Below are 110,017 nucleotides of genomic sequence, written 5' to 3'. Positions count from 1 at the left end.
CCACCTATAATGAAGATCCGGGCCGCGTCATGGCCGGGCTGCGCGCCACCATCGACAGCCTGGGCGCCACGCGGCAGGAACGCGCGTTTGACGTGTTCATCCTGTCCGACACGACTGACCCCGACATCTGGGTGGCGGAGGAAGCCGCCTACATGGCCCTGTGCCGCGCCACGGGCTGGGGGGGGCGGCTGTTCTACCGCAGGCGCGCCGTCAATACCGACCGCAAGGCCGGCAATATTGGCGAATGGGTGCGCAATTATGGTGCGGCCTACCAGCAGATGATCACGCTCGATGCCGACAGCGTCATGTCGGGCGACGTGATCGTGCGCCTGACCTCGGCCATGGAAAACAATCCCGGCGTGGCCCTGATCCAGTCCCTGCCGGTGATCGTGAACGGGCGCACGCTGTTTGCGCGCATGCAGCAGTTCGCAGGCCGCGTGTATGGCCCGCTGATTGCCCACGGCATTGCCTGGTGGCACGGGTCGGAGGGCAATTACTGGGGGCATAACGCGGTCATCCGCACGGCAGCCTTTGCCGAGCAGGCGGGCATGCCGCACCTGCCGGGCCGCAAGCCCTTTGGCGGCGCGATCCTGAGCCATGACTTTGTCGAGGCGGCCCTCATGCGCCGTGGCGGCTGGGCCATTCACATGGTGCCCGCCCTGATGGGCTCCTATGAGGAAAGCCCGCCCTCGCTGACCGATATCGCCATCCGCGACCGGCGCTGGTGCCAGGGCAACCTGCAGCACGCCAAGGTGCTGCCCGCGCGGGGGCTGCACTGGGTCAGCCGCATGCACATGCTCATGGGCATCGGCTCCTATGTCACGGCACCGCTATGGCTGGTTTTCCTGCTCGTGGGCATTGTGGTCTCGCTGCAGAATCGCTTCTACAAGCCGGAATATTTTGGCGATACCAAGCTGCTCTACCCGCACTGGCCGCATGTTGACCCCGTGCAGGCGGAATACATGTTCATCGGCACCATGATCGTGCTGCTTGCCCCCAAGATTCTGGCCTACATGCTGCTGCTCATTGATGGTCCGCTGCGCCGGGGCTGCGGTGGCGCGATCATGGCGGCGGCCTCCATTATGGTCGAGACGCTGATCGGCGGCCTGATCGCGCCGATTGCCATGATGATCCAGACGGCGGGCGTGCTGTCCATCCTGCTGGGGCGTGATTCCGGCTGGAATGCGCAGCGGCGTGATGCGGGCGGCCTGCAGATCATGCAGAACGTGCGGCTGTACTGGGTGCATACGGTGCTGGGCATTGCACTGGCGGGGGCAGCGTGGAGTGTGTCGCTGCCGCTGTTTTTATGGATGCTGCCGGTCACGCTGGGGCTGGTCTGCGCCATTCCGCTTGCCGCCTTTACCGGCAGTGAAGCCGCAGGCCAGGCCCTGCGCCGCGCACGGCTGCTGCTCATCCCAGAGGAGACGGACCCGCCGCCGGTGCTACATGAGGCCATGACCTATATGGGCCAGATGGCAGGCCACCCGATACAGGAGGCCATTGCCGCCCTGCGCGCCCGTGGGGGGCTTTTGCGGGTGCACGAGATCATGCTGCCGCCGCCGCGCAGGCGGGGCGACCCGATCAACCCGGCGCTGCTGGTGGGGCTGCTCAAGCTGCGTGAGGCGCCTGACCTGGCCACGGCGGTGCGCGAACTCAACCGGGCGGAAAAATCCGCCGTGCTGGGCAGCGCCGAAGGGCTGCACCTGCTGGCGCAACTGCCTTGAAATGGTGAAAGTTTTGAGTGCCGTCTTTATTTTTCAGAAAGGCGGCATTCTCTTGAAGCTTTCTGGAAAAAGCTTAACCAGGAACTTCTATGGTTTCAGCGGGATGGCTGAAGGCCGGTCAGTCTGATGACGTGCCCTGCGGGGCGGAGACGGCTTCATCGCCTTCATCCGATCCATCAACCGACATGATCGCATCAAGCGAGTCGCACAGTTTCTTCTGGTTGGCGCTGGCAAGCGATCCGGGGTTGGCACACAGCTTGGCGGCATCGGGCACGCAGGATTCGGTGGCGTCCTCGTAGTCGGATTCCATCACGTCATGTGCCAGCGACAGGTTGGGATTGTGCGCGCTCTCGCCCGCCTCCTCAATCACCTTTTCCATCTTGTGCAGGTCGTCAAGCTTGTCGAGGCACGCCTTGCTGGCCAGGTCGGGCTTGAGGCGCAGCACATCCATGGCGCGCTGCACTTTCTGCGTGGCCAGGCTCTGCCCATGGGCCAGCGTGCTGAAGCCCGCAGAAGAAAGCAGCAATGCAACCGGCAGCGCGGCGAGGCGTAAAGACAGCTTGATGTTCACCATGACCGTTCCGTTTGTCCTGTCCCGACCACGAGGGGCAGCGCGGGCGCATCTGCCCCACCGGGGTGCGGCCCCGACTATGGCAGGAACCTACCCGGCGCGAAAGGTGGGGGTGGTGGGCGATGCATGCGGTCCATGCATAAAAATATCATCTGAAAGTTATTGATATAATAAGGAAGAAATCGGAATCGTGTCAAAATTTCGAAAATTCCCTTACATTCACGAGACTTTTTTAGTATAGATTATCCCCACTGAATATATTTTTCGTGTTTTGGCGGAGGTCGGAAACTATCCTGTTATTGTGAAATCGTTCGATACTGAAACGATTTTGTATATCTGGCCAATTCATGGTCTTTCCGGCGCTGGGAAATCACAGCATCGTGCGCGTTTTTCGGTGCGCTTTATGTGTTTTTTCATCGCATTGCTATGAAAGCCGCGCCAAGGGGCGCGTTTTCCTGCCGGATTGACGACTTGCGGCTGGTCACACGCATGAACAGCAGGTCTGCCAGGCATGATGCGCTGGCGTTTTGGCGCTTGTGCCGCCTGCCTGCCCCTCATGGTCGTGACCCGCACGGGTGGTTGCACGCCCGACTTGTGAAACTGAGTTCCGCACTGGTGTTTCCGGAAAGCCGGACTGTGCGGACGCAGCCTGCATCGACGCTCCGCAATGAGGCGGGGCCGCTCGTTTTCGTGTCGGCTGCCTGTGAAAGAGGAGACTCTCCCCTTGAAACAGACAGACAATCTGTCCGAATCAACGTCCCTGGCCGATCGGCTTGGCATTCCGGCCCCCCTGTTCTGGGGGTTCGTCGGTCTGCTGTTCTTCATGATCGGTGATGGTGTCGAGGCCGGCTACCTGGCGCCCTATCTTGAGGGGCAGGGCATTTCATCGCGCAATACGGCGCTTCTGTTCACCATCTATGGCGTGACCGTCTCCCTGTCCTCCTGGGCTTCGGGGCCGCTGTCCGACCTGTGGGGCCCCAAGCGGGTCATGTGGATCGGCCTTGCCATCTGGGGTGTGTTCGAGGTCGTGTTCCTGACCTTTGGCGTGGCCGTCAACAGCTATCCCATCATGCTGGCCGCCTACACCATGCGCGGTTTTGGCTACCCGCTGTTCACCTATGGCTTCCTGGTGTGGATCGCGGCTGCAACGCCGCCGCGCCAGCTTGGCTCGGCTGCCGGGTGGTTCTGGTTCGCGTTCTCGGGCGGGCTGCCCACGCTGGGTTCGCTGTTCGCCAGCTTCTCCATTCCGCTGATCGGCGAGATGGCGACGTTCTGGTCCTCGCTGGGTCTGGTCATGTTTGGTGGCCTGCTGGCCCTGCTCATGACGCGTGAGCCCATCGGCTCGCGCCGCCTGGCCCCCGTGGGTACCAAGCCGGCCACGATCTTCTTCAGTTCGATCAGCATCCTGTGGCGTGAGCCCAAGACGTTTGTCGCCATGATCGTGCGCACCATCAACACGTCGTCGGAATATGCGTTCCTGGTGATCATGCCGGCGTTCTTCACCAAGGTCATCGGCTTCTCGCTGTCGCAGTGGCTGCAGCTCCTGTCGATCATCTTCCTGTCGAACATCCTGGTGAACCTCGTGTCCGGCATCACGGCGGACCGTCTGGGCCACCGCACCGTTGTCGCCCTGTTCGGCTGTGTTGGTGCCGCGATCACGGTGCCGCTGTTCTACTACGTGCCGCAGATGTTCCCCGGCAACTTCGCCATCGCCGCCGTGATGGGCGCGCTGTATGGCGCCACTATTGCCGCCTTCGTGCCGCTGTCCGGCCTGGTGCCGCAGATCTGCCCGAAGGAAAAGGCCGCTGCCCTGTCCGCCCTGGGTCTGGGCGCGGGTGCGAGCACCTGGGTTGGCCCGGCCATCGTGACGTGGTTCGAAAGCTGGCACGGCATCGAGGGGATCATCTGGATCTTCTGTGGCCTGTATGTGGCCTCGGCCGCGCTGACGCTGGTGCTGACGGTCTCGCCCGAAGCCCGCCGCTACATTGATGAAGCCGCGGCCCGCGGTGACGTGGCGGAGGAAGTGACGCTGGGTCACTGATCCATCCACTTTTCCTGCCCCGCAGGCGCCTCAGGGGCCTGTGGGTCAAGCGGGCCTGCCCCCATGAAGGGGCAGGCCCGTTTTTTTATGGCGTATCGCAAAAATCAGAAGTTTTTGGTGAAGCTTTTTTCAAAAAGCTTGAGAAAAACACTGCCTTTTTAAAAAAAGGCGGCACCCAGAAACTTTTGATTGTGGGTCTGACGCCCGGCGTGACGATATGAAAAAGGCCGGAACCCTGTGGGCTCCGGCCTTTTCCTATGGATCAGAGGCTGCGTTCAGGCCGCCTGCGCGGGGAGCGCGGACGGTCGGCGCCGCCCGGTGCCGCCGTCTGTGTGTTGCGCCGGTCGGCTGTCTTGAGGGCAGGGGCGGCTGTCACTTCGCTTTCAAGCTGGCGGATGCGTTTTTGCACGCTTTCGCGCAGGGCGGGTGCGGTATGCGATTTCATGGAGGCCAGCGTCTCGCGCAGGTCGCGCAACTGCTTCTGCTTTTCGGCAAGGGTGCGACGGATCGGCTGGTTATCGGACATCTGTCCGTGGAATGCGCGCATGATAAGGATCCTGTGGACCTGTGGTCCAGGAAATGAGTTGTTAACCGTATTATGGAAAGAGGCGCAGCACGGACCACGCCTGCCCGGCCCGAGTGGGACGGGTGGCAGCGCGATGCATGATGAACCGGGGGGTTACCCCTCGTTCAGCGCAAGCACGTCGGCCAGCCCCTGTATCAGGGCCTGGCATTCGGCCTCCGTGCCAATGGTGATGCGGAGCCATTGTGCAATGCGCGGGGTCCGGAAATGACGCACAATGATCGCCCGCGCCCGCAGGGCTGCGGCAAGCTGTGCGCCGTCACGATCCGGATGCCGGGCGAATACGAAATTCGCCCGTGATGGCAGGACCTCGAACCCCATCTTTCCCAGGCTGTCTGTCAGCCTGTCGCGTGAGCTTATGATCCTGGCGCTGGTGTTTGCAAGCCATTCCCGATCTTCAATCGCGGCAATGGCACCCACCTGCGCCAGGCGGTCAAGCGGATAGGAGTTGAAACTGTCCTTGACGCGGGTCAGGGCTGCGATCAGGTCAGGCTGGCCAATGGCATAGCCCACCCGCAGCCCCGCCAGCGCGCTCGATTTGGAGAGCGTGCGCACCACGAGCAGGTTGGGGTGTTCTGCCACGAGGGGTATGGCCGTCTCGGCCCCGAAATCGACATAGGCTTCATCCACCACCACCACCGCATCGGGGTGGTCGCGCAGCAGGGTGCGGATGGCGTCCAGCCCGAGGGCGATGCCGGTGGGCGCGTTGGGGTTGGGCAGGATGATGCCGCCACACTGCCTGCGATAGGCCGCGATGTCGATGCCCATCGCCGCGTCAAGCGGCACGGTCTCATGGCGTATGCCATACAGCCCGCAATAGACGGGGTAGAAGCTGTAGGTAATGTCGGGGAAGAGCAGGGGAGCCTCATGGTTGAGCAGCCCCTGAAAGGCATGGGCAAGCACCTCATCCGAACCATTGCCCACGAACACATGGTCCACCGGCACGTCATGCGCGGTGGCAATGGCCGTGCACAGGCCGTGGGCCGTGGGGTCGGGGTAGAGGCGCAGCGTATCGTTGGTCGCCGCCCTGATGGCCTCGAGCACTCTGGGCGAGGGGCCGTACGGGCACTCGTTGGTATTCAGCTTGATCAGGTTGGCCATCCTGGGCTGCTCGCCCGGCACATACGGGGTCAGGCTGTGTACGATCGGGCTCCAGAAACGGCTCATCGGGGCGAATTCCACAAGGTCATGAACATGAAAACACGCCACGGCAACCGGGGCCGTGGCGGTGGCAAGGGGATGAAAAAACGGGCGTGGTTCAGCCCTGCGGGGCGGTGGCCGTATGCTTCATGGCCTCGAGCAGGGCGGTGTTGCCCTGCCGGGTGGCGAACAGGCGCGCACTGATGCCCTCGCCATCGCGCAGGTCGGGGTTGGCGCCGTGTTCAAGCAGGAAGGTGACCATGGGGTCGCGGTTGAACATCACTGCAAAGATCAGCGGCGTGCGGCCGACGAAATTGGGCACGTCAATGCCCGCGCCATGCGCCACGAGCACGCGCGCGCATGGCAGGTCGCCCTTGAAGGCCACGCCCGCGAGCGCGGTCGCCCCCTTGGCATCCTGCAGGTCGGGGCTGGCGCCGCCTTCCAGCAGGGCGCGCACGGTGGGTTCATGGCCGTTATAGGCAGCCAGGATCAGCGCGGTGTAGCCCTTGTCGTTGCGGGTATCGGGGTTGATGCCCGCCTTGAGGAATTCGGTAACGAGATCCGTCTGCCCATCCCGTGCCGCGGAGAGGAACAGGGTCTCGATTTCCGCGTTGCTGAAGGATTCGGGTGCGTCGGCGGCGGGGTCGCCGTGGGCGATTGTCTTGCTCATGTGCCTGCCTGGCTGGTCGGATTGCGCGAAACGGGGGCGGAGGCCGGTCCCGTCATGAGCGGGTGATCATAGGACGGTTCGGCTGAAAAGAACATCGGGCAATCATGCATCACCGGGCTGATCCCACGCAATGCCACGACACGCGCCATGGGCCATGATGCCCATCGTATCGGGCGGCAGGCCCGCGTCGCGCACGGCTTTTGCAAGGCGCTGGACCGGCTCGTCCATGGGTTCATCCGTCAGGCGGAAGGTGCCGAAATGCATGCCGATCCCGTGTCGCGCGCCAAGCTGGCGCAGGCCCGACAGCGCTTCCTCCGGGGTGGTGTGCACGCGCTCCATCAGCGCGCGCGGCTCATACGCGCCAATGGGCAGGAGCGCGATATCGGGCGGGCCAAGGCGCTGGCGGATCAGGCGCCAGTGGCGGCCATCGGCGGTGTCGCCTGCAAAGAACAGCTGGTGGCCGGCCTCGTCACGCAGCATGAAGCCGCCCCACAGGCTGGTATTGCGGTCAAAGGGCGTGCGGGCCGCGCCGTGGCGGGCAGGCGTGCAGGTGATGTGGATGCCGCCAGCGGCTACTGCCTGCCACCAGTCCAGCTCCATGATGCGCTTAAGCCCGGTCCTGCGCATGAAGCGCGCATTGGCGAGCGGGGTGACCACCAGCGGGTTGTCGCCACGGCGCGCGATGGCGCGCAGGCTGGGCAGGTCCATGTGGTCGTAATGTGCGTGCGAGACCAGCACGATGTCGATGCGTGGCAGGTCGGCCAGCCTGCGGCCGGGCGCGCGCACCCGCTTGGGCCCCAGGAAGGGCAGCGGGGAGCAGCGTTGCGAAAAGATCGGGTCGGTCAGGATGGTGAGCGCCGTGCCATCGGGCCGGGGCAGGCGGATGAGAAAGGTGCTGTGGCCGATAAAGGTCAGCTGCACCGTGTCGGGCGCGGGCAGGGCGTGCGGGTCGCCGGTGGGGGTGGGGTTTTCAATCCAGGTCGGCCAGTCCGATTTCGGGCGGTTCCACTGCCATTCGAGAATGGCGAGCCGCCGCAGGCGGCCGGGCTGCGTGCCCTCGGGGCAGATGGCGGGCGGGTTGAAAAAATGCGTGCCATCCGTGTGGTCGCTGGCGGGTGGCTGGGGCATGCGTGGGTCTCCATCTGCCGGCGTATCCAGGGGCAACAGGTGAACGGGCGGGTGGCCCTGTGTCAAATTCCCTGCCTGCGGGCGCGGTCGGGCGGAACCGGGGGCGGGCGCATGCGCTGGCACCTATGCGTGCCTGCCGGGCCGCCAGGGCGTGGATTGGATAACGGCTTGATGAGATGGCTTGTTCCGTCCCGAAGGTCGTGAGAAGGTACGCGCCGTGAAAAGCCTTTATCCCTGCGCCTTCCCGCTGCGCGCGTGCATGCGGGGCGGGCGGGCGCGGGTAGCGCGGAAAGAATAACAAGAAGGGTTGTCGGCTTCCGGCACGCGGCCCGGTTTGGTCGGAACAACAACCATGGCTGTAAGGAGGCCGGTCCCTCATGCGTTCCTTGTACACATCCCCCCTCATGGCTCCTGAAGGAGGTGGCGGCATGCCCACCAATATCGATACGCTGTGCATCAACACGATTCGCACGCTATCCATGGACGCGGTGCAGAAAGCGAATTCCGGCCACCCCGGCACGCCGATGGCGCTGGCACCCGTGGGCTACGCGCTGTGGCGCGACGTGCTGAACTATGACCCGGCCGAACCGCTCTGGCCCAACCGCGACCGCTTCGTGCTCTCGGTCGGCCATGCCTCGATGCTGCTTTACTCGCTCATCTACCTTGCCGGTATCCGCGATGTGCGCCCCGGCGGGGTCACCAATGACCGCCCGGCGCTCACGCTTGAAGACCTCGAGCAGTTCCGCCAGCTTGACTCGCTCACTCCCGGCCACCCGGAATATCACCACACCGCAGGTGTCGAGACCACGACCGGCCCGCTGGGCCAGGGCTGCGGCAACTCGGTGGGCATGGCCATGGCGGAAAAATGGCTGGCCGAGCGCTACAACCGCCCCGGCTTCACGCTGTTTGACCACCATGTCTATACGCTGTGCGGCGATGGCGACAACATGGAAGGCGTTGCCAGCGAGGCGGCCTCCATCGCAGGGCACCTCAGGCTGGGCAACCTGACATGGATCTATGACAGCAATCATATTTCCATCGAGGGCTCGACCAACATCGCCTTTACCGAGAGCGTGCACAAGCGCTTCGAGGCCTATGGCTGGCACGTGCTTGAACTCAAGGACGCCAACGACACCGGCGACCTGCGCCGCCTGCTGGCCGAGGCGAAGGCCGAGACGTCACGGCCCACGCTGATCATCGTCCACTCCATCATCGGCTGGGGCGCGCCACACCTTGCCGGCACGGCGGAAGCGCATGGCTCGCCGCTGGGTGCTGAGGAAATCCGCGAGACCAAGAAGTTCTACGGCTGGCCGGAAGACAAGAGCTTCTATGTGCCTGAAGGCGTGACCGAGCATTTCCGCGCAGGCATCGCCACGCGCGGGGCTGCTGCCAGCAAGGCGTGGAACGAACTGTTTGCCGCCTACCGCGCCAAATACCCCACCGAGGCCGCGCAGCTTGACCACATCTTCGCGGGCACCCTGCCCGAAGGGTGGGACAAGGACATCCCGGTCTTTGACGTGGACGCCAAGGGCGTTGCCTCGCGCGCAAGCTCGGGCAAGGTGCTCAACACCATCGCGAAAAATTACCCGTGGTTGATCGGCGGCTCGGCGGACCTTTCGCCTTCCACCAAGACGCACCTGACGTTCGAGGGCGCGGGCGACTTCCAGCCGCCGCAATGGGGCGGCACCTATGGCGGGCGCAACCTGCATTTTGGCGTGCGCGAGCATGCCATGGGCTCGGTCAGCAACGGTCTCGCGCTGTATGGCATCCGGGCCTACTGCTCGGGCTTCCTGATCTTCTCTGACTACATGAAGCCGCCCATCCGCCTTTCCGCGCTGATGAAGCTGCCGGTGACCTATATCTTCACCCATGACTCGATCGGCGTGGGCGAGGATGGGCCGACCCACCAGCCCATCGAGCAGCTGGCCCAGCTGCGCGCCACTCCGGGTGTTACGGTGCTGCGCCCCGCCGATGCCAATGAAGTGGCCGAAGCCTGGCGCACGCTGGTCCGTATTACCGACCGCCCCAGCGTGCTGGCCCTGAGCCGCCAGAACCTGCCCACCATCTGCCGCAAGACCTATGCGCCTGCATCGGGGCTGGCAAAAGGGGCCTATGTCCTTGCAGATGCGGATGGTCGTCCCGATGTCATCCTTATGGCGACAGGCAGCGAAGTGGGACTGATCATCAAGGCGGCAGAAAAGCTGAAGGCGGAGGGCATCAAGGTGCGCCTTGTGTCCATGCCGTCATGGGATCTGTTCGAGGCACAGCCCAAGACCTACCGCGACAGCGTGCTGCCGCCCGACATCACCGCCCGTGTTGCCGTCGAGCAGGCGGCACAGCTTGGCTGGGACCGTTATACCGGCCTTGCGGGCGAGACGATTGTCATGCACGGTTTTGGCGCTTCCGCCCCGGCGGGCGAACTGGAAGTGAAGTTTGGTTTCACGGTGGATGCCGTGGTGGCCGCCGCCCGCAGGCAGGCCGGAAAATAAAAGAACACGCAGGCAGGCAGGACACCCAGTCCTGCCTGTCGTGTTTTTGAGCAAAGTAGTATTGGCCGTGCGGGTTTGCCGCATTGCTGAAAAATAAAGGAAGCACAGTCAATGAGTGCGCGTGAATCTGGTGCTGAAAACCCATTAAAGGAACTGGCGCGTCTGGGTCAGTCCCCCTGGCTGGACTTCATCCAGCGCTCCTATACCAAGAATGGCAGCCTGAAGAAGCTGGTCGAGGAAGACGGCCTCAAGGGTGTGACCTCCAACCCCGCCATCTTCCAGAAGGCGATGGGCCAGGGCACCGATTACGATGCCCAGATCCGCGATGTGCTGGCACATCATGTGCTTGACGCGGGCGCGCTGTACGAACTGCTCGCCATTGATGACATCCGGGCCGCGGCCAAGGTGCTCTACCCCGTCTATGAACAGACGAAGGGGCTTGACGGTTATGTCAGCCTCGAGGTCTCGCCCTACCTTGCACGCGACACCAAGGGCACGCTGCACGAGGCGCTGCGCCTGTGGAAAGCGGTCGGCGCCCGCAACCTCATGATCAAGATTCCCGGCACGGAGGAAGGCGTTCCCGCCATCCGCGCCGCCATTGCCGAAGGGCTGAGCATCAACGTCACCCTGCTCTTCTCCATCGATGCGTATAAAAAGGTGCTCGAAGCCTACATCACCGGGCTGGAAGACCGCCTGGGCCGTGGCGAGAGCGTGAAGGGCATCGCCTCGGTCGCGTCCTTCTTCGTCAGCCGCATCGATGTGAAGATCGACAAGGAAATCGACGCCCGCGTGGCCGCAGGCGACAAGCATTCCGCCGAACTCAAGGCCCTGCGCGGCAAGGTCGCCATCGCCAACGCCAAGGCGGCCTATGAATACTGGCGCGAAGTGACCGCAAGCCCGCGCTGGAAGAAGCTGGCCGAGGCAGGCGCCAACCCGCAGCGCCTGCTGTGGGCGAGCACCGGCACCAAGGACAAGACCTATAGCGACGTGGTGTATGTCGATGGCCTGATCGGCCCCGACACGGTCAACACCATTCCGCCCGCAACCTTCGATGCCTTCCGTGAGCACGGCAAGGTGGCTGAGACGCTGACGCAGGACGTGGCGGGCGCGCTGCGGGTGCTCGATGAGGCCAAGAGCCTTGGCCTCGACCTTGATGGTGTCACACGCAAGCTGGTCGATGAAGGCGTTGCCTCCTTTGCCGATGCGTTTGACGACCTGCTCGGCTCGGTCGCGGCCAAGCAGGCGGCGTTCCTGGGCAAGAAGGTCACCTCCACCGCGCTCAAGCTGCCTGCCGACCTGCAAAAGGCGGTCGATGCGGAGCTGGAAGCCTGGCGCAAGGACGGCACCGTGCGCCGCGTGTGGGACAAGGACGCCACCGTCTGGACCGGCAAGGACGAGGCAAGCTGGCTGAAATGGCTCGACATCACCGATGACCAGGTGGCGGCGCTGTCCAAGTTCGAGGATTTCCAGGCCGAGGTGAAGGCGCGCGGCTTCCGCGATGCGCTCTTGCTGGGCATGGGCGGCTCGAGCCTCGGGCCGGAAGTGCTGGCCCAGACCTTCGGCAAGCATGAGGGCTTCCCGCATCTTTACGTGCTCGACAGCACCGACCCGCAGCAGGTGCGTGACTTCGAGAAAAAGATCGATATCAGCAAGACGCTGTTCATCGTCTCGTCCAAGTCCGGCGGCACGCTGGAGCCCAACATCCTCAAGGCCTATTTCTTCGATCAGGCGAAAAAGGTACTGGGCGACAAGGTCGGCTCGCACTTCATCACCGTGACCGATCCCGGCTCGCACATGGAAGACGTGGCGAAGAAGGACGGCTTCTGGAAAATCTTCTACGGCGAGAAGCAGATCGGGGGCCGCTACTCCGTGCTGTCCGATTTCGGCATGGTGCCTGCCGCCGTGGCAGGCCTGCCGCTGAAACTGCTGCTCGAATCCGCCCAGCGTGGCGAGAAGTCATGTGCCGCCTCCGTGCCACCCGCGCAGAACCCCGGCGTGGTGCTCGGTGCGGTGCTTGGCGTGGCGGCCCGCGACTTTGGCCGCGACAAGGTGACCATCATCGCATCGCCCGGCATTTACGACATGGGTGCGTGGCTTGAGCAGCTCATTGCGGAATCGACCGGCAAGGACGGGCGTGGCCTGATCCCCATCGATGACGAGACGATCGGCAAGCCGGGCGTGTATGGCAAGGACCGCGTGTTCACCTACCTGCGCCTGGCCGAGGACCCGTGCCCCAGGCAGGATGCCGCCTTCGCGGCCCTGGTCGAGGCAGGCGAGCCGGTAGTGACCATCGAGCTGCATGAGCGCCGCCAGGTGCTTGAGGAGTTCTTCCGCTGGGAGTTCGCGACCGCGGTGGCCGGTGCGGTGATCGGGATCAACCCGTTCAACCAGCCCGATGTCGAGGCCTCGAAGATCGAGACCAAGAAGATCACCACTGCCTATAACGAGACTGGCAAGCTCCCGCCTTACGAGCCGTTCGCCAAGGATGGCCCGTTCGCCTTCTATGCCGACCCCAAGAACGCGCAGGCGCTTGGCGGGGCCAAAACGGCGGAGGCCATCCTCAAGGCGCATTTCGCACGCGCAAAGGCCGGTGATTACGTGGCCCTGCTGGCCTATATCGACCGCGATACCTTCACGCGTGAATGGATCCAGAAGGCGCGGCTTGGCCTGCGTGATGCGCTGAAGCTGGCAACGGCGGCCGAATTCGGCCCCCGCTTCCAGCATTCCACGGGGCAGGCCTACAAGGGCGGGCCTGACACGGGCGTGTTCGTGCAGATCACCTGCGATGATGAGGTGAACCTGCCGGTGCCGGGTGAGAAATATACCTTCAGCATCGTGAAGGAAGCCCAGGCGCGCGGCGACATGGAGGTGCTGGCCGAGCGTGGCCGCCGCGTGCTGCGGGTGCACATCCATGGTGACCTGAAGGCAGGGCTTGAAAAACTCGGGCTTGATATCGCCCACGCGGTCTGAGCCGACCGTATGCCCGTCCCGCCCCTGGCGGGGCGGGTTTTTTGATGGGGATCATTGGGAAATGGCCCCCGAGGGGATAGGACTACAGGCCTATCCCGCTTCCAGGAGTGTTAGATCATGCAAATCGGTATTGTTGGCCTTGGCAAGATGGGCGGCAACATTTCCATCCGCCTGACCCGCCATGGCCATGACGTGGTGGCCTTCGACCGTGATCCTGCCGTTACCGCCAAGGTCTGCGCGCAGGCCGAAGGGGGCCGCGCCACCGCCGCCACCGGGCTTGCGGACATGGTGGGCAAGCTTACGGGCCGCAAGATCATCTGGCTCATGCTGCCCGCAGGTGAAGTGACCGAGCAGGCGGTGCAGGAACTCGGCAAGCTGATGGGGAAAGGCGACATCGTGATCGATGGTGGCAATTCCTTCTACAAGGATGACATCCGTCGTGCTGCCGAACTGGTCAAGAAGGGCATCGACTATGTTGATGTCGGCACCTCGGGCGGCGTGTGGGGGCTGGAGCGCGGCTACTGCATGATGTACGGCGGCACCAGGGAAGCTACCGACCATATCGATCCCATCCTGTCAGCCCTGGCACCGGGCATTGGCGACATCGCGCGCACGCCGGGCCGCGACAAGCCCGGTTTCGACCCGCGCGCCGAGCAGGGCTACCTGCATTGTGGCCCGGCGGGTTCGGGCCACTTCGTGAAGATGGTCCATAACGGCATCGAATACGGCATCATGCAGGCCTTCGCCGAAGGGTTTGACGTGATGAAGTCCAAGAACACCGATGCCCTGCCCGAGAACCAGCGTTTCGACCTGAACATGGCCGACATTGCCGAGGTGTGGCGGCGCGGCAGCGTGGTCTCGTCGTGGCTGCTCGACCTTTCGGCCAGCGCGCTGGCGGGCAATCCGGACCTGTCGAACTACAAGGGCGACGTGGCCGATTCCGGCGAGGGGCGCTGGACCATCGAGGCCGCGATCGAGGAGGCGGTGCCCGTGCCCGTCATCACCGCCTCGCTGTTCACGCGCTTCCGCTCGCGCACCGGCAACAACTTTGCCGAGAAGATGCTCTCTGCCATGCGTTTCGGCTTTGGCGGTCACATTGAGGGTACGAATAACTGACCCGACGCCTGGCCGGTAACTGACAGCCTGCCCGGATGCTAGGCATCTGGGCAGGCTCTGGCTGTTCCCCATGAAATGACAGCGCTTAATGACTGCAACCGGAACAGCCGGGGGAGGATTATAGCGAACACAGTTCAGGGACAGCAGCACAATGGAAAACATTATTGCTTCGGCAGTCTCGCAGGTTGGCGATACGCACCATGAAGCCGCCCCCCGGCGCAGCCCGCCGGGGTCGTTTGTCATCTTTGGCGGTGGTGGCGACCTGACCCGCCGCCTCCTATTGCCTGCCATATACAACCTGGCCTGCGCCGGGTTGCTTGATGATGGCTTTGGCATCGTGGCCGTTGACCGCGCGGACCTGACCGACGGGCAGCTGCGCGAGAACGTGCGCACGGCCCTTGAGGATTTTACCGCCCGCCGGGGGGCCGAGGCCGTCAAGCTGCGCGAGGATGTCTGGGCCTGGATGCTGCCGCGCATCCGCTACGTGCAGGGCGACTTTGAATCCGAGCAGACCTATCAGGCCGTAGCCGATGTCACGGCAGGGCAGAACTGCATTTTCTACCTTGCCGTTGCGGCCCGCTTCTTCGGCCCGATCGTGGACCGGCTGGGCGAGGCGGGGCTGGTGCGTGAAGGCCCGGACGCCTTCCGCCGCGTGATCGTGGAAAAACCCTTCGGCCACGACCTGCAATCGGCCATCGCACTCAATACAAGGCTGCTCAACACGCTCGAGGAGCAGCAGATCTACCGCATCGACCATTATCTGGGTAAGGAGACGGTGCAGAACATCCTCGCCCTGCGCTTCTCCAACGGGTTTTTCGAGCCGCTCTGGAACCGCCAGAACATCGACCACGTCCAGATCACCGCCGCCGAGACCGTGGGCGTGGAACAGCGCGCCAGATTCTATGAAGGCACCGGCGCCCTGCGCGACATGGTGCCCAACCACGTCATGCAGCTCCTGGCCATGACGGCGATGGAAGCGCCCATCTCGTTCGATGCCGATGCCGTGCGCAACGAAAAGACCAAGGTGCTCGACGCCATCCACCCCCTTGCCCCCGCCGATGTGGTGCGCGGGCAGTACGCGCCGGGCATGGTGGGGAAAAAAGCCGTGCCGGGTTACCGGCAGGAGCCGGGCGTTGACCCCCATTCCCTGACCGAGACGTATGTGGCCATGAAATTCGGCATCGACAACTGGCGCTGGGCGGGGGTGCCGTTTTACGTGCGCACCGGCAAGCGGCTGGCCGCGCGCAAGACCGAGATCGCCATCCACTTCAAGTCCGCGCCCTATGCCCTGTTCCGTGACACGCCGGTAGACAAGCTGGCCCCCAATATCATGGTCATCCACATCCAGCCGACCGAGGGGGTGACCATGCAGTTCTCGGCGAAGATTCCCGGCCCCTCGGTCAGGCTGGGGGGCGTGCGCATGAAGTTCGATTACGCCGAATGGTTCAGCGAAGGACCGAGCACGGGCTATGAGACCCTGATCTATGACTGCATGATCGGCGATGCCACGCTGTTCCAGCGCGCCGACAATATCGAGGCAGGCTGGCGCGCCGTGCAGCCGGTGCTGGACTGGGGGCAGGATGCCCACAGCCTTGCCTTTTACGCCGCCGGCAGCGAAGGGCCGGAAGCCGCCGATGCCCTGCTGGCCCGCGACCACCGCCACTGGCTTAAGATTGGATGATGCCCATGACCGCACCCGTCTCCCGCCCGCATGCCGTCAGGCTTGTGGTGTCCGATATTGATGGCACCCTGATTACGCCTGAGCGCGTCATCACCCCCGCAGCCCACAAGGCGGCGGCCGACCTGCGGGCGGCGGGCATAAAACTCAGCCTCATCAGCAGCCGCGCCCCACGCGGCATGATGCAGTTTGTCCGCGCCCTTGATATTCGCGAGCCCATCGCCGGGCTCAATGGCGGGCTGATCTGCGCGCCTGATGGCACCATCCGCGAGCGCCTGTCGCTTGAGCCGGTGGTGGCGCAAAGGGCGGTTGAATTCCTGATCGACCACGGGGTCGAGCCGTGGCTGTTCATCGGCCATGACTGGCTGGTGCGCCGTGATGACACGCCACAGGTCGCCCATGAGAGCGAAGTGGTGCAGACCACGCCCGTGCGGGTGGATGATTTTGCCGGTCATTATGTCAATGTGGGCAAGATCATGGGTGTGGCCAGCGACCCGGCAGCATTGCCGGGCGTGGAACGAGACCTTGCAAACATGCTGGGGGGGAAGGCGAGCGTACACCAGTCCTCGGCCATCTACCTTGATATTACGCACCCGCAGGCGAACAAGGGCTATGCGGCAAAAGAACTGGCCAAATTGCTGGATATTGATATCCGGGATACGGCATGCATCGGGGATATGAACAACGACATCCCCATGCTGAAGGAAGCGGGGGTCAGCATCGCGATGGGCAACGCGCTTGATAACGTCAAGGCCCATGCCCGTTTCGTGACCCGGCCCAATACCGATGATGGCTGGGCCTACGCGATGGAAAACTTTGTCCTGCCCCGCCCCTGAGGCGCGCGGCACAGAAGGGAGAGGCAACATGCCCCACGACGCAGCCGGAACACCGGCAGGCCAGATCAGGCTGGTGCTGGCCGATGTGGATGGCACACTGGTCACGAAGGACAAGATCCTGACCCCACGCGCCATCCGCGCGGTCGAGCGCCTGCGCGAGCGGGGCATCCTTTTCACCATAACCAGCGGCCGCCCGCCCAAGGGCATGAAGATGGTGATCGACCCGCTGAAAATTTCCGAGCCGATCGCGGGCTTCAATGGCGGCATGATGGTCAGGCCCGATTTTACCGTCATCGAGGCCCGCACCCTGCCTGCCGACACCGCGCGCAAGGTGATCGGCATCATCCGCGACCACAGGGCCGACCCGTGGATGTATAATGGCAATGACTGGATCGTCTCGAAACTCGAGGCCCCGCATGTGGCGCGCGAGCAGTGGACCGTGAAGTTCCCGCCCGTGGTGGGCGATGTCGAGGCAAAGCTGGACCAGGTGGTCAAGATCACCGGGGTGAGTGATGACCTTGAGTTGATGAAGCGCCTCGAGCATGACCTGCAGCAGGCGCTGGGCGATACCGCCTCCGCTGCCCTGTCGCAGCCCTACTACGTGGACGTGACCAATAAAGACGCCAACAAGGGCGGCGTGGTGATGGCGCTCGAGCGCCTGCTGGGCATTCCCGCCAGCCAGATGGTGACCCTGGGCGACCAGCCCAATGACGTGCTGATGTTCCGCAAGAGCGGCATGTCGATCGCCATGGGACAGGCAAGCCCGGAGGTGCAGAAGCAGGCGACCCATGTCTCCACCTCGTGCGAGGAGGAAGGATTCGCCAATGGAATCGAGAAATTCGTGCTGGGGGATGCATGACATGACAGCAGGACACGACGTGAAAACCGGGGCCATGGTGGTCCTGCCCGATGCCGAGGCCATTGCGCAGCACATGGCGAAATGGCTGACGGAACAGGCGCTGGCAAAAAAAGAGGGGGCGTTCGTGATCGCGCTGTCGGGCGGGTCCACGCCCAGGCGGCTGTACCAGATCCTGGCCTCCGCCGAATACCGCGACCGCTTCCCGTGGGCGAACACGCAGTTCTTCTTTGGCGATGAACGCTTCGTGCCCGAGAGCGATGCGGCCAGCAACTACAACATGGTCGAGACCGAGATGCTGGCGCACGTCAAGGTGCCACCCGCCAACGTGCATCCCATGCCCACCTCGGGCGACCCGGTGCAGGCGGCAGCGAAATACCAGGCGGAGCTCGAGGCGGTTTATGGCGCAAAGGTGCTGGAACCCGGCCGCCCGCTCTTCGATGTGGTGATGCTGGGCCTGGGCGATAACGGGCATACCGCATCGCTCTTTCCCCGCCAGCCGGTGCTGGAGGAGAAAAAGCTCTGGGTCTCGACCTGCGTGCCCGATGATGCGCCGCATACGCGCCTCACGCTGACCTATCCCGCCATCCATTCCAGCCGCCATGTGGTGTTCATGCTGGCAGGTGCGGGCAAGCGCGAAGCCTTTGTAAAGGTGCGCGCGGGCGACCCGGCGGAGCCTGCCAGCCATATCACCACCGAGGGTGAACTCATCTGGCTTATGGACAAGGCGGCGGCAGGGCAATAAGTGCGGGAAGGTGTCGTGCCCGCACGGCACTGTCAGGCAATAAAAATGACGGGGCACCCGTAGCCGGGATGCCCTGCAGGAAGAGGAAACAGCGCATGTCCACCCATAACGCGGACCCACGGGCAGAACTGAAGCGGCAGGCCGCCATCGAAGCCGCCGACATGGTCAAGGACGGCATGGTGGTCGGCCTTGGCTCGGGCAGCACGTCGGCCTTCATGATCGAGGAGCTGGGCCGCCGCTGGGCGGAAGGCCTGCGCTTCTGCGCCATTCCCACCTCCGAGCGCTCGGCCGAGCAGGCGCGCTCGCACGGCATCAGGCTGGTCACCTTCGCCACCCATCCGCAGATCGATATCGACATCGATGGCGCCGACGAGGTCGAGCGTGGCTCGCTCAACCTGATCAAGGGGCTGGGGGGCGCGCTGTTCCGCGAGAAGATCGTGGCCGCCGCCGCGCGCAAATTCGTGGTGGTGGTCGATGACAGCAAGCTTGTCGACCGCCTTGGCACGCGCGTGCCGGTGCCGGTGGAGGTCGCCAATTTCGGCTGGACCAGCACCGCCCGCCAGCTTGAAGCGCTGGGGGCAAAGATCACCCAGCGGCTGGACCGGGGCGGCAATGTGTTCGTGACCGATGGCGGCAACATGATCCTTGACTGTCACTTTGGCCCGATTGCCGATTCCGCCTCCCTGCAGCGCCAGCTCGAGCAGATCGTGGGCGTGATCGAGACCGGGCTGTTCATTGGTCGCACGTCGGAGGTGATCGTGGCCACCGCCGATGGCCTGCAGCGGCTGGGCGTGGCATGACCGGGCGCACCTTGCAGGACCAGGGCATCAGGCCGCTGGTCCTGGTCATCATGGGGGTTTCGGGCTGTGGCAAGACCACGCTGGCCGAAGGGCTGCACAACGTGCTGGGCTGGCCCTATCAGGAAGGCGACCTGCTGCACCCGCGCGCCAATGTGGAAAAAATGGCCGCGGGCATTCCCTTGACTGATGCCGACCGCCTGCCCTGGCTTGAGCAATGCCATAAATGGCTGCTGGGGCGCGTGGCGTCAGGGCAGGGGGGCATCCTGACCTGCTCGGCGCTCAAGCGTTCCTACCGCGACCTGCTGCGCGCGGACGGGGCGGCGGATATCGTGTTCATCTATCTCGAAATTCCTGAAGATACGCTCTACGACCGCCTCAAGCGCAGGCGCGGGCATTACATGCCGCCCAGCCTGCTGCCCAGCCAGCTTGCAACGCTCGAGCCGCCTGCGGCGGATGAGCACCCCATCGTGGTGCATCTTGAGGAGACGCCCGCCGCCCTCATTGCCGAGACGCTTGGAATTCTTGCGCAGAAATTCCCCGAGCGCAAAGAGGGCTAGATGACCAGCCGCCCTGCCGTCCTGTTCGTGTGCATGGGCAATATCTGCCGCTCGCCGCTGGCCGAGGCCGCGTTGCGGCAGGCAGCGCAGGCGGCCGGGCTGGAGGTGGTGGTCGATTCGGCGGGCACGGGCAACTGGCATGCCGGCTCGCCACCCGACCGCAGGGCCCGTGCCGTGGCGCTCCAGCACGGCATCGACATGGGCCGCTACCGCGCCCGCGTGGTCCGGCCTGCCGATTTTACCCGCTTTACCCACATCATCGCCCTCGATCACGCCAACCTTGCGCATCTGCGTGCCATGCGGCCGGAGGGGGCGCGTGCCGAACTGTCGCTGCTGCTCGACCACGTGCCCGGCAGGCAGGGGGAGGCGGTGGCCGATCCGTATTATGGCGATGCCAGCGGGTTCGAGACCACATGGCGCGATGTCAGCGCCGGGGCGCAGGCGCTGGTCAGGCTGCTGAAGGCCCGGCCATGAGCCGCCTCGCCCGCCATGCCGCCACCCTGCTGGGCTCAGGGCTGTGGAACTGGCATCCGCTTCAGGGCGGCGATATTGCCCAGACCCTGCTGGTCTACCTTAATGACGGGCGCACGGTGGTGGCCAAGAATGGCCCCGACCCGCTGGCCGAGGCCGCCATGCTGCGCGCTCTTGGCGGCAGTGGTGCGCCGGTGCCCGCTGTCCTGGCGGTGGATGCGGATGCATTGGTGATGGAATACCGGCCCATGGAGGGCACGCTGGCCACCTGCTGGGGCGATCTGGGCCGCGTGCTGGCACAGGTGCATGAAGGCCGCCCCGAAGGCGGCATGATCCGCTATGGCTGGCCGGGGGATTACGCCCTTGGCGCGGTCAGCGTATGCAACACATGGGCCGATCGCTGGCCCGAATTCTGGGCCGCGCAGCGCCTGGGCGTACATCTGGCGCATGTGCCCATTGACGTGGCCCGCCGCCTTGAACAGCTCATGCGCCGCCTGCCCGACCTGCTGCCCGCAACACCTGCGCCCGCCCTGCTGCATGGCGATCTGTGGAGTGGCAACGTGCTGGTGGCGCACCGGCGCGTGACCGGCCTGATCGACCCGTGCTGCTATTACGGCCATGCGGAGGTAGATCTGGCAACCGTGGGCGTGTTCTCGCAGCCGCCGGCAGCGTTCTACATGGCCGGGGGCCCGCTGGAGCCGGGCCATGCGGTGCGTTTTGCCATTTATCGGCTGTGGATCGCGCTGGTGCACCTGCGCCTGTTTGGCGCGACATACCGGCCCATGGTGGCGCAGTATCTTGATGATGCCGGGGTGGGCTAAAAAACGGACGTTTTCGGGTGCTGCCTTTTTTCAAAAAAGTCGATGTTCTTCCTGAAGCTTTTTGAAAAAAGCTTCACCAAGAACTTTTCTACTTAATCTCTTATGGAGACAGTCTTGATTTTGGGAGGGCACCATAAAGTGGCGCGAGTGACGGGGCTCGAACCCGCGACCTCCGGCGTGACAGGCCGGCGCTCTAACCAACTGAGCTACACCCGCATCCGCTGCAACCCCGTGGGGTGGCAACCATTCGGTGAAAGGGCAAATAACAGGCTGGCCCCGCCATGGCAACAGGGCAGGCGAAAAAAAAACGCCATGATCTTCCGATTCATGGCGTTTTTCAGGGGCGGGCCTGTAATCAGGCAGGAATTTCCACGCCTTCAAGCACAACGGCCAGGCCACTCACGGTTGCGGCAATGCGCACGGCGGTCTGGATCTGCTCGGTGCTCATGCCCGCCGTGCGGAGCTGCTGCTCATGGCTTTCCATGCACATGCCGCAGCCATTGATGGACGATACCGCCATGGACCACAGCTCGAAATCGGCCTTCTCCACGCCGGGCCGCGCAATGATGTTCATGCGCAGGCGCGCAGGCATCTTGGCATAGTCGCCGCCCACAAGGTGCACGAAGCGGTAATAGACATTGTTCATGCCCATGATGGCGGCCGCCGCCCGGGCGGCTTCCAGCGCTTCGGGGGTGAGCTTGGGGCCATACTCGGCCACGAGCGCATGGGTCAGCGCCGTGTTGCGCGTGGCGATGGCGGAGGCGACAAACGTGCCGCCAAGCTGCTGGGGCGTAAGCGTTATGTCATTGGCCAGCGAGCCGAGGTTGAGCTTGAGGTCCTTGGCGTAGTCGGGCAGCGCGGCCTTGATGGAGTCGATCGACACGGGCTTTCTCCATGGATGTCAGGGGATATGAGGGGGCATGGCCCCGCCTGTCCCCACCCCTGTGTGCAGCATCTGGGCGCGGCAGGGGTCGGGGCAGGCGGCGCGGGCTGCCGCGCGGGCCATGACCCGCGCGGAAACCCGGACTGGAAAGGGATCAGGCCTTGATGAAGGCGTCGCCCTTGTTCCAGTTGCACGGGCACAGCTCGTCGCTCTGCAGCCCGTCGAGGATGCGCAGCACCTCCTGCGGGTTGCGGCCAACCGACAGGTCATTGACGCTGACATGGCGGATGATGCCCTCGGGGTCGACAATGAAAGTGGCGCGCAGCGCGGCGCCTGCCTGCTGGGCCATCACGCCGCAGCTTTCGATCAGCTCGCGCTTGATGTCGGCCAGCATCGGGATCTCGAGGTTCTTGAGGTCCTCGTGGTTCAGGCGCCAGTTCAGGTGCACGAAGGCGCTGTCGATCGACACGCCATACACCACGGCGTCACGGTCCTTGAACTCGCCGTTGAGCTTGCCGAAGGCCACGATCTCGGTCGGGCAGACGAAGGTGAAGTCGAGCGGCCAGAAGAACACGACCTTCCACTTGCCTTCGTTGCATGCGTCCGTGATCTGCACGAACTCGCCCTTGAGCCCTTCGGGCCCACCGGGAACGGCGGTCAGGTTGAAGGCGGGAAACTTGTCACCGACTGTCAGCATCAGGAAATCTCCTGTTTGGGTTAAAATATGAAACGGGGCGTTATCACAACCCGGCAACTGTATCTATGACGGGGATGCTGCTATCATGCCAGTGAATAATTCATACGTATATTGATCGGCATTATCGATGCTTCCGATGCCTTCCGCCCAGCAGCTCCGTTATCTGGTCTCGTTGGCCGAACTGCGTCATTTTGGCCGCGCGGCCAAGGCCTGCGCCGTAACCCAGTCCACGCTTTCCGCCGGTATCCTGGCCCTTGAGCGCCAGATGGATGTGCAGCTGCTCGACCGTGAGGTGGGCAAGAAAGTCGTGTTCACCCCCCTAGGGGACAGGGTGGTGTGCCAGGCCCGCCACGCGCTCGAGGCCCTGCAGGGCGTGCTCGACATGGCCGTGGCCTCGCGCGAGCCGATGAGCGGGCTTTTGCGGCTGGGCGTCATTCCCACCATCGGGCCGTTTGTCATGCCGACCCTCGTGGCCCGCCTGCCGGGCCAGTATCCCCGCCTGCGCCTGTCGCTGAGCGAGGACCTGACCCATAACGTGATGGAAAAACTGGCGCGGGGGCGACTTGACCTCGTGCTGCTGGCCATGCCGTGCGACTGCGCCGATAGCGAGACCCTGCCGCTGTGGCGCGACCCCTTCATGCTGGTCATGCCGCGCGCACACCCGTTTGCCCGCCTTGACGTGGTGCCGGTGCCCGACCTTGCGCATGAGCGCATGATCCTGCTCGAGGACGGGCACTGCCTGCGCGAGCAGACGCTGGCCATGTGCCGCCAGGCGGGGGAGTGGTCGCGCCCGGAGGACGAGACGCAGTGCGCCGTCACCTCGCTGTTCACCCTGGTGGAAATGGTGGCCGCGGGCATGGGGCTGGCCCTGCTGCCGCAACTGGCGGTCGAATCGCCGCTGATGGACTGGACCCGCCTGACCGTGCGCCCCGTAAGCGGCGCGCAGGCCTGGCGCACGATCGGGCTGGCCTGGCGGCCGCGCTCGCCCCGCATGGCGGATTTCCACGCCATTGCCCCGCTTTTTGTGCCAGATTCGATCCCGCAGGCGAATTCCCTGCTGTAAATGGCGCCAGAATCCGCCGCTGGAGTTGACTCCGGGCGCAGGGAAGGGTATTCGGGCGCCTCTTTTGCGGCACATCGCCGCTAGTCGAGGGTCGGATCATGAAAATCAGAAACAGCCTGAAATCGGCCAAGGTTCGGGACAAGGACTGCCGTGTGGTCCGTCGCCGTGGCAAGGTCTACGTCATCAACAAGAAGAACCCGCGCATGAAGGCCCGTCAGGGCTGATTGCCAGGCGGCCTTGACCGTCCGGTTCATCTTTGAACAGCCGCAAAGCCGCGCAGGCAGGTTTTCAGTAACCTGTGTGCGTGGCTTTGCGTGCGTACTCATGCTTGCAGCCAGCCTGTTGCCCCTGCAGGCCCATGCGGCAGATGCTTCGGCCCATGGGCTTGACCGGCACGCAGGTCCTCCCGCCAGGGCGCAGGGCAGCACAGCGGCCGAGCCATCGCTTGACAGCCTCGAGACGGAACTGGCCCATGCGGCCACCGCGCGCGGCGCGCGCGACCTGCTCGGGCGCATCGAGCAGTTGCGCCTGAAGGATCTGGCCCCCACCACCACGTTGCTTGTGCGCCGCGCGCAGGACGACCTTGACGCCCAGCGCCCGCTCGATGCCGAGCAGGACATGGATGATGCCCTGCTGCTCCAGCCCGATGTTGAGGTGCTGTGGCGCAACCGCGCGCAGGCCCGCCTGGCCGCTGCCAACCCCGATGGCGCGGTGGCCGACCTTGGCGTGGCGCTGCACCATGACGGGCGCGATGTCATGGCCTGGAAGATCCTGCAGGAGACGGAAGAGCAGCGCGGCGACTGGCAGGCCGCGTGGAAAGCATGGCAGCATGTGGTGCAGCTTGAGCCCACCATTCCCGATGCCGCCCACCAGACCGAGCAGTTGCGCCTGAAGGCCTTTGGCCAGCCCACCTGAAAAATCTCATTAAACGATAAAAGTTTTTGGTGAAGCTTTTTTCAAAAAGCTTCGAAGAACGCCGCCTTTTTGAAAAAAGGCGGCACCCAAAAACGTTTGATCCTGATCCTTGCCTATCAGCGGTCCGTCAGGCGGAACTCGATGCGGCGGTTGCGGGCATAGGCCTCTGCCGTGGTGCCGTTATCAAGCGGCTGGTAGTCCGAAAAGCCGGTCGCGGCCAGATGGTGCGGGTTGATGCCCTCGGCAATCAGCAGCTTGACCACCGTAATGGCGCGCTCGGATGACAGCTCCCAGTTGCTGGGGAAGGCGGTGTGGATGGGCAGCCGGTCGGCATGGCCATCCACGCGCAGGATCCACGGCACATCGGGTGGAATCTGGGCGGCGACCTGCCGCAGCGTTCTGGCCAGGATCTTGATCTGCTCCACGCCCTCGGGCGAGAGGTCGGCACTGCCGACGGGGAACAGCACCTCGCTTTGGAACACGAAGCGGTCGCCCACGATCTGCACGCCCTTGTGGTCCTGCATCACGCTGCGCAGGCGGCCAAAGAATTCCGAGCGGTACTGCTGCAGCTGCTCCACCTTGCGCGCCAGCGCCACGTTGAGCTGCATGCCAAGGTTGTCGATCTTGTGGTCGCGCTCCTGCACGGCCTGTTCGCTCACCTCGAGTGCGGCGCTGACGGCGCTGAGCTGCGCGTTGAGCTGGGCCAGCTGCGCATCAAGGGCAGAGGCGTGGCTCTGGGCGGTGTCGCGCTCGCTGGTCTGCTGGTTGAGCTGGGCGTTGAGCGAGGTGGCGGTGGCCACGTCCGCCTCGTGCTCCTTGTGCAGGGTGGCGATCTCGGTCTGCAGCGCTGTGGTGTGGCTGTGCTCGAGCGAGAGCATCTGGGCCAGGCGGGCCACCTCGTGCTCGAGCTGGTCAAGGGCCTGCTGGCGCTTGTTCAGGGTTACGGACAGGAAAGCCTGCCCCAGAACAAACACCAGCAGCACGAAGATGATGACCATGAGCAGTGTTGACAGCGCATCAACATAGCCCGGCCAGGCATTCAGTTCGGAACGGATCGAGCGACGGGAACGGCGCGCCATGAAATAAACCTTGCCTTGATCTGCGGTCAGGAAGCGGAGTGGCCCGTTCCGGGCGTGCTCGCGGCAATGGTGCGCGCAAGCAGGCGCAGGTCGTTGCGGATGTCGGCTGCCATCTGCTCACGGCCTGCCGCCGATTCCTGCACAAGGCGGGCCAGCAGGGATTCGATGCCCTGCAGGTGGTCCTCGCCCCGGTTGTCGGCCAGCTGGGCCAAGCGGTCGTTCAGCGCGGTGAGCAGGCGCTGCTCCTGGGCGCGCGTTTCCTCGCTGCGGGCCATGAGGGCCTGCAGCTTTTCCATGTTCTCGGCGGTGTGCTCGAGCAGCGCCTGCACATAGGCAGGCACGCTCGCATCATTGCCGCCAACCTGCAGCCCGCCTGCCGAGAGGCGGGTGATGGTGGCCAGCCATTCCTCAAGCTCGTTGAAGAAGCGGGTCTGGGCCTGGCCTGCCGTCAGGTCAAGGAAGCCCAGCACAAGGGCGCCTGCCAGGCCGAACATCGAGCCCGAGAACGCGGTACCCATGCCATGCAGCGGGCCTGCCAGCCCGGTCTTGAGCTGGTCGAACATGGCGTTGGTGTCGCCATTGCCCACCGACATGTTGCCAATCACATCGGCAATGGAGCCCACGGTCAGCAGCAGGCCATAGAACGTGCCGAGCAGGCCGAGGAAGATGAGCAGCCCGGTGAGGTAGCGCGAAAGCTCGCGCCCCTCGTCAAGGCGGGCGGAGAGGCTGTCGAGCAGCGACTGCATGACGGGGGCGGACAGCGTGAGCCTGCGGCCCTTGTCATGCGTGGCCAGCATCGAGGCCATGGGGGCGAGCAGGCGCGGCGGCGGCGGCGTGGTCAGTCCCTCACGCGGGTGGCGCAGGATGTTGACCCAGCGCACCTCGGGGATGAGGCGCAGGATCATGATGATGTTCCACGCCACGCCGAGCACGAGGATGCCGATGATCAGGCCATCAAGATAGGGATTGTTGCAGAACGCCTGATAGAGGGTGGGGGAAAGCAGGGCTGCGACAACCCCGACAGCCAGAAGAAACACAAGAACCCGAAAAAGGTAGGTCGTCGGTCGTGTCACGCAGTGGTTTCCTTAATGCGCCGGTGGCTCGGTTTGGGTGGTTGAGGCCACCACACCGGAACGGGTCACGTCAACACAATCCGCACCCGCGCCCTGGGCGTTTTCATCAGGCAGTCCGATGGCGCGCACATAGATGCGGGTGGGGGCCACGCCCGCATGGATCAGGACCGAACGCACGGCAAGCCCGCGGCTCAAGGCAACCCGCCGTGGCGTTGAGGGATCATCGGGGCGGCCTTCGCCATAGGCCACGATGTTGATGTGCTGGTCAGGCAGCTTCTGCATGAGTGTTGCAAATGTTTGCAGGGCCGCGATCATGCGCGGATTCATGTCGGCTGACTGGATGTTGAAGTGCAGGCGCGTGCCACCCGTCACCTTTTCCGCCCGGCCGCGTGCCTGCGGGTCGGGCTTGACCTCGGGCGGGGGCGTGAAGGGGTGCAGCGGCACATGTGTCTCGGGCGGGTGCAGCACCGGGTTATCGGGGGGCCTGGCGGCTACGGGCGGCAGGGCGGCAATGGCGGCGGCGGGGGCCACGGCGTTGGTGCTGCTGCTTGGCATGGGTGCTGCGGCTGGAGCGTGCGTGCTGGCCGGGGCTGTTGCGGTCGGCGCTGCCGCCGCGGGACTGGCTGGCTGCGGTGCCGGGGTCGCTACGTGGCGGGTGGCGGGTGGCGGGGTGGTGGCAGCGTTGCGGGGGCGGGAAGTGGGCGTGGGAGGCACCTGGGCTGCTGGCGGCGCGCTGGTCGCACTGTCCGGCGCATCAGGCGTGGTGGCGCCCGACAGGCTCATGCTGCCGCCATCGGGCAGCATGGCAGGGCGTTTTTTGGGCGCGCCAAGGGCATCCAGCGCGCTCTTGCTGGTGGTGACCTGTGCCTGCGCGCTGCCCAGCAGGGCGCAGGTGGCAACGCCCAGCACGGCCAGCACGCGCGCGGACCGGCGGGGAAGGGAGGGGAATAAGTGCTGCATTATGCCCGGCAGGCTACCGGGCCGCAGGCGGGGGCGCAATCGGCAAACGGGCCACGGGGGCCCGTGCCGTGCATCAGCCGATGCTGCTGGCCACGAGTTCGCGCAGCGGGCCGTGCATGTGGGGGTTGCCCACCACTGCATCGATGGAGGCGGGGAGATCGTTCAGATCCTCGCCCGCCGGGTCGGTTGCGTAGCCACCGGCCTCGCGCACGAGCAGGATGCCCGCTGCGCAGTCCCACGGCTTGATGCCCAGCTCCCAGTAGCCATCATACCGGCCTGCCGCGACCCAGGCGAGGTCGAGGGCGGCGGCGCCGAATCGGCGGATGCCAGCAACCTGCGGCATGAGAGCGCCCAGCGTGCGGGCAAATGACAGGCGGTTGCGCGCCGAGACCTTGGCAAACGGGATGCCGGTGGCGAACAGTGCCTCGTTCATCGACCGGCGGGCGGATACGCGCAGGCGGCGGTCGTTGAGGAACGCGCCTACGCCCTTTTCGGCCCAGAACATCTCGTTGACCACGGGGTTGTACACCAGCCCCGCCACGATCTCGATCGTGCCATCGGGCAGGCGGCGCTGCAGGCCGATGGAAATGGCCCAGTGTGGCACGCCGTGCAGGAAGTTTGTGGTGCCATCGAGCGGGTCGATCACCCATCGCCATGTCCAGCCCTCGCTGCCCGAGGCCCCGCTTTCTTCCATCAGGAAGGCGTAGCCGGGCCGGGCGCGGGCCAGTTCCTCGTGGATGGTGGTTTCGGCCCGCAGGTCGGCCTGCGAGACGAAATCGCCAGGCCCCTTGATGCTGACCTGAAGCTGCTCGACTTCGCTGAAGTCACGCAGAAGGCGGCGCGCGGCCTTCTGGGCAGCGTTCTGCATCACCGTCATATGGGGAGAGAGTCGCATTGCCACGGTGATCGGTCCTGTCTGGTTCGGCGGTGGAACGGGTGTAGGGGGTGAAGGAAAGGCGGGTTGCGGCCTGCGGGCAGGCAGGCCACGGCCCCTGTGGGCTCAGGACTTGGCGCGCTCGACGTAGCTGCTGTCCTCGGTGCGGACCACGATGCGCTCGCCAGCTTCAATGAAGGGGGGCACCATGGTCTTGACACCATTGGACAGGCGGGCGGGCTTGTAGGACGAGCTTGCCGTCTGGCCCTTGACCACCGGGTCAGCCTCGACCACCTCGAGCGTCACCTGTGCTGGCAGCACCACGCCAACCGGGTCGCCTTCAACGAGGTTGAGCACCAGGGTCATGTTGTCCTGCAGGAAGGGGGCCTGATCGCCCAGCAGGTCAAGCGGCAGGAGCAGCTGCTCGAAGGTCTCGGGGTCCATGAGCACGATGTTGTCGCCGTCCATGTAGGAGTAGGTGTATTCCTTCTCCTCGGTCATCAGGCGTTCAACGGTGTCGGCGGTGCGCCAGCGCTCGTTGGTCTTGTTGCCGGTCTTGAGGTCGCGCATTTCCACCTGGATGAATGCGCCGCCCTTGCCCGGCGTGATGATCTGCTGCTTCAGGACCGTCCAGCGACGGCCGTCGTGCTCGATGACCTGCCCGGCACGGATCAGGTTTGCCTGCTGCTTCATGGTGGTCCCTGTATGGTTGTGGGAAGTATGGCGGTTCGGCTTCTAGCGCCCCGCGCGCGGAAGGGCAAGGTTTCGCGCCCCTCTTTTCAGCCCCGTTCGCGCGCAAGGCGGTGCAGCGTGCCATCAGGCGCCACTGCCGCGAGCATGCCATCGGGCCCGGTGCGCAGGTAATCCGGCCCGATCGGCACCTTGCCATGCCCACCGGGAATGTCGAGCACATAGGTCGGCCACGCAATGCCCGTCACCCGCCCGCGCAGGTCGGCCAGCAGGCGCTGCCCCTCGCGTATGGGCACGTGAAAGCGCGCGGTGCCGGGTGCCGGGTCAAGCTGGTGCAGGTAATAGGGGCGGATGCGGGCGGCAACCTGCGCGCGCAAAAGCGCCTCGAGGGCTTCAGGCGTGTCGTTTACGCCGCGCAGCAGCACGGACTGCCCCAGCACCGGTATGGCACGCGCCTGCACGCGGCGGATGGCGGCGCGGGCCGCAGGCGTGAGTTCGCGCGCGTGGTTGACATGCACGACCAGCCACATCGAGCGCGTGGTCTCCAGCGCATCCGCCATTTCCTCATCCAGCCGGTCGGGGTCGGCCACCGGCACGCGGGAATGGATGCGGATGGTGTGGATATGTTCCATGCCCTCAAGGGCCTGCATGATCGCGCGCATGCGCCGCGGCGAGAGCATGAGCGGGTCGCCGCCGGTCATCACGACTTCATGAATGTCGGGGTGCGTGCGCAGCCAGTCCAGTGCGGTCTCGAGTGCGGCCTCATCGAGCACGCCGCCGCCGGGGCCGACATGCTCGCGGCGGAAGCAGAAGCGGCAGTAAAGCGGGCAGACCAGCAGCGGCTTGAGCAGCGCGCGGTCGGCATAGCGGTGCACGATGCCCGGCACGGGGGAGAGCGCGTCATCGCCAATCGGGTCGGGGTCTTCGGTGGGGTCGGTGTGGCCTTCCGCCGCATCGGGAATGACCTGGCGGCCGATCGGGTCATCGGGTGATTCGATCAGCTCGGCAAAGGCGGGGGGAATGGCGGTGGCGTAGTGTTGCGCCACGTTTTCCAGCGCGGGGGCCTGCGCGGGCGTGATCAGCCCTGCCGCAAGCAGGTCGGCCACGCTGCGCAGCGTGCGCGGGGGCTGGGGGGGATTGACCGGGAGTGCCATGCGGGGGCTGTACTGCGCGCATCCATCCGCTGCAACCAAAGAGCGTGCCCCATGCCCGAGTCCCTGCCCCCACGCCCCGACTGCGCCCGCATTGCCGACCGCCTGCCGCGGCTGTTGCGGCGCAACCTCGTGCTGCGCGGCGTGCGGGCCTTTTTTGATGCGCGCGGTTACACGGAAGTCGAGACCCCCTACGCCGTGCCGACTCCGGGCGAGGAGGTGCATCTCAAGGTGTTTGCCACCGAGCGGGCAGGCGCTGATGGCAGCCGCGAGCGGCTGTGGCTGCACACCAGCCCGGAATTTGCCATGAAGCGCATCGTTGCCGCCACCGGCCTGCCTGTGTACCAACTGGCGCGGGTGTGGCGTAATGCCGAGGGCAGCAGGCTGCACGCCCATGAATTCACCATGCTGGAATGGTACCGCCCCGGCGCCACGCTGGGCAGTCTGATGGATGAAACCGAAACCCTGCTGCGTGCCGTCCTGCCGCCGGTGGTGCGGGCGGGCGGGGATGAGATCAGTATTGCTGCCCCCTTCGAGCGGCTGACGGTGGCCGAAGCCTTTGCCCGATATGCGGGCGTGGACATTCTGGCGCATGAGGGCGACGCCCCGGCGCTGGCTGAGGCCGCAGGCTGTGACCTGCGCCGCGATGAGACGTGGGAGGACCTGTTCTTTCGCCTGATGATGGCACGCATCGAGCCGCATATCGGCCGCACGCGCCCCACCTTCCTCACCCACTGGCCCGCAAGCCAGGCGGCGCTGGCCCGGCGTGACCCGGCGGACCCGCGCGTGGCGCTGCGTTTCGAGCTATATGCGGGGGGTATCGAACTGGCCAATGCGTTCGAGGAACTGACCGACCCCGCCGAGCAGCGCGCCCGCTTTGAGGCCGACCGGGCGCGGCGGCTGGGGCTTTACCCCGGCGAATCCGGGCTGGACTGGCCGATGGACGAGGCTTTCCTGTCCGCCCTTGGCAGCCTGCCGCCATGTGCGGGTATTGCGCTGGGCTTTGACCGGCTGGTGATGCTGGCAGCGGGCACGAACAGGATTGCGGATGTGCAGTGGCTGGGAGACGCGTCGTAAACCATTCAAAATAAATAAAAGTTTTTGGTAAAGCTTTTTTCAAAAAGCTTCAAAGAACACCGCTTTTTTGAAAAAAGGCAGCACCCAAAAACATTTGTTCTTTTTGGTATATTAGGATTTGCAACCTTCTGCCTCGCTGGTAAAAAGATCACCGGCCTCATGTCGGCAGGTATTCATCCCGTTCGGGGTGCCTGAACCCGGTCATGGAGCATTTCTTACCATGTTGACGGATTATGACCTGCCCCCCTGCGCTGGAGGCGGATCTGGTAGCGCTTGGCCAATGCCTGCTGGCGGGGACCAGACCGCCCATTGCCCTTGTCGCGGCGTGTGTTGCGGGGCTTGATGGCCTGCCGGCAGTGCAGGTTGTTACGGCGAGCGTGCGGATCAGAAACGCGCTGTGCTGTTTTTATTACCCCGTGGACCCTGAACAGGATCGCCGCCTGATATGCGGCGTGCTGGCCACCATGCCCATGCTGGCGCAGGTTCTCATATTGCATCGCGATGGCCATGTGCGCGAGGCTGCCCTCAACGCGCTGGCCACCGTGCCGCGCTCGCTTTTCATGCTGGCGGCCCTTGCCATGCGCCTCAATGACTGGGCAGGCCCCGTGCGCGAGGCTGCTGCACGGTGCGCGGGCAGGCTGTTCTTGCAGGTTGCGCCTGATGTCGCGGTCGCCATGGGCTTGGCCCTGCGGGGGCACTGGCAGGAATGGACCCGCTGGGCGCCCGCGCAGGCCGCCTGCATGGACCGGCTGTTTGCCCGGCCCGCCGTGCGGGTGCAACTGGTCGCGCGGTTCGCCACCGCATGCGATGGCTCGCTGGGCGTGACCCTGCGCGCCTTTCTGCGTACGCCGCTGCTTGATGCTGCCCTGCCCATGCTGGCGGGCATGGCACGGCAGGCCAGCGTGCGGGCCACGGCGCTACAGGTGCTGCTATGGGGGCAGGCCCGGTGGAAAACGGGTATCCGGCGGGAATGGGTGAACAGGTCACTGGGCCTCAACCGCCCTGCGCCAGTACTGGCGCGGCGTGATATCAGCCTGCCCGTTGACCGCAATGCCCTGATCGCCTCAGCCCTGCATGACCGTTCGGCCATGGTCAGGCGCACGGCGCTGCGGGCATTGGCGCATTGCTGGCGGGATTTCCCCGATCTGGCGCTGATTGTGCCTGTGCTTGAGGCTGACCGGAGCCCGACCGTGCGGCGGTGGGCAGGTTACCTGCAGCGCCAGACAGGGGTCATGGATTAAAAGTTTTCGGGTGCCGCCTTTTTTCAAAAAGGCGGTGTCTTTCGAAGCTTTTTGAAAAAAGCTTCACCAAAAGCTTTTATTCTTCTGCGGCTGCGATTGCCGTGTTCATGGCCTTTACGCCTGCACCCGGCCCATCAGGGTGCGACCACACCGCACTGATGACCGACAGGAAATCCGCCCCTGCGCGCACCAGCGTGCCGCAGTTCTCTGGCGTGATGCCGCCAATGGCCACGACCGGCAGTTCGATCATGCTGCTCCACCACGTGAGCAGCGCCGGGTCGGCCCGCACCTCGGTTTCCTTTGAGGGCGAGGGGTAGAACGCGCCAAACGCCACGTAGTCCGCCCCGGCCTCGCCCGCGCGCAGGGCCATGTCGCGGCTGTCATAGCACGATACGCCGAGTTGCAGGCTGTCACCCAATATGCGCCGGGCGGTGGCCACATCGGTATCATCCATGCCCACATGCGCCCCGTCGCAGCCGCAGCTTACGGCAAGGTCGGGGCGGTCGTTCATGATGAAGGCCACGTCCCGCGCATGGGTTATGGGCTGGAGCACCTCCACCGCGCGGCGGATCGTGTCGTCATCGACGTTTTTAAGGCGCAGTTGCACCGCCGCAACCGGGCCTGCGTCCAGCGCCTCGGCCAGTAGGGGGGCGAAGGTGGCCGGATCAAGCGATTCGGGGGTGATGAGATAGAGCTGGCAATCGGTCATGTCGGGCCGATCCTATGCCACCGGGACGGCTGCGAACAGCCCCCGCATGGCCAGCCTTGCCATGCGGGGCACTGGCGGAAGGATCAGGCCTTCTGCGCGAAGATGCCGGTAATCTCGCCAAGCAGCTTCAGCGCCTCGGTACGCGGGCGCTGGAAGGTGTTGCGCCCGATGATCGAACCGAACCCGCCGCCCTGGTGGATGCCGCGGATGGTGTCGAGCAGGTGCGCGGTGGTGGTGTGCTCGCCACCCGAGAAGATCACGATGCGGCGGCCCGCAAAAGCCGACTGCACCACGTGGCGGATTCGCGCGGGCAGGGTGGCGATATCGACCTTCTCATCGATATAGACCTTCTTGGCCGCGGGCAGGCACAGGTCCTCGGTCGGGGGCTTGACCTTGATGATGTGGGCGCCAAGCTCGGCTGCGATATGGGCGGCATAGGCGCAGATGTCGATGGCCGTCTCGCCCGCCTTGTCCAGCATCGGGCCGCGCGGGTAGCTCCACACCACTACGGCAAGCCCCGCATTCTTGGCCTCGCGCGCCATCTCGCGCAGCTGCTCCATCTGGTGGAACTGGTAGTCGCTGGCGGGGTAGATGGTGAACCCGATGGCCGAGCAGCCCAGCCGCAGCGCATCGGCCACCGTGCCGGTCACGGCCTGGTTCTTCTGCGTGGTCAGGCTGTCGGAGCTGTTGCATTTGAGGATGGTGGGGATCTGGCCCGCAAACGTGCCGGCCCCGGCCTCGAGCATGCCCAGGGGCGCTGCGAATGCGTTCAGCCCGGCCTCGATGGCCAGCGAATAGTGGTAATGCGGGTCATAGGCGGGCGGGTTGGGGGCGAATGAACGGCCCGGCCCGTGCTCGAAGCCCTGGTCAACCGGCAGGATCACCAGCTTGCCGGTGCCCGCGAGCTTGCCGGTGTTCATGAGCCGGTAGAGGTTGGCTTTGGTGCCCGGCGTGTCACTTTCATAGTGGTCAAGGATGGCCTTGACCTGTGGTGTCAGTGTCATGTGTCGTTCCCCTTGGCAGATGGGTGTGCGTGCATCCTGCGCCTGCCCGGGCGGTCCTGTCATGGCATGCGGGGGGCACGCAGGTATCTTTCCAGCGCATCCCTCGCACCCTCTGGTGGCAGTTCCAGCGCATGCGGGCGCTGGTGCAGGACGTGGCCACCCGTCATGCGTGCCAGTGATGCCAGCGCATGGTGCTGCGGGGCCGTGGCGCTGACAATGACACCGCTCAATCCTGCGCGCAGGGCGGCTGCCGCATGGCCCGCCGCCTGCCCGCAGTCCAGCCAGGCGGGCAGCGGGCAGCCTGCCACCAGCGCCGCCCACCACGGCACTCCCATGAAACATCCGGCGCCCGGCGGGGAAACCACGGCGCACGCCATGCGTAGCGATGCTGCCGTGTTGGTGACCAGCGCCAGCTCTCCTGCGCCTGAAACTGTTATAAGCGGCATATAATGGTCATGTTTGTCGATCATGCTTGACGTTGAAACCGCACCGCGCGATCAGTTCAAGGGGAGGAACGAGGGAAAGGATGAACGTGTCTGATATTATCATGCCACCGGAACAGGACGCCGCGCGCTCCCCCTCGGAGGCTGGAGAGAATCCGGCTGACCGCCTTGAACTCGCCCTCAATCGCATCGCCTTCGCCCTTGATCGCCGCACGGCGGAGGCTGCCATCCAGCAGCCCCCCACGCCCGATATCGACCTGCAGGCACTTGCCGCCAATATCGATGTGCTCATTGCCCGCGTGCGCGACGTGCTTGATGAAGGTGGGGAAACCACCAGCGGGGAGGAATAGGCCATGAGCCAGGTTACCGTGCGCATCAACGGTTTTTCCTACGCCGTGGGGTGCAAGGAAGGGCAGGAGAAACACCTCCAGGCCATGGCGCAGGAAGTCGAGCGCCGGATCGAGCGCATCCGCGAACTCGGTGGCCACAGCGGCGAGGGGCGGCTGCTTGCGCTCGCCGCCCTGCTCATGGCCGACGAGATCCATGACCTGACGGCGGAAAAGATGTCATCGGACACCGCCCACCAGCTTGCGCAGGGCCGGCAGGCGCGCATCGAGAACGCACGCCGCGCCGAGCAGCTTGCCCATCTTGTCGAGCGTGCGGAAAACATTGCGGATGCACTGGAAGAAGACTAGATAGAAAGGGCGGGGCTGCCGGGTGCGTCAGGCATGATTCAACCCCTGGGCCGATAAGCACTTCCTAGGGAGCTGGCACTGTCGTGATCGTGGTCACGTTATCTGGCGCCCACCTGCGTCAGCAGGTCCGGGAGGGCTGATCCGACCAACGGCCATGGCGGCTCCGTATCATTTCCCATGACTTCCATCGCAAACGAATCGTGGTCCACCGCGCATGCCAAACAGGCCCTGCGTGGCGTCATGGCCAGCAGGCGGGCCGCCTTTGCCACGGCGCCGGGGCGCGAGATGGCCGAGAAGTCCCTCCAGCACCGCATGGTCCGCGCCCTGCGCGCCATGGCTGCCGCAGGCGATTCCGTAGCCCTTGTCTGGCCACTGCCCGGCGAGAGCGCGCTCCAGCCCGTCATGCACGCGCTCCACGCCGATGGCCTGTGCATTGCCCTGCCCGAAACCACGCCGAAGGGCCATAGGCTTGCCTTCCGCCTGTGGCAGCCGGGCTGCGCCATGCGCGCGGGCCGCTTTGGCACATCCCACCCCGAAGGCCCCATCGTGCAGCCTGATGTGGTGTGCGTGCCGCTGCTGGCATTTGACAGGCGGGGCATGCGGCTGGGATATGGCGGGGGTTATTATGATCGCACGCTGGCCAGCCTGCCTGCGGCGCGGGCCGTGGGGTTTGGCTTTTCCTTTCAGGAAGTGGCGTGCATCCCGACCGGCCGGTATGACGTGGCGCTGCCCGCGATCGTGACCGAGCGTGAATGGATCCGGTGTCGTGGTGACGGGCGGACGCGGTAGATAAAGGCTGTTTTTTTTGAGAATACTGTTTCTGGGCGATATTGTCGGGCGCGTGGGGCGCGAGGCCGTCATTTCCCGGCTGCCCGGCCTGCGGCGCGATCTCGCCCTCGACCTCGTGGTGGTCAATGGCGAGAACGCCAGCCACGGCTTTGGCCTCTCGCCCGCCATCGGCCGCGACCTGCTTGAGGCGGGGGCCGATGTCATCACGCTGGGTAACCATAGCTGGGACCGGCGCGACCTGATCGGCCATATCGGCAGCGAACCCCGCATCATCCGCCCCGCCAACTACCCGCCCGGCACGCCGGGGCAGGGCAGCGTGGTGGTGGAACTCGTCGATGGCCGCAAGGCGCTGGTGGTCAGCATCATGGGGCGGCAATTCATGGATGCGATGGATGACCCCTTCCGCAGCGTGACCGATATCCTCTCGCGCCACCGGCTGGGCGTGACCATGCACGCCGCCGTGGTGGACGTGCATGCCGAGGCCACGAGCGAGAAATGGGCCATGGGACATTTCCTTGATGGCCGCGTGTCGCTGGTCATCGGCACGCACACGCACACGCCCACGGCGGACCACCGCATCTTCCCCCACGGCACCGCTTTCCAGACCGATGCGGGCATGTGTGGCGATTATGACAGCGTAATCGGCATGGGCAAGGAGGCTGCCATTGCCCGATTCGTGCGCAAGATGCCCGGCGAGCGCCTGCAACCGGCGGAGGGTGAAGCGAGCATCGCGGGCATGATGGTGGAAACCGATGACGCCACCGGCCTGGCCCGCCGCATGGCCCCGGTGCGGCAGGGCGGGCATCTGGCCCCGACACTGCCGGATTTCTGATCAACAGATCAAAGTTCTTGGTGAAGCTTTTTTCCAAAAAGCTTCAAAGGAATGCCGCCTTTCTGAAAAAAGGCGGCACCCAAAAAATTTTATGATTTTAATGAGTTAGCGGAAAGCGGGCTCGTCAAACCCGCGCAGCTTGCGCGAATGCAGCCGGTCCACGCCCTGCGCGCGCAACTGCTGCATGGTCTCGATCCCCACCACCAGATGCTGGCGCACGCGCTCGCGGTAGAAGGCATTGGCCATGCCGCGCAGCTTGAGCTCGCCATGCAGCGGCTTGTCCGAAACACACAGCAGCGTGCCGTATGGCACCCGGAAGCGGAAGCCATTGGCCGCGATCGTGGCTGATTCCATGTCCACCGCAATGGCGCGGGATGTGTTGATGCGCGTGAACAGCGCACCCAGCCGCAGCTCCCAGTTGCGGTTGTCGGTGGTCATGACCGTGCCGGTGCGCAGGCGGGTCTTGACCTCGGCATCATGCAGGCCGGTCACGCGGGCGGTCACGTCCTGCAGGGCCATCTGCACCTCGGCAATGGGGGGCACGGGCACCCAGGGCGGCAGGTCGTCGTCCAGCACGTGGTCATCGCGCAGGTAGCCATGCGCCAGCACGTAGTCGCCCAGCTTCTGGCTGCGCCGCAGCCCCGCGCAGTGCCCCACCATCAGCCAGCAATGTGGGCGTAGCACGGCCAGGTGGTCGGTAATGGTCTTGGCGTTGGCGGGGCCCACGCCGATGTTGATGAGCGTGATGCCATCGCCATCGGGGCGGCACAGGTGGTAGGCGGGCATCTGCGGCAGGTTCTGGCCTGCATGGGTGGCCGCGTGCGGGGCTTCGCGGGTGTGGATGATCTCGCCCGGCTCGACAAACGCCGTGTATTCCGACCCCGCATCCACCTGCGCATGCCCGTATTCACGAAATGCATCGACATAGCGCTGGTAGTTGGTGAGCAGGATGAAACGCTGGAAATGCCTTGGCGCCGTGCCGGTATAATGGTGCAGCCGCGCCAGCGAGTAATCGGTGCGCTGGGCCGTGAACAGCGCGAGCGGGCGCGGCACGCCGGGGCGGGGGATGTAGTCGCAATTGGCGATCGAATCGTCGGTCACGTGCAGGTCAGGCAGCGCGAAATGGGCCTGGATCCAGGCAAGGTCGGATTCGGTCAGCGAGGTCACCGCCTCCTCCATCACGTAGGAGAGCGGGATGGGCTGGCGCGACAGGCCGACCATGACCGGCGTGCGGTAATGGCGCAGCAGGCTTTCGATCTGTTCGCGCCAGTAGGCGCCAAACAGGGCGGGGCGGGTGAGCGTGGTGCCATAGAAGCCGGGCTCGAGCACCACGTCAAAGGGCGGGCGCGGCCCATCGGCGGGCAGGGCCGTGGCGGGCATGAAGGCGAGGTAGGGATAGACCGCGTTTTCCAGGCCCGATGTATCGCGCGTGGCGAAGGCGCGGCGGATCAACCCGGCGGCGTGGTCATAGAGTTCGGTAATGCGGGCCACGGCGGCATCGGCATTGTCGAAGGCGTGGAAGTCATGCCCGGCCTGCTGCAGGAGTCGTGCTGTGTCCATGGCGATGAAATCTCCCGGCTGCCCGCGCGTTATCGGCGGATCAGGATGTAGTTGATGGTCAGGTCGATGGGGAAGGTATCGCCCTGCATGTCGGGTGGCACGGGGGGGAGCTGGGCGTTGCGGAACATGCCCACCGTTGCCGCATCAAGATAGTACGAGCCGGACTGCCCGGTCAGGCGCACCTTGGTCACGTGGCCGTCGCGGTCAAGTTCCACATGCACTGACGAGGGGCCTTCCTCGCCGGCCTGTGCGGCTTCCTGCGGGTAGTACATATGGCTGCGGATCCAGCGATCGAGTTCCGCGCCATAATCCTCGCTCACGCCCCTGATCTGGGTATTGCTGGAATAGGGGGCGTTGACCTTGCCATTCTGCACCACCGGCCCGAGCGAAAGGTCGATCGGCCCGCCGGTGCCGCCCGCGCGCCCCTGCTTGCTGCGCCGGGGCAGGGGGGAGGCGGAGAGCGACCAGTTCATCGGGTGCTGCAACGCCGCATAGGCATTGGGCGCGGACTGGCTGTGCGACTGCTGGGCCGGGCGGCTGCCATGGCCGGAGTTCTGCATGGCGGGGTTGAACTGGTCGTGCTGCTCCGCCTGCGGCACAGACAGGTCGGAGGGCGCATCGCTCATTGGCGGGGCGGAGGGGGTCTGCTCGCTGGCGGTGTTGGGGGAGGGTGACGAATCCTCGTTGTTCTGCTGCGGGTTGTCTGTCTTTTCCTGCGCGCTGGGTTGCTTGTTCTGCGCCTGCTTTGGTGCATTCTGCCCGCCCGCCATGTCGGGTGAGGACTGGCCCTGCAACCCGCTGGACGAGGGGGGCGAGAACACCATCTCCACCTGCGGCTCGGTCTGCGAGGCATCGGGCGTGCCGTGCTGGCTGTGATGGGTAGATTCAATCAGGATCGCGGCGAGGAGGGCGGCATGCAGCAGCCCCGATATGGCGATGGCGCGCCCTGGCCCGGGCGTTTCCACCGTGTCGGGCCGGATCAGGCCCGACATCATGGGGCGCAGCTTGCGGTAGCCGGGTGGTGGCGGCACGGGGGTGCCGGGCAGCAGCCTTTCGCGCCCGGGCGGGTTGTACTGTTCCGTGCGGCCATTGCGTGGCAGGCCGCCCCCAGCAGGCGGGTCGCGGGGGATCAGTACGGGCTCCACGGCATCTGGCCGCCGGGAGGAGGGACTGAGTGTCACCGTCATGAAAGGCTGCGGGTCTCCGCCATGTGGATCTGTTGCCGGGGCCTACCTGCCTGCCCTGGCATGTTGCCAGCATAACTGACGCCTGGGGGGGGGCTGTCAAGGACCGGATGCGTAACGGAGGGCTACTTCAGTAGCTTTCGACAAAGTTTTCCAGCAGTTCGGCGAATCTCTCCGGGTTTTCGACATGCAGCCAGTGCCCTGCCCGCTCGATCAGTTCCAGCCGGTAGCACGGAAAAAGCCTGCGCATGATGGCATAATGTTCGGGGCGGATATAGGGCGAATTCCCGCCCGCCAGGAACAGCGTGGGGCCGGGATAGGTATAGCCTTCGGGGATGTAGGGCCAGCTTTCGACATTGGACATCGATTCCACCATCTCGCGCAGGCCGATGCTCCAGCCGGGATTTTCCCCCACGCGGATGTTCTGCAACATCAGCGCGCGTACATCGGTGTTGGGGATGTAGTGCTGGAGCAGGCGCTCCGCTCCCGCCCGGTTGAGAAAGGGCGGAAACGGCACCCGCAGCATCTGCTCGCCCAGCGCGAACTGCCCGTGGCCGGTGCGCGCGGGCGGGATGTCGGCTACCAGCAGGCTGTGCACCATGCCCGGCCGGGTCAGGGCCAGGGTCATGGCCACCTTGCCGCCCATGGAGTGGCCGACCAGCGTTGCGGGCAGCGCGTTGTGGTGGGCCAGCGTTTCCAGCAGGTCGCCCGCCATGGTGTTGTAGTCCATCAGCCCGTGCGGGCTTTCGCCATGGTTGCGCAGGTCGATGGCCAGCGTGCGCCTTGTGCGTGCGAGCCTGCGCTGGAAGAAGCCAAGGTTGCGCGCCCGCCCGAACAGGCCGTGCAGCAGGACGATGGGGGGCCTGCCGGCCGTGTCGGGCCCGCTCTGCTCGGGTCCGCGCTCAATGACGTTCAGTAGCACCAGCTTGTGTTCCTATCGTCCGGTCGTCTGTCGGGGCAGGCTGTTGCAGGTCCAGCATGATCTTGCCCATATGGGTTCCGTTTTCCATGAGTTTATGGGCGTCGGCAACCCGCGCAAAGGGGAAGGTGGCATGGATGAGCGGGCGGATGGCGCGCTGTGCCAGCAGCGGCCAGACATGGGCCTCCAGTTCGCGGGCGATTTCAGCCTTGTAGGCTGCATCACGCGGGCGCAGCGTGCTGCCGGTCACCACCAGCCTGCGGGTCATGATGCGAGCAAGGCTGACCCCATCGGCCTTCGCCCCGCCCTGGAGCGCTATGATGACCAGCCGCCCGGCAACGGCAAGGGATTTGAGGTTGCCCTCCATATAGGCCCCGCCAATCATGTCGAGGATGACATTCACCCCCGCGCCATCCGTCAGTTCCTTTATGCGCGTGGGGAAGTCCTCGGTGCGGTAGTTGATGGCGGCGCGCGCCCCCAGCGTGGTGCATAGCGTGCATTTCTCGTCCGTGCCGGCGGTGGCGTAAACCGTGCCGCCCAGCGCATGCACGAGCTGGATGGCCGTGGTGCCGATGCCGCTGGTGCCGCCATGCACCAGCATGCTCTCGCCGGGTTTCAGCCCCGCTGTCATGAACAGGTTGGACCACACGGTAAAGAATGTCTCGGGGAGTGCGGCCGCATGCAGCGCGTCAAACCCTGCGGGCCATGGCAGGCACTGGCCCACGGGCACGGTGCAGTACTGCGCATAGCCCCCGCCATTGACCAGCGCGCATACCCGCGCGCCCGGCATGGGAAAGGCATCGGGTGGCACGCCTTCGCCCACCGCCACGACCTCGCCCGCCACTTCCAGCCCCAGCAGGGGGCTGGCGCCCGGTGGCGGTGGATACAGCCCCTGGCGCTGCATGATGTCGGGGCGGTTGATGCCTGCGGCCATGACCCGCACCAGCACCTCGTCCGCGCGGGGCCGGGGCACGGGCACGGTGGCGATGCGCAGGGAATCGGGGCCTCCCGGTTCGCTTGCGGTCACGGCCTGCATGGTGGCGGGGGGTGGCTGGGTCATGGTCTGTCCTTGCGTTGGTGGAGGCTCCCAAGGTGTAGGCGATATGTCGGCTGCGACCAGTGCGCGGGCCGCGCAATCGAGCAAACGTGCGCGCACCAATAGGGCCGGACATGAAAAAAGCGCCGGAACCCGCAAGGTTCCGGCGCTTTTCATGTCGGTCCCGTTCCCCGTGGGGGGAGGCAGGATCAGACGGAGTAGTACATCTCGAACTCGGCCGGGTGCGGCGTGTGCTCGAACTTGTAGACTTCCTGCCACTTCACTTCACAGTAGCTCTCGATCTGGTCCTTGGTGAACACGCCACCGGCGAGCAGGAACTCGAAATCGGATTCCAGCGCGGTCAGGGCTTCACGCAGGGAGCCGGCCACGGTCGGGATCTGCTTGAGTTCCTCGGGCGGCAGGTCGTACAGATCCTTGTCCATGGCATCGCCAGGGTGGATCTTGTTCTTGATGCCGTCGAGGCCGGCCATGAGCATGGCGGCAAAGGCGAGGTAGGGGTTCGCGGTCGGGTCGGGGAAGCGGACCTCGACGCGCTTCGCCTTCGGGCTGGTCGCATACGGGATGCGGCACGAGGCGGAACGGTTGCGGGCGGAATAGGCCAGCAGCACGGGTGCCTCGAAGCCCGGGATCAGGCGCTTGTAGGAGTTGGTGGACGGGTTGGTGAAGGCGTTCAGCGCCTTGGCGTGCTTGATGATGCCGCCGATGTAGTACAGCGCTTCATCGGACAGGTCGGCATAGCCGTTGCCGCCGAAGGTGGGCTTGCCGTTGCGCCAGATCGACTGGTGCACATGCATGCCCGAGCCGTTATCGCCATAGATCGGCTTGGGCATGAAGGTTGCCGTCTTGCCGTAGGAATGGGCGACGTTGTGCACGCAGTACTTGTAGATCTGCATGAAGTCGGCGGAGCGGACCAGCGTGTCGAACTTGGTGCCCAGCTCGTGCTGCGACTGCGCCACTTCGTGGTGGTGCTTCTCGATGGGCAGGCCCATCTCGCCCATGGTGGTCAGCATTTCGGCGCGCAGGTCGCCTTCGCTGTCAACGGGTGCGACCGGGAAGTAGCCGCCTTTGACGCCCGGGCGGTGGCCCATGTTGCCTTCAGGGTAGTCCTTGAGCGACGCGCCGGGGCCTTCGATGCTTTCAAGCTCGTAGGTGCCGAAGTTCGGGCCGGTGCCAAAGCGCACGCTGTCAAAGATGAAGAATTCGGCTTCGGGGCCGAAGAAGGCGGTATCACCCAGGCCGGTCGACTTGAGGTACTGCTCAGCCAGCTTGGCGGTGGCGCGCGGGTCGCGGTTGTAGAACTGCCCGGTGGAGGGCTCCACGATGTCGCAGATCAGGATCAGCTGCGGCTTGGCGGAGAACGGGTCCATCACCGCGGTGGTCGGGTCAGGCAGCAGGATCATGTCGCTTTCGTTGATGGCCTTCCAGCCAGCAATCGAAGAACCGTCGAACATGAATCCTTCGCGGAAGGTGTCATCCTCGATCGTGGTGACGTACTGGGTGGTGTGGTGCCACTTGCCGCGCGGATCGGTGAAACGCAGGTCAACCATCTCGACCGCGTTTTCCTTGATGATTTCAAAGACCTTCGCGATGGCTTCAGCGGAATGCGACGGTGTGGAAACCGAGGCTGAAGCCTGTGCTTTTTTTGCCATGTTAATTACCTGTCCTGACTTTGGTGTGCCGTTCCATGCGGCGCGGCGGTTATGGTTACGGAAACGCAGGGCCGCTGTCGATAGGCCAGCGGCCATGAGACCCATGTTTGCAGGCCAACCCTCAGATGGCGTCAGGCCCCCGCTCGCCCGTGCGGATGCGGATCACCTCGCTGACAGGGGTGATGAAGATCTTGCCATCGCCAATGCGGCCGGTGCGGGCCGCGGCCATGATGGCCTCGACCGCGCGCTCGGTCATGTCATCGGGGCAGACGATTTCAAGCTTTACCTTGGGCAGGAAGTCTATGATGTATTCCGCGCCGCGATACAGTTCCGTGTGGCCTTTCTGGCGGCCAAAGCCCTTGGCCTCGGTGACGGTGATGCCCATCAGGCCGATCTCATGGAGGGCATCCTTCACCTCGTCGAGCTTGAAGGGCTTGATGATGGCCTCGATCTTTTTCATGCCTGTTGGTCTGTCTTCCGTCTCATGGCATCTGTAGTGCATGCCGCCCGTGTTGCTGTGGCAGGGTTGCACGGCTTTCGTTTTCAGGCAATCGGGTGATATGGGCAAAAATGCGCATTGCCCGCACCCATGCGCACACGGACAGGATAAGACGATGAAACCCGCCAACGCGATGCTTTCAGGGCTGCCGACCACCATTTTTTCCGTCATGTCGGCCCTGGCCGTGGAGCATGACGCCATCAATCTCGGCCAGGGCTTTCCAGATACCGAAGGCCCGGCCGACCTTGTCGAGGCCGCCGCCAGCGCCCTGCGCGACGGGCGCAACCAGTACCCCCCGCTCGCCGGCCTGCCCGAGCTGCAGGGCGCGGTGGCGCGGTCGAATGCACGTTTTTATGGCATTGCCGTCGAGCCCGCGCGTGAGGTGGTGGTGACCTGTGGTGCGACCGAGGCCATCACCGCCTCGCTCATGGCGCTGGTCAACCGGGGCGACGAGGTGGTGGTGTTCGAACCGCTATACGACACCTACCTGCCGGTGCTGCGCCTGCTTGGCGCCGTGGTGCGCACCGTGCGCCTCGCCCCGCCGCGCTGGGACCTGCCGCGCGCGGAACTTGCCGCCGCCTTTACCCCGCGCACCAAGGCCATCTTGCTCAACACGCCCATGAACCCGACGGGCAAGGTGTTCACGCGTGATGAGCTGGAATTCATCGCGGGCCTCGTGGCGAAGCATGATGCCTATGCCGTGTGCGACGAGGTGTACGAGCACCTGACCTTCGCGCCCGCCCGCCACGTGCCATTGATGGCCCTGCCGGGCATGCGCGGGCGCTGCATCCGCATTGGCAGTGCGGGCAAGAGCTTCTCCATGACCGGATGGAAGGTGGGCTACGTCACCGCGCCCGCGCCGCTGGCCGCCCTCGTGGCCAAGGCGCACCAGCTGCTCACCTTTACCGTGGCGCCCAACCTGCAACGCGCCGTGGCGGTGGGGCTGGACAAGGACACGGCCTATTTCGAGCGGCTGGCCGAGAGCATGTGCTCGGCGCGCGACTGGCTGGCCGAAGGGCTGGGCCGGGCCGGATTCGACGTGCTGCCGTGCGATGGCAGCTACTTCCTGATCGCCGATATCGCGCCGCTGGGCTTTGCGGGGGGCGATGTGGCGTTCTGCCAGCAGATGACGCGCACGGTCGGGGTGGCGGCGATTCCCGTCTCGGCCTTCTATGATCAGGCGGGGGCGGATATTCCCGATCGCTACGTGCGTTTTGCGTTCTGCAAGAAAACGGGCGTCATTTCGCAGGCGGTGCAGCGCCTGCAGGGCGTGCGCGGACAGCTCTGCGCGGAAAATGCATGAAAATGCAAAAAGGGTAATTGACGGGTTTGCCCGCCTTCTCTAAATAACCGCTCCAGTTGTGGCGGACGTAGCTCAGTTGGTAGAGCGCCGGTTTGTGGTACCGGTGGTCGCGGGTTCGAGCCCCGTCGTTCGCCCCAACCCGTATTTCCCTTAAAATCAGAACATTCCGTCCTGTGCGGCTTTTCAGCAGAAAGCCGCCGGTCCGAACGTGCGCGCAAGCCCCAAAGCCAGCGGCAGCGGCGTAAGGCCGAGCTGCGTGCGCATGGGGGTAATGTCGAAAATCTTGTCTTCCATGAGCCGCCGGACCTCGGCAGGCGTAATGACGGGCAGCCCCGGCATCCTGAGTCGCGCCAGCGCCATCAGCACGGCACCCGGCACCGGCAGCACCGGGCGGGGCCCCAGCCCGGCGGCCAGAGCCACCATGCGCGTAAAATCCCGGTAGCTGACCTGATCCCCGCCCGCGATAATCAGGCTATGCGGTCCATGCCAGTCGCGCCCGATGGCGGCGAGCAGCGCGCGGGTGACATCACCCTGCCAGATGGGCTGGAGCCGCGCGCGCCCGCCGCCGGGTAGCGGCAGCACCGGCAGGCGGCGCATCAGGGCGGCCAGGCGCTGCACATTGTTCTCGCCCGTTGCGCCATAGATCATGGTGGGGTGCAGCAGCACGCCGTTGCGACCCGACAGGGCCAGCGCCTGCGCGCCGTGCAGCACGCCGCGCGCATGCGCATCGGGCCAGCGGGTAAAGAGGCGCGTGCTGCCCAATGCCACGAGTCGTGCCTGCGGGGGCGCCACCGCCAGCACGGCGGGCAGGTGGCGGGCATGGGCGGTCAGGACAATGGTGGTGGCATCGCGCAGGGCGTGGCGCAGGCGGGCGGGATCATGCGCAAGGTCGGCCAGCCGGGCGGGAACGGGCAGGCGGGTTGCCTGCCAGCGCGCGCTGTCGCGCACGATGGGCACGAAATCCTGCCCCCCGGCCCGCAGCGTCTGGCACAGCGCCAGCCCCGAGCGGCCATTGGCCCCGATGACATGCACGGGGCCGGAGCAGGGCATCAGGGTGTGGAAATGGTCAGGCCCAGCGGGGCCGCGACCGACGGGTCACCCGCCATCGACAGGGCAACGCCCAGCATCATCAGGTTGACCGGCTTCATCGGGCGCAGGGCGATCTGCAGCGGGTGGTCCTGCGGGGATTGCAGGAACCGGCCCATGGCGCGCAGCGAGGCATCATCGGACGTGGCCAGGGCTGCCAGCAGGTTCTGGCGGTAGACCTCGGGGTCGGTATTGCGGCTTTTCGCCAGGCCCGCCAGCACATGGCTGGCCAGGGAGTGGTCCTCCCACGTCATGGCGGCGGAAACGATGCGCGCGGTCTCGGGGATGATGGCCATGTCATCAAAGGGAATCTGGTCCAGCTCGGCCACCACGGTCAGGTTGCCCATGTCGGCCGACTCGATGGTCATCGGCTCGAGATGCACGCGCCCCGCACTGCGGTCGCTGGTGCTGTTGATATGGATGTTGCCGTTGAAATGGTCATAGCCGAACGCATTGAGAATCGTCTGGTTATCATTGCCGGTGGACCACAGCGTGAGGTCGCCCAGCGTCGTGTCCATCTTGTCCTCTGTCGCGGTGGAGAAGCTGGAGGTGGCGACATGGTCGATCTGGAGCATGGGGTGGGTGCTGTCGATCTCCACCTTTTTCAGGTCCATCGTATGCGGATGGCTTTCATGGATCAGGTGGCCCGACTGGATCAGGCTTGCGACCTCGCTGGCAAAATCCGGTCCGTCGATCTTGAGGTGATCGACCGAGATGCGCCGCGTGGGCGTGAGGTTGATCTGGGTGGCCAGCCGGTCGAGGTCGAGATGCGAGGCGCGGCCCACCCCGTACTGCTCCACGGTCATGCGGGCGACGGTGACATCGGTCTGGCTGGCGGGCACGGCAAGATGCATGTTGGTGAACGTGCCATCATCGAGCACGAGGGAATCGAAGCCGAGCGGGCGGCTGGCATCGGCGCTTGCGCGGGCGGTGTTGGGCAGCACCAGGTTGCGCAGGTCCACCTCATCAAGCGAGATGGTACTGCTCTGGGTCATGATCTTGACATCGCGCAGCACGATACTGCCGATCTTCTCGCCCTGCACGTTGTTGCCGCTCAGCCCCCCCAGCCGCACGTCAGCCGCGATCAGCGTCATGGCGGGGTTGCGGTAGGTGACGGCTGTGAAATGCGCGCCCCGCGCCAGCGTGCGCGGCCGGGCCGTGGCGTAGCTGAACGTGGCGTTCGGCCCGATGGAGGCGCGGAAGTCGGCTATGCCGGCTTCAAGCCTGTGCTGGGCAAAGTGATGCACCCCCCAGCTGCCAACCAGCAGCACCAGTACAAGCAGGGGAATGGCGGGATAGAGTTTCTTCACGAGGCTGATATCCGTAATGACCTTGAACTGACTGCTATCGCATTGTGCCCCCCCTCGGCAATCGCCCGCGGAAAGGTCGTGATGCGAAAGGTGGCGGTATCATGATACCACACACGATTTTTTAGCGGAAAAATGCCGCCGTTGCGGGATTATGTGCTTGACGTTTGCACATGATGCGGCTGATAACGCGCCACCTGTTACCGCTACATTACTGGACGGAACACTAGATCCATGAAGACCACACTTTCGCTGAAGCCCGCCGAGGTGACGCGTGGCTGGACCCTGATCGACGCCGAGGGCCTCGTTCTGGGCCGTCTGGCCGCCATCGTTGCCCAGCGCCTGCGCGGCAAGCACAAGTCGCAGTTCACCCCGCACGTTGATTGTGGCGACAATATCGTCATCATCAACGCCGAGAAGGTTCGCCTGACCGGCAACAAGGTTGACCAGAAGCTGTTCCATTATCACACCGGCTACCCCGGCGGGATCAAGGAGCGCACCATCACCCAGCGCCTGACCGGCAAGAACCCCGGCCATGTCGTGCGCAAGGCGGTCGAGCGCATGATCACGCGCGGCCCGCTGCAGCGCGCGCAGATGAAGCACCTGTATGTCTATGCCGGCGCCGAGCACCCGCATGAGGGGCAGAAGCCGCAGGTTCTCGATGTTGCATCGCTCAACCGCAAGAATGCCGTCAACACCCAGAAGGTCGGGGGCTGAACCACATGTCTGAAACCCAAGAACGTACAGGCACGCTTGCTGACCTCAAGGAAGCCGTTGCTTCTGGCCAGGTGACGTCCTCGCAGGAAGCCGCTCCGGTTTACGAAGCCAAGCGCGATGCGCAGGGCCGTGCCTACGCCACCGGTCGCCGTAAGGATGCCGTGGCCCGCGTGTGGATCAAGCCGGGCAAGGGCGACATCATCGTCAATGGCCGTCCGGTCGGCACCTACTTCGCGCGCCCCGTGCTGCGCATGCTGATCACGCAGCCTTTCCTCGTGGCTGACCGCTACAACCAGTTCGACGTGTACTGCACGGTCGTTGGTGGTGGTCTGTCCGGCCAGGCCGGTGCGGTCCGTCATGGCATCAGCCGTGCGCTGACCCACTACGAGCCTGCGCTGCGCAGCATCCTGAAGGCTGCTGGCTTCCTGACGCGCGATTCGCGTGTTGTTGAACGCAAGAAGTACGGCCGCGCCAAGGCCCGCCGTTCCTTCCAGTTCAGCAAGCGCTGATCCGGTTTTCCCCGCAGCCCTGTGCTGCGGGGAACGGGTTTTTCAACGGGGTCGGTCCAGCAATGGACCGGCCCCGTTGTGCGTTTGGGAGGTTTTACACGAAGGGATTGTCCACCTTGGCGGGTTTGCGCGGTGGCAGGGCATCGGGCAGGTCTTTCTGGGCCTCAAGCGTCGTGACCACCTGTTGCATGAACGCCAGCAACGCCTGTGCGCGGGCCAGCCCGGCCTTGTCGCGGCTGAAATCCGTCTGGCCATAGAACGCGATGCTGTCGGTGCCGTTTTCCACTGTCATGCCGCCAATGGTGCGGCTGGCGCTGTTATCGGCAAAGGGCACAAGGGCGGGGGAGTGGGTGGTCATGGTCATGTCTCCTTCTCCAGAATGGTCCTCCTTGCAGGCAGGTGCAAAATCAGCCCACGAACAAGCAGGAGTTTTTGGTGAAGCTTTTTTCAAAAAGCTTCAAGGAACGCCGCCTTTTTGAAAAAAGGCGGCACCCAAAAACTTTTATTTTTTTATCAACGTTATTTTACCAGCGATAATATACATGCCGCCGGGTATGCCGCCGCGCGTGCTTCGTGGCCGCGCGCGCATGGCCAAGCGGCAGCGCCATGCAGCTCTGCTTGACGCTGGCTGGCAGCCCGGGGAAGGGATCGACGCCGGTAATACGGGTCAGTTCCGCCACGCTGACATGGCTGCAACCGGGGCTGCGCGCCACATTGTGGCAGACATACACGCCCGATAGCTGCCTGCGGGGGTCATAGACCGCCTTCCATGTAGAGGTGGGCACCAGCACCCGGTCTGGCCCGATGGCCGACAGGCTGCTTGCGTGGAAAGCCGGGCCGGTGACCACGTAAAGATTGCCCGTGCGCAGGGCGAGGCCCCGCACGGCGGATTCGATCTCGGCCCAGCGGCCCCGGTTCAGCACCGCGCGCTGGGGCACGATGTTGGAGAGCGCGAAGGTTTCCTGCTGGCTCTGCCGGTCGGGCATGTCGCCCGAGGGGGCCATGTGCCCGCGATCGAAGCCGGAGCGCACGTAATCCTCAAGCTGTGCGCGCGCGCCGGGGGCAATGCGCGTGTCGGGGTGGAATTCGCCTTCGCGCGGGGGCTGCATGGCGGCGCGGACCATGGCGGTGTCGAGGTGCTCGGCCGCCCAGAGTGGCTCACGCGCCAGGGCGGAATACAGCACGGCGAAGCGGGTGCTGCACAGGAGTTGCGTCCCACGCGCCAGTTTCGGGTTATCCACCACGGGCAGTTGCTGGCCTGCGCCGAGTTCCGCGCAGCCTTCGGCGCGTGCGGGCAGGGTGGCGACAAGGGCCGTGGCAAAAAACAGCGCGGACCAGGCCATGCGCGGGCGGAGAAAGGGGAGGGGCACGCTCTGGTGTTATCCATCTGTTCTGGTAAAACGGCGGCTTATCCATGAAACATCTGGTGGAACAGGGCAATGGCTGAACGACCCGATCAAGGCAATCCGCGCCAGTCGCAGCCCTTTATCATGAACCGGCGCGAACTCGCCCCCACCCCGCGTGAACGCCGGTTGCGGCTGGTGCTGCGCGTGGTGACGGTGTTGCTGCTGGTAGCAGCCCTGATTGACCTCGTGCTCCAGTACGTAAAGCACCCCGCCTAGTGCATGCAAAGATTTGAAAACAAATGCCTTTTAAAAAAAGACAGCACCTTCAAACCGGGGGCAGCCGGTTACCGCGCGCCCTTGCCCGCGTTTGAGGGGGGCGGCAGGTCGGTCTCTGGCGTGGCGCGACCGAGCGCAATGGTCACGTCCACCGTCTCCTGATTGACCAGCGCATCGAACCGGGGGTCGATGACCGGGTTGCGCGTGGCCGCCGCCATGTCGCCAAAGCGCAGATGCGCCCAGTCAATCCGCGCATCGGCCGCGCGGGTCATGTCAAAGCCCACCATCGGGTGGCGGGTGCCATCGGGGGCGGTGTAAAACCAGTCGAAATGGCAGCTTGCGGGCGCGCCGCGCTGGGTAAAGAGCGCATGCACGAAGCCCGGCGTCACATCGATCTGCAATGTGTTCATGAGGTAATGGGGGATCTGTTTTTGCAGCGCGGGTGTTACCTGCGTGTTGAACAGCCCTGCCTGGATCATTTCGGGCATGTGCGCCAGGAAGGTCGTCTGGTTGATGCTCATCTCCACCCGGCAGGGCGTGCTCTGGGCAAAGCGGGTTTCAATGCCCCAGGCATGGGCCGTGGTCTGCGGCCCCATGATCGGGGCGGGATAGGCCGGTGCCGCATGGCCCGGAGCAGGCGGCAGGGCCATGGCAAGACAGGCCCCGGCAGCCCCGATCAGGCGGCGCAGGCGTTGCGGGTGGGGGAGGCATGCAGGGCGGTGCAAGGCGGGAGCGGTCCGTATTCAGGGTCAGGAAAACAGTTCTGGCCTCTTTCCTGTCATGAAGTGCGGCTTCTTGCCAGCCCTGCCCGGCAGGCGGGGTATGCCTCATGGCAGGGTTGCATATCAAATCTATGTAATTGAAACCCATCTTTCCGCATTTATTAAAAATATATTATATCTTCCATGTATTGTTCCAGTATCGATTTATCATGCCATAAAACCGGCCCTTGAAATGCCACAATAATGCTCTTTCTATCCTTGTCGGCAAATGCTACAGCATGCGGCAACACGATACGGCGCGGCGCTCCGAAATCGGACGCAAGTGTCTGTAAAAAAATGTTTTTAAGAGCCAATTCGCCGGGCAACCCTTCGCTCCGGGCCGCGTTGGCGCGTTACGACAATAGCAAGAAACAGGCCATGGCCGGCATGCGGGTTTTCTTCCCCCCTGGGGGGAACCGCACGGCGCTGGCGCAAAGGGCCGTTCAGGGCAGGAAGTCATGTTTGATTCAAAGATTATAGAAGTCGATGGCGTGTTCGTGGGGGCGGCCATCATCACCGGGCTGGCCACGTCGCTGCGCTTTTATGCCACGCATGAAAGCGTGCGCTCGCTGCATAACGCCATTCTGCCCGACCTTGCGGCGCTACGGCACCATGTTACGGCCACGTTCCGCCGCATGGGGCGCGGCAGGGCCTGCCTGCCGGGCGCGTAAGGCATCTCTTGAAAAACAAAAGTTTTCGGTGAAGCTTTTTTCCGAAAAGCTTTGAAAACGGGGTGCCGCCCGCCTGCAGGCGGGGGCACCCCGAACCGTTTTAGCGGCTGGTGCGGCGGCCAAGCTGGCTGACGTCGCGCACGGCGCCACGGGCAGCACTGGTGGTCAGCGCGCTATAGGCCTGCAATGCGACCGAGACCGTGCGGGTGCGGTCAGGCTGCCAGGCGCGGTCGCCGCGCTCTTCCATCGCGTCGCGCCGGGCGGCCAGTGTGGCATCGCTTACGGTGGTGCGCAGGATGCGGTTGGGGATGTCGATCTCGATCGTGTCCCCTTCCTCCAGCAGGCCGATGATGCCGCCTTCCGCCGCCTCGGGCGAGATATGGCCGATCGAAAGCCCCGAACTGCCACCCGAGAAGCGGCCATCGGTAATCAGGGCGCATTTCTCGGCCAGGCCCTTCGATTTGAGGTAGCTGGTGGGGTACAGCATTTCCTGCATGCCGGGGCCGCCCTTGGGGCCTTCATAGCGGATCACCACCACGTCGCCCGCCACGATCTCGTTGCCGAGGATGGCCGAGACGGCGGCATCCTGGCTTTCAAAGATGCGGGCCGGCCCGGTGAAGGTGAGCAGGTTGTCAGCCACGCCAGCGGTTTTGACGATGGCGCCATCCTCGGCCAGGTTGCCAAACAGCACGGCCAGCCCGCCATCGCGGCTGTAGGCATGCTCCGCATCACGGATCGCGCCATTTGCCCGGTCGGTATCAAGCGCCCTGTAGCGGCTGGACTGCGAGAACGCCTGCGTGGTGCGCACGCCACCGGGGGCGGCGCTGAAGAAGGTGCGGGCTGCCTCATCCGCCGTTTCGGTGCTGATATCCCACCGGGCCAGCGCCGTGCCGACATCGGGGGCATGCACGCTTGGTGCGTCCAGGTTGAGCAGCCCCATGCGGGCCAGTTCGCCCATGATGGCGGGAATGCCACCCGCGCGGTGCACATCCTCCATATGGATGTCCATGCGCGAGGGCGAGACTTTGCACAGGTTGGGCACGCGGCGCGAGAGGCGGTCGATATCGGCCATGGTGAAGGGCACTTCGCCCTCGTGCGCTGCAGCCAGCAGGTGCAGCACGGTGTTGGTCGAGCCACCCATGGCGATATCGACCGTCATGGCGTTTTCAAACGCGGGCTTGGTGGCGATGCCGCGCGGCAGGGCGGTGGCATCATCGTTTTCGTACCACCGCTTCGCCAGCGCCACGATGTCGCGGCCCGCGCGCTCGAACAGGTCGCGCCGGTCGGTGTGGGTGGCGACAAGGCTGCCATTGCCCGGCAGGGCCAGGCCGAGCGCCTCGGTCAGGCAGTTCATGGAATTGGCGGTGAACATGCCCGAGCACGAGCCGCAGGTGGGGCAGGCGGAGCGTTCGATCGTGGCCGACTGCTCATCGCTCACATCCGGGTTGGCCGCCGCCACCATCGAGGTGATGAGGTCGACCTGCTGCTCGGTGCCGTTATTGAGGATCTTGCCCGCTTCCATCGGCCCGCCAGAGACGAAGATGGTGGGGATGTTGAGCCGCATCGCCGCCATGAGCATGCCCGGCGTGATCTTGTCGCAGTTGCTGATGCACACCAGCGCATCGGCGCAGTGGGCGTTGACCATGTATTCCACCGCATCGGCAATCAGCTCGCGCGAGGGCAGGCTGTACAGCATGCCGCCATGGCCCATGGCGATGCCGTCATCGACCGCGATGGTGTTGAACTCGCGGCCGATGCCACCGGCCTCGGCCACGGCGCCCGCCACGAGCTGGCCCATATCCTTGAGGTGGACATGACCGGGCACGAACTGCGTGAACGAATTGGCGATGGCGATGATGGGCTTGCCGAAGTCGCCATCCTTCATGCCGGTTGCACGCCACAGGCTGCGCGCACCGGCCATGTTGCGGCCATGGGTCGTAGTGCGGGAACGATAGGCGGGCATGACAGTGACCTCTCGCGTCAATCTGGTTACAGAAGGGGATAAAGTTGCCTGATCGCATACAGGACGCACGCCCCCCGCGCCACCCCAAAGCGCACGGCCCTGAACCAGCCGTTAACCGGTGGCGTGCAAGGCTGCGGGGGGTGTGGGCGCAACTCCACCCCGCAGCCAGTCGTTCATCTGATGGCTGACCCCCATCTGCACAAGGAGCACAAGCAGCAATGCCGCAACCAGAACCCAGGAACATCACGGCACGGCGCAGCGTGCTGGCACAGATACGTTTTCCGGTTCTGGGGGTGCTGGCTGTCGCGATCATGGCGCTGGTCATCTTCTGGTCATGGGACTGGTTCATTCCCATCGTGGAGCGCAGGGCGGGCGCCGCCCTTGGCCGCAGGGTGACGGTGGCCCACCTGCATGTGCATGTCGGGCGCGTGATCCGCGTCAGGGCCGATGGCGTGCGCATTGACGAGCCGGACGGGTTTGAAAAGCTGCCGCCTTTCGCCACCGCCGATCACCTGATGGTGGGCCTCGACCTGTGGCACCTGCTGGGGGGGCGGATCGACCTGCCGGTCATCGCACTCGACAGGCCGGTGGTTGAACTCAACGCGCAGCGCGGCGGCCGGGCCAACTACCAGTTTCCTGATAGTGGCGGCAGTTCATCGGGTGGCATGCCGCAGATTGGCGAACTCAACATCAATGACGGCCAGCTCCACCTCGTGCATGCGGGCCTGCGCAGCGACATGCGGGCGCAAGTGCACACCACGCCCGGCAAGGGCGACGTGCAGCCCCGCATCGTGGCCGACATACGCGGCACCTATACCGGGCAGGCGATTATCGGCCATTTCTCGGGTGGGGCGCTGGTCTCGCTGGCGGACCGCACAAAGCCCTACCCGGTTGACGTGGACGTGCGCCACGGCCCCACGCGGCTGACGCTGGTGGGCTCGGTGGATGATCCGCTCTCGTTTCGGGGCGCGCGGCTGCGGCTGACGCTGGCGGGGCCGGACATGTCGCTGCTTTACCCGCTGACCGGCGTGGTGATTCCGCAAACCCCCGCCTACCATGTGGCGGGCGGGCTTGATTATGTCGATGGCCGGGTGCGCTTTCATGAATTCGAGGGCACGGTCGGCTCCAGCGACCTGGGCGGCACGCTCAGCGTGGACCCGCACCAGGCCGTGACCTTTGTCGATACCGACCTGCACTCCCGCCATGTGGATCTTGCCGATCTGGGTGGTTTCTTTGGCGCGACGCCGGGCGATCATCCTTCCACCGCGCAGCAGGCGGCAGAGGCAAAGGCGCATGAGGCCAGTGGCGCCGTGCTGCCCACAACGCCGATCAACATGCCCAGGCTCAGGGCCACCAATGTCCATCTCGCCTATCATGGCGACCATATCGAGAACCGGCACGTTCCGCTCGACAATATCGACGTGCTGGCCGATATCCGCGATGGTACGATTGACGTGCATCACCTGAATTTTGGCGTGGGCCGCGGGCGGCTGGCCAGTAGCGGCACCTTCGTGCCGCAGGGCAACGGCGTGGATGCGCGCATCCGCATCGACATGGAGCAGATCGACCTTGCCCGCCTCATGCAGGCCATGGGCCGCAACCTGCACGGCCAGGGCATTATTGGCGGGCACATCATGGTGCATGGCCATGGCCAGTCGCTGGCCCAGATCGTGGGCAGTGGCAATGGTGGTATTACCGTGGCGCTGGATGAGGGCGGTGACATTTCGGCCATCCTGCCCGACCTGCTGGGGCTGGAACTGGGCAAGGCGCTGCTTTCCGCCCTTGGCCTGCCCGCGCGCACCGACCTCAAATGCCTCATAGCCGACATGCCGCTCAATGAGGGCGTCTTCCACACCCGCACCATGCTGCTCGAGACGGGTGATACGCGCACCGTGGGCAAGGGCGACATCAAGTTCAGCAACAATACCATCGACTATACGCTACTCACGCATTCGCGGCATTTCGCCGTTGCGTCCTTTCCCGGCCCGCTCTACATCACCGGGCCGCTCAAAAGCCCCAATATCCGCCCCGGCGCCGAGATTATCGGCCGTGCCGTGGCCTCGGTGCTGACGGGCTTCGTGTTCTCGCCCATCGGCCTGCTGCCCACCATTGAAGGCGGCGTGGGCAAGAACTCGTCCTGCGCCAGCGCGATACGGGATGTGAACGAGAACCCGGCGGCAGGCATTGCGCCGCATGCCACGCGCCCGGTGCGCCACGGGCGCCATGCGCGGGCAAGTGCTTCGCCTGCACCGGCCCCGGCGGTTGGCAGTGGCGGGCTGAGTGCGGCCGAACGCGCGCGCATTCATGCCGCCTGGGCCAGGAAAATGGCAGCGCATTGAGGATTATGCCTAATTAAATAATTGATATTAAATGATAAAAGTTTTTGGGTGCCGCCTTTTTTTCAAAAAGGCGGCGTTGCTTGAAGCTTTTTGAAAAAAGCTTCACCAAAAACTTTCTTCTGTCTGCGTGCCGTTTTCTGTTTGGGCTTTTCGTACAGTCGCCAGCCCTGCGAATCCCTGCTTGACCGTGCAGGCCATTTCGGCAAAAAGGGGGAACAGCATGGCAGGAATGCTATAATGCCGGGTTAGCACAGTGGTAGTGCAGCGGTTTTGTAAACCGAAGGCCGGGGGTTCAAATCCCTCACCCGGCACCATGATTGCCTCCGAAAATCGCGGATAAACCGCCACGGCGATTTTTGGGGCTGATAGCAACAACAATTCAACAACAAATCAGGGAAACATGTTTCCTTGGTGTTCTGTTGCTGTCCGATTCGCCTGGCCTGTCAAACCCGTCACATCGGTCCGGCATGTGTGGGTGAAGCGTTTTTCTAAAACTTTGAAGAAACGCTGCCTTTTTTAAAAATGAAGGCAGCGTGCCGGGTCTTTTGCCCTTTATGGCCGGTCAGGCAAAAATACGCGCCATCCATTGCTCCACCGTATCGCCGCTGCTGATGGCGGGGTCGATCAGGCCATCGACCATGAAGGTGGGCGAGACGTGAATGCCGTTCTGGCGGGAATATCTGCACTGCCACTTGATGGCTTTCTGCAGGGCGGGCACGGCAAAGGCCGCGGCGAGTTTCAGCCCGCTATAACTTTCGATCCGGCGGATGATGTCGTTGGGGGTCGCATCCATGTTCGGTCCGGCGCAATGGTCGGTGAACTCGAATTCCTCACGGTGCGCGCCCACGGCCGCCATGACGGCACGGGCGGCGTCCCGCCCGTCGGGCAGGGTTGCGGCAGCAAGGATGCAGCGCACGATCACGCCCGAGAACATATGCCACGGCTGCGACTGGAGGCGGATCTTGATGGTGATGCGCTCCGGTCCCGCAGCATCCAGCAATTCGGGCAGCTTGCTGAAGGCCCGGACGGAAAACGGGCAGGTCGGCTCTAAAAACGCCTCGAATATTTTTGGGCCATGGCCCCATACGAGCGGGTCGACATGCAGGGTATCGGCGGGTGCTGCCATGTTGGGAACTCCTTCAGGGTTGGGGGCAGGCCGGTTTCAGAATTCTAGAAACCATACCCGTTCGCGTGGTTCCATGGGCATGGCACGCAAAATGCGGCATAAGCATGCGTTTTCCCGTTTCTGTATGGTGGTGGCCCATGGCGCGTACCCTTTTGCTCAAGAATGCATTGCGTCTCGTGACGATGGATGCCGCGCGGCGCGAGATCGAAGGTGGCTGGGTGCTGGTGCGTGACAGGCAGGTAGCCGCCATCGGCACGCCCGCCGACCCGCTGCCCGCCGCCGATGAGGTCATGGACATGACCGGCCACGTGGTCATGCCCGGCATGGTCAACACCCATCACCACATGTACCAGACGCTGACCCGCGTCATTCCCGCAGCACAGGATGCCTCGCTGTTCGGGTGGCTGCAGGCGCTCTACCCCATCTGGGCGGGGCTGACACCCGAGATGATCCGCGTTTCCGCCTGCACGGCCATGACCGAGCTGCTGTGGTCAGGCTGCACCACAAGCAGCGATCACCTGTATCTGTTCCCCAATGGCGCGCGGCTGGATGACGAGATCGAGGCGGCACGGCAGATGGGCATGCGCTTTCACGCCGCCCGGGGTGCCATGAGCGTGGGCGAAAGCAAGGGCGGCCTGCCGCCAGACAGCGTGGTGGAGGATGAGGATGCCATCCTGGCCGACACCCAGCGCGTGATCGCGGCCTATCATGACCCCGAACCGCTGGCCATGCAGCGCATTGCGGTGGCGCCTTGCTCGCCGTTTTCGGTCAGCCGCGACCTCATGCGCAATGCCGCCGCCCTGGCGCGCGCCACCGGCACCATGCTGCACACCCATCTGGCCGAAAACGCCAGCGACATCGCCTATAGCCGCGAAAAATTCAACATGACGCCCGCCGAATATGCCGAGGATACCGGCTGGATCGGCCCCGATGTATGGCATGCGCACTGCGTGCGGCTTGATGATGCGGGCATTCACCGTTTTGGCGCTACCCATACCGGCATGGCGCATTGCCCGTGCTCCAACATGCGCCTTGGCTCGGGCATTGCTCCCGTGCGGCGCATGGCGGCGGCGGGCATGCGGGTCGGGCTGGGGGTGGATGGCTCGGCCTCGAACGATGGCAGCCACATGCTGGGCGAGGCCCGGCAGGCCATGCTGCTTGGACGCCTGCTGGATACACCCGATGGCCAGCCCATGATGCAGGCGCGCGAAGTGCTGGAACTGGCCACGCGCGGTGGGGCGGCCGTGCTGGGACGTGACGATATTGGCCATCTCGCGCCGGGCATGGCGGCGGATATCGTGGCGTTTGACCTGCGCGGTATCGACCATGCCGGCGCGCAGGCCGACCCGGTGGCGGCCCTTGTGTTCTGCACGCCCCGCCGGGTGGCCTGCACCATTGTCAACGGGCGCGTGCTGGTCCGGGGCGGGCAGTTTACCGAACATGACCCCGCACGCCTGACCCGCCGGCATAATGAACTGGCGCGCGAACTGCTGCAAAAGGCCTGAACCCGGCCCTGCCGTGGCTCAGGGCCGGGGGGTGAGGCCGCGCTGGTAGCGGCGGTAGCCCCTGCGCCCGAGCAGTTTCATGATGGGCAGGCTCAGGTTGAGCAGCCGCATGGAGGTGAGGCAGGCATGGGTGAACAGCTTGTCGAACACGGAACTGAAGATCTCGCGGCTGCTGCGCTCGCAGCATTCAAGGATGCGCCCTGCCGTGACATCAGGTTCCTGCGGGGGGTCGATGAAGTTGTATATCGAGCCGCCCGCCGCCATTTCCTGGCTGAGCATGGAGGTATTGACGCTGGCGGGATAGATGGAGGAAACCTGTATGCGCCGGGGCCGCAGCTCCTGCTCGAGCGCGCGCGCAAACCCGCGCAGGCCGAATTTGGCCGCTGTATAGACGCTGCTGCCCGCAAGCGGAAAAGCGGCTGCCATGGAATTGACGAAAACAATATGCCCCCCACGGCCCATGAGGGGCAGCAGGGCATTGGTCAGTTCGATCGGCGCGGTCAGGTCAACGGCAATCTGGCTGGCAATCGTGGCGCTGTCGAGTTTGCCCACGGCCTGCGGTGTAATCACGCCCGCGCAGTGTACCAGCACATCCACCCTTGGCGTATGGGTGGCAATGTCGGCTGTGGCCTGCTTTATGCTCTTGCTATCGGTCAGGTCACACATGACGGTGTTGACGCCGGGGCTTGCGGCCCGTGCCTGGCGTGACAGGATGATGATGGTGTATCCCCGCGCGCGCATGCGACGGACGAGAGCCTGCCCGATACCGCCCGTTGCCCCCGTAACAACGGCAACCCGGCCTTCACCTGAACCGGGTTTTTCGTTTAACGCACTCTTTTCCAATGATCTTCGTACTTCCCTGAGCGCAATGCCTGTAGTCGCGCCTGATACGCGCCAGACCGGATATTCCGCAAGCTGTTTTGTCGTGCCATGACGGAATCATGGCATTCCCGTGACCTGCAAAGGGGCATGCTATCTGGAATAAAATAATCCGTCGATAAGCGACAGTCACTCTTTGTTACGATGTGACCATGCGGATTGACGCAACGACAACGCATGCGCGCCTGCAAAGCCCTTTTCCGGTCAGTAAGGGAAAGGAGAGAAGCATGGGCAGGAGAATATAGTATTTTAATAATACTGATATATTATTATCTATTATTTATATTGAATATAAAAATTCTCAGTATTTGACCGTTTGTAATGTCTGTTACTTCAGAATGATAAAATTAATTGTCACATCACGCTTTCTGATCCGCGTGGTCAGAGGGCACGGGCCTGCCGGTTGGTGGCGCAATGCTGGAAACCGCCCCGATAATACAGGAACAGGAATTCGCATGTCAGCGCCTGCGACACGAGATCATGTCGCGCGTAGAAAGCTGACTGATTTAATCAGGGGGAATCACAATATGGCGGAGAGAGTGGGATTCGAACCCACGGTACGCTATTAACGTACACACGCTTTCCAAGCGTGCGCCTTAAGCCGCTCGGCCATCTCTCCAGCCGTATCGAAGTCTGGCCACGTCCGTGGGGTGGCGGTATCCGATGGGTGCGGAACATATCACCAAATTCCGTCCGCGCAAGCGAAAAACGGCATGCCCTGACCGCCTGCCGCAATTCGGCCCGGCAGGCGGTCGGGGCAGGGGTTACTGGTCCATCTTGAGTGCTGCGAGGAAGGCGCTCTGCGGGATCTCGACCTTGCCGAACTGCCGCATGCGCTTCTTGCCTTCCTTCTGCTTTTCCAAAAGCTTGCGCTTGCGCGAGATGTCACCGCCATAGCATTTGGCGGTCACGTCCTTCGACATGGCGCCAATGGTCTCGCGCGCAATGATGCGGCTGCCAATGGCGGCCTGCACCGCAATCTTGAACAGCTGGCGCGGGATCAGTTCCTTGAGCTTGGCGCAGATGGAGCGTCCGCGCGTCTCGGCGGCGGAGCGGTGGGCGATGAAGGACAGTGCATCCACCGGCTCCTGGTTGACGAGGATGGAAATGCGCACGAGGTCGCTCTCCTCGTAGCCATCCATCTGGTAGTCGAAGCTGGCATAGCCGCGGGTAACGGATTTCAGCCGGTCATAGAAGTCGAACACCACCTCGTTGAGCGGCAGGCGGTAAACCGCCATGGCACGGTTGCCCACGTAGGTCAGGTCTTCCTGCACGCCGCGGCGTTCGCTGCACAGGGTCAGCACGGCCCCCAGATATTCATCGGGCACCATGATGGTGGCCTTGATCCACGGCTCCTCGATCTTCTCGATCAGCGACAGGTCGGGCATGTCGGCGGGGTTGTGCAGTTCCGCCGTCTCGCCATTGGTCAACTGCATCTTGTAGACCACCGAAGGCGCGGTCGCGATCAGGTCAAGGTCGAATTCGCGGCTCAGCCGCTCCTGGATGATCTCGAGATGCAGCAGCCCAAGGAACCCGCAGCGGAAGCCGAAGCCCAGGGCGGCGGACGTCTCGGCCTCGTAGTGGAAGGAGGCATCATTGAGCCGCAGCTTGGCCAGGCTGTCGCGCAGCTTTTCAAAATCATCGGCCACGATGGGGTACATGCCGCACCACACCACCGGGATGGAGGGCTTGAAGCCTGCCAGCGGGGTCTCGGCGGGGCGGCGGTCATCGGTAATGGTGTCGCCCACATTGGTGTCGGCCACGGTCTTGATGGCGGCGTTGATGTAGCCGATCTCGCCCGGGCCAAGCTCGGCCACGTTGGTCATGCGCGGGGCGAACACGCCCACCTGGTCCACAAGGTGCACCACGCCGGACGACATCATGCGGATGCGCATGCCGCGCTTGAGCCGGCCTTCCTTCACGCGCACCAGCGTGATCACGCCCAGGTACGGGTCGTACCAGCTATCGACCAGCAGGGCCTTGAGCGGGGCTTCGGCATCACCCGTGGGCGGCGGCAGGCGCTTGACGAGGGCTTCAAGCACGGCCTCGATGTTGAGCCCGGTCTTGGCCGAGACCTCGACGGCGTCCTCGGCGTCAATGCCTACAACTTCCTCGATCTGCTCCTTGACGCGCGGGCAGTCGGCGGCGGGCAGGTCGACCTTGTTGAGCACCGGCACGATCTCGTGGTTGGCGTCGATGGCCTGATACACATTGGCCAGCGTCTGCGCCTCCACCCCCTGCGATGCATCGACGACAAGCAGCGAGCCTTCGCACGCGGCCAGCGAGCGGCTGACTTCATAGGCGAAGTCGACATGGCCCGGCGTGTCCATGAGGTTGAGCACGTAGGTCTTGCCATCTTCCGCCGGGTAGGTCAGGCGGACGGTCTGCGCCTTGATGGTGATGCCGCGTTCACGTTCCAGATCCATGTTGTCCAGAACCTGATTGGTCATTTCCCGCTGGGTCAGCGCGCCGCAGGCCTGGATCAGGCGGTCGGCCAGGGTCGATTTGCCATGGTCGATATGCGCGATGATCGAGAAATTGCGGATCAGGGAGAGGGGCGTGTCGGTCATGGGCGAGACATAGTGTAAATTTGCATGAAAGTCAGCCGCTACCTGTCATGCCGGGCAGGAAAATATCGGGGCGGGACCGCGCGGCTGCCTACATGCACGCCATCGTGATGCGATGGATGCGCGTGGTGCCATCGAGAATGATTTCCTGGCCATCAATGGCGCCGAGGCCACGGATGCGCACAAGCTCATGCAGCGGGGCAGTTATGGGGGCGTCATGCCAGCGCTCGACCACATGCCCGCAGCAGGCCATGCCCTGCGCGGTATGGAGCAGCACGCGGTCGCCCACGCGTATGGCCGCCGTGGGCGAGATGATCAGCGTGCCATTGCGGCGGAAGATCGGCTCCATTGAATCGCAATCAACATGCACGGCATAAGAGTGGTGGTCGGCCATGCCATGAAAATCCCACTGCTCCCACCGTTCGCCCTCGGGCAGGCCGGTTTCATCAAAGAGCTCGGGATGGGCGAGTTGCGAGAACGGGGCGATCTTGAGGTGGGAATGATGCACCTTGCCGGCCGCCTCGGGGTCGCCGTGGCCCGCGAGCAGGCGGCTGAACCCCTCGAAGGATATGCCCGTGGCGCTGAGCGTGCGGGCAAGGCTTTCGGTGCCCGGCCAGCGCGGGCGGCCCGAGGGGGTGATCCGCTTGGAGGGGTTGAAGGTGGTGCTGTCCAGCCCAGCCGCCCGCGCAAGGCCTGAAGGGGTCAGTCCGCGCTCGGAGGCCAGGCGGTCGATTGCGCGCCAGATGTCGGCATGGGTGATCATGGGGCCAGTTTCAGTATTTCGGTCCGGTGGCGGGCCTGCCCCTGCTCGGTCATGGTGAAGCGGGTTCCGCCGTGCACATGGGCCAGTCCCATGCCCGTGAGCCTGCGCAGGCAGGGGTCATCGCGCAGGCCGGCCGGGCGTCCGTTTTCACCACTCAGCTTCAGCCGGTGCAGGGCGGAGCGGCAGCAGGTTTCAAGGTATGGTTCATTCCACATTGCGGCAGGGACCATTGCGGGCAGGCGGCAGCGTTGCCGCAACGCGGGCGGCGGGATGCAGCCGGATTCAGGGGTATAGTTCGTAATAGTATGTGTTTATGTGTCACATAGTGCCATTATCGCGGGCTGTCCACCATGGGGAGTGGGTTCACCTGCGTTTGCAGGGCAGGTGGCATGTGCTGCATGCGCTACGCTTTCAGCTTCTGATTACTATATTCAGGAATGATGACAGTGCATTGTCATGTTTCTGACCGGAATCTGACATATGTTTCTGTAAAGTTTCAGGTAGAAACCATTTTGTACAAGGCTCCGTTTATGAAGTTTCGTGAATATATGCTTGTTCTGGCAGTCGTCGCGGCAGGCGCGGGCGTTTGTGTAACGGCGCGGGCCGCTGATTGCGACAGCAGCCAGACCACTTCCAAATGGGATGTGCTTGGCCGCGTGGCGCAGGCTGGTGACTGCGCCAACACCCGGCTGCAGGACCGTGAGCAGGCGTGGAAGGACAAGCAGCAGAACGTGGAGCAGGGCTATCAGGACCGCAAGGATGCGCTGCGCCAGAATACGGTAGGCCGGTGGGACAATGAAAAGCAGAATCTGTCCGATGACCGCGACCGTGTGGACCAGAAGATCCAGAACGGCCGTGACCGGCTTGATGCGATTCGCAACGCGCCCAAAAATCGCCTCGACAAGCTGCGTGACGCAGGCAGCGAGGAACGCCAGCGCTGGGATAACCTGAAAAGCCAGACCGGCTCCGACGTGAGCAGCCTGTTCGGCGGCAATAGCCAGAACAACCAGTAAAGAACTGTTTAAGAACAGGTTTTTTAGATAAAAAATACCAAAGTCTCGGAATGCCACCTTTTTTGGGAAGGTGGCATTTTTTTTGTACCCTCCAGCAGACGCATCAGCACAAATGCCCTGACTATTAAGGTTTTTTCAAACAGGCTGTCTTTGTGAATTTCTTTGGAAAAAGCGCATCGCCAGCCGCTGCTTGCCCTTGGCCCGATACCCGCCGTGTTGCACGACGCTCACGCGGCATGGAAAGCGGTGCCGTTCAAGGCCCTGAAACACAACATGCCCGGACGATGCCGGGCATGAAGGAAACACAGGGAGATGTCTGGCGCTTACGAACGCGGCGGCCGCTTGCGCGATGAAGCAGCACCGCGCGGTCCGCTGCCAAACCCGCCACCGGGGCGGCCACCGCCACCACCGGGCTTGCGGGCGAAGGGGCGGCCACCACGCGGCGGGCCGCGGCGGGCCGGGCCCGCGCCACCGGCAGGGGCCGCAGCGGGCGAGATCTGCACTTCGTCATTCTCGATCGCGGCGATGCACGAGCGGAACTTCTCGGTCGATTCCGGCGTGATCTCGAACAGCGTCTGGCTGTCATTGATGCGGATGGCGCCGATATCCGCCTTGCGCACGCCACCAAGGCGGCAGATCAGCGGGATCAGCCATTTCGGGTCAGCCTTTTCCTGGCGGCCCACATTCATGGCAAACCAGGCACCCGGCTCGCCGCTGCCATAGCTCTCGCGCGGGGGGCGGGGGCCATCGCGCTCGGGGCGCTCACGCACGGGGCGCGGGGCATCGGGCGTGATGTGGCGCACGTTCTCTGCTGCGGGCAGGCGGGCGCGGTACATCTGCAGCAGGGCTGCGGCGAGCTGTTCGCTCGTGCGGCCTTCCACAAGCTGGCCCACCAGTTCGGCATCGGCTTCCGCCACGTCCTGGTTCAGCACGGGATCGGCCAGCAGGCGCTTGGTGTCATTCGCGCGGATTTCGGCGGCCGTCGGCACGCCGGACCATGTGGCCGTGATCTTGGCGCCCTGCATCAGGCGCTCGGCGCGGCGGCGCTGCGACATGGGCACCATCAGCACGCACACGCCCTTGCGGCCCGCGCGGCCCGTGCGGCCCGAACGGTGCAGCAGCGTGGCCGAATCAGTCGGCAGGGTGGCATGCACCACCAGCGCCAGGGCCGGGATGTCGATGCCACGGGCGGCCACGTCGGTCGCCACGCACACATTGGCCTGGCCCTTGCGCAGGCTGTCGATGGCACGGGTGCGCTCGTTCTGCCCCAGCTCGCCCGAGAGGGCGACCGAGGAGAAGCCACGCTCGACCAGGGCCGCCTGCATGTGGCGCACCATCTCGCGGGTTGCACAGAACACCATGGTGGTCTGGCTGTCGGTATAGCGCAGCACGTTGACAACGGCGGGGATCAGTTCGCGTGCATCGGCCACGATGGCGCGGTATTCGATATCGGCATGCTGCTTGGCGCCCGAAAGCGTATCGATGCGCACGGCGTCGTTCTGGTAACGGCGCGCGAGGGATGCGATTTCCTTGGCGATGGTGGCCGAGAACAGCAGCGTGCGGCGGGTCTTGGGCATGGCGTCGAGCAGTTGCTCGAGTTCATCGCGGAAGCCGAGGTCAAGCATCTCGTCGGCTTCATCCAGCACGACCACGCGCAGGTCCGACATGTCCAGACGGCCACGGGACTGATGGTCGCACAGCCGCCCCGGCGTGCCGACCACGATATGCGCGCCCATCTGGAGCGCACGGGCCTCGCGCCGCGCATCCATGCCGCCAATGCACGACACGATGCGCCCGCCTGCGGGGGCATACAGCCAGGTCAGTTCACGCGTGACCTGCATGGCCAGTTCGCGCGTCGGCGCGATGATGACGGCCAGCGGCGGGCCTGCTGGGCCAAAATGCTCCGCGCCACCAAGCAGGGTGTCGGCCATGGCGATGCCAAAGGCAACGGTCTTGCCCGAGCCGGTCTGGGCGGAGACAAGGAGGTCGCGCCCCTCGGCTGCGACATCCAGGACCGCTTTCTGGACGGGAGTCGGGTTATCGTACCCACGCTCGTCCAGCGCGCGTTGCAGGGCGGGGTGGGTTTCGGGAAACGGCATGTATCGGGCAATCCGGACAAAAACATGAAGAACATGGGCGACGCAGGAAGGAAACTGGCCGCCGGCCGTGTTCATGCGTCAGGGGAGAAGGCCGGTGCATAAAGAATGATTGCCCCAAAAGCCAGAATTAATAATGGCCGGGGCATTTTTGCACGCGCGCCCAGGCACCATCAGTGCGGGGCAGGGGGAGGGGAAAAAGTTTCCGGATGCCGCCTTATGTGCATAAGGCGGCGTTCTTTTTGGGGCTTTTTGTAAACCGCTTCACCAGAAACTTGATCAGTTTTTCAGGGCACCAGCACCGCAGCGCCTTCAAAGCGGCCGTGGCGCAGGTCATCAAGGGCCTTGTTGGCGTCCTTGAGCGCATACGGCGTGGTGGTGGTGCGGATGCCCACGCGCGGCACGAGTTCAAGGAAGTCGATCCCGTCCTGCCTTGTCAGGTTGGCCACGGATACGATCTGGCGTTCCTCCCACAGCAGGTCATAGGAAAAGGCCGGGATCTCGCTCATGTGGATGCCCGCGCACACCACGCGGCCTGCCTTATGCACGGCCTTGAGTGCGGCGGGCACGAGTGCGCCCACGGGGGCGAAGATGATGGTGGCGTCAAGCTGTTCGGGCGGGGCCTCATCCGAGCCACCGGCCCATACGCAGCCGAGCGAGCGGGCGAATTCCTGCGTCTTTGTGTCACCGGGGCGGGTAAAGGCATAGACCTTGCGGCCCTGCCAGGCCGCCACCTGCGCAATGATGTGGGCTGCCGCCCCAAAGCCATACAGCCCGATGCTGCGGGCCTCCTTGCCCGCCATGACCAGCGAGCGCCAGCCGATCAGCCCCGCGCAGAGCAGCGGGGCGGTGGCCACGTCGTCATCGCCCTCAGGCAGGGGGAAGGTGAAATGCGCATCCGCCACCGCCTTGGTGGCATAGCCGCCATCACGCGTGTAGCCGGTAAAAAGCGGGTGGTCGCACAGGTTCTCGTGGTCGGTCTGGCAGTAGTGGCAGCAGCCGCAGGTATGGCCGAGCCACGGAATGCCCACGCGCTGGCCCATGTGCAGCCCCTCCACATTCGGGCCGATGGCGTCGATCCGGCCCACGATCTCGTGCCCCGGCGTGAGGGCATGGCCGGGAAAGGGCAGGTCGGCATCGACCACGTGCAGGTCGGTGCGGCACACGCCACAGGCCCCCACGGTCACGCGGATCTGCCCCGGCCCCGGCTGCGGGTCGGGCAGTTCGGTCCATTGCAGGGGGCTGTGGGGGGCGAGCAGTCGCATTGCGTACATGGTGGCGCTCCTTTGTCTGTACAGGGGCGGCCTGCTGGCCGCTGGTGCCATGACGTGCAGGCTAGCATGGCTGTAGCCCCTGAGGCATGACCTGCATCATCGCGCTGTTCGGCTTCAAAAAAACAGAAGTTTTTGGGTGCCCCTTTTTTTTTAAAGGCGGCGTTCCCTGAAGCTTTTTGGAAAAAATCTTCACCAAAAACTTTTGAATGAATTCCAGATTTATTCTTCTGCGCGGTAAGGGGTCATGGCCTCAAGGGCGGGCAGTTCGGCCCGTATGGCCGCGCGTTCATGTTGAAGGAATTCGGCCACGGCCTCGCGCAGGCCGGGGAGGCTGATCCAGTGGGCGGAATGGGTCAGGCACGGGCGGTAGCCACGTTGCAGCTTGTGCTCGCCCTGCGCGCCCGCTTCCACCCGTTTCAGCCCGTGGGCGATGGCGAAGTCGATGGCGCGGTAATAGCACAGCTCGAAGTGCAGGAACGGCCAGTCCCCCTCGCGCCGCCCCCAGTTGCGGCCGTACAGCGTATCGCGCCCCATCAGGTTGAGCGCGCCGGCCACCGGCACGCCGTCCTGCCTGGCGATCATCAGCACCACCCTGTCGCCCAGCCGCTCGGACAGGAGCGGGAAGAAGGCGGGCTGCAGATAGGCGCTGCCCCATTTTCGGTCCACGGTAGAGAGGTAGAAGTGATAAAAATCCTGCCACAGCGCTTCGGTAATCTCCGCGCCGCGATAGGTGTGGAATGTCAGCCCGCAGGCATTGGCATCGCGCCGCTCGCGCCGGATGGCCTTGCGCTTGCGTGAGGCCAGCATGCCCAGAAAATCGTCAAAGCTGGCATAGTCCTGGTTATCCCAGTGGTACTGCACGCCAAGGCGCTGCAGCCAGCCGCCTTCCCCCAGCAGTTCATATTCATGCGTCGTGCAGAAGGTGACATGCACGGAGGAAAGCCCCATCTCGCCACAGGCCTGCCGCAGTGCGCGGGCTGCCAGCAGGCGCAGGCTGTCGGCATCGGGAGCGGTGGGGTGAACGAGCAGGCGCGGCCCCGGCACGGGCGAGAAAGGCACGGCGACCTGCAGTTTGGGATAATACTGCCCGCCCGCCTGCTCGAAGGCGCGGGCCCAGGCGTGGTCGAACACGTATTCGCCAAAGGAATGGCCCTTGGCGTAAAGCGGGGCGACTGCAAGCAGGCTGCCTTCGTCGTCGCGCAGGGCAAGGTGCTGGGGCATCCAGCCGGTCTGCGGGCCGGTGGAGCCGCTGTCTTCGAGTGCCGAGAGGAAGGCGTGGCTGACAAACGGGTTTTCATCGCCCGCGCAGCCATCCCACTGCGCCGCCGGGATCTCGGCAATCCGGCGGTGCAGGGTCATGGTGGTGCCGGTCATGATGCCTGCGCCGTGGTGCAGGCTGTGCGGGGCGGTGCGGTCATGACAGGCTCCCTTTGTTATGCGTGGTGGTTACATCAGCCGATTTCGAACAGGCCCTCGACCTCGACAGCGGAGTCGAGCGGCAGCGAGGGCACGCCCACGGTCGAGCGCGCATGGCGGCCCGCATCACCAAACACGGCTACCGCCAGGTCGGAGGCCCCGTTCATGACGGCGGCATGCTGCGTAAAGTCGGGCGTGCAGGCAATGAACCCGCCCAGCCGCACCACGCGCTTCACGCGCGAAAGGTCGCCAAGGGCCGCCTTAACCTGCGCGATCACGTTGATCATGCTGTAGCGCGCGGCTTCCACCGCCAGTTCCACTGCCACGGTGCCGCCGAGCTTGCCGGTGGTCAGCAGCTTGCCATCAACCAGCGGCAACTGGCCTGACACCACCAGCGATGACCCGCTGATGACGGTGCCCACGTAATTGGCCACGGGTGTGGCGGGGGTGGGCAGCACGATGCCAAGCTGCTTGAGGCGCTGTTCGGGGGTTGTATCGGGCATGGGCAACAATCCTTGCATTCAGGCGGCGGGGTACGGCGCCGGGTTATCCGACCAGCCGCAGCCCGCGCCGCCGGGGGGGCGTGTCATCGCCATCGTCATTGCCGGAGCCGGGCAGGTCGAGCGGCAGCATGGGGGCGGGGCTTTCGGCCAGCGTCTCCTCATGCGGGGCATCGGGTAGCCTGCGGCCCAGATAGGCATCTGACAGGGCGCGGAAGGCGTAGTCGAGCATGGATGTGGCGTAGGATGCAACCGGGTCGCCCTCCACCGTGCCCGCGGGGCCGAACTGGGTGTAGGCAAAGGCCTCGACATAGCTTTCCAGCGGCGCGCCATATTGCAGGCCGATGCTTACGGCCTGGCCCAGCGTGTCCATCAGGCCGCGCACCATCGGGCTCTCCCGCGTGGGCGTCAGGCTGATTTCGCCCAGCGACCCGTCGGCATATTCCCCCGTGCGCAGGAACAGGCGGTGGCCGCCGATGCGGGTTTTCTGCGTAAAGCCGCCATGGCGTGCGGGCAGGTGGCGGCGCACGCCGCGCTCCAGCCCCGCACGGGTGGCCAGCGTGTCACGCGTGGCATCGGGGCGGGCGGGCACGCGGTCCACAAACCCGCTGAGCGCGCGGTGCATGGCCTGGTGCGAGGCGGCGGCGGGCAGGGGCAGCACGCTCTCGCCCGCAAGGGTGGCGGCGAAGGCTGCCTCCAGCGTCAGGCCCCGGCTGGCCAGCCGGGCCAGCGTGCTCATGGCCAGCCGCCCGTCAGGCCGCAGCGGGGAAAAGACGGGGGCCAGCCCGCATGCTTCCACACCCAGCAGCGCATCGATGGGGCCGGGGGTGGAAAAGCCGGTCTCGACGCGGGCTGCGGGCTGGTCGGTCTCGACCGCCGCTTCCTGCCACACGCTGCGCGCGATCTGGCTCACGCCGGGCAGGATGCTGCGCACGGGGGGCAGGGGCATGGCATCGGCCCCTTCGCCCGCATGGGCCACGAGGGTGGCAAGGGCCACGATGCTGCATGCCGCGTCGCGCCCGGCCTCGCTGTCATAATCGAGCCCCAGCCCGGCCAGGCAGGCATCGAGGTTGGTCAGCAGCAGCGCGCCTGCAACAGGGGCGCGCTCATGGCTTTCGCCAGCAGGGGGCAGGGTGACGGCACGCAGGTGGGCCACCGCGCCGCCCGCGGGTTCGGGCAGGGGCAGCTCGCCATTGCGCATGTGCAGCTTCTGGTGCGCAAGGGTGCGCAGCACGCGGGCCAGCAGGCGCAGGGCCGCTACGAAGTCGCGCGCCATGAAGCTGTTATCGGCCTCGACAAAGGCGGCGAGGTTGACCACGAAGGCGGGCCTGCGGTCATGGTGGCCATGCCACAGGCTTTCGCTCGGTGCGGCCTGGCGCATGAGCAGCAGGCACGACAGCGCGCGCGCGACCGGGCCAATGACCGGGCCGGACACCTCGCCCGCGCACAGGTCATCGATCCATCGCGCCGCGAGTTCGGGCAGGTTGGCGGGGCCATGGCCGGGGGCCAGCCGGGCCACGGCCTCGGCTGCCGTGTCATCCCAGTCGGCGGGCAGGGTTACGGAACGCGGCGCGTCGTCTGGGTCCGCTGCGGCTTCAACGGTACGCATACGCACGCCGTTCCAGTGGCTTCGTGCTGTCATGCTTTATGTTTACCGGGCGGCAGCACGCTGGCGGAACCCGCTTGCGGCGGAGTCGCAACTATACATGCCCCTGAATACAGTGGATATGGGGGATAACTGTGCGGCGACCATGCGCGCGCCCATCACCGCGCCGTGAGGCGGGGGGCTTTGAAATGCCTTTGACAGAGTGCGGGCTGCCTCGACGCCCCCCCGCTGATCCCGCAGATGTGACGGTCGCGCACGCATATGCGCGTGGACCGCGCGGCTGCGGGCGGATTAGGCTCGCGGTATGGCAAATCTAGGCACCCGCATCTACACCTGCTTCAGGGGGCGACTGGTCGGCAAGGATGCCGACGGGCGCTGTTATTATGAGGCCCGCACGCCCAACCGCACCGGCGGCGGGGAAAAGCGCCACGAGCGCTGGGTCATCTATCACAGGGGCGAGGACGCATCCGCCGTGCCGCCCGAATGGTGGGGCTGGCTGCACCACATGGAGGCCGCCCCCCTGCCCGAGAGCGCGCGCCAGCCGTGGCAGCAGCCCTGGCAGCCCAACCAGACCGGAACAGCGGGGGCCTACCACCCGCCGGGCAGCGACTGCCGGGGCGGCCAGCGGGCTTCAACCACCAGTGATTATGAGGCATGGTACCCCGAGGGATGAAACCCGTGGCGTAACCTGCTAGGGTGCGCGCCATTGGATATTGGGGAAGCTTTGCCACCATGGTTGCTGCTGTTTCAGGGCGCGCGGGCCGTCAGCCAGCGGAACTTCTTGCCGGTTTTGCCGTGCTGGCCGGGCTTGCGGGGCTGCTGGCCTATGCCGTGCTCGACAAGGGCCGCCCGCATGAAACCGGCTACCGGCTCAATGCCGGGTTCGCCCATATCGATGGCCTGTCCATCGGCTCGGATGTCAGGCTTGCGGGCATTACGGTGGGGCAGGTGGTCGATGAGCGCGTCAACCCCAAGACGTATGCCGCACAGGTCACCTTTACCGTGCGGCCCGACATCAGGCTGCCTGATGATACGGCGGCCATCATTACCAGCGACAGCCTGCTGGGTGGCAAATACATTGCCCTCTCGCCCGGTGGCGATGACAAGATGCTCGCCCCCGGCGGCACGATTGGCGAGACCCAGGGCGCGATCAGCCTTGAGCAGCTGCTCAGCAAGTTCATCTTCTCGGTAACCGATACCCTGACCAAGGCCCGGCAGGACAAGGCGAACCAGCCTGCTGCCCCCGCGCCGGGCGGAGACGCGCCATGAGCGGTCAAGACGCCCTGCCCGCCATGTGGCCACAGCGCGATGGCACGCCGGTCTCCTGCCGTGACAAACTGCTGGTCCTGCGCGAAAACCATCAGGAAGTGCGGGGTGTCCTGCAGGATGCGTTCGAGGATGCCGTGCTGATGGGCGTGGATGAGGCGGCCATGCGCCAGATCCTGATCGACGTGGTCAACACCCTGCGGAGCCCCCACGCATGAGGCGCGTGCTCCGCTCCCTGCCCGCCCTGCTGCTTGCTGGCCTGCCGGGCCTTGCCCATGCCACCGAATGGCTGGCGCCGCCTGCCATGTACCCACCCGATACGTGGCAGGGCCGCACGGTGGCGGTGGTGCGCGTGCTCGACAAGCTTGATGCCCATACCGAACTGCTCAACGTGCCCGTGGGTCAGGACATGCCCTATAAGAGCCTGACCCTGCGCGCCACGTCATGCCTGCAGCGCCCCGCCACCCTGCCAGCCGATAGCGCTGCCTGGCTGGACGTGCATGACGCGCATGAGGGCATGGCCGCCTTCCAGGGCTGGATGGCGGTGGCCGAGCCCGCGACCGGCGTGTTCCAGAACCCGCTTTATGATGTGCAGCTGGTCGGTTGCGCGGGTGACAGTGTCGCCCCCACCCCGCCGCCACTCGCCGCTGTGGCAGCCTCGACGGAGGCCGCGCCCGTAGCCCCCGCCATGGCCACGCCCGATGGCCAGCCCGCGGCGCCTGAAGCAGGTGGGGCAGGTGCGGCGCCAGTCGCTCCGGCAGCCCCCCCGGCCACGCCGCAGCCGGTCTCCCCGCCGCTGCCCGCCATGCCGCCCGAGCCCGCCGATGAGGGCGCCGCCCCCCTGATGCTGCATTAGAAAATAATTTAATTTGTGTCGTATAAATGCTGCAGCCCTGTATAGCGCGCTTGTGGGCTTGCGTATTATCCAGCTTTGCCAGAGGCTAGACCCACCATGAGCAAGACACCCTCCCTCCCTTCGCTCGATCGGCTGCCGTCTCCCGCGCGTGCGGCCTTCCTCCTGGACTTTGACGGCACGCTGGTGGATATCGCCCCCACGCCCGAATCCGTGGTCGTGGCCCCCGGCCTGCGCGACACATTGCGCCGCCTGCGTGATAAATGCGGCAACGCGCTCGCGGTCATCTCGGGCCGCCCCATCGACCAGATCGACCATTTCCTGCCAGATGTGCCCTATGCCGTGGCGGGCGAGCATGGCATCGCCATCCGCCATGCGCCGGGCCAGGCTGTGGAGCGCGCGGCGCTGCCGCCAGTGCCGAAAGCATGGATGGATGAGGCCGAGAGGCTGGCCGCGACCCATCCCGGCGTGCGGATCGAACACAAGAAGGCGGGGCTGGTGCTGCATTACCGCGGCGCGCCCGATGCGGGTCCGGCGCTGGGCCGGATCGCGGATGAATGGGTGGACGCCACCCACGGCGCGTTCCATGTGCAGGCCGCCAAGATGGCGTGGGAAATCCGCCCCGCCGGCATCGACAAGGGCCATGCGGTCGATGCGGTGATGAAAAGCGCGCCGTTTGCGGGCCGGCTGCCCATTTTCGTGGGCGATGACGTGACCGATGAGGATGGCATGCGCGAAGCGGTCAGACTTGGTGGCGTGGGCCTGCGCATTCCCAATGATTTCCCTGACCCGGCGGCTTTCCGCGCATGGCTGGCCCAGTTGGCACAGGGGGGTGATGGCGCATGGGGCGGCTGATTATCGTATCCAACCGCGTGCCTTCCCCGCGTGAGCGCAGCCAGCCCGCCGGTGGGCTGGCGGTGGGGCTGAAAGATGCCCTGCGCGAGGGGGAATCGCTGTGGTTTGGCTGGTCGGGCAAGCAGGTGCAGCTCCATGGCGGCGACCCGGTGCCCCGGCTCGACAGGGTCGATAACGTCACCTACGCCACCATAGACCTGACCCCGCTGCAATATGAGGGGTTCTACCAGAATTTCTCCAATGGCATCCTGTGGCCGCTGTTCCATTACCGCGTCGGGCTGATGAACTATTCCCGCACGGACTGGAAAACATATCTTGCGGTCAACGCCATGTTCGCGCGCACGCTGCTGCCCCTGCTCAAGCCTGATGACACGATCTGGGTGCATGACTACCACCTGTTCCCGCTCGGGCAGGCGTTGCGTGACCTCGGGGTGAAATGCCGCATCGGCTTCTTCCTGCATATTCCGTTCCCGCCATGGAGCCTCGTGCGCTCGCTGCCCGGCGCAGACCTTCTGCTCGAGGACATGCAGAGCTACGACCTGATTGGCGTGCAGACGCCCGAGGATGCAGAGAACCTCAACCATTCCCTCCAGGCCAATGGCCTTGCGGCGCGCGGGCAGGCCTTTCCCATCGGCATCGACCCCGACGAGTTCCGCGCACAGGCTGAAAAGAGCATGGAAGGCCCGGAGGTGGAGCGGCTCGAAGGCAGCCTGCGCGGCGCCAAGCTTGTGCTGGGCGTGGACCGGCTGGATTATTCCAAGGGCCTGCCTGAGCGGTTTCGTGGCTATGAGGCGCTTCTGGCGCGCTACCCCGAGCATCGGGGCAAGGTGACCTTTCTGCAGGTCGCCCCCATCTCGCGCGGCAGCGTGGAGGAATACCGCCAGCTGCGCCGCCAGCTTGATGAACTGACCGGGCGGATCAACGGCGCCTATTCCGAATTCGACTGGACACCGATCCGCTACATCACTCGTCCGCTCCCGCGTGAGGTGCTGGCCGGGTTCTACCGCCGGGCCGAAGCCGCCCTGATCACGCCGCTGCGCGATGGCATGAACCTTGTGGCCAAGGAATACGTGGCCGCCCAGGACCCGGCCAATCCGGGCGTGCTGATCCTGTCGCATTTTGCCGGTGCCGCGCCGGAAATGGATGAGGGCATCCTGGTCAATCCCTATGACCCCGATGAGATTGCCGATGCCCTGCATGCCGCCCTGACCATGGGGCTGGCGGAGCGGCGCACGCGCTGGCAGGCGCTGGAGCAGGAAGTCAGCAGCACCACGGCCATAAGCTGGGCGGCTGATTTCCTGCAGGCGCTTGAGGCCGCACCGGTTGCGGGGCGGCCGTAACTACCCATGCGTTCAACTGCTTTATTGATGGTGCTGGCCGGGTGCGCCGCCCTTGGCGTGGCCTGGTGGAGTGAATACACGCTGGGCCATGTGCCTTGCGGGCTGTGCCTGTGGGAGCGCTGGCCCTATCGGGTGCTGGCGGGATTGGGGCTGCTGGGGCTGGTGCTGCCGCGTGATGCGGCGCGCGGCGCGTTGTGGCTGTGCATGCCGGTGCTGCTCGTGGCGGCTTTCCTTGGCGGCCTGCATGTAGGGGTGGAGCAGGGCTGGTGGCCCAGTCCGCTGCCCGAATGCCGCGCGCCCACGTTTCATGGCGGCAGTTTCGCGCAGCGTCTGGCGTCCATGCCGCGCCGCCCGGCCAAGCCGTGCGATGCGGCAACCTATCTTGTGCCCGGCGTGCCGCTTTCCATGGCGGCGATGGGCGGGATCTACGCGCTGGCGCTGATCCCTGTCGTGCGCCGGGGGCTGCGGATCAGGGCGAAGTTCCGCGGCCGCGGCCGAAAAACAATCCAAGGATGAACAGCACGATGAAGATGAAGAAGAGCACCTTGCCGAAATAGGCAAACGTGTCCGAAATGCCGCCGAAGCCAAAAACCGCGGCGATCAGGGCGAGAACAAGGAATGTGATGGTCCAGCGTAACAGGTCCATGATCCGGTTCCTTCCGATCGATGTTGTGACAGACGCGGGCATGACATCCGCCCCTTAACAATGCGCCAGAGGGCGACGGGTTCATCGCAATACGTTATTTTGGCCCCGGCACGGTCGCGACCCGAGCGGGGTTGCGCGCAGATCAGGCGGGAGGCAGCCCATGAAAGACAGCACGGACACGGCAGGTTTTTACAGCCTGTACCATCATGGCTTTGCCCGGGTGGCCGCCTGCACGCTGCCCGTGGAGCTGGCCGACCCGATGGAAAACGCCCGCCGTACGCAGCATGCCATGATGGCCTGCCACGAGGCGGGGGCCGTGCTGACGGTGTTTCCCGAGCTTGGCCTGTCGGGCTACGCCATTGATGACCTGCGCCAGCAGGATGTGCTGCTTGATGGCGTGCGCGAGGCGATTGGCTGGCTGGCCGGGCAGACGGCGGGCCTGCTGCCGCTGGTGCTTGTCGGCGCGCCGCTGGCCGTGGGGGATGCGCTGTATAACTGCGCCATCGCCCTGCATGACGGGCGCGTGGTGGGCGTGGTGCCCAAATCCTACCTGCCCAATTACCGCGAGTTTTACGAGGCGCGGCAGTTCACGCCCGGCGCGGGCCTGCGCGGCGGCACGGTCACCCTTGGCGGCGAGGCCGTGCCGTTTGGCACCGACCTTCTGTTCCACGCGCCTGCGGTGCAGGGGCTGGTCGTGGCCGCCGAGATCTGCGAGGACATGTGGGTGCCGCACCCCCCGGGTGTCGATGCAGCCCTGGCCGGGGCCACGGTCATTGCCAATCTTTCCGCCAGCAACATCACGGTGGGCAAGGCGCGCACGCGCACGCTGCTGTGCCAGTCGCATTCGGCGCGCTGCCTGTGCGCCTATGTCTATGCCGCGGCGGGCGAGGGCGAATCCACTACCGATGTGGCATGGGACGGCCAGACCTCGATTTTCGAAAATGGCGAGACACTAGCGCAAAGCGCGCGTTTCCCCTCGGGTCAGGTCACGCTCATGGCCGATGTGGATCTTGACCTGCTGCGACAGGAACGCCTGCGCATGGGCACCTTTGCCGATAACCGCGCCCAGGCCGCGGCAGGCGCGTGGCGGCATGTCAACCTGTCCATCACCCCGCCCACAGCCGATCTGGGCTTGCTGCGCAACATTCCGCGCTTCCCCTTCGTGCCCAGTGACCCGGCACTGCTCGATCAGGACTGCTACGAGGCGTTTACCATTCAGGTCACCGCCCTCAAGCGCCGCCTGCTCGCCTCACGCGCCAAAACGCTGGTCATTGGCGTATCGGGGGGGCTGGATTCCACCCATGCGCTGCTCGTCGCCGCCCGCGCGGCAGAGGAATGCGGGCTGGGGCGGCAGGCGGTGCTGGGCTACACCATGCCCGGTTTTGGCACCACGGGCGCCACGCGCGACAACGCGCATGAACTCATGGCCGCCCTTGGCGTGCAGGCGCGCGAGATCGATATCCGCCCCGCAGCCCGCCTCATGCTCGAGCAGATGGGTCATCCCTTCGCCGCGGGCGAGGCGGTATATGACGTGACATTCGAGAACGTGCAGGCCGGCCTGCGGACTGACTTCCTGTTCCGGCTGGCCAACCAGTCGGGCGGGATCGTGATTGGCACGGGCGACCTGTCGGAACTGGCGCTGGGGTGGTGCACCTATGGCGTGGGCGACCAGATGGCGCATTACAATGTCAATGCAGGCCTGCCCAAGACCCTGATCCAGCACCTGATCCGCTGGGTCATGGCCAGCGGGCGCGAGCAGGCGCGTACCTGCACGGTGCTCGAGGCCATCCTGCGCACCGAGATCTCGCCCGAACTGGTGCCCGCCACCGCGACACAGGCGGTGCAGAGCACGGAATCGCTGATCGGGCCCTACGCGTTGCAGGACTTCACCCTGTTCCATGTGCTGCGCCATGGTTTCCGCCCCTCCAAGATCGCGTTTATGGCGCGGCATGCCTGGGGCAATGCCGCGGGCGGGGACTGGCCGCCCGGTTTCCCCGCCGAGGGCAGGCGGGCTTACACCCTGGCGGAAATACACCACTGGCTGGGGGTGTTCCTCAACCGTTTCTTCGGGTTCAGCCAGTTCAAGCGCTCGGCCATGCCCAACGGGCCGAAGGTGGTGGCCGGTGGCGCGCTGTCGCCACGCGGTGACTGGCGCGCGCCATCGGATGGCAATGCCCGCCTGTGGCTGGAAGAACTGGAGCGGCGCGTGCCACAGGATTGATCCAGATCAATCCTGATTCCGAATTTCTTAACCCATTCCTGACAGATACGGTCCTGAAAGAATGCTTTCTCCGCCCCGCCCGGGCGGCGGGGCAGCGGATCATCTGCGGCGAGGCCGGTTCCTGCCGCCGTGAGACAAGGAACGGAATGAATGGGATACGTGACCGTAGCCGGTGCCACCGGGCTCACGCTGGGGCTTAACCAGGACACGACGGCAGTAATACAGAGCCTGCAGGATACGGCCGCCGAGAAGGCCCTTGGAGCCCTTGTTCCCTATGCGCAGGAAGAAGGTATCTCCCCCAGCGAAGTGAATTCGCTGGATGGGGAAAAAAGCGCTTCCGCCTGGGGGGCCGTGCAGGCGGCCCAGGCCCTGAATGTGGTGGCTGTGGACGGGGCGCTCAAGAATGCTTCAGGCGGCAGTATCGAAACGCTGGCCGGAGCGGGCACCTATGATGCCACTGCCGGCACGGTGGAGATTGGCAGCGAGACGGGCAGCGCGCTTGACCAGACAGTCAACATCCGCGGCGGGTCTGGCGCGACCAATGTGATGGATGGCGACGAAGGCACGGTGGTCTATGTCGGCGGGTCAGGCAGCGTAGATTATTATGCCGCTGCGGGTGACACGTTCTTTCTCAGCGGGCAGGGGCAGGATGTCATTCACACCATGGGTGGCACGGATACCATCTATGCCTATGACAGTACCCCCACCGTGACCGGTGACTGGAATGCCCCCGGTGCCGCGGCCAATACGCCCCAGCAGTTTGGCGGCACGGAGAGCACGCTCGATGTGTACAATGGCGTCGTGGTGCAGGATACCGAGTTCGATACGGTCAATACCGCGGATAGCGAAGGTTTCTTCAACAGCGGATCAGGCAACGCGGCCGTCACCATCAATGGCGGCGCGTATGACACCATCAACGCCGGCACCGCGCTGGTGGTGAGTGGCCTGGATGACAGCACGATCAACGCCAGCGGGTCGGCCACGCTGACCTTCATCAGCCCAGGCACGGCTATGCCTGTGGCCGATACCGTAACAGGCGGTAACGCCACCATTTTCGGTGCGGCCGGGGTGGAGCTGAGCGCTGCCACCAGCGGCACGACCACGTATTATGCCGGTAGCGGCAATGAAACGCTCGATGGCGGAACGGCGGGCGCGGTCTATGCCGTGGCAGGCAGTGGCAACGATATGCTTGTTGGTGGCACGGGCAACAATACGCTGGTCGGTGGCATGGGCAACGATACGCTGGTGGGCGGTAGTGGTGCGACCGAATTCGAGTTCATCAAGGGCAAGGATAGCGGCACCGACATCATTCAGGATTTTGGCAAGTCAGCCGGTAACGCCATTCTCCTGTCCGGCTATGACGCGACTCCGGCTTCCATCCAGTCCATGCTCGACCAGGCCACCATCAGCGGGGGCAATACAACCGTAAGCCTCGATGACCAGACCCAGATCACCTTCGTGGGGGTCACCGACCTCAAGGCGCAGAATTTCAAAAGCTGACACCGGGGGGCGGAATCGCCCCCCAACCAGGCTGTTGCGGCCCCTGACGGTGGTCGCAACAGCATGCCAATGAGAGATCGTGCAAATTAAAAGAAGTTTCCGGAGGAAGCTTTTTTCATAAAGCTTCGAACAACACGGCTTTTTTCAAAAAAAGAAAATTCTTGAAAATTTTTATCTTTTTTATCAATGGTTTGATTTTGAATAAATTCCTGATGATGCTTTATCGATATGAAGTTTTCACAGTGGAATAGAGCGGTGGCCAGAACTGCCATTTTGTGAATTCGGCCGGTTGTTGCTGCGTATATCAGCGATAATTTTCATGTGATAACAAAAAATTGCTGGTCTAACCTCAGTCAGCAGGTTACAAGCCGCGACCGTCCGGCCCGGTGGGGCAAACTCGCCTGTTTTCAAGACGGGTGCAGGATATTTACGAAATTCATTTCCAGCCCGGAAGGAGTAGGCAGTTCCGATGAGTAAGGCCTTCATTGCAGCCGTCATTCAGGATTCGATTGATTGCACTGGCGTCGCGGCCAATCAGGCCGCATCTGACCTGATTGCGGCCATTGTCAAGGAACTGAAGCGCGAGGGTGGTTTTACCCTGCCGTCTTTTGGCACGTTTACGGTCAAGAAGACCAAGGCCCGCAAGGCGCTCAACCCGCGCACGGGCGAGCCGGTCAAGGTCAAGGCAGGCAAGACCGTGCGCTTCAAGGCCAGCCCGAACCTGAAAAAGGCGGTCTGACCTTGTAAGGCCCGGCCCCTTCCCGCAGGGAAGGAGCCGTTCTGGCGTTCAGGTAAACCAGACCGAAAGCGAACGCACGCCCTGCGCGCCACGGATCAGCACGCCCTGAATATCCGCCGTGGCGGAGGGGCCGCTCATCAGCACGCCGTAATTGGCGGTCTTGAACTCGGGCCGCTCCTGATAGGCGGTGTGCATGTTGGCGGTCAGTTGATCGGCTGCCAGAAGCACCACGATGTGCTGGCCCAGATGGGCAAACGAGTTGATGGGCAGTTGCGCCTCGCTCAGGAAGATCGAGCCCATTTCCGCAATGCCGAAGGGCGCGCGCACCACGGTTACGTCGATGGTGGCGGCATCCTGCGGGGTCTTTACTTTCTCGACCGGTAGCGTGCCTTTTGCCTCGGGCACGTTGGAGCAGATCACCTTGGCATCGGGGTGGCGGCGCATGATGGCCTGATCGAGCGTTTCACCCTCCACCGGCTCAAGCACGTCACCACCCAGGATCCTGAGGCTGGTGATGAAGCGCTCGCGGCTGGCATCAAGGTCGCCAAGGGTGGCTACCGGCGGTAGCGGATGGTTTTCCGGCGTGGGGCGGTTGTTGCGCAGGGCCTGCAGGATCTCGTCGCGTGCGGTGCTCATTTCTTGGTCTCCGGTGCGGCGGCGGGCTTGGCGGTCTCGCGGTTCTTGCGATACCAGTCATTGAAGGTCTGCTTGACCGGGTGCGGGTTTTCGCGGTGCTTGCCCCACGGGTTAAGCCAGTTATAGAGCACGAAGCGCGGCATGGTGCTGAGCGAGACCTCGGTGGCCTTGATGGCGGCGCGGTACATCTTGGGCTGACCCATCAGCTTGCCCGCCATGTGCATGATCTCGCGCTTGACGAACGGCATCTCGTGGTGCTGCACCAGCACGCGGCGCCATTTGTAAAGCTGTTCGTGGATGTTGATCTTGACCGGGCAGACATTGGTGCAGCTGCCGTTGAGCGTGGAGGCATAGGGCAGGGTGCTGTATTTGCGCTCGTTGAAGGTCGGGTCGATGATCGCGCCGATCGGGCCGGAATACACCGCCCCATAGGACAGCCCGCCCGAGCGGCGATAGACCGGGCAGGTGTTCATGCACGCGCCGCAGCGGATGCATTTGAGCGAGGTCCAGAAATCTTCCATGCCCAGGCGTGCGGAACGCCCGTTATCGACGAGCACCACATGCATCTCGCCACCCTTCTGCGGGCCACGGAAATGGGTGGTGTACTGCGTAATGGGCGAGCCGAGCGCGCTGCGCGAGAGCAGGCGGATGAACACGCCCATATCCGCCATGCGTGGCACCAGGCGCTCGATGCCGATTGTCGCGATGTGCAGGTTGGGCACTGTCGCGCTCAGGTCGGCATTGCCTTCGTTGGTGCAGACCACGAAGGTGCCGGTCTCAGCCACCACGAAGTTGCCGCCGGTCATGCCCGCATCGGCATGCAGGATCACGGGGCGGGCGGCCTGGCGCTGGGCCTCGGCCAGCAGGTGCGGGTCGCGGATGTCGGGGTCGGTGTGGTAATCCTTGGCGAAGATCTTGGCCACGTCGGCCGTCAGCTTGTGCACCGCCGGCACCACGATGTGGCTGGGCAGCTGGTCATCAAGCTGCTGGATGCGCTCGCCAAGGTCGGTCTCGGTTACCGTCACGCCCTGTTTGGCAAGATAGGGCCGCATGTCACACTCTTCGGTGACCATGGACTTGCTCTTGATCAGGTTGCGCGCATTATGGGCCTTGAGGATCTCGCCCACGATGCGGTTGTGCTCCGCCCCGTCGCGCGCCCAGTGCACGTGAATGCCGTTCTTCTTGGCATTGGTCTCGAACTGCTCAAGGTATTCGGGCAGGCGCGAGAGCGTGTGTTCCTTGATGCGCGAGGCTTCCTCGCGCAGTTCCTGCCACTCGGGCAGGATATGCATCTGGGCATCACGCTTCTGGCGCATGTCCCACAGGCGTTCATCATGGAACTGCAGGTGGGGCGCATCCTCGATGAAGTGCTCCGCCGCCCTGGCGTGATTGACGGGCTTGTCGCTCATTGGGATGCTCCGTTGAGGATCTGCGCGATGTGAATGAAGCGGATCGGCACGCCCGCGCGTTCAGCGCAGCCCTGCTGGTGCATGATGCATGAGGAATCAGCCGAGACGATGTATTCAGCACCCGCCTGATGGTGGTCGCGCACCTTGTCCACGCCCATCCTGGCCGACACGGCTTCTTCCGTGACCGAGAAGGTGCCGCCGAATCCGCAGCATTCATCGGGCCGCTTTGGGGTGGCGAAGCGGATGCCCTTGACCTTGCTCAGCAGGTCCATCGGCTTGGAGAAGGGCTTTTCCCCCAGTTCCGACATGCTGGCCGTGCGCAGCGCGCGCAGCGTGCCGCAGCTGTTGTGCAGGCCTACGGTGTGGTTGAACTCGGCCCAGGGGAAGGCATCGACCTTGAGGATATCATGCAGGAATTCCACCAGTTCATAGGTGTTTTCACGCACGTGGCGGACTTCATCCGTCTGGGGAATCGCATCGAAGTTGTCACGCACATGGTGCGTGCAGCTGCCTGAAGGCATGACGATCTTGTCGTATTTGGCGAAGTTGCGCACGAACAGGGCTTCCGCCGCTGCGGCATCCGAGTTGCAGCCGGAGTTGCCCATGGGCTGGCCACAGCAGGTCTGGTCCAGCGGGTATTCGACATCCTGCCCCAGTTTTTCCAGCAGCTCCAGCGTGGCGATCCCGGCATCGGGATAGAATGCGTCGATATAACACGGAATGAACAGGCCAATTTTCATCAGGGGATACTCATCCTCAGCACGGTTGGCGCGAAACGTGGCGCATGGCATGTTATTTCGTCAAATATATATTGAAGAAGATTCCCATATATAATTTATATGGGATATGGATTTAAGGCATTTACGATATTTCGTGGCGGTTGCCGAGAACGGAAGCTTCACGCGGGCTGCAGAGCAGATAGGCATGGAACAGCCACCTCTGAGCCAGCAGATCAAGCAGCTCGAAAATGAACTGGGCGTGCTTCTGTTCCAGCGCCTGACGCGCGGCGTCAAGCTGACCGATATCGGCCTTGTGCTGCTTGACCAGGCCCGCGCGCTTTTAGGCATGCAGCAGCAGTTCATCGCGACCGCCACGGGGCTGGCGCGGGGCGAGAAGGGGCATATCCGCGTGGGGCTGGCGGGTGCGGTCTCGCTGCTGCCCATGATTCCGCTGACCGTGCGCCGCTTCCGTGAAGTGTGGCCCGATGTGACCATCTACCTTGAGGAAAGCAACACCCCCGCCCTGCGCAAGGCGCTGCATGACCGCGCGATCGACATCGCCATCGTGCGCCCGCCGGTGCCTGATGGGGCGGGGCTGCTGGTCTCGCCGCTGCTGGAGGAGGAAACTGTCGTGGCCCTGCCCAAGGGGCACCCTCTGGCCGTCCACCCGCATCTGGAACTCGAGATGCTGGCTGATGAACCCTTCATCATCTTCCCGCGCGAGCTGGGGCCGGGGTTTCATGATGCCATCCTGTCCGCCTGCCACAATGCGGGCTTTACGCCGCGCATGGGCCAGCAGGCCCCGCAGATCGCCTCGACCGTGCCGCTGGTTGCGGCGGGGCTGGGGGTTTCGGTCGTGCCGCGCTCGCTGCACCAGATCCATTCCGGCGGCGTGACCTATCATTCGCTTGGCGCCAAGGCGCCGCGGGCGGAGCTGGCCATTGCCATGCGCGCGGGCCAGCATGTGCCGCTGCTGTCCAATTTCATCTCGACCCTGCGGGCATGCTGCCGCGACATGCATGCCGGAACGCAGACCATCGCGCTGGGTGAGGCTGATGGGGAATGACAAAAGTTTCTGGTGAAGCTTTTTTCAAAACGCTTCGGAAGACGTCGCCTTTTTGAAAAAAGACAACATCCGGAACCCAGCCGATTACCCCACGCGGCTCTCGCGGATCAGGTCGTGGATGAAGGAAAGCTTGCGCAGGATGTCGGGCGTGAGCACGAAGGGGTAGAAATCCGGCAGGCCCATGGAGCGGTTGAGGCTGTTGACGGCATAGGTCAGTGGCAGCCAGCCCTGCGTGATCTCGTCAAAGGTCATTTCGGTATAGGGGTCGCGCGTGACGCTGGCGCGCAGCGGCGGGGCCTGCGCGCCCCGCGCGTCGAGCGACATGCCATAGGCCCAGGCGGTCTCGAGTGTCGAGATGATGTGCAGGTAATGCGCCCATGTCTCGGCAAAGTCCTCCCACGGGTGGGAGGTGGCATACTGGCTGACATACCGCCCCCGCCATGCGGTGGTGGCGCCCGTGGCGTAATAGGCCTCGAGGCTTGCGCCATAGTCGCGCCGGTCATCGCCAAACACGGCGCGGCAGGCGGCCTGGCGGGCGGGGCCTGCGTCGCGGATGAGCACGTTCCAGTAATAATGACCGATCTCGTGGCGGAAATGGCCGAGCAGGGTGCGGTAATATTCCCCCATTTCCAGCCGCAGGCGTTCGCGCTGGGCATCATCGGCCTCATGGATGGCGATGGTGATGATGCCATTCATGTGCCCGGTCATGGCGGGCGTACCATCGGGCAGGCTGTCCAGAAAGTCGAACGCCAGCCCACCCTCCGGGTCCTGCCTGCGGTTGCGCAGCGGCAGGCCCAGGCGCAGCAGGGTGTAGAACAGCCGGTGCTTGGCCACCTCCAGCTTCTGCCACCGTTCGATATTGCCGGGCACCGACAGGTTGGGAATGGTGCGGTTGAAGCTGCAGGCAATGCAGTAGGCCTGCCCCGGCTGGGCCAGCCAGTTGCACGCGCTATGGGCGTTGTTGGCGCACAGCGCGCGCGCCTGATCGGGGGCGGCGAGGGGTTTCCACAAATCGCCGCCAAGGGCATCGAGCGCACTGAGTTCGGTCTGCTCGGGCAGGTAGCCCAGCGTGTGGCCACAGCGTTCGCAGGCCGTATTCTCGAAAAACAGGATCTGCTGGCACGACTGGCAGAAAAACAGCTTCATGAAGACAGGCTCGACCGCAGCTTTGTGCATGCGGCGTGCGGGGGCAGCACGGTGGTGCGCATCGTCGCCTCGAACGTCGCCTCGCACTGGTCAAGCAGCCCGCTCACGGGGGCGGCCTGCTGCGGGCGGGGGGCCGCGGCCAGCGCCACATGCCCCTGCGCTGCCCGCAGGCCCGATGTCGTATCCAGCCCCACCCATCCTGCGCCGGGCACATGCACCTGCGTCCAGGCATGGAGTTCGCAGCCCAGTTGCCCGGGTGCGTCTCGCTCGGGCTGGAACAGGTAGCCGGACACGAAACGCGCGGCAAAGCCCAGCCGGCGCAGGATGGCAATGAGCAGCCAGGCAGTATCGCGGCATGAGCCGACGCCCTGGCCCAGGGTTTCCTCGGGCGACCACACGCCAGCCTCGGGGCGGATGCGGTAGGTGATGTCGGCCGCGATGGCGCGCGTCAGGTCCATGAGCAGCTCGGCCGTGGGGCAGGGCAGGCGCGCGCGCCATTTTGCCGCCAGCGCGTCGAGATGCGGCGTGGGCGCGGTCGGGGCATCGGTCGTGGCGGGGTGCCGGTAGGCGACAAGCGACGGGCCATCATCCACGCTCTGCGCCGTCCAGATCCGCGCGGCAGGCGCCACGACAAGGGTGCGGGGAATGATGGGCGTCTGGTCGGTGGTGAGGGTTGCGGTAATATCGAAATGAGTGACACGCTCATTGAACGTGATGCGGGCAACGCGGTTGCCAAACGGGTCATGGCACCATGCCTGCGTGCTGGGCGCGGGGCTGATGCTGAGTTCGTGCGCGAGCATGGAGGCGCAGCCGGGCAGGGGATGCAGGCGGATGGTCTGCGGGCCGAGATGAACAGGCCGGTCGTAGCGGTAGCGTGTGTGGTGGACCAGCATGGCACGCGCGTTCATGTAATCCTGAGCCTCGGTAAACTGTTCTGCCTGCCGTCGTGATCCCGGCGATGGTACGGTTTGGACATGGTTGGTATGCCGCCCCACGGTATCAGGATTGGCGGTGGCAGCAATATCGTATTTTTTCGGCATTTTGACCGGAAAGGGAAGGGATTGCAGATTCGTTCTTGGCAAGAGATGATTTTCTTGCTCCGCTAGTACTGGATCGAAATGAAACAGCAGGTGGGTGGACATGATTCCTTCACGCCTGATCCTCCTCCCCGCAAGCGGAGGCAGGGCATGAGTGACATGAAGATGGCGGCACAGGCCGCCGGGCTGTTCGCGACGTATGATGTCCCGGATTTTTTCTGTGAACTGCTCAACCGCAAGGACATCCCGCCCGCCGGGCTGCAGCAGGTGCGCGACCGGCTGGCCCGCTTTGACCTGGCCGAGCTGCGTCGGCGTGCCGCAGCCGTCGAGGCGCAGTTCTACCGCCTCGGCATCACGTTTACCGTCTATTCCGACCGCGAGGCGATCGACCGCGTGCTGCCGTTCGATGTCATTCCCCGCGTGCTGACAGCGCCCGAGTGGGATCATGTCGAGCGCGGCGTGCAGCAGCGCGTCAGGGCCATCAACCTGTTCCTGCATGACATCTATCACGAGCGGCGCATATTGCGTGATGGCGTGATCCCGGCCCAGCTGGTGCTGGGCAACGCCAATTACTGCCAGGCCATGGTGGGGCTGGACGTGCCCGGCGGGGTGTACGTGCACATCAACGGCACCGACCTCGTGCGCGACCGCGATGGCCGCTTTCTGGTGCTTGAGGATAACGCGCGCACGCCCTCAGGCGTGTCCTATGTGCTCGAGGACCGGCAGATGATGCTGCGCCTCATGCCCGACCTCGCCTCCGGGCTGGACCTGCGCCCGGTCGATGAATACGGCCCCCGCCTGCACCGCGCGCTGGCCGAGGTGGCGCCTGCTGGCGTGGATGACCCGCAGGTGGTCCTGCTCTCGCCGGGCATCTACAACGCCGCCTATTTCGAGCACGTGTTCCTCGCGCGCGAGATGGGCATTCCGCTGGTGGAAGGGCGCGACCTGACCGTGGAGGGCGGGCGGGTGTACATGCGCACCGTAGCCGGGCTGCGGCCGGTGCATTCCATCTATCGCAGGCTCAATGACGACTTCCTCGATCCCGAGGTGTTCAACCCCGACAGTCTGCTGGGCGTGCCGGGACTGGTCGATGCCTACCGGCGCGGCAATGTCACGCTGGCCAACGCCATCGGCACCGGTGTGGCCGATGACAAGGCGGTCTATGCCTACATGCCGCGCATCATCCGCTACTACCTTGATGAAGAGCCGATCCTGACCAATGTGGAGACGCATATCTGCGCCGAGCCCGAGGGGCTGGCCTATACGCTGGCCAACCTTGAGCACCTTGTGGTCAAGCCGGTGGGCGAATCGGGCGGCTACGGCCTGCTGATCGGCCCGCACGCAACCCAGGCCGAGCTGGAGGATTTTCGCGGCAGGCTGCGCGCGGACCCGGCCAATTACATCAGCCAGCCCGTCATCAGCCTGTCGGTCTCGCCCACGCTGTGCCCCGCAGGCGTCGAGGCGCGGCATGTGGACCTGCGGCCGTTTGCCGTAACCGGACGCGAGACATGGGTGCTGCCGGGCGGCCTGTCGCGGGTGGCGCTGCGCAAGGGGTCGCTTGTGGTCAATTCTTCGCAGGGCGGCGGGGCCAAGGATACATGGGTGCTGGCGTCATGACACAGGTTTCGGTTTTCCCCACCCCGGTGCTGCCGGGCCTGCGCAACCTGCTCTCGCGCTATGCGGAAAGCACGATGTGGCTGGCGCGCTACATGGAGCGCATCGAGAACATGGCCCGGCTGATCGAGGTCACGGGCACATCGGTGCATGCCAGCAACATGGATGCGGGGTGGGATAGCGTCATCCGCATCAATGCCGATGAGGATACGTTCTTCCTGCGCCACAAGGTGGCGACCGAGCGCACCGTGGTCGGCTTTTACATCACCGATCCCGATAATCCGGATTCGATCGTGTCCATGGCGCGGTGCGTGCGTGAAAACGCCCGCGTGCTGCGCCCGCTGATCTCGACCGAGATGTGGATGCACCTCAATGTCTTTACCCGCTGGGCCATGGACCTTGGGCCCGATGATGTGGGGGCAAGCTACCTGTCCACGCTATGCACGCGGCTCAAGCAGGAATGCCAGACCCATTTCGGCATAACCGAGGGCACGCTGTACCGCGATCAGGCATGGCTGTTCTACCTGCTGGGCAAGAACCTGGAGCGCGCGGACCAGATCACGCGGCTGATCGACATCAAATACCACACCCTGCTGCCCTGTGGCGAAGGGGTGGGGTCGGACATCGACCTGAGCCAGTGGACTTCGGTGCTGCGCTCGGCTGCTGCCTACCACGCCTTCCGCCGCGTGCTGCCCGAGGGCATGACGCCTGCCTATATCGTGGGCTTCCTGCTCAAGAATGACGGGTTTCCCCGTTCGCTCTCCACCAGCCTGCGCTGTGTTTACAGCGTGCTCGGTTCCCTGGCGGGGGAATACCGGCTGCGCCATTGCGGGCCGATTCTGGAGCGGGTGGAGGAGCTGCGCGTGACACTGGCCGAACAGACGGTGGAAGACATCATCCTGCGCGGGCTGCATGAATACATGGACTGGATCCAGCGCGAACTGCGGCTGATCCAGAACGAGATCGCGGGTGCCTTCTGGCCGCCCGTGGCCTTGCAGGTGGCGGGTAATGGGCAATAGCTTCCAGGCACGCCGCCTTCTTGAAAAAAGGCGGTTTAATTTCTAGCGCTAGCACAATACGGGCCGGGCATGTCACATGCTGTTTTTCAGGAAGGAACTGGCTGGGGCGGGAGGGTTCGAACCTCCGCATGGCGGAATCAAAATCCGCTGCCTTACCACTTGGCTACGCCCCAACAGGCAAACGCTCCGCGATTCGCGTGGCGTGATGCTGTTCTAATATCTCAGGCGCGGTTTGAAAAGTCTGCCTGCAAAACATCGCGCCCATCGGAAAGAAGTTTTTGGTGAAGCTTTTTTCAAAAAGCTTCAAAAGCACGTCGCCTTTTTGAAAAAAGACGGCACCCAAAAACTTTTATTCTGTTTTACCAGTATGTTGTTTTTAACAGCGCCCTGACACGTCAGGCTGAAGGTTCAAGCGGCAGGTCCACCAGCGGGTCGGTGTCGTGGCCTGCGGGTGCCGTGGGTTCGCTGGGCTCGGGCCCGAAGGAGACGAAGCGGCCCGCGCGTTTGAGCGCCTCCTCCAGTGCCGCCATGGTCTGGCCCATGTCGGTGCTGTCATCGCGGTCCCATGTGCGCAGGGTCAGGGTCCATACGCCCACCAGCGCCTGCAGGCGCAGCGCCCCGGCAAGGCCGGTGGTGTCGACGCCTGCGGCGGTGGCGATCCACTGCATGCTTTCCAGCGTGGCGCCACCGAGCAGCACGGCCAGAACAGGATCGGTGGGCAGGGCGCGCAGCACGCTGCGCACGCCCTCACGGTATTGCTGGAACACATCGAGCCTGCGCATGAGCATGTCGAACAGTTTGTCGCGCACGCTGCCTTCCGTCCCGTCTTCCACCAGGGCTGATTCATCGGCCAGGCGCCCGAGCATGAACAGCAGCCCGGTCTTGCATGCAAAGCGCTTGCGTGCGGTCTCGAGGCTCAGCCCGGCATCACGCGCGGCATCAACGACCGTGGTGCGCCGCCATCCGTGCGAACCGGCACGCTCCAGCGCGGAGCGGAGAAGGGTGGCGTCAAACAGGTCGTTATCCATGGAGGGTCTGATCTTCCGGGTTGGGGATGGAAATGGTGGCCGCAAGCTGCCGCTGTATCATGAAACGGGCTGCGGGCCTGACAGTTCGCGCGCGCGCCGTGCGGCGGCGGCAAGGGCTGTATCGAGCGTGGCGGGCCAGGCATCGGGCGCCATCAGCACCGCAAGGGCCTGCTGTGTCGTGCCGCCGGGGCTGGTCACGTTCTGGCGCAGGGTGGCAGCATCAAGCCCGCTGGCCTGCATGAGCGCGCCGGAGCCTGCCACTGTCTGGCGTGCGATCTGGCGGGCAAGGGGGGCGGGCAGGCCGTGGTCGATGCCCACCTGCTCGAGCAGTTCGGCAAGCAGGAACACATAGGCCGGCCCACTGCCTGAAATGGCGGTGACCATGTCCATCTGGTCTTCATGGTCGATCCAGGCCACTTCGCCCACAGCGCTCATCAGGCGCGCGCAAAGCCTGCGGTCGGCCGGGGTTGCGGGTGGCGGGGCGTAACACACCGTCATGCCCTGCCCGATGGCGCTGGGCGTGTTGGGCATGGCGCGGATCACCGCAGGCGGCGGGCTGCCTGCGGGCAGGCAGGCGCTCAGGGCCGAACCCAGGCTCCCCACCGTGCGGCCTGCCAGCACGGACAGAACGGGGGCGTGGGCGGCGAAGGGGGCGAGGGCGGGCAGCACCGCATCCACCTTCTGGGGCTTGGTGGCCAGCACGATCATGCCGGGGCGGAAACTGGCGGGAACCGCGTCGAGGCTGCGCACGAGCTGATGCGGCGGCGGCACCGAGTCGCGATGGCGATCGACGATGAAGGAAGGGGCAAGCCCCTCCTTCAGCCAGCCATCGAACATGGCCCCCCCCATCTTGCCGCAGCCAATGAGGAGCAGCGGCGGAAGGAGTTCGCCCATTACGCCATCCCCGCGCAGTCAAGCATGGCCGCCTCGAGGGCTTCGGCCGGTTTCTTGCCGCCCCACAGCACGAACTGGAAGGCGGGGTAGAATCGCTCGCATTCCGTCAGGGCGATGTCGATCATGTCCTCAAGGCTTTCCATCGAGGCCCCGCGTGAGCCGCGCAGCAGCACCGCGTGGCGGAATACGGGCGTGCCGTGGTCAAGATCCATGCCGAAATGGCCGATCCACAGCCGCTCATTGGCCAGCGCCACGAGTTCGAACAGGTTGCGGCGCTGCTCGGGCGGCACCTTGAGGTCGAACGTGCAGGTAAAGTGCATGGCGTTCACCTCTTCCGACCAGCAGAAGAACAGGCCGTAATCACACCATTTGCCCGGTGCCTCGGCTGCCATTTCCGAATCGCTGCGGCGCTCGAAGTTCCAGTCGTAGCCGCCCACGATCTGTTCCATCTGGTCGAGCGGGTTTGTATTACGAGAGGTGGTGATCTGAGTCAGAGCAGGCATGTGGCACTCCCCGAAGCCGTCGTGGAGGAGATCCGGCCGTGACGCCGGATTCCGTGTCTCTGCAACCCGGTCCGTGTCCTGTTGCGGGGAATCAGGGCGCGGACCGTCCTGTTACACTATGGCCCGCAGGCACTGGCTGCAAGCCTCGTTCAGCTACCGGCATGCGGGGTGGGGGTGGTCAGGCTGGCTTCCAGGTCGGAGACGCGCTCTTCAAGGCGGGCGATGCGGTTTTCCATCTCGCCCTGTGCCAGGCGCGCGCGGGTCGCGACTTCGCGCACCACTTCAAATTCATCGCGGCGCACGAGGTTCAGGCTGCCGAGTGTTTCATCCACGCGGGCACGGACCATGGCGCCGATTTCCTCGCGCACGCCAGCAAGGGCGGAGAACGCGCCGCCGGCCACACCGGCAAGGTCATCAAAAATGCGGGGCCTGTCGGACATAGTGGATACTCCATGACGTTCCGCGCCGCCACCGTGACCCGGCTGCCGCGCGAAGGGGAAAGGCGCTACTATAGACACATTGCCGCCTCAGGGCTATCCGCACGATTGTGGCGGCCATCGTGTGCCGCAATCAATGTGCAGGCAGCAGCGGGGTGCGGAGCAGTGATCGTGATTACGGGGGGCGCGGGCTTTATCGGCTCGTGCATGCAGCAGGCCCTGCACGCGCGCGGGGTCGACACGGTCGTGGTGGACTGGCTGGGGAGTGCTGGCAAATGGCGCAACCTGCGCCACCATGCCCCCGTGCAGGTCGTGGCCCCCGAGGCGCTTGAGGGGTGGCTGGCCACCCGGCCCGATGTGTCGGCGGTGGTGCATCTCGGTGCGATCAGCGAGACCACGGCAACCGATGGCGATCTCGTGTGGCGCACCAACGTTGATCTGTCATGCCGCCTGGCGCAGTGGTGCGCGCATGAGGGCGTGCGCTTCATCTATGCCTCATCGGCCGCGACCTACGGGGCGGCCGACAAGGTCGAGCAGTTCAGCGATGACCCGGCGAGGCTGGACCGGCTCAGCCCGCTCAACCTGTATGGCTGGTCCAAGCAGGCGTTCGACCAGATTTTGCACCGCCGTCTGGGCCGCGGCGAGCTGTCGGGCCTGTCATGGGCGGGGCTGAAGTTTTTCAATGTCTATGGCCCCAACGAATACCACAAGGGGCGCATGATCTCGGTGGTGAAGGTCAAGTATGACGAAGCGCGGGCAGGCGGGCCGCTCACGCTGTTCCGCTCCGACGTGCCGGGCCTGGCCGATGGCGCGCAGGCGCGTGACTTCATCTGGGTAGGGGATGTGGTCAATGTCATGCTGTGGCTGCTGGACCATACGAATGTGTGCGGGCTGTTCAACTGCGGCACCGGCATTGCGCGCACCTATGCCGACCTTGCGCATGCGGTGTGCGATGCGGCGGGTGTGGCGCCCAAAATCGAGTTCATCGACATGCCGCAATCCCTGCGCGGGCAGTACCAGTCCTTTACCTGTGCCGACATGCGCAGGCTGCGGGCTGCGGGCTACAGCCATCCCTTCACCACGCTGGAGGATGGCGTGCGGCGCTACGTGCACGACTATCTTGCCACCCCCGATCCCTATCTCTAGGCATCGGGTGCTGCCCCTGCTCCTTTCCTGATTACTGAAAGTCGGCCCATGCTGCCTGTTCTGGTCTTTCCGCAGTTTGATCCGGTAATGGTCCATTTCGGGCCGTTCGCCATACGCTGGTACGCCATGGCCTATATCGTGGCGCTGGTGGCGGGGTGGCGCATTGCCCGCCGCCTCGCAGCCCTCGCCCCCCGGGCCGCCACGGCGCTGCAGGTCGATGATTTCCTGACATGGGCCACGCTGGGCGTGGTGCTGGGTGGGCGGCTTGGCTACATCCTGTTCTACCAGCCCGGCTATTACCTCACGCACCCGCTGGCCATATTGCAGGTGTGGCATGGGGGCATGTCGTTCCATGGGGGGGCTGCGGGCGTGATCATTGCGCTGATTGCATTCACGCGGCTCAACGGGTTGAGCTTCCTGGCCTTTTCCGACCGGATCACCACGGTGGTGCCCATCGGGCTGGGGCTGGGGCGCATCGCCAACTTCATCAATGGCGAACTGTGGGGCCGCCCCGCTTCGCCCTCGCTGCCCTGGGCCATGATCTTTCCCGATGCCGGGCCGGAGCCGCGCCATCCATCCGAGCTTTATGAAGCCTTTGCCGAGGGGCTCTTGCTGTTCACCCTGCTGTGGTGCGTCTCGCGCAGCCTGAAGGTGCGCCAGCACCCCGGCTTCATTGCCGGGCTGTTCCTGTTTGGCTACGCGGTGGCGCGCACGGTGTGCGAATGCTTCCGTGAGCCTGATGCGTTCATCGGCTTCCTGCCCTTTGGCGTGACCATGGGGCAGGTCCTGTGCGTGCCCATGGCCATTGGCGGGCTGGGGCTGATGCTCAATGCGTATATGCGCCCCGCCCGCACCGTGGTGATGGCGGAACCGGCGGAAGAGGACGCCGGGGCCAAGGCATGACCGGGCAGCCCGAACGGCTGGACCACTTCATGGCGCGGGCCAACGCGGCCTATTACGCAGGCCGCGACCCGTTTGTCGATTTTACGACCTCGCCTGAAATCTCGCAGATGTTCGGTGAATTGCTGGGCGCGTGGGTGGCCGTGGTGTGGGGGCAGCTTGGCCGCCCCGCCCCCTTCGTGCTGGCCGAGGCCGGTCCGGGGCGGGGCACGCTCATGGCCGATGCCCTGCGCCTGCTGCGCAGCATCGCCCCCGTCTGCCACGAAGCGGCACAGGTGCACCTGATCGAGACCTCGCCCCGCCTGCGCGCCTGCCAGAACGCGGCCCTGAAGGCGGCCACGCCCAACCCGGTCAACTGGCATGATGGATTGGCCAGCCTGCCCGAGGGGCCTCTGGTCCTGCTGGCCAACGAGTTTGTGGATGCGCTGCCCATCCGCCAGTTCGTGCGCCACGGGCAGGGCTGGGCGGAGCGCTTTGTGCAGGCGGGGCGGTTTGTGGAGCAGGCGGCTGTTCTGCCATCCGGGCACCCGGCTTTTGCGCGGTCCGTTCCCGAGGGCTGCGTGCTGGAAACCTGCCAGCCCGCGCTCGATTTTGTCCGTACCCTTGCCGCCCGCCTGCAACGTGGGCGCGGGGCGGCGCTGCTGATTGATTACGGTTATGACGCCCCGGCCTGGGGTGACAGCCTGCAGGCGCTACGGGCGGGGCAGCCTGTCGACCCGCTATGCGGCCCCGGCACGGCGGACCTGACCGCCCATGTCGATTTTGCCAGCATGGCGCAGGCGGCTTGCGGGGTTGATGCATGGGGGAGCGTGGAGCAGGGCGATTTCCTTGCAGCCCTCGGGCTGGGCGCGCGCTGTGAGCAGCTTGCGCGCGCGGCGCCCGACCAGGCACACGACATCAGGGCGGCGGCAAGGCGGCTGGCCGCACCTGAGCAGATGGGGCGGCTGTTTCGCGTGCTGGGGCTGTCGGTGGGGGTGGCGGGTCTCCTGCCGGGTTTTGCGGGATTGCGCGAGGATCGCTCCCCGCAGTCAGCATAGGGAAGTTTTTGGTGAAGCTTTTTTTTCAAAAGCTTCAGGGGGCGCTGCCTTTTTGGAAAAGGGTGGCACCCGGAAACTTTTATGACTTTAAGCCAGCCCGTCAGGGGTAAAGGGAAAAACAGTGATGACGGATAGCGCGATCACGGATGCGCAGGTGGTGCGGGCCCCGGCCCTTGAAGGCATGCGGCATGGATTTTTCACCCGCCTTGGCGGGGTCTCCACCGGGCCTTATGCCACGCTCAACTGCTCGACCCGCTCCGCTGATGACCCCCGCGCCTTGCACGAGAACCGCCGCCGCGTGGCGCGGTATGTCGGTGTCGCGCCCGACCATCTTCTGGGCCTGACACAGGTGCATGGCGACCGGGTGCTCACGGCAACAGCTCCCTGGCCCGCAGGGGCCGGGCCGGAGGGCGATGCGCTGGTCACCGCCACGCCCGGCCTGGCGCTGGGCGTGATTACGGCGGATTGCGCGCCGATTCTGTTCAGCAATGCGCAGGGCACGGTGGTGGGCGCGGCCCATGCGGGCTGGCGGGGCGCGTGTGGCGGCATTATCGAGGCCACGGTGGCGGCAATGGGCGCGCTGGGCTGCGCCGCAGGTGAGATTACCGCTGTGGTCGGCCCCTGTATTGCGCCGGGCAGCTACGAGGTCGGGCCGGACATGCGCAGTGCCGTGCTGGCGTGTGATGAAACGGCTGGCGCGTTTTTCCGCCCGGCTGGGCGGGCAGGGCATTTCATGTTCGACCTGTCGGGTTTCTGCGTCATGCGCCTTGAGCGGTGCGGGGTGGGGTCCGCCGTGGCGCTCGGCCTCGACACGCTGCGTGATGAGGCGCGGTTTTTCAGCCATCGTCGCCGCACGCTGGCAGGGGGTGGGCCGATCGGGCACCAGATTTCCGTTATCGCCTGCTGGGCGGTATAAGGGGGGCCATGATGTCAGACGTTTCTGCCCGCCGGTCGGGCGCGCTCGCGGCCCTTGTGGGGCTTTCCCTGCTGGGGGGCTGCGTGGATGTGCCGCACCCCTTCCGCCATGATGGCTCCGGCGCGCAGCCCCCCACCGCGCGGCTGGCCGTGCCGGTTTCCACCGCATCGGGCACGGATGAGGCCGGCGCGCAGGCCTGGCAGCATGCCATGGTCGAGGCCATGCTCGCGCAGTCGGTGCCCGCCCTGGGCCAGCCCGCCAGGCCAGGTGACTGGTGGCTGAAAATGACCACCACGGCGCAGGGTGACACGGTCATTCCCACCTATGCCGTCATGACCCCCAAGGGCGAGGAACGCGGCCATATGAGCGGCGCCGCGGTGCCCGCGGCGCAATGGCAGGCAACGGACGGGCAGGCCGAGACCCGCTCGGCGCAGGAGGTGGCCCCCGGAGTTGCCGAACTGCTGACCGGTATCCAGGCCGCCCAGATGCAGAAAGACCCCAACAGCCTCAAGAATCGCCCCGCCCATGTCTATTTCGCGGGCGTGCAGGGCGCGCCGGGCGATGGCGACCACGCACTGGCCCGCGCCTTTACAGCCGCCTTCCCCGATGCGCATGAAGACCTGCGGCATGCGGCGACGGGCGCGGATTACACGGTGCGCTGCACCGTGGTGCTCAATGATGCGGTGACCACTACATCCACCACGCCGCAGCAGCATATCGTGCTGACATGGAAGGTGCTCGACGCACAGGGCACCGAAGCCGGTGCTGCCACCCAGATTCACGACATCGCGGCCCATTCGCTGGATTCCCGCTGGGGCGATGTGGCCGTGGCCGCCGCCGATGAGGCGGCAGGGGCCGTGCGCCAGATCATCACCCGCTATTCCGGCCGCGAAAACGCGCCGCTTGCCGCCGATGGCACCCTGCCTGCGCCAGGCAGCGCACCGGCTCCAGCCCCGGCGGCCAGCGCATCTCCCGTGGCTCCTGCGCAGCCCTGAATTTGAATGGGTCTTTAAAAAACAAGGCCCTGATAAAAAATAATAAAAGTTTCCGGGTGCCGTCTTTTTTGAAAAAGGCGGCGTTCTGGCGCGGCCTGTAGAAAAAAGCGGCCCTGCTGCCCGGCAGGCCACAAGGGTGTGACGGATCGGCAACGGGGGGCAGACGTGCAGGTTTGCAGACCCTTAGGCAGGTGACAGGCCATGTGCCGGTTGATAGAACGCCGCACATACACGACGGGGGCGGAAAAACCGCCCTCCAGCGCCTCTACCGCCGCCCGGGAGCGTCACACGATGAAAATTGTCGCCTGTAACAGCAACCTGCCTCTCGCCGAGAAAGTTGCGGCGGAGCTGGGCCTACCGCTCTGCAACGCGACCGTGCGGCGTTTTGCCGACATGGAAATTTTTGTCGAGATTCATGAAAACGTGCGTGGCGAGGATGTGTTCGTCATCCAGAGCACCTGCTCGCCCACCAATGATAACCTCATGGAACTGCTGATCATGCTCGATGCCCTGCGCCGGGGCTCGGCACGGCGCATCACGGCGGTCATGCCGTATTTCGGCTATGCCCGGCAGGACCGCAAATCCGGCCCCCGCACGCCCATCAGCGCCAAGCTCGTGGCCAACATCCTGGTCGAGGCCGGTGCGAACCGCGTGCTGACCATGGACCTGCACGCCATGCAGATCCAGGGCTTCTTCGACATACCTGTCGATAACCTTTACGCAGCGCCCCTGTTCACGCGCGACATTCGTGGCCGCATGAAGCTCGAGGGCGAGCCCCCGCTGCCCTATGACGCACCGCCGATGGACATTCCCGGTGGCCCGCACAACCTCATGATCGTCTCGCCCGACGTGGGCGGCGTGGTGCGCGCCCGCCAGCTCGCGCAGCGGCTGAACGTGGATCTTGCCATCATCGACAAGCGCCGCGAACGCGCGGGCGTGTCGGAGGTGATGAACGTGATCGGTGACGTGCGGGGCCGTTACTGCATCCTGGTCGATGATATCGTCGATAGCGGCGGCTCGCTGTGCAACGCGGCCGAAGCGCTGATGAAGCACGGGGCCGCAGCAGTCGAGGCATATGTGACCCACGGCGTGCTGACCGGCAGCGCGGTCAGCCGCGTGGCCCAGTCACCGCTGGGCATGCTGACGCTGACCGACAGCATCAGGGCGACCGAGGCGGTGAAGGAATCGGCCAATATCCGCCAGATCAGCACGGCGGCCCTGATTTCGCGCGCCATGCAGGCCATATCCGATGAAAGCTCCGTTTCCTCGCTGTTTGACTGAACGCTTTGGGGCAGGGCGGGATTGACCGCCCCGCCCGCGCGGCGCTACCCCCAAGGGTGTAGTAGAGTTGAAGGAACGACGCATGACTGACCTGATTACCCGGCCATACTGGTACCTGCGCCATGGGGAAACGGACTGGAATGCGCAGGGGCGCTCGCAGGGGCGCACCGATATTCCGCTCAACGCCACGGGTGTTGCCCAGGCCGAGGCGGCAGGGCTGCTGCTGGCGCGGCACTGGCGCGACCACGCGCCCATCGTGCGCATTGTCTCCTCGCCGCTGGTGCGCGCACGCCGCACGGCCGAGATCGTGGCCGACCAGCTTGCGGCACATGGCGCCCCCCGCCTGGAGGTCGCCCTTGATGACGGGCTGAAGGAAGTCTGCTTCGGGGCGGAAGAAGGCAAGCCGATGGGCTCGTGGTACGATAGCTGGATCGCGGGCGACTATACCCCCCCTGATGGCGAAAGCTTTGCCGACCTGCGCGAGCGCGCGGTCTCGGCCGTCAATCGCGCGCTTGAGCAAGATGGCGTGCCGCTGATCGTGTGCCATGGCGCGATGTTCCGCGCGCTGCGCGCGGCCATGCACCTCAAGCCCAACGTGCGCCTGCCCAACGCCACCCCCATGTGGGCCGAGCCGGGGGCGACGCAGGTGTGGAGTCTCACCGCGCTTTCCTGAAAAACCGGGGCTGTCCGGGCTTGGTGATTGCATAAGGCGCGGTTTTCCGTTAAACGCCGCGCACGCGCTGGCACCCCTGGAGGCCCGCGCGCTTGTGTTTCAGGAGCAGACAAGTGACCAAATTCACCAAAATCGAAGTCTCTTCGCGCGCGAAGGCTGGTAAGGGGGCAGCGCGTGCAACGAGGCGTGCCGGCCACGTGCCTGGCGTAATCTATGGCGGCGGCCAGGAACCCACCCTGATCGCGCTCGACCCCCGTATCGTGAAGCGTGAGCTGCACAAGTCCGGCTGGCGTTCGCGCATCTATGACATCTCCGTTGAAGGTGGCGCATCCGTGCACGCCCTGCTGCGCGAGATCCAGCTGCACCCCGTAACCGATGCCCCGATCCATGTGGATTACCAGCGCCTCGCCGCCGGCCACAAGGTGCATGTGGAAGTGGCAGTCCGCTTCACGGGTGAAGATGTCTCCCCGGGTGTCAAGCGCGGTGGCGTGATGAACATCGTTCGCCACACGGTCGATGTCGTGGTTGATCCGGCTGATATTCCGGAATTCTTTACCGCCGACCTGTCCAAGCTCGACTTCCACGACAACGTGCGCTGGGAAGACCTCAAGGGCACCGAAAAAGTGACCCCCGTGCTGCAGGACAACAACTTCGTCATCGCCAACGTGGCGCCGCCGAGTGTTGATGAAGAGCCCGAGGCTGCTGAAGGCGCCGAAGGCGCAGCCGAGGGCTGATTGCCCGCCCACCGCCACGAACCCTGACAGGAGACTGAACGATGCTGCTCTGGACCGGTCTTGGTAATCCCGAGGCGGGGATGAGCCGGAATCGTCACAATGTCGGCTTCATGGCGGTGGACCGGATTGCGCAGCGCCACGGGTTTGGCCCGTGGCGCAAGCGCTTCCGTGGCGAGATTGCCGAAGGCATGGTGGGGCGGCACAAGGTGCTGCTGCTCAAGCCCATGACCTACATGAACCTCTCGGGCGAGAGCGTTCAGCAGGCGGCGGCCTTCTACAAGCTGCCGCCCGAGGCCATTACGGCCTTCCATGACGAACTTGACCTCGAGCCGGGCCGCATCCGCGTCAAGCGTGGCGGCGGGGCGGCGGGGCATAACGGCCTGCGGTCGATGGACCGCATGCTGGGCACGAAAGAATACTGGCGCGTGCGGCTTGGCATCGGGCATCCCGGCAGCCGCGAGCGTGTGACGGGCCATGTGCTGGGCGATTTTTCCCGCACGGACCGCGAGTGGCTGGACCCGATGCTTGATACGCTGGCTGATGAAGCCACGCTGCTGGCGGATGGCAGGCCGGAACTGTTCATGACAAGAATGGCCGCGCAGGCCGGGGAGTAAGGGCGTATGGGCTTTAACTGTGGCATCGTGGGCCTGCCCAACGTGGGCAAATCGACCCTGTTCAACGCCCTGACCGAGACCGCGTCGGCGCAGGCCGCGAACTATCCGTTCTGCACCATCGAGCCCAATGTCGGGCGCGTGGCCGTGCCCGATGCGCGGCTGGCGGAACTGGCGCGGATTGGCAAGTCGCAGAAGATCCTGCCCACCAGCCTCGAGTTCGTGGACATTGCGGGCCTCGTGCGCGGCGCCTCGCGCGGGGAGGGCCTGGGCAACCAGTTCCTGGCCAATATCCGCGAGGTGGATGCCATCATCCACGTGCTGCGCTGCTTTGAAGATGACGACATCACCCATGTGGAAGGTGGCGTGGACCCCATCCGCGATGCCGAGATCATCGAGACCGAACTGATGCTGGCCGACCTCGAATCGCTGGAGAAGCGGATCGTGGCGCTGCAGAAGAAGGCGCGCGGCAATGACCGCGAGGCGGCAGCCCAGGTTGAACTGATGGAGCCGCTGATCGAAGCCCTGCGCGAGGGCCTGCCCGCGCGCAAGGCCATCCCGGCGGGGCAGGAGGAGGCCGTGCGCCGCCTGCAGCTCATGACCTCGAAGCCCGTGCTGTATGTGTGCAACGTGGATGAGGCTTCGGCTGCCACCGGCAACGAATTTTCCGAGCGCGTGCGCGCGCGGGCGGAAGAAGAGGGGGCGGCGATGGTTGTCGTCTCGGCTGCGATCGAGGCCGAAGTGAGCCAGCTGGGCGCGGAAGACCGGGTCGAGTTCCTGGACGGGCTTGGCCTGAAGGATAGCGGGCTCGACCGCGTCATTGCCGCAGGCTACCGCCTGCTGGGGCTGAGCACCTACTTTACCGTAGGCCCCAAGGAGACGCGGGCCTGGACCATTACCGAAGGCACGAAGGCCCCGCAGGCCGCCGCCGTCATTCATAACGATTTCGAGCGGGGCTTCATTGCGTGCGAGACCATTGCATATGATGATTACATCGCCTGCAATGGCGAGGCCGGTGCCCGTGAGGCGGGCAAGCTGCGCATCGAGGGGCGGGATTACGTGGTGCAGGATGGTGATGTCCTGCTGTTCCGCTTTAACGTCTGATACGGGCACGGTGCCCGTTCAGGAATAGATCAGGGAGTTACGGATCATGGACCAGGCTGTTGCAACCCCCACGCGGGCCGACGCACCGCAGCCGGACGTGATCCGCACCATGGCGCTCGCCTCCCGCACGGCGGCCCGCGTGCTGGCCCGCAGCACGACCGAAACCCGCAACAAGGCCCTGGGTGCCGCCGCCGCCGCCCTGCGCGCGGCCCAGCCGGAACTGCTCGCGGCCAATGCGCGTGATGTGGCGGCGTTTACCGGGGCGGCCGCCTTCCGTGACCGGCTGACACTCAACCCCGAGCGGGTCGAGGCCATGGCGCAGGGGCTTGAACAGATTGCCGCCCTGCCGGACCCCGTGGGGCACATCATGGCGGAATGGGACCGGCCCAATGGCCTGCGCATCCGCCGGGTGGCAACGCCCGTGGGCGTGATCGGCATGATTTATGAAAGCCGCCCCAATGTGGGCGCGGATGCGGCGGGGTTGTGCATCAAGTCCGGCAATGCCGTGATCCTGCGCGGCGGGTCGGACAGCCTGAACAGCGCGCGCGTGATCCATGCGGCCATGCAGGCGGGGCTTGCGGCTGCGGGGTTGCCGGTTGAATGTGTGCAGATCCCGCCCGATGCCGACCGCGCCCATGTGGCCTCCATGCTGGGGGCCGCCGGGCTGATCGACCTCATCATTCCGCGTGGTGGCAAGTCGCTGGTCGAGCGTGTCTGTGCCGAGGCCCGCGTGCCGGTGCTGGCCCATGCCGAAGGGCTTTGCCACACCTATGTGCATGCGGCGGCTGATCTGGAAATGGCGCGGCGCATCGTGCTCAACGCCAAGCTGCGCCGCCCCGGAATCTGTGGCGCGACTGAGACGCTGCTGGTGGACCAGGCCATTGCGCCGAAAATCCTGCCCGGCCTGATCGAGGATCTGGCGACCCGCGGCTGCACCTTCCGTGCCGATGAGCGCGCGCGTGCGATCATCCCCGACCTGCCTGCCGCCACCGATGCGGATTTCGCCACCGAATGGCTTGATGCCGTGCTTTCGGTTGCCGTAGTCGATGGCGTGGAGGATGCGCTGGCCCATATCGCCCGTTATGGCAGCGCCCATACCGAGGCCATCGTGACGGAAGATGCGCAGGCCGCCACCACCTTCCTCAACGGCACGGATAGCGCGGTGGTGATGTGGAATGCCTCCACCCAGTTCTGTGATGGCGGCGAGTTCGGCTTTGGCGCCGAGATCGGCATCGCCACCGGGCGCTTTCATGCCCGCGGGCCGGTCGGGCTCGAGCAGCTTACCACTTTCCGTTACGAGGTGATCGGCACGGGGCAGGTCCGGGCCTGATCCTGTTGATACCGGCGCATGGCGATGGCCGACGCATGCGCGTGGGCCTGCTTGGTGGCTCGTTCAACCCCATTCATGAGGGACATGTGCAACTGGCCTGCCGGGCGTTGCGGCAGTTGCGGCTGGATCAGGTATGGTTTCTTGTCTCGCCGGGCAATCCGCTCAAGCCGGTGGCGGGGATGGCCCCGCTGGCGCAACGGCTGGCGGGGGTGCGGGCGCGTATTGATGGTGTTGCGGGCAGGCGGCTGGTGGCCACCGATATCGAAAGCCGCATCGGCACCCGCTATACGGTCGATACGCTGGCGCGGCTGAAGCGGCTCTTCCCGCATGTGCGTTTTGTCTGGCTGATGGGGGCGGATGGGCTGGCGCAGATGAACCGGTGGCGGCGGTGGCGCGATATCGTGCAGATGGCCCCCTTCGCCGTATTGCCGCGCCCTGGCTATAATCCTGCCGCATTGCACGGCCAAATTGCCCGCAGGCTTGCGCGCTGGCGGCTGCCCGCGCGCAGGGCGGGAACGCTGGCAACATGCACGCCGCCCGCATGGGTCTTTCTTCCCGCGCCGCAGAACGCTATATCAGCTACAGAAATACGTGCATCGCAGGCCGCGCATGGCCGCCGACGGGAGTAACAGCCATAACCAGAAAGCCTATAGCCGAGAGTGGCGCCAAGCGCCGTACCGGCAGCCCCCATGCCGCGCCGCGTGCCGTCACGGGTTCACTGGGCAGTGCCGTGCAGGTGCCGGGCACGCCGCGCAAGAAGGCTGCCGTGGCCGGCCCGGCCCGAGCCGAAACGCGCGAGCCTGACCCGCGCGTGGAACAGTTTCTGGAGATCATCACCACCAGCCTGGAAGATGACAAGGCTGAGGATATCGTGGTGATCGACCTGACGGGCCGCGCCTCCTTTGCCGACCGCATGGTCATCGCCACCGGCCTGGCCGACCGGCAGATCGCCGCCATGGCCGCGCATATCGAGCGCAAGCTGGGCGAGGCCGGGCTCAAGCGCGTGCGCACGGAAGGGGCGACCGGCTCCGACTGGGTGCTGCTGGATGCAGGCGATATCGTGGTGCATCTGTTCAAGGCTGAAGCCCGCGCGCTTTATGGGCTGGAGCGCATGTGGGGCGATGACCTCGACGTGCCGCCGGAGGCGCCTGCAGGCCCGGTGGCGTAAGCCTTGTTTCACCTGATTGCCGTGGGGCGCATGAAGGACCGGGTGGAGCGCGACCTGTTCGAGCGTTATGCCACCCGGCTTTCGCCCCGCATCAAGCTGGTTGAACTGCCTGAAGGGCGCGGCGCGCCCAACGAGATCAAGCGCAGGGAAGGGCAGGCGATCCTGGCTGCCCTGCCGGATCGCGCCATTGTCGTGGCCATGGATGAAGGTGGCCGCACCTACGATAGCATGGCCTTCTCGCGCGCGGTGGAACAGTGGATCGAGACGCCGCGGCCGCTGTGCTTTGTCATTGGCGGGGCGGAAGGGCTTGATGGCCCGGTTGTGCAGCGTGCCGACCATACGCTCTCGCTTGGCAAGATGACGTGGCCGCACATGCTCGTGCGCGGCATGCTGGCCGAGCAGCTTTATCGCGCCCGCGCCATTTCAGCCGGGCATCCCTATCACCGTGCGGGCCGTCCTGACTGAAAGGCTGCCCGTGTGGTCGTTATGGAAAATGGACATGAGGTTGCATGACCTGACGCACCACTTTTTTTAAAAAAGCAGTGTTGTCTCAGGTTTTTTTGAAAAAACTGCCTGGAAACAGGCCCCGTGCCGGGTGTGCGTTTTAGCGCAGCGAACGGTTGGGCGCGTCATCCGAATAGGCGAGGGATGAGGAAGCCCGTCCGGCAATGCCCTCAGGCGCTTCGGCCACTTCCGTGCTGTTGCGGCGGGTGGTGGTGTTATGCGCCTGAGCCATGACGGCAGGGTTGCGCATGGCCTTCTGGTAGGTGCTCAGCATCATGTGCGAGGTGGTGTCAGGCCGGGCGTAGATGAAGCCGTAGGTGGGGTAGATGCTGCCAAAGGCGCCGTTGCGGCTGTTGAGCGCCACGCGCACGGCCGACCAGTCATTATTGGGGGAGACATCGATCACCGGCACGTCGCGGCTGATGCCGCGCTGGCCCCAGTGCGACTGGTCAATGACGATGGTGCGGTTATTGACCACCTGGCGCACCACGGCCACGTGGCCAAGCGGCATGCGGCGGGTGCCACGGAAGTTGAGCACGCTGCCCTCCTCCGGTGCATTGCCGCGCGCGTAGCGGCCTGCGGCGTTATACCACCAGTCTACCGCGTTGCCGCGAATCTCGACATCGGATGCCGCCTTGGCGAAGGCCACGCACTGGATGACATGCCCGCGCTCATGGCTATGGGTGCCATGGTAGGCGGCATGATGAACGGGAACATGGTGGGAAGGGATGGTCGGGTGCACATGGCTGACATGCCGTACGGCATGGGCCTGACCCTGTTCAGAAAACATGAATCCGAAAGTGGCCGTAAGGACGGAAAGCAAGACGCCACGCTTCATGTTTCTGATCCGCATTTTTCGCAATCTCTCCACCGCATCCGGGTGATTCTCAAAATGATCCGCTCACATCGCGTTCATCGAGTAGCAAGCCCATTGCAAGTCTGACAAGCCTGCGCTGTGGAGGATGAAGAGCAACATTGCATATTTCCCCCAAAAACGTGCTCAGATTAAAAAAATAGGAATATATTCTTTATTCGGACTGTTTGCGCCCTGATTTTCCGTCGCTTATCCCAAGGATTCCAGCGGGGAGAACAGAAGTAGAATGATTCTGGGAAAGCGGGAAAGTTGCAAAAATGTGACATGTTTCACAGGCTCCCTTCCCGCTGCCCCGAGGTCTTATTTGGTCGCGATGACCATGATTTCGACCAGCACGTCCGGATGCGCCATCTTGGCCTCGACACAGGCGCGGGCCGGTGCGCCGCCCTTGGGCAGCCAGGGGCCCCATACGGCGTTCAGCGCATCACGGTCATTGATGTCCTTCAGCCAGATCTGGGTCTGCAGCAGGCGGGTGTTATCGGTGCCATGCAGCTCCAGCGCCGCGTCGATCTGGGCCAGCACGTCCTTGGTCTGGGCCGTGATGTCGGCGGACAGGTCGCGCGCCACGAATCCCTGCGTGAACAGGAAGCCATGATACTCCACCACCTTCGACAGGATGGCGTTGGGCTCGGTGCGAATGATCTTGCTCATGTTATGGGTCCTGGTTGGTTGGTTGGCATGCGGCGCGCCACATGCGCTGCCTTCCCTCTTCGCGCTGGCCCGGGCTGAGGTCAACTGCTCCGCGCCGAAAAGGCGGCTGAATTCCGCCAGCCGTTCCGGGGTATCAAAATCTGCCGTGATTTCCGCACCTGCCGCCACCCGGGGCATGGCGGCGGCATGCCGCGCCAGGAGGTGGCGGGCCCCGCTATCGCCGTGGCCTGCCGTCAGGGCGGCAAAAAGGCTGCGGCTCCACAGCACCGGGTTGCCACGCCTGCCCTCATGTGTGGCCAGCACGCCGGGGCAACCGGGATGGGCATGGAATGTGGCCATCATGCGGTCAAGCAGTTCCGTGCCGACCAGCGGCATGTCACCAAGGCAGATCAGCGCACCTGTTATGGTGGGGTCATCCATGACCGCCCCCACACCTGCGGCCAGCGTGCGTGACAGGCCATGGGCATGGTCGGACGCGATGATGAAATGGGGCAGGCGGCCGGGTTGCAGCCCCAGCATTGCCGCCTGCCGGATCTCGGCGGCCCGGTGGCCCAGCACGACCACAACGGGGTCGGCCCGGCTGGCCATGACCGCGCGCAGGGTGCGGGCGATCATGGGCAGGCCGGTGGCATCCGGGGCAAGCAGCTTGTGCGCGGGCGCCGTGCGGCTCGAGGCGCCCGCCGCCAGCACGATGGCGGCGATGCGCCCCGGTGCGGCTGTCACGCCCAGCCCGATACCCGCCCCAGTGGCTTGTTGTGCCGCACGGCCACGATCTCGGCCAGGATCGAGAGCGCGATTTCCGCCGCCCCGACCGCGCCAATGGCAAGCCCAACGGGGCCGTGGATGCGCGCGATGCGGCCTGTGTCAAAACCGGCCTCATGCAGCCGGGCCACGCGGGAGGCCTGCGTTTTGCGCGACCCCAGCGCACCTATATAGAAGGCCTCGCTGCCCAGGGCGTATTGCAGCGTCGGGTCATCGAGCTTGGCGTCATGCGTCAGGGTAACGATGGCGGTCTGGTTATCGATGCCCAGCCGTGCAAGGGCTTCATCGGGCCAGTCGGTATCCAGCGTGATGCCGGGAAAGCGCTCGGGCGTGGCAAGCTGCGTGCGCGGGTCAATGACCGTGACCGAAAAGCCGGTGGTCTGCGCCATGGGGGCCAGCACCTGCGCGATATGCACCGCCCCCACTACCAGAAGGCGCGGCGGCATGGGCACGAGATGCAGGAACCATATGGCCTGCCCCGCTTCATCTTCCAGCCGCAGGCTGCGGCCGGTTTCAAACACCTCGCGCGCGCGGGCGGCCAGGCGGGCTTCAAGGTCCGTGGCGGGGGCGGGGGTGCTGGTATCATACAGCAGGCGGCATGTGCCGGTGGCAAGTTCGGTCGCCATGATGACCGGCACGCGGGCGCGGCGCTTTTCGGCCACGGTTTCCAGCATTTCCAGCGGCAGCGTGCCCTGCGGGCGGGCTGGGGTGCCGATGGCGGCCACGTACACATCAAGCAGCCCCCCACAGGCCAGCCCCACCGCCCAGGCATCATCGCTCGATACGCCATAGGACAGGGCGGCCGGCGTGCCGGTGTGCATGACGGTGGCGGCTTCTTCTATGACGGCGCCTTCCACGCAGCCGCCGCTGACCGAGCCTTCGATGCGACCATTCTCGCACACGGCCATCATGCTGCCCGCAGGCCGGGGGGAACTGCCCCATGTCGAGGTGACGGTGGCAAGGGCGCAGGGCAGTCCCGCCCGGGCCCATTCAATCAGAAGATCCAGAGGATCGGGCGTAGAGGAAAGCTTTGTCATGGCAGCTTTACTTTATCAGCACGCATGCGCGCCTGTCACCCGCTGGACATGCATGCCCGAACACCCCATGTAATGTAACAACACGTGGGCCACCACAGGGTGGCCCGATGCATGAACGGAGTATTTTACATGAGCTATGTCGATCCGGTCTGGTATGTTGTGGCCGATAGCATTCACGCTCGCATCCTCAAGCACGGCGAACACGGCCTGGCCACCATCACTCACCTCAAGAGCGACGATGCCAAGGGCATGGATGCCCCGCGCAATGGCGCCTATGGCAAGGTGATTGCCGAGTTCCTGAACAAGGCCGTCCGCGCGAAGGAAACACCGGGCCTGGCGCTTGCCGCCCCCGGCGAGGTGATGCACCAGATCCGCGAACATCTGGACGTGGAAGCCCGCCCGCTGGTGGTGAAGGTTGTCGAGCATGACCTGACCAACACGCCGGACAACAAGCTGGCCCCGCATTTCGATATTCCGGCCACCGGCTGGCCGCTCGCCAAGGAGCGCTGAGCCGCCTGCGTGGTTCAGTAACGGTGCGCCCCGCGGTAACGTGGGGCGCATTTTTTGTTTGTAGGGCTTTTTATCATGCCAGCACCCCTGTCACTCGAAGTCGTGCCCGTGACCGCATTCGGGCAGAACTGCTCCATCCTGTGGAACCCCGATACGCATCATGCGGTCGTGGTTGATCCCGGGGGGGATGTACCCCGCATCATGGCCGCCCCGACGGACAGGGCCCTGACGGTGGATGCCATCTGGCTCACCCACGGCCATCTCGACCATGCGGGCGGGGCCGATGCCCTGCGGCGCGCTCTCTCGGCCCGGCAGGGGGCTCCCGTGCCGGTGCTGGGGCCGGATAAGGCCGATGCGCCCCTGCTTGAAACCATTGTGCAGCAAGGCGCCCTGTTCGGCCTGACCGGGGTGGAAAATGTAAGGCCCGACCGGTTTGTAAAGCATGGTGAAACGCTCGAAGCGCTGGGCCACAGCTTTGAGGTGCGCCATGTGCCCGGCCATACGCCGGGCCATGTCGTGTTTTATGATCCCGCTGCCCGTTTCGCCTTTGTGGGCGATACCCTTTTCAAGGGCGGCGTGGGGCGGACCGATTTCCCCTATGGCGACCATGCGCAGCTGATTGGGGCGATCGGGCGGGAATTGCTTACATTGGATGATGATGTCACGATCCTGCCCGGTCATGGTCCCGCAACGACAATCGGCGCGGAGCGGAAGGGCAATCCCTTCCTGACCTGACAGACAGATCAAAGGGTGCAGGAGAGTATTTGCTTATGATGTCCTTCAAGGCGGGCCGGTGGCTGGCCCTGGCCGCATGCATGGCCGCAGTGTCCGTTCCCGCCATGGCGGCGGAGGAAACGGGTGAACCCACCCATGCGCAGGCCCCGCTGCCCACCGTGCCGCTCACCATCACCACGGCCGATGGCGCGAAGCACGTGTTCACGGTGGAAAAGGCCATGACCCCGCGCGAGCAGCAGGTGGGTGAGATGTTCCGCCCGTCAGTGCCTGCCGATGCCGGGATGATCTTCGTATGGTCCTATCCGCGCCAGAGCGACATGTGGATGGAGAACACCAAGGCCCCGCTCGATATCGTCTTTATCGGGGCGGATAACCGCATCTCCTCCATTGTCGAGAACGCCGTGCCGCTCAGCCTGGCCCGCATCAGCAGCCACGGCCCCGTGCGCGCAACGCTGGAACTGCAGGCCGGCATTACCGAAAAACTGGGAATCGTGGTGGGTGACAAGGTCGATTCTGACGTGCTGGCCAACAAGCCCGCCGGTAAGTGATTCTATTATCTGGCTGTTTTCCGGGGGCTTGATGGTACCCCGGACCATATTTTTCATCTCCGGTGCGATTTTCTGATTGACGGTATGTGATGAGGGTCCTATATCCCCAATCACCGGCGGCGCTGAGGAAACTTCTTGAGCTTCTTTGGTGGATTTGCTAGGTTACTCGGCCCTGTTGGGTTGAGGGTTCTTTGACAAGAGAATAGAGAGAGTATCTGGAAGGGATATGCTGGCGGCGCGATTGTTGTCTTTAGGGATGATAATTGGCGGTCTGGACTGGGTGAGACTGGTCTAGGTAGCTTGGCGTATCT

Annotated in this window: 112 protein-coding genes, 5 tRNA genes, 1 other RNA gene and 1 pseudogene (1 of these 119 cut by a window edge); 64 read left to right on the top strand and 55 right to left on the bottom strand. The window is 64.7% G+C overall.

What is annotated here, in order from left to right; all coding sequences use genetic code 11:
- A protein-coding gene (gene mdoH / locus OQZ28_RS00595) for a glucans biosynthesis glucosyltransferase MdoH (protein WP_458134841.1) crosses the window boundary here: on the top strand, positions 1-1,724 show its 3' portion. Its footprint begins 451 nt before the window's first position; the window shows 1,724 of its 2,175 coding nt (coding positions 452-2,175); its start codon lies beyond the left edge, outside the window; it ends in the stop codon at positions 1,722-1,724.
- 118 nt (positions 1,725-1,842) lie between these two features.
- Here mdoH and OQZ28_RS00590 read toward each other — a convergent pair whose 3' ends face one another.
- Positions 1,843-2,298, bottom strand: a complete 456-nt coding sequence (locus OQZ28_RS00590; protein WP_458134840.1) for a hypothetical protein — start codon at positions 2,296-2,298, stop codon at positions 1,843-1,845.
- A 721-nt stretch (positions 2,299-3,019) separates the two neighbouring features.
- Here OQZ28_RS00590 and OQZ28_RS00585 point away from each other — a divergent pair.
- A complete protein-coding gene (locus OQZ28_RS00585; protein WP_130732057.1) occupies positions 3,020-4,336 on the top strand; it encodes an MFS transporter in 1,317 nt (438 codons plus the stop codon).
- A gap of 262 nt (positions 4,337-4,598) precedes the next feature.
- Here OQZ28_RS00585 and OQZ28_RS00580 read toward each other — a convergent pair whose 3' ends face one another.
- From OQZ28_RS00580 to OQZ28_RS00565, 4 genes are all read right to left on the bottom strand, one after another.
- Positions 4,599-4,883, bottom strand: coding sequence for a hypothetical protein (locus OQZ28_RS00580; protein WP_458134839.1), 285 nt, complete (start codon positions 4,881-4,883; stop codon positions 4,599-4,601).
- Between the two features lie 132 nt (positions 4,884-5,015).
- Positions 5,016-6,086 (bottom strand): histidinol-phosphate transaminase, encoded by a 1,071-nt coding sequence (gene hisC, locus OQZ28_RS00575; protein ID WP_458134838.1) that lies wholly within the window; start codon positions 6,084-6,086, stop codon positions 5,016-5,018.
- A gap of 91 nt (positions 6,087-6,177) precedes the next feature.
- Entirely contained in the window at positions 6,178-6,729 is a 552-nt protein-coding gene (locus OQZ28_RS00570) for an ankyrin repeat domain-containing protein (protein WP_130732049.1), read from the bottom strand.
- 102 nt (positions 6,730-6,831) lie between these two features.
- Positions 6,832-7,857, bottom strand: a complete 1,026-nt coding sequence (locus tag OQZ28_RS00565) for an MBL fold metallo-hydrolase (protein ID WP_458134837.1) — start codon at positions 7,855-7,857, stop codon at positions 6,832-6,834.
- A gap of 428 nt (positions 7,858-8,285) precedes the next feature.
- On the opposite strand from OQZ28_RS00565, the gene tkt reads away from it, so the two are divergent.
- The 11 genes from tkt (at position 8,286) to OQZ28_RS00510 (ending at position 21,196) form a co-directional block, all read left to right on the top strand.
- A complete protein-coding gene (tkt, locus tag OQZ28_RS00560) occupies positions 8,286-10,346 on the top strand; it encodes a transketolase (RefSeq protein WP_408884467.1) in 2,061 nt (686 codons plus the stop codon).
- A 111-nt stretch (positions 10,347-10,457) separates the two neighbouring features.
- A complete protein-coding gene (locus OQZ28_RS00555) occupies positions 10,458-13,316 on the top strand; it encodes a bifunctional transaldolase/phosoglucose isomerase (protein ID WP_458134836.1) in 2,859 nt (952 codons plus the stop codon).
- A gap of 117 nt (positions 13,317-13,433) precedes the next feature.
- Positions 13,434-14,432, top strand: a complete 999-nt coding sequence (gnd, locus tag OQZ28_RS00550) for a phosphogluconate dehydrogenase (NAD(+)-dependent, decarboxylating) (RefSeq protein WP_458134835.1) — start codon at positions 13,434-13,436, stop codon at positions 14,430-14,432.
- A 151-nt stretch (positions 14,433-14,583) separates the two neighbouring features.
- Positions 14,584-16,113 (top strand): glucose-6-phosphate dehydrogenase, encoded by a 1,530-nt coding sequence (gene zwf / locus OQZ28_RS00545; protein ID WP_458134834.1) that lies wholly within the window; start codon positions 14,584-14,586, stop codon positions 16,111-16,113.
- Positions 16,110-16,946, top strand: coding sequence for a Cof-type HAD-IIB family hydrolase (locus OQZ28_RS00540; protein ID WP_130732037.1), 837 nt, complete (start codon positions 16,110-16,112; stop codon positions 16,944-16,946). Before zwf ends, OQZ28_RS00540 begins: the two co-directional genes overlap by 4 nt.
- 28 nt (positions 16,947-16,974) lie before the next feature.
- Positions 16,975-17,805: a Cof-type HAD-IIB family hydrolase gene (locus OQZ28_RS00535; protein WP_458134833.1), complete on the top strand. Its 831-nt coding sequence runs from the start codon at positions 16,975-16,977 to the stop codon at positions 17,803-17,805.
- Positions 17,798-18,547 carry a 6-phosphogluconolactonase gene (gene pgl / locus OQZ28_RS00530; protein WP_458135015.1) on the top strand — a complete coding sequence of 250 codons (750 nt, stop codon included), beginning with the start codon at positions 17,798-17,800 and terminating at the stop codon, positions 18,545-18,547. Before OQZ28_RS00535 ends, pgl begins: the two co-directional genes overlap by 8 nt.
- A gap of 95 nt (positions 18,548-18,642) precedes the next feature.
- Entirely contained in the window at positions 18,643-19,347 is a 705-nt protein-coding gene (gene rpiA, locus OQZ28_RS00525) for a ribose-5-phosphate isomerase RpiA (protein ID WP_130732455.1), read from the top strand.
- A complete protein-coding gene (locus OQZ28_RS00520) occupies positions 19,344-19,904 on the top strand; it encodes a gluconokinase (RefSeq protein ID WP_165399198.1) in 561 nt (186 codons plus the stop codon). The genes rpiA and OQZ28_RS00520 overlap by 4 nt, the downstream gene beginning before the upstream one ends.
- Positions 19,905-20,378: a low molecular weight protein-tyrosine-phosphatase gene (locus OQZ28_RS00515; protein ID WP_458134832.1), complete on the top strand. Its 474-nt coding sequence runs from the start codon at positions 19,905-19,907 to the stop codon at positions 20,376-20,378.
- Positions 20,375-21,196, top strand: a complete 822-nt coding sequence (locus tag OQZ28_RS00510) for a fructosamine kinase family protein (protein ID WP_458134831.1) — start codon at positions 20,375-20,377, stop codon at positions 21,194-21,196. The genes OQZ28_RS00515 and OQZ28_RS00510 overlap by 4 nt, the downstream gene beginning before the upstream one ends.
- 139 nt (positions 21,197-21,335) lie before the next feature.
- Here the strand turns inward: OQZ28_RS00510 and OQZ28_RS00505 are convergent.
- The 3 genes from OQZ28_RS00505 to OQZ28_RS00495 all read right to left on the bottom strand — a co-directional run bounded on the left by OQZ28_RS00505 (position 21,336) and on the right by OQZ28_RS00495 (position 22,776).
- Positions 21,336-21,412 (bottom strand) — tRNA-Asp (locus OQZ28_RS00505).
- Between the two features lie 139 nt (positions 21,413-21,551).
- Complete coding sequence (locus OQZ28_RS00500; RefSeq protein ID WP_458134830.1) at positions 21,552-22,079, bottom strand: carboxymuconolactone decarboxylase family protein; 528 nt, start codon at positions 22,077-22,079, stop codon at positions 21,552-21,554.
- Between the two features lie 154 nt (positions 22,080-22,233).
- Positions 22,234-22,776 carry a peroxiredoxin gene (locus tag OQZ28_RS00495; RefSeq protein WP_130732451.1) on the bottom strand — a complete coding sequence of 181 codons (543 nt, stop codon included), beginning with the start codon at positions 22,774-22,776 and terminating at the stop codon, positions 22,234-22,236.
- Between the two features lie 127 nt (positions 22,777-22,903).
- Here OQZ28_RS00495 and OQZ28_RS00490 point away from each other — a divergent pair, with 127 nt between their 5' ends.
- From OQZ28_RS00490 to OQZ28_RS00480, 3 genes are all read left to right on the top strand, one after another.
- Positions 22,904-23,839, top strand: coding sequence for a hydrogen peroxide-inducible genes activator (locus OQZ28_RS00490; RefSeq protein ID WP_458134829.1), 936 nt, complete (start codon positions 22,904-22,906; stop codon positions 23,837-23,839).
- 98 nt (positions 23,840-23,937) lie between these two features.
- Positions 23,938-24,063 carry a type B 50S ribosomal protein L36 gene (ykgO, locus tag OQZ28_RS00485; RefSeq protein WP_003617324.1) on the top strand — a complete coding sequence of 42 codons (126 nt, stop codon included), beginning with the start codon at positions 23,938-23,940 and terminating at the stop codon, positions 24,061-24,063.
- A gap of 100 nt (positions 24,064-24,163) precedes the next feature.
- The gene (locus OQZ28_RS00480; protein ID WP_458134828.1) at positions 24,164-24,754 is read left to right on the top strand and encodes a tetratricopeptide repeat protein; all 591 of its coding nucleotides are present in this window, start codon (positions 24,164-24,166) and stop codon (positions 24,752-24,754) included.
- Positions 24,755-24,870: 116 nt separating this feature from the next.
- Here OQZ28_RS00480 and OQZ28_RS00475 read toward each other — a convergent pair whose 3' ends face one another.
- From OQZ28_RS00475 to OQZ28_RS00450, 6 genes are all read right to left on the bottom strand, one after another.
- Positions 24,871-25,833, bottom strand: coding sequence for a peptidoglycan -binding protein (locus OQZ28_RS00475; protein ID WP_458134827.1), 963 nt, complete (start codon positions 25,831-25,833; stop codon positions 24,871-24,873).
- 26 nt (positions 25,834-25,859) lie between these two features.
- The gene (locus OQZ28_RS00470) at positions 25,860-26,906 is read right to left on the bottom strand and encodes a flagellar motor protein MotA (RefSeq protein ID WP_458134826.1); all 1,047 of its coding nucleotides are present in this window, start codon (positions 26,904-26,906) and stop codon (positions 25,860-25,862) included.
- Positions 26,907-26,918: 12 nt separating this feature from the next.
- Complete coding sequence (locus OQZ28_RS00465; protein ID WP_458134825.1) at positions 26,919-27,866, bottom strand: OmpA family protein; 948 nt, start codon at positions 27,864-27,866, stop codon at positions 26,919-26,921.
- Between the two features lie 73 nt (positions 27,867-27,939).
- On the bottom strand, positions 27,940-28,761 hold the full coding sequence (locus OQZ28_RS00460) for an inositol monophosphatase family protein (RefSeq protein ID WP_165399199.1): 822 nt from the start codon (positions 28,759-28,761) through the stop codon (positions 27,940-27,942).
- Between the two features lie 105 nt (positions 28,762-28,866).
- Positions 28,867-29,433, bottom strand: coding sequence for an elongation factor P (gene efp, locus OQZ28_RS00455; RefSeq protein WP_061272374.1), 567 nt, complete (start codon positions 29,431-29,433; stop codon positions 28,867-28,869).
- Between the two features lie 86 nt (positions 29,434-29,519).
- Complete coding sequence (locus OQZ28_RS00450) at positions 29,520-30,584, bottom strand: lysine-2,3-aminomutase-like protein (protein ID WP_458134824.1); 1,065 nt, start codon at positions 30,582-30,584, stop codon at positions 29,520-29,522.
- 51 nt (positions 30,585-30,635) lie between these two features.
- Here OQZ28_RS00450 and epmA point away from each other — a divergent pair, with 51 nt between their 5' ends.
- Together epmA and OQZ28_RS00440 are read left to right on the top strand one after the other, a co-directional pair.
- Positions 30,636-31,658 (top strand): EF-P lysine aminoacylase EpmA, encoded by a 1,023-nt coding sequence (gene epmA / locus OQZ28_RS00445; RefSeq protein WP_458134823.1) that lies wholly within the window; start codon positions 30,636-30,638, stop codon positions 31,656-31,658.
- Between the two features lie 233 nt (positions 31,659-31,891).
- Positions 31,892-32,899: a hypothetical protein gene (locus OQZ28_RS00440; RefSeq protein ID WP_458134822.1), complete on the top strand. Its 1,008-nt coding sequence runs from the start codon at positions 31,892-31,894 to the stop codon at positions 32,897-32,899.
- 76 nt (positions 32,900-32,975) lie between these two features.
- Here OQZ28_RS00440 and thiE read toward each other — a convergent pair whose 3' ends face one another.
- From thiE to OQZ28_RS00425, 3 genes are all read right to left on the bottom strand, one after another.
- On the bottom strand, positions 32,976-33,608 hold the full coding sequence (thiE, locus tag OQZ28_RS00435) for a thiamine phosphate synthase (RefSeq protein ID WP_458134821.1): 633 nt from the start codon (positions 33,606-33,608) through the stop codon (positions 32,976-32,978).
- Positions 33,609-33,691: 83 nt separating this feature from the next.
- Entirely contained in the window at positions 33,692-34,612 is a 921-nt protein-coding gene (locus tag OQZ28_RS00430; protein ID WP_458134820.1) for a class I fructose-bisphosphate aldolase, read from the bottom strand.
- Between the two features lie 59 nt (positions 34,613-34,671).
- Positions 34,672-35,058 carry a hypothetical protein gene (locus tag OQZ28_RS00425; RefSeq protein WP_242621904.1) on the bottom strand — a complete coding sequence of 129 codons (387 nt, stop codon included), beginning with the start codon at positions 35,056-35,058 and terminating at the stop codon, positions 34,672-34,674.
- An 80-nt stretch (positions 35,059-35,138) separates the two neighbouring features.
- Here OQZ28_RS00425 and OQZ28_RS00420 point away from each other — a divergent pair, with 80 nt between their 5' ends.
- The 5 genes from OQZ28_RS00420 to OQZ28_RS00400 all read left to right on the top strand — a co-directional run bounded on the left by OQZ28_RS00420 (position 35,139) and on the right by OQZ28_RS00400 (position 37,371).
- A complete protein-coding gene (locus OQZ28_RS00420; RefSeq protein ID WP_458134819.1) occupies positions 35,139-35,405 on the top strand; it encodes a hypothetical protein in 267 nt (88 codons plus the stop codon).
- A 3-nt stretch (positions 35,406-35,408) separates the two neighbouring features.
- Positions 35,409-35,750 carry a cell division protein ZapA gene (locus OQZ28_RS00415; protein WP_130732438.1) on the top strand — a complete coding sequence of 114 codons (342 nt, stop codon included), beginning with the start codon at positions 35,409-35,411 and terminating at the stop codon, positions 35,748-35,750.
- 9 nt (positions 35,751-35,759) lie between these two features.
- A non-coding RNA gene (ssrS, locus tag OQZ28_RS00410) (6S RNA) lies at positions 35,760-35,918 on the top strand.
- A 9-nt stretch (positions 35,919-35,927) separates the two neighbouring features.
- On the top strand, positions 35,928-36,539 hold the full coding sequence (locus OQZ28_RS00405; protein WP_458134818.1) for a 5-formyltetrahydrofolate cyclo-ligase: 612 nt from the start codon (positions 35,928-35,930) through the stop codon (positions 36,537-36,539).
- 16 nt (positions 36,540-36,555) lie between these two features.
- Positions 36,556-37,371 carry a TIGR00282 family metallophosphoesterase gene (locus OQZ28_RS00400; protein ID WP_130732436.1) on the top strand — a complete coding sequence of 272 codons (816 nt, stop codon included), beginning with the start codon at positions 36,556-36,558 and terminating at the stop codon, positions 37,369-37,371.
- 105 nt (positions 37,372-37,476) lie between these two features.
- Here the strand turns inward: OQZ28_RS00400 and OQZ28_RS00395 are convergent, their stop codons facing one another.
- The 6 genes from OQZ28_RS00395 to OQZ28_RS00370 all read right to left on the bottom strand — a co-directional run bounded on the left by OQZ28_RS00395 (position 37,477) and on the right by OQZ28_RS00370 (position 44,200).
- Positions 37,477-38,931 (bottom strand): AMP nucleosidase, encoded by a 1,455-nt coding sequence (locus tag OQZ28_RS00395; protein ID WP_458134817.1) that lies wholly within the window; start codon positions 38,929-38,931, stop codon positions 37,477-37,479.
- Positions 38,932-38,960: 29 nt separating this feature from the next.
- Positions 38,961-40,118, bottom strand: a complete 1,158-nt coding sequence (locus OQZ28_RS00390) for an energy transducer TonB (protein ID WP_458134816.1) — start codon at positions 40,116-40,118, stop codon at positions 38,961-38,963.
- Positions 40,119-40,245: 127 nt separating this feature from the next.
- Positions 40,246-41,037 (bottom strand): alpha/beta fold hydrolase, encoded by a 792-nt coding sequence (locus OQZ28_RS00385; RefSeq protein WP_130732433.1) that lies wholly within the window; start codon positions 41,035-41,037, stop codon positions 40,246-40,248.
- Positions 41,018-42,094 carry an NAD(P)H-quinone oxidoreductase gene (locus tag OQZ28_RS00380; RefSeq protein ID WP_458134815.1) on the bottom strand — a complete coding sequence of 359 codons (1,077 nt, stop codon included), beginning with the start codon at positions 42,092-42,094 and terminating at the stop codon, positions 41,018-41,020. Before OQZ28_RS00380 ends, OQZ28_RS00385 begins: the two co-directional genes overlap by 20 nt.
- A gap of 185 nt (positions 42,095-42,279) precedes the next feature.
- Positions 42,280-43,740 carry a type I glutamate--ammonia ligase gene (gene glnA / locus OQZ28_RS00375; RefSeq protein WP_130732432.1) on the bottom strand — a complete coding sequence of 487 codons (1,461 nt, stop codon included), beginning with the start codon at positions 43,738-43,740 and terminating at the stop codon, positions 42,280-42,282.
- Positions 43,741-43,861: 121 nt separating this feature from the next.
- Entirely contained in the window at positions 43,862-44,200 is a 339-nt protein-coding gene (locus OQZ28_RS00370) for a P-II family nitrogen regulator (protein WP_110569573.1), read from the bottom strand.
- Positions 44,201-44,354: 154 nt separating this feature from the next.
- On the opposite strand from OQZ28_RS00370, the gene OQZ28_RS00365 reads away from it, so the two are divergent.
- Positions 44,355-45,542, top strand: a complete 1,188-nt coding sequence (locus OQZ28_RS00365) for an aminotransferase (protein WP_458134814.1) — start codon at positions 44,355-44,357, stop codon at positions 45,540-45,542.
- A gap of 61 nt (positions 45,543-45,603) precedes the next feature.
- Positions 45,604-45,679 (top strand) — tRNA-His (locus OQZ28_RS00360).
- Between the two features lie 46 nt (positions 45,680-45,725).
- Here OQZ28_RS00360 and OQZ28_RS00355 read toward each other — a convergent pair.
- Complete coding sequence (locus OQZ28_RS00355) at positions 45,726-46,592, bottom strand: NAD(P)H-binding protein (protein ID WP_458134813.1); 867 nt, start codon at positions 46,590-46,592, stop codon at positions 45,726-45,728.
- The gene (locus tag OQZ28_RS00350) at positions 46,592-47,938 is read right to left on the bottom strand and encodes a hypothetical protein (RefSeq protein ID WP_130732429.1); all 1,347 of its coding nucleotides are present in this window, start codon (positions 47,936-47,938) and stop codon (positions 46,592-46,594) included. Before OQZ28_RS00350 ends, OQZ28_RS00355 begins: the two co-directional genes overlap by 1 nt.
- A gap of 231 nt (positions 47,939-48,169) precedes the next feature.
- Here OQZ28_RS00350 and rplM point away from each other — a divergent pair, with 231 nt between their 5' ends.
- Positions 48,170-48,652, top strand: a complete 483-nt coding sequence (gene rplM, locus OQZ28_RS00345; RefSeq protein WP_458134812.1) for a 50S ribosomal protein L13 — start codon at positions 48,170-48,172, stop codon at positions 48,650-48,652.
- 5 nt (positions 48,653-48,657) lie between these two features.
- Positions 48,658-49,161, top strand: a complete 504-nt coding sequence (gene rpsI / locus OQZ28_RS00340; protein ID WP_010510194.1) for a 30S ribosomal protein S9 — start codon at positions 48,658-48,660, stop codon at positions 49,159-49,161.
- 94 nt (positions 49,162-49,255) lie between these two features.
- Here the strand turns inward: rpsI and OQZ28_RS00335 are convergent, their stop codons facing one another.
- Positions 49,256-49,525 (bottom strand): hypothetical protein, encoded by a 270-nt coding sequence (locus OQZ28_RS00335; protein ID WP_458134811.1) that lies wholly within the window; start codon positions 49,523-49,525, stop codon positions 49,256-49,258.
- On the opposite strand from OQZ28_RS00335, the gene OQZ28_RS00330 reads away from it, so the two are divergent.
- Entirely contained in the window at positions 49,518-49,640 is a 123-nt protein-coding gene (locus OQZ28_RS00330; RefSeq protein ID WP_458135026.1) for a hypothetical protein, read from the top strand. The two genes, OQZ28_RS00335 and OQZ28_RS00330, sit on opposite strands and share 8 nt — an antisense overlap.
- A 45-nt stretch (positions 49,641-49,685) precedes the next feature.
- On the opposite strand, the gene OQZ28_RS00325 is transcribed toward OQZ28_RS00330, so the two are convergent.
- The gene (locus OQZ28_RS00325; RefSeq protein ID WP_458135014.1) at positions 49,686-50,504 is read right to left on the bottom strand and encodes a DNA/RNA non-specific endonuclease; all 819 of its coding nucleotides are present in this window, start codon (positions 50,502-50,504) and stop codon (positions 49,686-49,688) included.
- Positions 50,505-50,600: 96 nt separating this feature from the next.
- Here OQZ28_RS00325 and OQZ28_RS00320 point away from each other — a divergent pair, with 96 nt between their 5' ends.
- Positions 50,601-50,783 (top strand): hypothetical protein, encoded by a 183-nt coding sequence (locus tag OQZ28_RS00320; protein WP_130732426.1) that lies wholly within the window; start codon positions 50,601-50,603, stop codon positions 50,781-50,783.
- Positions 50,784-50,851: 68 nt separating this feature from the next.
- Here OQZ28_RS00320 and OQZ28_RS00315 read toward each other — a convergent pair whose 3' ends face one another.
- A complete protein-coding gene (locus OQZ28_RS00315) occupies positions 50,852-51,508 on the bottom strand; it encodes a hypothetical protein (RefSeq protein ID WP_458134810.1) in 657 nt (218 codons plus the stop codon).
- A gap of 494 nt (positions 51,509-52,002) precedes the next feature.
- On the opposite strand from OQZ28_RS00315, the gene OQZ28_RS00310 reads away from it, so the two are divergent.
- A complete protein-coding gene (locus OQZ28_RS00310; RefSeq protein WP_061272419.1) occupies positions 52,003-52,215 on the top strand; it encodes a hypothetical protein in 213 nt (70 codons plus the stop codon).
- A gap of 100 nt (positions 52,216-52,315) precedes the next feature.
- Here the strand turns inward: OQZ28_RS00310 and ilvD are convergent, their stop codons facing one another.
- Positions 52,316-54,178 (bottom strand): dihydroxy-acid dehydratase, encoded by a 1,863-nt coding sequence (ilvD, locus tag OQZ28_RS00305; protein WP_130732425.1) that lies wholly within the window; start codon positions 54,176-54,178, stop codon positions 52,316-52,318.
- A gap of 218 nt (positions 54,179-54,396) precedes the next feature.
- On the opposite strand from ilvD, the gene OQZ28_RS00300 reads away from it, so the two are divergent.
- A complete protein-coding gene (locus tag OQZ28_RS00300) occupies positions 54,397-56,517 on the top strand; it encodes an AsmA family protein (RefSeq protein WP_458134809.1) in 2,121 nt (706 codons plus the stop codon).
- A 239-nt stretch (positions 56,518-56,756) separates the two neighbouring features.
- Positions 56,757-56,831 (top strand) — tRNA-Thr (locus OQZ28_RS00295).
- A 248-nt stretch (positions 56,832-57,079) separates the two neighbouring features.
- Here OQZ28_RS00295 and OQZ28_RS00290 read toward each other — a convergent pair.
- The gene (locus OQZ28_RS00290) at positions 57,080-57,643 is read right to left on the bottom strand and encodes a DsbA family protein (RefSeq protein ID WP_458134808.1); all 564 of its coding nucleotides are present in this window, start codon (positions 57,641-57,643) and stop codon (positions 57,080-57,082) included.
- Between the two features lie 137 nt (positions 57,644-57,780).
- On the opposite strand from OQZ28_RS00290, the gene OQZ28_RS00285 reads away from it, so the two are divergent.
- The gene (locus OQZ28_RS00285; protein WP_458134807.1) at positions 57,781-59,148 is read left to right on the top strand and encodes an 8-oxoguanine deaminase; all 1,368 of its coding nucleotides are present in this window, start codon (positions 57,781-57,783) and stop codon (positions 59,146-59,148) included.
- An 18-nt stretch (positions 59,149-59,166) separates the two neighbouring features.
- Here the strand turns inward: OQZ28_RS00285 and OQZ28_RS00280 are convergent, their stop codons facing one another.
- The 5 genes from OQZ28_RS00280 to OQZ28_RS00260 all read right to left on the bottom strand — a co-directional run bounded on the left by OQZ28_RS00280 (position 59,167) and on the right by OQZ28_RS00260 (position 63,572).
- The gene (locus tag OQZ28_RS00280) at positions 59,167-59,991 is read right to left on the bottom strand and encodes an SDR family NAD(P)-dependent oxidoreductase (RefSeq protein ID WP_458134806.1); all 825 of its coding nucleotides are present in this window, start codon (positions 59,989-59,991) and stop codon (positions 59,167-59,169) included.
- 564 nt (positions 59,992-60,555) lie between these two features.
- A tRNA-Ser gene (locus OQZ28_RS00275) sits at positions 60,556-60,646 on the bottom strand.
- 145 nt (positions 60,647-60,791) lie between these two features.
- On the bottom strand, positions 60,792-62,597 hold the full coding sequence (lepA, locus tag OQZ28_RS00270; protein WP_130732420.1) for a translation elongation factor 4: 1,806 nt from the start codon (positions 62,595-62,597) through the stop codon (positions 60,792-60,794).
- Positions 62,598-62,685: 88 nt separating this feature from the next.
- Positions 62,686-63,357, bottom strand: a complete 672-nt coding sequence (locus OQZ28_RS00265) for a S24 family peptidase (protein ID WP_130732419.1) — start codon at positions 63,355-63,357, stop codon at positions 62,686-62,688.
- Positions 63,354-63,572 (bottom strand): hypothetical protein, encoded by a 219-nt coding sequence (locus tag OQZ28_RS00260; RefSeq protein ID WP_130732418.1) that lies wholly within the window; start codon positions 63,570-63,572, stop codon positions 63,354-63,356. Before OQZ28_RS00260 ends, OQZ28_RS00265 begins: the two co-directional genes overlap by 4 nt.
- A gap of 333 nt (positions 63,573-63,905) precedes the next feature.
- Between OQZ28_RS00260 and OQZ28_RS00255 the strand changes: the two genes are divergently transcribed.
- Positions 63,906-64,370, top strand: a complete 465-nt coding sequence (locus tag OQZ28_RS00255; protein WP_458134805.1) for a hypothetical protein — start codon at positions 63,906-63,908, stop codon at positions 64,368-64,370.
- 323 nt (positions 64,371-64,693) lie between these two features.
- Here OQZ28_RS00255 and OQZ28_RS00250 read toward each other — a convergent pair whose 3' ends face one another.
- From OQZ28_RS00250 to OQZ28_RS00230, 5 genes are all read right to left on the bottom strand, one after another.
- Positions 64,694-66,469, bottom strand: a complete 1,776-nt coding sequence (locus tag OQZ28_RS00250) for a DEAD/DEAH box helicase (RefSeq protein ID WP_458134804.1) — start codon at positions 66,467-66,469, stop codon at positions 64,694-64,696.
- Between the two features lie 284 nt (positions 66,470-66,753).
- Positions 66,754-67,740 carry a zinc-dependent alcohol dehydrogenase family protein gene (locus tag OQZ28_RS00245; protein ID WP_458134803.1) on the bottom strand — a complete coding sequence of 329 codons (987 nt, stop codon included), beginning with the start codon at positions 67,738-67,740 and terminating at the stop codon, positions 66,754-66,756.
- A 219-nt stretch (positions 67,741-67,959) separates the two neighbouring features.
- Positions 67,960-69,114: a GNAT family N-acetyltransferase gene (locus tag OQZ28_RS00240; protein WP_458134802.1), complete on the bottom strand. Its 1,155-nt coding sequence runs from the start codon at positions 69,112-69,114 to the stop codon at positions 67,960-67,962.
- Positions 69,115-69,191: 77 nt separating this feature from the next.
- Complete coding sequence (locus OQZ28_RS00235) at positions 69,192-69,659, bottom strand: RidA family protein (protein ID WP_458134801.1); 468 nt, start codon at positions 69,657-69,659, stop codon at positions 69,192-69,194.
- Positions 69,660-69,702: 43 nt separating this feature from the next.
- Positions 69,703-71,265: a TSCPD domain-containing protein gene (locus OQZ28_RS00230; RefSeq protein ID WP_207303486.1), complete on the bottom strand. Its 1,563-nt coding sequence runs from the start codon at positions 71,263-71,265 to the stop codon at positions 69,703-69,705.
- 301 nt (positions 71,266-71,566) lie between these two features.
- On the opposite strand from OQZ28_RS00230, the gene OQZ28_RS00225 reads away from it, so the two are divergent.
- The 7 genes from OQZ28_RS00225 to OQZ28_RS00195 all read left to right on the top strand — a co-directional run bounded on the left by OQZ28_RS00225 (position 71,567) and on the right by OQZ28_RS00195 (position 76,092).
- Positions 71,567-71,935: an NADH-ubiquinone oxidoreductase subunit NDUFA12 family protein gene (locus tag OQZ28_RS00225; RefSeq protein ID WP_458134800.1), complete on the top strand. Its 369-nt coding sequence runs from the start codon at positions 71,567-71,569 to the stop codon at positions 71,933-71,935.
- A 59-nt stretch (positions 71,936-71,994) separates the two neighbouring features.
- Positions 71,995-72,531, top strand: a complete 537-nt coding sequence (mlaD, locus tag OQZ28_RS00220; protein ID WP_458134799.1) for an outer membrane lipid asymmetry maintenance protein MlaD — start codon at positions 71,995-71,997, stop codon at positions 72,529-72,531.
- The gene (locus OQZ28_RS00215; RefSeq protein ID WP_130732316.1) at positions 72,528-72,746 is read left to right on the top strand and encodes a hypothetical protein; all 219 of its coding nucleotides are present in this window, start codon (positions 72,528-72,530) and stop codon (positions 72,744-72,746) included. Before mlaD ends, OQZ28_RS00215 begins: the two co-directional genes overlap by 4 nt.
- Positions 72,743-73,384 carry a DUF2155 domain-containing protein gene (locus OQZ28_RS00210; RefSeq protein ID WP_458134798.1) on the top strand — a complete coding sequence of 214 codons (642 nt, stop codon included), beginning with the start codon at positions 72,743-72,745 and terminating at the stop codon, positions 73,382-73,384. The genes OQZ28_RS00215 and OQZ28_RS00210 overlap by 4 nt, the downstream gene beginning before the upstream one ends.
- Before the next feature lie 96 nt (positions 73,385-73,480).
- On the top strand, positions 73,481-74,236 hold the full coding sequence (gene otsB / locus OQZ28_RS00205) for a trehalose-phosphatase (RefSeq protein WP_458134797.1): 756 nt from the start codon (positions 73,481-73,483) through the stop codon (positions 74,234-74,236).
- Positions 74,224-75,576, top strand: a complete 1,353-nt coding sequence (locus OQZ28_RS00200) for an alpha,alpha-trehalose-phosphate synthase (UDP-forming) (RefSeq protein WP_458134796.1) — start codon at positions 74,224-74,226, stop codon at positions 75,574-75,576. Before otsB ends, OQZ28_RS00200 begins: the two co-directional genes overlap by 13 nt.
- 6 nt (positions 75,577-75,582) lie before the next feature.
- The gene (locus OQZ28_RS00195) at positions 75,583-76,092 is read left to right on the top strand and encodes a disulfide bond formation protein B (RefSeq protein WP_130732308.1); all 510 of its coding nucleotides are present in this window, start codon (positions 75,583-75,585) and stop codon (positions 76,090-76,092) included.
- On the opposite strand, the gene OQZ28_RS00190 is transcribed toward OQZ28_RS00195, so the two are convergent.
- A complete protein-coding gene (locus OQZ28_RS00190; protein ID WP_078526178.1) occupies positions 76,046-76,222 on the bottom strand; it encodes a DUF1328 domain-containing protein in 177 nt (58 codons plus the stop codon). The two genes, OQZ28_RS00195 and OQZ28_RS00190, sit on opposite strands and share 47 nt — an antisense overlap.
- A 160-nt stretch (positions 76,223-76,382) precedes the next feature.
- Here OQZ28_RS00190 and OQZ28_RS00185 point away from each other — a divergent pair, with 160 nt between their 5' ends.
- From OQZ28_RS00185 to OQZ28_RS00175, 3 genes are all read left to right on the top strand, one after another.
- A complete protein-coding gene (locus OQZ28_RS00185) occupies positions 76,383-78,443 on the top strand; it encodes an NAD(+) synthase (RefSeq protein ID WP_458134795.1) in 2,061 nt (686 codons plus the stop codon).
- Positions 78,444-78,593: 150 nt separating this feature from the next.
- Entirely contained in the window at positions 78,594-79,943 is a 1,350-nt protein-coding gene (locus tag OQZ28_RS00180; protein ID WP_458134794.1) for a calcium-binding protein, read from the top strand.
- A 469-nt stretch (positions 79,944-80,412) separates the two neighbouring features.
- A complete protein-coding gene (locus OQZ28_RS00175; protein ID WP_010514654.1) occupies positions 80,413-80,682 on the top strand; it encodes an HU family DNA-binding protein in 270 nt (89 codons plus the stop codon).
- Between the two features lie 48 nt (positions 80,683-80,730).
- Here OQZ28_RS00175 and OQZ28_RS00170 read toward each other — a convergent pair whose 3' ends face one another.
- Genes OQZ28_RS00170 through OQZ28_RS00160 form a run of 3 tightly spaced genes read right to left on the bottom strand, consistent with a single transcriptional unit; the run spans position 80,731 to position 83,467 of the window.
- Positions 80,731-81,318, bottom strand: coding sequence for a LutC/YkgG family protein (locus tag OQZ28_RS00170; protein ID WP_130732300.1), 588 nt, complete (start codon positions 81,316-81,318; stop codon positions 80,731-80,733).
- Positions 81,315-82,727, bottom strand: coding sequence for a lactate utilization protein B (locus OQZ28_RS00165; protein ID WP_458134793.1), 1,413 nt, complete (start codon positions 82,725-82,727; stop codon positions 81,315-81,317). Before OQZ28_RS00165 ends, OQZ28_RS00170 begins: the two co-directional genes overlap by 4 nt.
- Positions 82,724-83,467: a (Fe-S)-binding protein gene (locus OQZ28_RS00160; protein WP_458134792.1), complete on the bottom strand. Its 744-nt coding sequence runs from the start codon at positions 83,465-83,467 to the stop codon at positions 82,724-82,726. Before OQZ28_RS00160 ends, OQZ28_RS00165 begins: the two co-directional genes overlap by 4 nt.
- 106 nt (positions 83,468-83,573) lie before the next feature.
- On the opposite strand from OQZ28_RS00160, the gene OQZ28_RS00155 reads away from it, so the two are divergent.
- The gene (locus OQZ28_RS00155; RefSeq protein ID WP_130732296.1) at positions 83,574-84,512 is read left to right on the top strand and encodes a LysR family transcriptional regulator; all 939 of its coding nucleotides are present in this window, start codon (positions 83,574-83,576) and stop codon (positions 84,510-84,512) included.
- A gap of 84 nt (positions 84,513-84,596) precedes the next feature.
- Here OQZ28_RS00155 and OQZ28_RS00150 read toward each other — a convergent pair whose 3' ends face one another.
- Complete coding sequence (locus tag OQZ28_RS00150) at positions 84,597-85,658, bottom strand: zinc-binding metallopeptidase family protein (RefSeq protein ID WP_458134791.1); 1,062 nt, start codon at positions 85,656-85,658, stop codon at positions 84,597-84,599.
- The gene (locus OQZ28_RS00145; protein ID WP_458134790.1) at positions 85,655-86,566 is read right to left on the bottom strand and encodes a transglutaminase family protein; all 912 of its coding nucleotides are present in this window, start codon (positions 86,564-86,566) and stop codon (positions 85,655-85,657) included. The genes OQZ28_RS00150 and OQZ28_RS00145 overlap by 4 nt, the downstream gene beginning before the upstream one ends.
- A 279-nt stretch (positions 86,567-86,845) precedes the next feature.
- On the opposite strand from OQZ28_RS00145, the gene OQZ28_RS00140 reads away from it, so the two are divergent.
- Both OQZ28_RS00140 and OQZ28_RS00135 read left to right on the top strand, forming a co-directional pair.
- Complete coding sequence (locus OQZ28_RS00140) at positions 86,846-88,312, top strand: circularly permuted type 2 ATP-grasp protein (RefSeq protein ID WP_458134789.1); 1,467 nt, start codon at positions 86,846-86,848, stop codon at positions 88,310-88,312.
- Complete coding sequence (locus OQZ28_RS00135) at positions 88,294-89,328, top strand: alpha-E domain-containing protein (protein ID WP_458134788.1); 1,035 nt, start codon at positions 88,294-88,296, stop codon at positions 89,326-89,328. The genes OQZ28_RS00140 and OQZ28_RS00135 overlap by 19 nt, the downstream gene beginning before the upstream one ends.
- Positions 89,329-89,426: 98 nt before the next feature.
- Here OQZ28_RS00135 and OQZ28_RS00130 read toward each other — a convergent pair.
- From OQZ28_RS00130 to OQZ28_RS00110, 5 genes are all read right to left on the bottom strand, one after another.
- A tRNA-Gln gene (locus tag OQZ28_RS00130) sits at positions 89,427-89,501 on the bottom strand.
- A gap of 222 nt (positions 89,502-89,723) precedes the next feature.
- Positions 89,724-90,356, bottom strand: a complete 633-nt coding sequence (locus tag OQZ28_RS00125) for a TetR family transcriptional regulator (protein WP_130732288.1) — start codon at positions 90,354-90,356, stop codon at positions 89,724-89,726.
- A 57-nt stretch (positions 90,357-90,413) separates the two neighbouring features.
- Complete coding sequence (proC, locus tag OQZ28_RS00120) at positions 90,414-91,250, bottom strand: pyrroline-5-carboxylate reductase (protein WP_458134787.1); 837 nt, start codon at positions 91,248-91,250, stop codon at positions 90,414-90,416.
- The gene (locus OQZ28_RS00115; protein WP_061275471.1) at positions 91,250-91,753 is read right to left on the bottom strand and encodes a type III secretion system chaperone family protein; all 504 of its coding nucleotides are present in this window, start codon (positions 91,751-91,753) and stop codon (positions 91,250-91,252) included. Before OQZ28_RS00115 ends, proC begins: the two co-directional genes overlap by 1 nt.
- 149 nt (positions 91,754-91,902) lie before the next feature.
- Positions 91,903-92,193 (bottom strand): accessory factor UbiK family protein, encoded by a 291-nt coding sequence (locus OQZ28_RS00110; RefSeq protein ID WP_061275473.1) that lies wholly within the window; start codon positions 92,191-92,193, stop codon positions 91,903-91,905.
- Positions 92,194-92,355: 162 nt separating this feature from the next.
- Here OQZ28_RS00110 and rfaD point away from each other — a divergent pair, with 162 nt between their 5' ends.
- The 14 genes from rfaD (at position 92,356) to OQZ28_RS00040 (ending at position 104,550) form a co-directional block, all read left to right on the top strand.
- Positions 92,356-93,336 carry an ADP-glyceromanno-heptose 6-epimerase gene (gene rfaD / locus OQZ28_RS00105; RefSeq protein WP_458135013.1) on the top strand — a complete coding sequence of 327 codons (981 nt, stop codon included), beginning with the start codon at positions 92,356-92,358 and terminating at the stop codon, positions 93,334-93,336.
- A gap of 48 nt (positions 93,337-93,384) precedes the next feature.
- Entirely contained in the window at positions 93,385-94,239 is an 855-nt protein-coding gene (lgt, locus tag OQZ28_RS00100) for a prolipoprotein diacylglyceryl transferase (RefSeq protein ID WP_458134786.1), read from the top strand.
- Entirely contained in the window at positions 94,236-95,273 is a 1,038-nt protein-coding gene (locus OQZ28_RS00095) for a class I SAM-dependent methyltransferase (RefSeq protein ID WP_458134785.1), read from the top strand. Before lgt ends, OQZ28_RS00095 begins: the two co-directional genes overlap by 4 nt.
- A 124-nt stretch (positions 95,274-95,397) precedes the next feature.
- Entirely contained in the window at positions 95,398-96,189 is a 792-nt protein-coding gene (pgeF, locus tag OQZ28_RS00090) for a peptidoglycan editing factor PgeF (RefSeq protein ID WP_458134784.1), read from the top strand.
- 8 nt (positions 96,190-96,197) lie between these two features.
- Positions 96,198-97,184: a hypothetical protein gene (locus OQZ28_RS00085; RefSeq protein ID WP_458134783.1), complete on the top strand. Its 987-nt coding sequence runs from the start codon at positions 96,198-96,200 to the stop codon at positions 97,182-97,184.
- Between the two features lie 291 nt (positions 97,185-97,475).
- Positions 97,476-98,465, top strand: a complete 990-nt coding sequence (locus OQZ28_RS00080; RefSeq protein ID WP_130732278.1) for a ribose-phosphate pyrophosphokinase — start codon at positions 97,476-97,478, stop codon at positions 98,463-98,465.
- Positions 98,466-98,547: 82 nt separating this feature from the next.
- A complete protein-coding gene (locus tag OQZ28_RS00075) occupies positions 98,548-99,138 on the top strand; it encodes a histidine phosphatase family protein (protein ID WP_130732276.1) in 591 nt (196 codons plus the stop codon).
- Positions 99,139-99,251: 113 nt separating this feature from the next.
- Entirely contained in the window at positions 99,252-99,872 is a 621-nt protein-coding gene (locus OQZ28_RS00070) for a 50S ribosomal protein L25/general stress protein Ctc (protein ID WP_130732274.1), read from the top strand.
- Between the two features lie 41 nt (positions 99,873-99,913).
- On the top strand, positions 99,914-100,486 hold the full coding sequence (gene pth / locus OQZ28_RS00065) for an aminoacyl-tRNA hydrolase (RefSeq protein ID WP_130732272.1): 573 nt from the start codon (positions 99,914-99,916) through the stop codon (positions 100,484-100,486).
- Between the two features lie 6 nt (positions 100,487-100,492).
- Positions 100,493-101,587, top strand: a complete 1,095-nt coding sequence (ychF, locus tag OQZ28_RS00060) for a redox-regulated ATPase YchF (RefSeq protein ID WP_458134782.1) — start codon at positions 100,493-100,495, stop codon at positions 101,585-101,587.
- Positions 101,588-101,633: 46 nt separating this feature from the next.
- The gene (locus OQZ28_RS00055) at positions 101,634-102,917 is read left to right on the top strand and encodes a glutamate-5-semialdehyde dehydrogenase (protein ID WP_458134781.1); all 1,284 of its coding nucleotides are present in this window, start codon (positions 101,634-101,636) and stop codon (positions 102,915-102,917) included.
- A gap of 35 nt (positions 102,918-102,952) precedes the next feature.
- Positions 102,953-103,546 carry a nicotinate-nucleotide adenylyltransferase gene (locus OQZ28_RS00050; RefSeq protein WP_458135012.1) on the top strand — a complete coding sequence of 198 codons (594 nt, stop codon included), beginning with the start codon at positions 102,953-102,955 and terminating at the stop codon, positions 103,544-103,546.
- An 89-nt stretch (positions 103,547-103,635) separates the two neighbouring features.
- Positions 103,636-104,085 (top strand): ribosome silencing factor, encoded by a 450-nt coding sequence (gene rsfS, locus OQZ28_RS00045; protein WP_130732332.1) that lies wholly within the window; start codon positions 103,636-103,638, stop codon positions 104,083-104,085.
- A gap of 3 nt (positions 104,086-104,088) precedes the next feature.
- Positions 104,089-104,550, top strand: coding sequence for a 23S rRNA (pseudouridine(1915)-N(3))-methyltransferase RlmH (locus OQZ28_RS00040; RefSeq protein WP_130732264.1), 462 nt, complete (start codon positions 104,089-104,091; stop codon positions 104,548-104,550).
- A gap of 139 nt (positions 104,551-104,689) precedes the next feature.
- On the opposite strand, the gene OQZ28_RS00035 is transcribed toward OQZ28_RS00040, so the two are convergent.
- From OQZ28_RS00035 to OQZ28_RS00020, 4 genes and pseudogenes are all read right to left on the bottom strand, one after another.
- Positions 104,690-105,442, bottom strand: coding sequence for a CHAP domain-containing protein (locus OQZ28_RS00035; protein WP_458134780.1), 753 nt, complete (start codon positions 105,440-105,442; stop codon positions 104,690-104,692).
- Positions 105,443-105,763: 321 nt separating this feature from the next.
- The gene (locus tag OQZ28_RS00030; protein ID WP_130732330.1) at positions 105,764-106,114 is read right to left on the bottom strand and encodes a RidA family protein; all 351 of its coding nucleotides are present in this window, start codon (positions 106,112-106,114) and stop codon (positions 105,764-105,766) included.
- Positions 106,115-106,309: 195 nt separating this feature from the next.
- A pseudogene (locus tag OQZ28_RS00025) lies at positions 106,310-106,804 on the bottom strand (nucleotidyltransferase family protein); the annotation flags it as partial.
- A gap of 29 nt (positions 106,805-106,833) precedes the next feature.
- Positions 106,834-107,913 (bottom strand): XdhC family protein, encoded by a 1,080-nt coding sequence (locus tag OQZ28_RS00020; RefSeq protein WP_458134779.1) that lies wholly within the window; start codon positions 107,911-107,913, stop codon positions 106,834-106,836.
- A 111-nt stretch (positions 107,914-108,024) separates the two neighbouring features.
- Here OQZ28_RS00020 and OQZ28_RS00015 point away from each other — a divergent pair, with 111 nt between their 5' ends.
- The 3 genes from OQZ28_RS00015 (at position 108,025) to OQZ28_RS00005 (ending at position 109,706) form a co-directional block, all read left to right on the top strand.
- Entirely contained in the window at positions 108,025-108,423 is a 399-nt protein-coding gene (locus OQZ28_RS00015; RefSeq protein WP_458134778.1) for a host attachment protein, read from the top strand.
- A gap of 75 nt (positions 108,424-108,498) precedes the next feature.
- A complete protein-coding gene (locus tag OQZ28_RS00010) occupies positions 108,499-109,158 on the top strand; it encodes an MBL fold metallo-hydrolase (protein ID WP_458134777.1) in 660 nt (219 codons plus the stop codon).
- A 35-nt stretch (positions 109,159-109,193) separates the two neighbouring features.
- Positions 109,194-109,706 carry a DUF192 domain-containing protein gene (locus tag OQZ28_RS00005; protein ID WP_458134776.1) on the top strand — a complete coding sequence of 171 codons (513 nt, stop codon included), beginning with the start codon at positions 109,194-109,196 and terminating at the stop codon, positions 109,704-109,706.
- Positions 109,707-110,017 lie beyond the last annotated feature (311 nt).

This window comes from Komagataeibacter sp. NFXK3 (assembly GCF_054182245.1).
Note: the sequence above shows the minus strand (reverse complement) of the source record. Positions and strands in the feature narration are given on the sequence as shown.

Coding starts and splice junctions, on each gene's coding strand:
- efp (WP_061272374.1), bottom strand. CDS start 29,433: ATGAAGCAGCAGGCAAACCTGATCCGTGCCGGGCAGGTCATCGAGCAC.
- OQZ28_RS00260 (WP_130732418.1), bottom strand. CDS start 63,572: ATGTGGAATGAACCATACCTTGAAACCTGCTGCCGCTCCGCCCTGCAC.
- OQZ28_RS00430 (WP_458134820.1), bottom strand. CDS start 34,612: ATGACACTGACACCACAGGTCAAGGCCATCCTTGACCACTATGAAAGT.
- OQZ28_RS00460 (WP_165399199.1), bottom strand. CDS start 28,761: ATGCGACTCTCTCCCCATATGACGGTGATGCAGAACGCTGCCCAGAAG.
- OQZ28_RS00230 (WP_207303486.1), bottom strand. CDS start 71,265: ATGCGTACCGTTGAAGCCGCAGCGGACCCAGACGACGCGCCGCGTTCC.
- OQZ28_RS00195 (WP_130732308.1), top strand. CDS start 75,583: ATGCGTTCAACTGCTTTATTGATGGTGCTGGCCGGGTGCGCCGCCCTT.
- OQZ28_RS00005 (WP_458134776.1), top strand. CDS start 109,194: ATGATGTCCTTCAAGGCGGGCCGGTGGCTGGCCCTGGCCGCATGCATG.
- OQZ28_RS00440 (WP_458134822.1), top strand. CDS start 31,892: ATGACCTGCCCCCCTGCGCTGGAGGCGGATCTGGTAGCGCTTGGCCAA.
- ilvD (WP_130732425.1), bottom strand. CDS start 54,178: ATGCCCGCCTATCGTTCCCGCACTACGACCCATGGCCGCAACATGGCC.
- OQZ28_RS00145 (WP_458134790.1), bottom strand. CDS start 86,566: ATGAACGCGCGTGCCATGCTGGTCCACCACACACGCTACCGCTACGAC.
- OQZ28_RS00240 (WP_458134802.1), bottom strand. CDS start 69,114: ATGACCGGCACCACCATGACCCTGCACCGCCGGATTGCCGAGATCCCG.
- OQZ28_RS00370 (WP_110569573.1), bottom strand. CDS start 44,200: ATGAAAAAGATCGAGGCCATCATCAAGCCCTTCAAGCTCGACGAGGTG.
- OQZ28_RS00175 (WP_010514654.1), top strand. CDS start 80,413: ATGAGTAAGGCCTTCATTGCAGCCGTCATTCAGGATTCGATTGATTGC.
- OQZ28_RS00580 (WP_458134839.1), bottom strand. CDS start 4,883: ATGCGCGCATTCCACGGACAGATGTCCGATAACCAGCCGATCCGTCGC.
- OQZ28_RS00335 (WP_458134811.1), bottom strand. CDS start 49,525: ATGACCATGACCACCCACTCCCCCGCCCTTGTGCCCTTTGCCGATAAC.
- OQZ28_RS00190 (WP_078526178.1), bottom strand. CDS start 76,222: ATGGACCTGTTACGCTGGACCATCACATTCCTTGTTCTCGCCCTGATC.
- OQZ28_RS00290 (WP_458134808.1), bottom strand. CDS start 57,643: ATGGCAGCACCCGCCGATACCCTGCATGTCGACCCGCTCGTATGGGGC.
- OQZ28_RS00075 (WP_130732276.1), top strand. CDS start 98,548: ATGACTGACCTGATTACCCGGCCATACTGGTACCTGCGCCATGGGGAA.
- OQZ28_RS00265 (WP_130732419.1), bottom strand. CDS start 63,357: ATGATCACCCATGCCGACATCTGGCGCGCAATCGACCGCCTGGCCTCC.
- ykgO (WP_003617324.1), top strand. CDS start 23,938: ATGAAAATCAGAAACAGCCTGAAATCGGCCAAGGTTCGGGACAAGGAC.
- OQZ28_RS00480 (WP_458134828.1), top strand. CDS start 24,164: ATGCTTGCAGCCAGCCTGTTGCCCCTGCAGGCCCATGCGGCAGATGCT.
- zwf (WP_458134834.1), top strand. CDS start 14,584: ATGGAAAACATTATTGCTTCGGCAGTCTCGCAGGTTGGCGATACGCAC.
- OQZ28_RS00420 (WP_458134819.1), top strand. CDS start 35,139: ATGAACGTGTCTGATATTATCATGCCACCGGAACAGGACGCCGCGCGC.
- thiE (WP_458134821.1), bottom strand. CDS start 33,608: ATGACCGATTGCCAGCTCTATCTCATCACCCCCGAATCGCTTGATCCG.
- OQZ28_RS00160 (WP_458134792.1), bottom strand. CDS start 83,467: ATGAAAATTGGCCTGTTCATTCCGTGTTATATCGACGCATTCTATCCC.
- OQZ28_RS00495 (WP_130732451.1), bottom strand. CDS start 22,776: ATGCTGACAGTCGGTGACAAGTTTCCCGCCTTCAACCTGACCGCCGTT.
- OQZ28_RS00115 (WP_061275471.1), bottom strand. CDS start 91,753: ATGCCTGCTCTGACTCAGATCACCACCTCTCGTAATACAAACCCGCTC.
- OQZ28_RS00380 (WP_458134815.1), bottom strand. CDS start 42,094: ATGACCCAGCCACCCCCCGCCACCATGCAGGCCGTGACCGCAAGCGAA.
- OQZ28_RS00475 (WP_458134827.1), bottom strand. CDS start 25,833: ATGGCGCGCCGTTCCCGTCGCTCGATCCGTTCCGAACTGAATGCCTGG.
- OQZ28_RS00235 (WP_458134801.1), bottom strand. CDS start 69,659: ATGCCCGATACAACCCCCGAACAGCGCCTCAAGCAGCTTGGCATCGTG.
- OQZ28_RS00300 (WP_458134809.1), top strand. CDS start 54,397: ATGCCGCAACCAGAACCCAGGAACATCACGGCACGGCGCAGCGTGCTG.
- OQZ28_RS00365 (WP_458134814.1), top strand. CDS start 44,355: ATGAAACCCGCCAACGCGATGCTTTCAGGGCTGCCGACCACCATTTTT.
- pgeF (WP_458134784.1), top strand. CDS start 95,398: ATGACGGATAGCGCGATCACGGATGCGCAGGTGGTGCGGGCCCCGGCC.
- OQZ28_RS00510 (WP_458134831.1), top strand. CDS start 20,375: ATGAGCCGCCTCGCCCGCCATGCCGCCACCCTGCTGGGCTCAGGGCTG.
- OQZ28_RS00180 (WP_458134794.1), top strand. CDS start 78,594: ATGGGATACGTGACCGTAGCCGGTGCCACCGGGCTCACGCTGGGGCTT.
- epmA (WP_458134823.1), top strand. CDS start 30,636: ATGCCCGAGTCCCTGCCCCCACGCCCCGACTGCGCCCGCATTGCCGAC.
- otsB (WP_458134797.1), top strand. CDS start 73,481: ATGAGCAAGACACCCTCCCTCCCTTCGCTCGATCGGCTGCCGTCTCCC.
- OQZ28_RS00590 (WP_458134840.1), bottom strand. CDS start 2,298: ATGGTGAACATCAAGCTGTCTTTACGCCTCGCCGCGCTGCCGGTTGCA.
- OQZ28_RS00355 (WP_458134813.1), bottom strand. CDS start 46,592: ATGCCCTGCTCCGGCCCCGTGCATGTCATCGGGGCCAATGGCCGCTCG.
- OQZ28_RS00395 (WP_458134817.1), bottom strand. CDS start 38,931: ATGGACACAGCACGACTCCTGCAGCAGGCCGGGCATGACTTCCACGCC.
- OQZ28_RS00320 (WP_130732426.1), top strand. CDS start 50,601: ATGGCTGAACGACCCGATCAAGGCAATCCGCGCCAGTCGCAGCCCTTT.
- lepA (WP_130732420.1), bottom strand. CDS start 62,597: ATGACCGACACGCCCCTCTCCCTGATCCGCAATTTCTCGATCATCGCG.
- OQZ28_RS00155 (WP_130732296.1), top strand. CDS start 83,574: ATGGATTTAAGGCATTTACGATATTTCGTGGCGGTTGCCGAGAACGGA.
- OQZ28_RS00140 (WP_458134789.1), top strand. CDS start 86,846: ATGAGTGACATGAAGATGGCGGCACAGGCCGCCGGGCTGTTCGCGACG.
- OQZ28_RS00255 (WP_458134805.1), top strand. CDS start 63,906: ATGCTTGTTCTGGCAGTCGTCGCGGCAGGCGCGGGCGTTTGTGTAACG.
- OQZ28_RS00210 (WP_458134798.1), top strand. CDS start 72,743: ATGAGGCGCGTGCTCCGCTCCCTGCCCGCCCTGCTGCTTGCTGGCCTG.
- OQZ28_RS00565 (WP_458134837.1), bottom strand. CDS start 7,857: ATGCCCCAGCCACCCGCCAGCGACCACACGGATGGCACGCATTTTTTC.
- OQZ28_RS00150 (WP_458134791.1), bottom strand. CDS start 85,658: ATGAAGCTGTTTTTCTGCCAGTCGTGCCAGCAGATCCTGTTTTTCGAG.
- OQZ28_RS00515 (WP_458134832.1), top strand. CDS start 19,905: ATGACCAGCCGCCCTGCCGTCCTGTTCGTGTGCATGGGCAATATCTGC.
- OQZ28_RS00110 (WP_061275473.1), bottom strand. CDS start 92,193: ATGTCCGACAGGCCCCGCATTTTTGATGACCTTGCCGGTGTGGCCGGC.
- OQZ28_RS00465 (WP_458134825.1), bottom strand. CDS start 27,866: ATGCAGCACTTATTCCCCTCCCTTCCCCGCCGGTCCGCGCGCGTGCTG.
- OQZ28_RS00330 (WP_458135026.1), top strand. CDS start 49,518: ATGGTCATGTCTCCTTCTCCAGAATGGTCCTCCTTGCAGGCAGGTGCA.
- OQZ28_RS00285 (WP_458134807.1), top strand. CDS start 57,781: ATGGCGCGTACCCTTTTGCTCAAGAATGCATTGCGTCTCGTGACGATG.
- hisC (WP_458134838.1), bottom strand. CDS start 6,086: ATGAGCCGTTTCTGGAGCCCGATCGTACACAGCCTGACCCCGTATGTG.
- OQZ28_RS00450 (WP_458134824.1), bottom strand. CDS start 30,584: ATGGCACTCCCGGTCAATCCCCCCCAGCCCCCGCGCACGCTGCGCAGC.
- rpiA (WP_130732455.1), top strand. CDS start 18,643: ATGTCCACCCATAACGCGGACCCACGGGCAGAACTGAAGCGGCAGGCC.
- OQZ28_RS00170 (WP_130732300.1), bottom strand. CDS start 81,318: ATGAGCACCGCACGCGACGAGATCCTGCAGGCCCTGCGCAACAACCGC.
- OQZ28_RS00035 (WP_458134780.1), bottom strand. CDS start 105,442: ATGCGGATCAGAAACATGAAGCGTGGCGTCTTGCTTTCCGTCCTTACG.
- OQZ28_RS00405 (WP_458134818.1), top strand. CDS start 35,928: ATGACTTCCATCGCAAACGAATCGTGGTCCACCGCGCATGCCAAACAG.
- OQZ28_RS00215 (WP_130732316.1), top strand. CDS start 72,528: ATGAGCGGTCAAGACGCCCTGCCCGCCATGTGGCCACAGCGCGATGGC.
- OQZ28_RS00135 (WP_458134788.1), top strand. CDS start 88,294: ATGGGTGCTGGCGTCATGACACAGGTTTCGGTTTTCCCCACCCCGGTG.
- OQZ28_RS00425 (WP_242621904.1), bottom strand. CDS start 35,058: ATGCCGCTTATAACAGTTTCAGGCGCAGGAGAGCTGGCGCTGGTCACC.
- OQZ28_RS00535 (WP_458134833.1), top strand. CDS start 16,975: ATGCCCCACGACGCAGCCGGAACACCGGCAGGCCAGATCAGGCTGGTG.
- OQZ28_RS00200 (WP_458134796.1), top strand. CDS start 74,224: ATGGGGCGGCTGATTATCGTATCCAACCGCGTGCCTTCCCCGCGTGAG.
- rpsI (WP_010510194.1), top strand. CDS start 48,658: ATGTCTGAAACCCAAGAACGTACAGGCACGCTTGCTGACCTCAAGGAA.
- OQZ28_RS00555 (WP_458134836.1), top strand. CDS start 10,458: ATGAGTGCGCGTGAATCTGGTGCTGAAAACCCATTAAAGGAACTGGCG.
- OQZ28_RS00125 (WP_130732288.1), bottom strand. CDS start 90,356: ATGGATAACGACCTGTTTGACGCCACCCTTCTCCGCTCCGCGCTGGAG.
- ychF (WP_458134782.1), top strand. CDS start 100,493: ATGGGCTTTAACTGTGGCATCGTGGGCCTGCCCAACGTGGGCAAATCG.
- OQZ28_RS00325 (WP_458135014.1), bottom strand. CDS start 50,504: ATGGCCTGGTCCGCGCTGTTTTTTGCCACGGCCCTTGTCGCCACCCTG.
- lgt (WP_458134786.1), top strand. CDS start 93,385: ATGCTGCCTGTTCTGGTCTTTCCGCAGTTTGATCCGGTAATGGTCCAT.
- mlaD (WP_458134799.1), top strand. CDS start 71,995: ATGGTTGCTGCTGTTTCAGGGCGCGCGGGCCGTCAGCCAGCGGAACTT.
- OQZ28_RS00310 (WP_061272419.1), top strand. CDS start 52,003: ATGTTTGATTCAAAGATTATAGAAGTCGATGGCGTGTTCGTGGGGGCG.
- OQZ28_RS00245 (WP_458134803.1), bottom strand. CDS start 67,740: ATGTACGCAATGCGACTGCTCGCCCCCCACAGCCCCCTGCAATGGACC.
- OQZ28_RS00390 (WP_458134816.1), bottom strand. CDS start 40,118: ATGACGGTGACACTCAGTCCCTCCTCCCGGCGGCCAGATGCCGTGGAG.
- OQZ28_RS00415 (WP_130732438.1), top strand. CDS start 35,409: ATGAGCCAGGTTACCGTGCGCATCAACGGTTTTTCCTACGCCGTGGGG.
- OQZ28_RS00010 (WP_458134777.1), top strand. CDS start 108,499: ATGCCAGCACCCCTGTCACTCGAAGTCGTGCCCGTGACCGCATTCGGG.
- OQZ28_RS00020 (WP_458134779.1), bottom strand. CDS start 107,913: ATGACAAAGCTTTCCTCTACGCCCGATCCTCTGGATCTTCTGATTGAA.
- OQZ28_RS00225 (WP_458134800.1), top strand. CDS start 71,567: ATGGCAAATCTAGGCACCCGCATCTACACCTGCTTCAGGGGGCGACTG.
- rplM (WP_458134812.1), top strand. CDS start 48,170: ATGAAGACCACACTTTCGCTGAAGCCCGCCGAGGTGACGCGTGGCTGG.
- OQZ28_RS00185 (WP_458134795.1), top strand. CDS start 76,383: ATGAAAGACAGCACGGACACGGCAGGTTTTTACAGCCTGTACCATCAT.
- pth (WP_130732272.1), top strand. CDS start 99,914: ATGCTGCTCTGGACCGGTCTTGGTAATCCCGAGGCGGGGATGAGCCGG.
- OQZ28_RS00030 (WP_130732330.1), bottom strand. CDS start 106,114: ATGAGCAAGATCATTCGCACCGAGCCCAACGCCATCCTGTCGAAGGTG.
- OQZ28_RS00250 (WP_458134804.1), bottom strand. CDS start 66,469: ATGCCGTTTCCCGAAACCCACCCCGCCCTGCAACGCGCGCTGGACGAG.
- OQZ28_RS00095 (WP_458134785.1), top strand. CDS start 94,236: ATGACCGGGCAGCCCGAACGGCTGGACCACTTCATGGCGCGGGCCAAC.
- OQZ28_RS00055 (WP_458134781.1), top strand. CDS start 101,634: ATGGACCAGGCTGTTGCAACCCCCACGCGGGCCGACGCACCGCAGCCG.
- gnd (WP_458134835.1), top strand. CDS start 13,434: ATGCAAATCGGTATTGTTGGCCTTGGCAAGATGGGCGGCAACATTTCC.
- OQZ28_RS00165 (WP_458134793.1), bottom strand. CDS start 82,727: ATGAGCGACAAGCCCGTCAATCACGCCAGGGCGGCGGAGCACTTCATC.
- OQZ28_RS00540 (WP_130732037.1), top strand. CDS start 16,110: ATGATGCCCATGACCGCACCCGTCTCCCGCCCGCATGCCGTCAGGCTT.
- OQZ28_RS00080 (WP_130732278.1), top strand. CDS start 97,476: ATGAAAATTGTCGCCTGTAACAGCAACCTGCCTCTCGCCGAGAAAGTT.
- OQZ28_RS00490 (WP_458134829.1), top strand. CDS start 22,904: ATGCTTCCGATGCCTTCCGCCCAGCAGCTCCGTTATCTGGTCTCGTTG.
- tkt (WP_408884467.1), top strand. CDS start 8,286: ATGCCCACCAATATCGATACGCTGTGCATCAACACGATTCGCACGCTA.
- pgl (WP_458135015.1), top strand. CDS start 17,798: ATGCATGACATGACAGCAGGACACGACGTGAAAACCGGGGCCATGGTG.
- OQZ28_RS00520 (WP_165399198.1), top strand. CDS start 19,344: ATGACCGGGCGCACCTTGCAGGACCAGGGCATCAGGCCGCTGGTCCTG.
- proC (WP_458134787.1), bottom strand. CDS start 91,250: ATGGGCGAACTCCTTCCGCCGCTGCTCCTCATTGGCTGCGGCAAGATG.
- glnA (WP_130732432.1), bottom strand. CDS start 43,740: ATGGCAAAAAAAGCACAGGCTTCAGCCTCGGTTTCCACACCGTCGCAT.
- OQZ28_RS00570 (WP_130732049.1), bottom strand. CDS start 6,729: ATGAGCAAGACAATCGCCCACGGCGACCCCGCCGCCGACGCACCCGAA.
- OQZ28_RS00085 (WP_458134783.1), top strand. CDS start 96,198: ATGATGTCAGACGTTTCTGCCCGCCGGTCGGGCGCGCTCGCGGCCCTT.
- OQZ28_RS00050 (WP_458135012.1), top strand. CDS start 102,953: ATGCGCGTGGGCCTGCTTGGTGGCTCGTTCAACCCCATTCATGAGGGA.
- OQZ28_RS00015 (WP_458134778.1), top strand. CDS start 108,025: ATGAACGGAGTATTTTACATGAGCTATGTCGATCCGGTCTGGTATGTT.